At 39.7% G+C, this 115343-nt stretch carries 117 protein-coding genes and 1 riboswitch (2 of these 118 cut by a window edge); of the genes, 81 read left to right on the top strand and 36 right to left on the bottom strand.

What is annotated here, in order from left to right; translation table 11 throughout:
- From CRI88_RS15765 to CRI88_RS15745, 5 genes are all read left to right on the top strand, one after another.
- A protein-coding gene (locus CRI88_RS15765; RefSeq protein WP_101966833.1) for a hydantoinase B/oxoprolinase family protein crosses the window boundary here: on the top strand, positions 1-726 show its 3' end. Its footprint begins 951 nt before the window's first position; 726 of the gene's 1677 nt are visible here — the last part of the coding sequence; its start codon lies off the left edge, out of view; the stop codon is at positions 724-726.
- 11 nt (positions 727-737) lie between these two features.
- On the top strand, positions 738-1490 hold the full coding sequence (locus CRI88_RS15760) for an IclR family transcriptional regulator (RefSeq protein ID WP_036123024.1): 753 nt from the start codon (positions 738-740) through the stop codon (positions 1488-1490).
- Positions 1491-1512: 22 nt separating this feature from the next.
- Positions 1513-3087: an OPT/YSL family transporter gene (locus tag CRI88_RS15755; RefSeq protein ID WP_036123027.1), complete on the top strand. Its 1575-nt coding sequence runs from the start codon at positions 1513-1515 to the stop codon at positions 3085-3087.
- Positions 3088-3103: 16 nt separating this feature from the next.
- Positions 3104-4147: an S-methyl thiohydantoin desulfurase domain-containing protein gene (locus tag CRI88_RS15750; RefSeq protein ID WP_101966832.1), complete on the top strand. Its 1044-nt coding sequence runs from the start codon at positions 3104-3106 to the stop codon at positions 4145-4147.
- 705 nt (positions 4148-4852) lie between these two features.
- Complete coding sequence (locus CRI88_RS15745) at positions 4853-5467, top strand: HD domain-containing protein (RefSeq protein WP_036121558.1); 615 nt, start codon at positions 4853-4855, stop codon at positions 5465-5467.
- Positions 5468-5520: 53 nt separating this feature from the next.
- On the opposite strand, the gene CRI88_RS22360 is transcribed toward CRI88_RS15745, so the two are convergent.
- From CRI88_RS22360 to CRI88_RS15735, 5 genes are read right to left on the bottom strand one after another with little or no spacing between them, the layout of a single operon-like run.
- On the bottom strand, positions 5521-5733 hold the full coding sequence (locus CRI88_RS22360) for an IS3 family transposase (RefSeq protein WP_257982920.1): 213 nt from the start codon (positions 5731-5733) through the stop codon (positions 5521-5523).
- 28 nt (positions 5734-5761) lie between these two features.
- Positions 5762-6112, bottom strand: coding sequence for a hypothetical protein (locus tag CRI88_RS22355; RefSeq protein WP_145991328.1), 351 nt, complete (start codon positions 6110-6112; stop codon positions 5762-5764).
- On the bottom strand, positions 6100-6177 hold the full coding sequence (locus tag CRI88_RS23235; RefSeq protein WP_145991332.1) for a hypothetical protein: 78 nt from the start codon (positions 6175-6177) through the stop codon (positions 6100-6102). Before CRI88_RS23235 ends, CRI88_RS22355 begins: the two co-directional genes overlap by 13 nt.
- A gap of 36 nt (positions 6178-6213) precedes the next feature.
- A complete protein-coding gene (locus CRI88_RS22540) occupies positions 6214-6372 on the bottom strand; it encodes a hypothetical protein (protein ID WP_155273184.1) in 159 nt (52 codons plus the stop codon).
- An 8-nt stretch (positions 6373-6380) separates the two neighbouring features.
- Complete coding sequence (locus tag CRI88_RS15735) at positions 6381-6701, bottom strand: helix-turn-helix domain-containing protein (protein ID WP_145991326.1); 321 nt, start codon at positions 6699-6701, stop codon at positions 6381-6383.
- A 700-nt stretch (positions 6702-7401) separates the two neighbouring features.
- Between CRI88_RS15735 and CRI88_RS15725 the strand changes: the two genes are divergently transcribed.
- On the top strand, positions 7402-8118 hold the full coding sequence (locus CRI88_RS15725) for a hypothetical protein (protein ID WP_036121539.1): 717 nt from the start codon (positions 7402-7404) through the stop codon (positions 8116-8118).
- A gap of 370 nt (positions 8119-8488) precedes the next feature.
- Here the strand turns inward: CRI88_RS15725 and CRI88_RS22345 are convergent, their stop codons facing one another.
- Together CRI88_RS22345 and CRI88_RS15720 are read right to left on the bottom strand one after the other, a co-directional pair.
- On the bottom strand, positions 8489-8794 hold the full coding sequence (locus CRI88_RS22345) for a hypothetical protein (protein ID WP_145991324.1): 306 nt from the start codon (positions 8792-8794) through the stop codon (positions 8489-8491).
- Between the two features lie 18 nt (positions 8795-8812).
- Positions 8813-9025 carry a hypothetical protein gene (locus CRI88_RS15720; RefSeq protein WP_036121542.1) on the bottom strand — a complete coding sequence of 71 codons (213 nt, stop codon included), beginning with the start codon at positions 9023-9025 and terminating at the stop codon, positions 8813-8815.
- Between the two features lie 343 nt (positions 9026-9368).
- Between CRI88_RS15720 and CRI88_RS15715 the strand changes: the two genes are divergently transcribed.
- The 12 genes from CRI88_RS15715 (at position 9369) to CRI88_RS15660 (ending at position 23690) form a co-directional block, all read left to right on the top strand.
- Positions 9369-11255, top strand: a complete 1887-nt coding sequence (locus CRI88_RS15715; protein WP_101966831.1) for an ABC-F family ATP-binding cassette domain-containing protein — start codon at positions 9369-9371, stop codon at positions 11253-11255.
- A gap of 12 nt (positions 11256-11267) precedes the next feature.
- A complete protein-coding gene (locus CRI88_RS15710) occupies positions 11268-12395 on the top strand; it encodes a conserved virulence factor C family protein (protein ID WP_101966830.1) in 1128 nt (375 codons plus the stop codon).
- Positions 12396-12781: 386 nt separating this feature from the next.
- Positions 12782-14014, top strand: coding sequence for a M20 family metallopeptidase (locus tag CRI88_RS15705; protein WP_101966829.1), 1233 nt, complete (start codon positions 12782-12784; stop codon positions 14012-14014).
- A complete protein-coding gene (locus tag CRI88_RS15700; protein ID WP_101966828.1) occupies positions 14011-15099 on the top strand; it encodes a tartrate dehydrogenase in 1089 nt (362 codons plus the stop codon). Before CRI88_RS15705 ends, CRI88_RS15700 begins: the two co-directional genes overlap by 4 nt.
- Position 15100: 1 nt before the next feature.
- Positions 15101-15847 (top strand): SDR family NAD(P)-dependent oxidoreductase, encoded by a 747-nt coding sequence (locus CRI88_RS15695; protein WP_036127354.1) that lies wholly within the window; start codon positions 15101-15103, stop codon positions 15845-15847.
- 10 nt (positions 15848-15857) lie between these two features.
- Positions 15858-17312 carry an aldehyde dehydrogenase family protein gene (locus tag CRI88_RS15690; protein WP_089932518.1) on the top strand — a complete coding sequence of 485 codons (1455 nt, stop codon included), beginning with the start codon at positions 15858-15860 and terminating at the stop codon, positions 17310-17312.
- A gap of 15 nt (positions 17313-17327) precedes the next feature.
- Positions 17328-18362 carry an ABC transporter ATP-binding protein gene (locus CRI88_RS15685; protein WP_089932516.1) on the top strand — a complete coding sequence of 345 codons (1035 nt, stop codon included), beginning with the start codon at positions 17328-17330 and terminating at the stop codon, positions 18360-18362.
- Positions 18331-19308: an ABC transporter ATP-binding protein gene (locus CRI88_RS15680; protein ID WP_089932514.1), complete on the top strand. Its 978-nt coding sequence runs from the start codon at positions 18331-18333 to the stop codon at positions 19306-19308. The genes CRI88_RS15685 and CRI88_RS15680 overlap by 32 nt, the downstream gene beginning before the upstream one ends.
- 39 nt (positions 19309-19347) lie before the next feature.
- Positions 19348-20310 carry a P1 family peptidase gene (locus CRI88_RS15675; RefSeq protein WP_089932512.1) on the top strand — a complete coding sequence of 321 codons (963 nt, stop codon included), beginning with the start codon at positions 19348-19350 and terminating at the stop codon, positions 20308-20310.
- Positions 20311-20335: 25 nt separating this feature from the next.
- Complete coding sequence (locus CRI88_RS15670) at positions 20336-21892, top strand: ABC transporter substrate-binding protein (RefSeq protein WP_089932510.1); 1557 nt, start codon at positions 20336-20338, stop codon at positions 21890-21892.
- Positions 21893-21908: 16 nt separating this feature from the next.
- Positions 21909-22850, top strand: a complete 942-nt coding sequence (locus CRI88_RS15665) for an ABC transporter permease (protein WP_036123050.1) — start codon at positions 21909-21911, stop codon at positions 22848-22850.
- A gap of 12 nt (positions 22851-22862) precedes the next feature.
- On the top strand, positions 22863-23690 hold the full coding sequence (locus CRI88_RS15660) for an ABC transporter permease (RefSeq protein WP_089932508.1): 828 nt from the start codon (positions 22863-22865) through the stop codon (positions 23688-23690).
- On the opposite strand, the gene CRI88_RS15655 is transcribed toward CRI88_RS15660, so the two are convergent.
- Positions 23679-25316 carry a PucR family transcriptional regulator gene (locus tag CRI88_RS15655; RefSeq protein WP_089932506.1) on the bottom strand — a complete coding sequence of 546 codons (1638 nt, stop codon included), beginning with the start codon at positions 25314-25316 and terminating at the stop codon, positions 23679-23681. The genes CRI88_RS15660 and CRI88_RS15655 overlap by 12 nt on opposite strands.
- Positions 25317-25455: 139 nt before the next feature.
- On the opposite strand from CRI88_RS15655, the gene CRI88_RS15650 reads away from it, so the two are divergent.
- Positions 25456-26811 (top strand): aspartate aminotransferase family protein, encoded by a 1356-nt coding sequence (locus CRI88_RS15650; RefSeq protein WP_058844700.1) that lies wholly within the window; start codon positions 25456-25458, stop codon positions 26809-26811.
- A gap of 42 nt (positions 26812-26853) precedes the next feature.
- Here CRI88_RS15650 and CRI88_RS15645 read toward each other — a convergent pair whose 3' ends face one another.
- The gene (locus tag CRI88_RS15645; protein WP_058844701.1) at positions 26854-27306 is read right to left on the bottom strand and encodes a MarR family winged helix-turn-helix transcriptional regulator; all 453 of its coding nucleotides are present in this window, start codon (positions 27304-27306) and stop codon (positions 26854-26856) included.
- A 124-nt stretch (positions 27307-27430) separates the two neighbouring features.
- Between CRI88_RS15645 and CRI88_RS15640 the strand changes: the two genes are divergently transcribed.
- Positions 27431-27862, top strand: coding sequence for a GNAT family N-acetyltransferase (locus CRI88_RS15640; RefSeq protein WP_058844702.1), 432 nt, complete (start codon positions 27431-27433; stop codon positions 27860-27862).
- A 240-nt stretch (positions 27863-28102) separates the two neighbouring features.
- Here CRI88_RS15640 and CRI88_RS15635 read toward each other — a convergent pair whose 3' ends face one another.
- The 6 genes from CRI88_RS15635 to CRI88_RS15610 all read right to left on the bottom strand — a co-directional run bounded on the left by CRI88_RS15635 (position 28103) and on the right by CRI88_RS15610 (position 33674).
- A complete protein-coding gene (locus tag CRI88_RS15635; RefSeq protein ID WP_089932503.1) occupies positions 28103-28492 on the bottom strand; it encodes an RDD family protein in 390 nt (129 codons plus the stop codon).
- Between the two features lie 63 nt (positions 28493-28555).
- Positions 28556-29518 (bottom strand): carbohydrate kinase family protein, encoded by a 963-nt coding sequence (locus CRI88_RS15630; RefSeq protein ID WP_101966827.1) that lies wholly within the window; start codon positions 29516-29518, stop codon positions 28556-28558.
- Entirely contained in the window at positions 29515-30402 is an 888-nt protein-coding gene (locus CRI88_RS15625; protein ID WP_058844704.1) for a DMT family transporter, read from the bottom strand. Before CRI88_RS15625 ends, CRI88_RS15630 begins: the two co-directional genes overlap by 4 nt.
- Before the next feature lie 63 nt (positions 30403-30465).
- The gene (locus tag CRI88_RS15620; RefSeq protein ID WP_101966826.1) at positions 30466-31716 is read right to left on the bottom strand and encodes a glutamate-5-semialdehyde dehydrogenase; all 1251 of its coding nucleotides are present in this window, start codon (positions 31714-31716) and stop codon (positions 30466-30468) included.
- Complete coding sequence (gene proB, locus CRI88_RS15615) at positions 31706-32824, bottom strand: glutamate 5-kinase (RefSeq protein ID WP_101966825.1); 1119 nt, start codon at positions 32822-32824, stop codon at positions 31706-31708. Before proB ends, CRI88_RS15620 begins: the two co-directional genes overlap by 11 nt.
- 466 nt (positions 32825-33290) lie before the next feature.
- Positions 33291-33674, bottom strand: a complete 384-nt coding sequence (locus tag CRI88_RS15610; protein WP_036126554.1) for a hypothetical protein — start codon at positions 33672-33674, stop codon at positions 33291-33293.
- Between the two features lie 215 nt (positions 33675-33889).
- Between CRI88_RS15610 and CRI88_RS15605 the strand changes: the two genes are divergently transcribed.
- Complete coding sequence (locus CRI88_RS15605; protein WP_058844707.1) at positions 33890-34513, top strand: LysE family translocator; 624 nt, start codon at positions 33890-33892, stop codon at positions 34511-34513.
- A gap of 11 nt (positions 34514-34524) precedes the next feature.
- Entirely contained in the window at positions 34525-35316 is a 792-nt protein-coding gene (locus tag CRI88_RS15600; RefSeq protein WP_101966824.1) for a DUF1835 domain-containing protein, read from the top strand.
- A gap of 133 nt (positions 35317-35449) precedes the next feature.
- Here the strand turns inward: CRI88_RS15600 and CRI88_RS15595 are convergent, their stop codons facing one another.
- Positions 35450-35899 (bottom strand): DUF5412 domain-containing protein, encoded by a 450-nt coding sequence (locus CRI88_RS15595; RefSeq protein WP_257982915.1) that lies wholly within the window; start codon positions 35897-35899, stop codon positions 35450-35452.
- 302 nt (positions 35900-36201) lie between these two features.
- Positions 36202-37083, bottom strand: a complete 882-nt coding sequence (locus CRI88_RS15590) for a LysR family transcriptional regulator (RefSeq protein ID WP_089932495.1) — start codon at positions 37081-37083, stop codon at positions 36202-36204.
- 283 nt (positions 37084-37366) lie between these two features.
- Here CRI88_RS15590 and CRI88_RS15585 point away from each other — a divergent pair, with 283 nt between their 5' ends.
- A complete protein-coding gene (locus CRI88_RS15585) occupies positions 37367-38119 on the top strand; it encodes an alpha/beta hydrolase (protein WP_036129148.1) in 753 nt (250 codons plus the stop codon).
- Positions 38120-38304: 185 nt separating this feature from the next.
- The gene (gene brnQ / locus CRI88_RS15580; protein ID WP_036129150.1) at positions 38305-39645 is read left to right on the top strand and encodes a branched-chain amino acid transport system II carrier protein; all 1341 of its coding nucleotides are present in this window, start codon (positions 38305-38307) and stop codon (positions 39643-39645) included.
- Between the two features lie 51 nt (positions 39646-39696).
- On the opposite strand, the gene CRI88_RS15575 is transcribed toward brnQ, so the two are convergent.
- Entirely contained in the window at positions 39697-40455 is a 759-nt protein-coding gene (locus CRI88_RS15575) for an SDR family oxidoreductase (RefSeq protein ID WP_058844711.1), read from the bottom strand.
- Positions 40456-40608: 153 nt separating this feature from the next.
- Here CRI88_RS15575 and CRI88_RS15570 point away from each other — a divergent pair, with 153 nt between their 5' ends.
- The 11 genes from CRI88_RS15570 (at position 40609) to CRI88_RS15515 (ending at position 51325) form a co-directional block, all read left to right on the top strand.
- A complete protein-coding gene (locus tag CRI88_RS15570) occupies positions 40609-41190 on the top strand; it encodes a TetR/AcrR family transcriptional regulator (protein ID WP_036129161.1) in 582 nt (193 codons plus the stop codon).
- A 580-nt stretch (positions 41191-41770) separates the two neighbouring features.
- The gene (locus CRI88_RS15565; RefSeq protein WP_036129164.1) at positions 41771-42085 is read left to right on the top strand and encodes a PadR family transcriptional regulator; all 315 of its coding nucleotides are present in this window, start codon (positions 41771-41773) and stop codon (positions 42083-42085) included.
- A 1-nt stretch (position 42086) separates the two neighbouring features.
- A complete protein-coding gene (locus tag CRI88_RS15560) occupies positions 42087-42623 on the top strand; it encodes a DUF2812 domain-containing protein (protein WP_036129166.1) in 537 nt (178 codons plus the stop codon).
- Between the two features lie 76 nt (positions 42624-42699).
- Positions 42700-43230, top strand: coding sequence for a DUF2812 domain-containing protein (locus CRI88_RS15555; protein WP_036129170.1), 531 nt, complete (start codon positions 42700-42702; stop codon positions 43228-43230).
- Positions 43231-43243: 13 nt separating this feature from the next.
- Positions 43244-44149, top strand: coding sequence for an ABC transporter ATP-binding protein (locus CRI88_RS15550; RefSeq protein ID WP_101966822.1), 906 nt, complete (start codon positions 43244-43246; stop codon positions 44147-44149).
- A gap of 7 nt (positions 44150-44156) precedes the next feature.
- Complete coding sequence (locus tag CRI88_RS15545; RefSeq protein WP_257982914.1) at positions 44157-45377, top strand: ABC transporter permease; 1221 nt, start codon at positions 44157-44159, stop codon at positions 45375-45377.
- A gap of 144 nt (positions 45378-45521) precedes the next feature.
- Positions 45522-45779: a hypothetical protein gene (locus tag CRI88_RS15540; protein ID WP_058844714.1), complete on the top strand. Its 258-nt coding sequence runs from the start codon at positions 45522-45524 to the stop codon at positions 45777-45779.
- A gap of 68 nt (positions 45780-45847) precedes the next feature.
- Positions 45848-47017 carry a toxic anion resistance protein gene (locus tag CRI88_RS15535; protein ID WP_058844715.1) on the top strand — a complete coding sequence of 390 codons (1170 nt, stop codon included), beginning with the start codon at positions 45848-45850 and terminating at the stop codon, positions 47015-47017.
- Between the two features lie 232 nt (positions 47018-47249).
- Positions 47250-47786, top strand: coding sequence for a hypothetical protein (locus tag CRI88_RS15530; RefSeq protein WP_036129188.1), 537 nt, complete (start codon positions 47250-47252; stop codon positions 47784-47786).
- A 135-nt stretch (positions 47787-47921) separates the two neighbouring features.
- A complete protein-coding gene (gene rarD, locus CRI88_RS15525) occupies positions 47922-48830 on the top strand; it encodes an EamA family transporter RarD (protein ID WP_058844716.1) in 909 nt (302 codons plus the stop codon).
- A gap of 590 nt (positions 48831-49420) precedes the next feature.
- Positions 49421-51325: an endonuclease MutS2 gene (locus tag CRI88_RS15515; RefSeq protein ID WP_101966821.1), complete on the top strand. Its 1905-nt coding sequence runs from the start codon at positions 49421-49423 to the stop codon at positions 51323-51325.
- A 38-nt stretch (positions 51326-51363) separates the two neighbouring features.
- On the opposite strand, the gene CRI88_RS15510 is transcribed toward CRI88_RS15515, so the two are convergent.
- Positions 51364-52614 carry a helix-turn-helix domain-containing protein gene (locus CRI88_RS15510; protein ID WP_101966820.1) on the bottom strand — a complete coding sequence of 417 codons (1251 nt, stop codon included), beginning with the start codon at positions 52612-52614 and terminating at the stop codon, positions 51364-51366.
- 123 nt (positions 52615-52737) lie between these two features.
- Here CRI88_RS15510 and CRI88_RS15505 point away from each other — a divergent pair, with 123 nt between their 5' ends.
- The gene (locus CRI88_RS15505; protein WP_036129204.1) at positions 52738-54033 is read left to right on the top strand and encodes an MFS transporter; all 1296 of its coding nucleotides are present in this window, start codon (positions 52738-52740) and stop codon (positions 54031-54033) included.
- Between the two features lie 78 nt (positions 54034-54111).
- On the opposite strand, the gene CRI88_RS15500 is transcribed toward CRI88_RS15505, so the two are convergent.
- The 4 genes from CRI88_RS15500 to CRI88_RS15485 all read right to left on the bottom strand — a co-directional run bounded on the left by CRI88_RS15500 (position 54112) and on the right by CRI88_RS15485 (position 57860).
- Positions 54112-54828 carry a LutC/YkgG family protein gene (locus tag CRI88_RS15500; RefSeq protein WP_058844719.1) on the bottom strand — a complete coding sequence of 239 codons (717 nt, stop codon included), beginning with the start codon at positions 54826-54828 and terminating at the stop codon, positions 54112-54114.
- On the bottom strand, positions 54825-56255 hold the full coding sequence (locus tag CRI88_RS15495) for a LutB/LldF family L-lactate oxidation iron-sulfur protein (protein WP_036129209.1): 1431 nt from the start codon (positions 56253-56255) through the stop codon (positions 54825-54827). Before CRI88_RS15495 ends, CRI88_RS15500 begins: the two co-directional genes overlap by 4 nt.
- 15 nt (positions 56256-56270) lie before the next feature.
- A complete protein-coding gene (locus tag CRI88_RS15490) occupies positions 56271-56987 on the bottom strand; it encodes a (Fe-S)-binding protein (RefSeq protein ID WP_089932483.1) in 717 nt (238 codons plus the stop codon).
- Between the two features lie 144 nt (positions 56988-57131).
- Positions 57132-57860, bottom strand: a complete 729-nt coding sequence (locus tag CRI88_RS15485; protein ID WP_036129236.1) for a FadR/GntR family transcriptional regulator — start codon at positions 57858-57860, stop codon at positions 57132-57134.
- 499 nt (positions 57861-58359) lie between these two features.
- Between CRI88_RS15485 and CRI88_RS15480 the strand changes: the two genes are divergently transcribed.
- The 4 genes from CRI88_RS15480 to tnpA all read left to right on the top strand — a co-directional run bounded on the left by CRI88_RS15480 (position 58360) and on the right by tnpA (position 60636).
- Entirely contained in the window at positions 58360-59070 is a 711-nt protein-coding gene (locus tag CRI88_RS15480; protein WP_058844721.1) for a cytochrome c biogenesis CcdA family protein, read from the top strand.
- Between the two features lie 51 nt (positions 59071-59121).
- Complete coding sequence (locus CRI88_RS15475) at positions 59122-59490, top strand: response regulator (protein WP_036129242.1); 369 nt, start codon at positions 59122-59124, stop codon at positions 59488-59490.
- 23 nt (positions 59491-59513) lie between these two features.
- The gene (locus CRI88_RS15470) at positions 59514-60008 is read left to right on the top strand and encodes a CcdC family protein (protein WP_036129247.1); all 495 of its coding nucleotides are present in this window, start codon (positions 59514-59516) and stop codon (positions 60006-60008) included.
- Between the two features lie 154 nt (positions 60009-60162).
- Complete coding sequence (tnpA, locus tag CRI88_RS15465) at positions 60163-60636, top strand: IS200/IS605 family transposase (RefSeq protein ID WP_036129052.1); 474 nt, start codon at positions 60163-60165, stop codon at positions 60634-60636.
- A gap of 506 nt (positions 60637-61142) precedes the next feature.
- Here the strand turns inward: tnpA and CRI88_RS15460 are convergent.
- Positions 61143-61571 carry a DUF2621 domain-containing protein gene (locus CRI88_RS15460; RefSeq protein WP_141903346.1) on the bottom strand — a complete coding sequence of 143 codons (429 nt, stop codon included), beginning with the start codon at positions 61569-61571 and terminating at the stop codon, positions 61143-61145.
- Between the two features lie 122 nt (positions 61572-61693).
- Between CRI88_RS15460 and CRI88_RS15455 the strand changes: the two genes are divergently transcribed.
- The 7 genes from CRI88_RS15455 to CRI88_RS15425 all read left to right on the top strand — a co-directional run bounded on the left by CRI88_RS15455 (position 61694) and on the right by CRI88_RS15425 (position 65164).
- Positions 61694-61909, top strand: coding sequence for a DUF1659 domain-containing protein (locus tag CRI88_RS15455; RefSeq protein WP_058844042.1), 216 nt, complete (start codon positions 61694-61696; stop codon positions 61907-61909).
- Positions 61910-61922: 13 nt separating this feature from the next.
- Entirely contained in the window at positions 61923-62147 is a 225-nt protein-coding gene (locus CRI88_RS15450; protein ID WP_036129258.1) for a DUF2922 domain-containing protein, read from the top strand.
- Positions 62148-62213: 66 nt separating this feature from the next.
- Entirely contained in the window at positions 62214-62336 is a 123-nt protein-coding gene (locus tag CRI88_RS15445) for a YvrJ family protein (protein ID WP_080717186.1), read from the top strand.
- Between the two features lie 104 nt (positions 62337-62440).
- A complete protein-coding gene (locus CRI88_RS15440) occupies positions 62441-63049 on the top strand; it encodes an SCO family protein (protein WP_036129262.1) in 609 nt (202 codons plus the stop codon).
- Between the two features lie 114 nt (positions 63050-63163).
- Positions 63164-63679: an RNA polymerase sigma factor gene (locus CRI88_RS15435; RefSeq protein WP_101966819.1), complete on the top strand. Its 516-nt coding sequence runs from the start codon at positions 63164-63166 to the stop codon at positions 63677-63679.
- Complete coding sequence (locus CRI88_RS15430; RefSeq protein ID WP_101966818.1) at positions 63672-64559, top strand: hypothetical protein; 888 nt, start codon at positions 63672-63674, stop codon at positions 64557-64559. The genes CRI88_RS15435 and CRI88_RS15430 overlap by 8 nt, the downstream gene beginning before the upstream one ends.
- A gap of 68 nt (positions 64560-64627) precedes the next feature.
- Positions 64628-65164: a DUF1572 family protein gene (locus tag CRI88_RS15425; protein ID WP_036129271.1), complete on the top strand. Its 537-nt coding sequence runs from the start codon at positions 64628-64630 to the stop codon at positions 65162-65164.
- 40 nt (positions 65165-65204) lie between these two features.
- Here CRI88_RS15425 and CRI88_RS15420 read toward each other — a convergent pair whose 3' ends face one another.
- Positions 65205-65759, bottom strand: a complete 555-nt coding sequence (locus tag CRI88_RS15420; protein ID WP_058844044.1) for a hypothetical protein — start codon at positions 65757-65759, stop codon at positions 65205-65207.
- 103 nt (positions 65760-65862) lie between these two features.
- Here CRI88_RS15420 and CRI88_RS15415 point away from each other — a divergent pair, with 103 nt between their 5' ends.
- The 3 genes from CRI88_RS15415 to CRI88_RS15405 all read left to right on the top strand — a co-directional run bounded on the left by CRI88_RS15415 (position 65863) and on the right by CRI88_RS15405 (position 70695).
- Positions 65863-66696, top strand: a complete 834-nt coding sequence (locus CRI88_RS15415; RefSeq protein WP_058844045.1) for a hypothetical protein — start codon at positions 65863-65865, stop codon at positions 66694-66696.
- 155 nt (positions 66697-66851) lie between these two features.
- Entirely contained in the window at positions 66852-68531 is a 1680-nt protein-coding gene (locus CRI88_RS15410) for a methyl-accepting chemotaxis protein (protein WP_058844046.1), read from the top strand.
- A gap of 202 nt (positions 68532-68733) precedes the next feature.
- Positions 68734-70695 carry a methyl-accepting chemotaxis protein gene (locus tag CRI88_RS15405; protein ID WP_036129282.1) on the top strand — a complete coding sequence of 654 codons (1962 nt, stop codon included), beginning with the start codon at positions 68734-68736 and terminating at the stop codon, positions 70693-70695.
- A gap of 163 nt (positions 70696-70858) precedes the next feature.
- On the opposite strand, the gene CRI88_RS15400 is transcribed toward CRI88_RS15405, so the two are convergent.
- The 4 genes from CRI88_RS15400 to CRI88_RS15375 form a co-directional block, all read right to left on the bottom strand.
- A complete protein-coding gene (locus CRI88_RS15400; protein ID WP_101966817.1) occupies positions 70859-72208 on the bottom strand; it encodes an IS1182-like element ISBsp5 family transposase in 1350 nt (449 codons plus the stop codon).
- Between the two features lie 710 nt (positions 72209-72918).
- Positions 72919-73773: an IS3 family transposase gene (locus CRI88_RS15390; protein ID WP_145991322.1), complete on the bottom strand. Its 855-nt coding sequence runs from the start codon at positions 73771-73773 to the stop codon at positions 72919-72921.
- Positions 73758-74264, bottom strand: a complete 507-nt coding sequence (locus CRI88_RS15385) for a helix-turn-helix domain-containing protein (protein ID WP_180957783.1) — start codon at positions 74262-74264, stop codon at positions 73758-73760. Before CRI88_RS15385 ends, CRI88_RS15390 begins: the two co-directional genes overlap by 16 nt.
- 241 nt (positions 74265-74505) lie before the next feature.
- On the bottom strand, positions 74506-75900 hold the full coding sequence (locus CRI88_RS15375) for an alanine/glycine:cation symporter family protein (protein ID WP_058844956.1): 1395 nt from the start codon (positions 75898-75900) through the stop codon (positions 74506-74508).
- A gap of 240 nt (positions 75901-76140) precedes the next feature.
- On the opposite strand from CRI88_RS15375, the gene CRI88_RS15370 reads away from it, so the two are divergent.
- From CRI88_RS15370 to CRI88_RS15315, 12 genes are all read left to right on the top strand, one after another.
- Entirely contained in the window at positions 76141-76839 is a 699-nt protein-coding gene (locus tag CRI88_RS15370) for an aspartate/glutamate racemase family protein (protein ID WP_101966815.1), read from the top strand.
- 1 nt (position 76840) lies between these two features.
- Positions 76841-77899, top strand: coding sequence for a DmpA family aminopeptidase (locus CRI88_RS15365; protein ID WP_036127057.1), 1059 nt, complete (start codon positions 76841-76843; stop codon positions 77897-77899).
- Between the two features lie 382 nt (positions 77900-78281).
- Positions 78282-78896 (top strand): M15 family metallopeptidase, encoded by a 615-nt coding sequence (locus CRI88_RS15360; protein ID WP_101966814.1) that lies wholly within the window; start codon positions 78282-78284, stop codon positions 78894-78896.
- The gene (locus tag CRI88_RS15355; protein ID WP_058844953.1) at positions 78893-79687 is read left to right on the top strand and encodes a M55 family metallopeptidase; all 795 of its coding nucleotides are present in this window, start codon (positions 78893-78895) and stop codon (positions 79685-79687) included. The genes CRI88_RS15360 and CRI88_RS15355 overlap by 4 nt, the downstream gene beginning before the upstream one ends.
- Before the next feature lie 447 nt (positions 79688-80134).
- Positions 80135-81958, top strand: a complete 1824-nt coding sequence (locus CRI88_RS15350; RefSeq protein WP_101966813.1) for a peptide ABC transporter substrate-binding protein — start codon at positions 80135-80137, stop codon at positions 81956-81958.
- Positions 81959-82039: 81 nt separating this feature from the next.
- Positions 82040-82984 carry an ABC transporter permease gene (locus tag CRI88_RS15345; RefSeq protein WP_089932476.1) on the top strand — a complete coding sequence of 315 codons (945 nt, stop codon included), beginning with the start codon at positions 82040-82042 and terminating at the stop codon, positions 82982-82984.
- The gene (locus tag CRI88_RS15340; RefSeq protein WP_058844950.1) at positions 82984-83958 is read left to right on the top strand and encodes an ABC transporter permease; all 975 of its coding nucleotides are present in this window, start codon (positions 82984-82986) and stop codon (positions 83956-83958) included. Before CRI88_RS15345 ends, CRI88_RS15340 begins: the two co-directional genes overlap by 1 nt.
- A gap of 13 nt (positions 83959-83971) precedes the next feature.
- A complete protein-coding gene (locus CRI88_RS15335; protein ID WP_082673764.1) occupies positions 83972-85027 on the top strand; it encodes an ABC transporter ATP-binding protein in 1056 nt (351 codons plus the stop codon).
- Positions 85017-85964 (top strand): ATP-binding cassette domain-containing protein, encoded by a 948-nt coding sequence (locus tag CRI88_RS15330; RefSeq protein WP_082673763.1) that lies wholly within the window; start codon positions 85017-85019, stop codon positions 85962-85964. The genes CRI88_RS15335 and CRI88_RS15330 overlap by 11 nt, the downstream gene beginning before the upstream one ends.
- Positions 85961-86893, top strand: coding sequence for a S66 peptidase family protein (locus CRI88_RS15325; protein WP_058844948.1), 933 nt, complete (start codon positions 85961-85963; stop codon positions 86891-86893). Before CRI88_RS15330 ends, CRI88_RS15325 begins: the two co-directional genes overlap by 4 nt.
- A 7-nt stretch (positions 86894-86900) precedes the next feature.
- The gene (locus CRI88_RS15320; RefSeq protein WP_036116855.1) at positions 86901-87686 is read left to right on the top strand and encodes a serine hydrolase; all 786 of its coding nucleotides are present in this window, start codon (positions 86901-86903) and stop codon (positions 87684-87686) included.
- Complete coding sequence (locus tag CRI88_RS15315; protein WP_058844947.1) at positions 87683-88513, top strand: C40 family peptidase; 831 nt, start codon at positions 87683-87685, stop codon at positions 88511-88513. Before CRI88_RS15320 ends, CRI88_RS15315 begins: the two co-directional genes overlap by 4 nt.
- A gap of 50 nt (positions 88514-88563) precedes the next feature.
- Here the strand turns inward: CRI88_RS15315 and CRI88_RS15310 are convergent, their stop codons facing one another.
- The 3 genes from CRI88_RS15310 to CRI88_RS15300 form a co-directional block, all read right to left on the bottom strand.
- Positions 88564-89001, bottom strand: a complete 438-nt coding sequence (locus CRI88_RS15310) for a hypothetical protein (RefSeq protein WP_058844946.1) — start codon at positions 88999-89001, stop codon at positions 88564-88566.
- Between the two features lie 118 nt (positions 89002-89119).
- Positions 89120-89878: a glucosaminidase domain-containing protein gene (locus CRI88_RS15305; RefSeq protein WP_036116860.1), complete on the bottom strand. Its 759-nt coding sequence runs from the start codon at positions 89876-89878 to the stop codon at positions 89120-89122.
- Positions 89879-90044: 166 nt separating this feature from the next.
- On the bottom strand, positions 90045-91424 hold the full coding sequence (locus tag CRI88_RS15300; RefSeq protein ID WP_101966812.1) for a hypothetical protein: 1380 nt from the start codon (positions 91422-91424) through the stop codon (positions 90045-90047).
- Between the two features lie 146 nt (positions 91425-91570).
- On the opposite strand from CRI88_RS15300, the gene CRI88_RS15295 reads away from it, so the two are divergent.
- The 11 genes from CRI88_RS15295 to CRI88_RS15250 all read left to right on the top strand — a co-directional run bounded on the left by CRI88_RS15295 (position 91571) and on the right by CRI88_RS15250 (position 102131).
- A complete protein-coding gene (locus CRI88_RS15295) occupies positions 91571-92629 on the top strand; it encodes an AAA family ATPase (RefSeq protein ID WP_036116864.1) in 1059 nt (352 codons plus the stop codon).
- A gap of 3 nt (positions 92630-92632) precedes the next feature.
- The gene (locus CRI88_RS15290; RefSeq protein ID WP_058844944.1) at positions 92633-94429 is read left to right on the top strand and encodes a vWA domain-containing protein; all 1797 of its coding nucleotides are present in this window, start codon (positions 92633-92635) and stop codon (positions 94427-94429) included.
- Between the two features lie 97 nt (positions 94430-94526).
- Positions 94527-95483, top strand: a complete 957-nt coding sequence (locus CRI88_RS15285; RefSeq protein ID WP_036116868.1) for an ABC transporter ATP-binding protein — start codon at positions 94527-94529, stop codon at positions 95481-95483.
- Entirely contained in the window at positions 95476-96993 is a 1518-nt protein-coding gene (gene opuFB, locus CRI88_RS15280; RefSeq protein ID WP_058844943.1) for an osmoprotectant update ABC transporter permease/substrate-binding subunit OpuFB, read from the top strand. Before CRI88_RS15285 ends, opuFB begins: the two co-directional genes overlap by 8 nt.
- A 77-nt stretch (positions 96994-97070) precedes the next feature.
- The gene (locus CRI88_RS22965; RefSeq protein WP_256375522.1) at positions 97071-97205 is read left to right on the top strand and encodes a hypothetical protein; all 135 of its coding nucleotides are present in this window, start codon (positions 97071-97073) and stop codon (positions 97203-97205) included.
- Between the two features lie 415 nt (positions 97206-97620).
- A complete protein-coding gene (locus tag CRI88_RS15275) occupies positions 97621-97944 on the top strand; it encodes a DMT family transporter (protein ID WP_058844942.1) in 324 nt (107 codons plus the stop codon).
- Between the two features lie 13 nt (positions 97945-97957).
- Positions 97958-98308, top strand: coding sequence for a DMT family transporter (locus CRI88_RS15270; protein WP_036116874.1), 351 nt, complete (start codon positions 97958-97960; stop codon positions 98306-98308).
- A gap of 59 nt (positions 98309-98367) precedes the next feature.
- Positions 98368-98598, top strand: a complete 231-nt coding sequence (locus CRI88_RS15265) for a hypothetical protein (protein WP_101966811.1) — start codon at positions 98368-98370, stop codon at positions 98596-98598.
- Positions 98599-98617: 19 nt separating this feature from the next.
- The gene (locus tag CRI88_RS15260) at positions 98618-99277 is read left to right on the top strand and encodes an HAD family hydrolase (protein ID WP_089932467.1); all 660 of its coding nucleotides are present in this window, start codon (positions 98618-98620) and stop codon (positions 99275-99277) included.
- 150 nt (positions 99278-99427) lie between these two features.
- On the top strand, positions 99428-99859 hold the full coding sequence (locus CRI88_RS15255) for a hypothetical protein (RefSeq protein WP_036116879.1): 432 nt from the start codon (positions 99428-99430) through the stop codon (positions 99857-99859).
- Positions 99860-99956: 97 nt separating this feature from the next.
- Complete coding sequence (locus tag CRI88_RS15250; RefSeq protein ID WP_170829810.1) at positions 99957-102131, top strand: YheC/YheD family protein; 2175 nt, start codon at positions 99957-99959, stop codon at positions 102129-102131.
- A 188-nt stretch (positions 102132-102319) separates the two neighbouring features.
- Here CRI88_RS15250 and CRI88_RS15245 read toward each other — a convergent pair whose 3' ends face one another.
- On the bottom strand, positions 102320-103531 hold the full coding sequence (locus tag CRI88_RS15245) for an ATP-grasp domain-containing protein (RefSeq protein ID WP_036116881.1): 1212 nt from the start codon (positions 103529-103531) through the stop codon (positions 102320-102322).
- A gap of 140 nt (positions 103532-103671) precedes the next feature.
- Here CRI88_RS15245 and CRI88_RS15240 point away from each other — a divergent pair, with 140 nt between their 5' ends.
- On the top strand, positions 103672-105066 hold the full coding sequence (locus CRI88_RS15240) for a Mur ligase family protein (protein ID WP_036116883.1): 1395 nt from the start codon (positions 103672-103674) through the stop codon (positions 105064-105066).
- Between the two features lie 146 nt (positions 105067-105212).
- Complete coding sequence (locus CRI88_RS15235; RefSeq protein WP_036116886.1) at positions 105213-106601, top strand: Mur ligase family protein; 1389 nt, start codon at positions 105213-105215, stop codon at positions 106599-106601.
- A 42-nt stretch (positions 106602-106643) separates the two neighbouring features.
- On the opposite strand, the gene CRI88_RS15230 is transcribed toward CRI88_RS15235, so the two are convergent.
- The 3 genes from CRI88_RS15230 to CRI88_RS15220 form a co-directional block, all read right to left on the bottom strand.
- On the bottom strand, positions 106644-107999 hold the full coding sequence (locus CRI88_RS15230) for a C40 family peptidase (protein ID WP_058844939.1): 1356 nt from the start codon (positions 107997-107999) through the stop codon (positions 106644-106646).
- Between the two features lie 242 nt (positions 108000-108241).
- Positions 108242-108607, bottom strand: coding sequence for a VOC family protein (locus CRI88_RS15225; protein ID WP_089932465.1), 366 nt, complete (start codon positions 108605-108607; stop codon positions 108242-108244).
- A 1599-nt stretch (positions 108608-110206) separates the two neighbouring features.
- Positions 110207-110752, bottom strand: a complete 546-nt coding sequence (locus CRI88_RS15220) for a hypothetical protein (RefSeq protein ID WP_036117815.1) — start codon at positions 110750-110752, stop codon at positions 110207-110209.
- A 162-nt stretch (positions 110753-110914) separates the two neighbouring features.
- Positions 110915-111106, top strand: a riboswitch (cobalamin riboswitch).
- A gap of 30 nt (positions 111107-111136) precedes the next feature.
- Between CRI88_RS15220 and CRI88_RS22960 the strand changes: the two genes are divergently transcribed.
- The 6 genes from CRI88_RS22960 to CRI88_RS15200 form a co-directional block, all read left to right on the top strand.
- Complete coding sequence (locus CRI88_RS22960) at positions 111137-111259, top strand: hypothetical protein (RefSeq protein ID WP_255358843.1); 123 nt, start codon at positions 111137-111139, stop codon at positions 111257-111259.
- Between the two features lie 64 nt (positions 111260-111323).
- Complete coding sequence (locus tag CRI88_RS22535; RefSeq protein WP_170829809.1) at positions 111324-111500, top strand: hypothetical protein; 177 nt, start codon at positions 111324-111326, stop codon at positions 111498-111500.
- Positions 111501-111600: 100 nt separating this feature from the next.
- The gene (locus CRI88_RS15215; RefSeq protein WP_101966810.1) at positions 111601-112233 is read left to right on the top strand and encodes a TetR/AcrR family transcriptional regulator; all 633 of its coding nucleotides are present in this window, start codon (positions 111601-111603) and stop codon (positions 112231-112233) included.
- Positions 112234-112249: 16 nt separating this feature from the next.
- The gene (locus CRI88_RS15210) at positions 112250-113269 is read left to right on the top strand and encodes a 2,3-butanediol dehydrogenase (protein WP_101966809.1); all 1020 of its coding nucleotides are present in this window, start codon (positions 112250-112252) and stop codon (positions 113267-113269) included.
- A gap of 190 nt (positions 113270-113459) precedes the next feature.
- Positions 113460-114821, top strand: a complete 1362-nt coding sequence (locus CRI88_RS15205; protein WP_089932461.1) for a PepSY-associated TM helix domain-containing protein — start codon at positions 113460-113462, stop codon at positions 114819-114821.
- Between the two features lie 178 nt (positions 114822-114999).
- A protein-coding gene (locus CRI88_RS15200) for a sensor histidine kinase (protein WP_036117805.1) crosses the window boundary here: on the top strand, positions 115000-115343 show its start. It continues 1135 nt past the right edge of the window; 344 of the gene's 1479 nt are visible here — the first part of the coding sequence; the start codon lies at positions 115000-115002; its stop codon lies off the right edge, out of view.

Here is a 115343-nt window from a genome sequence, read left to right as displayed (position 1 = left end):
ACAGATGAAAATTCGATTGTTTCCGCTAAACGTCCACATCCTGTATCCATGAACTTTGAGGCGCGTATTGGGGCTGCGGATTTAATTTGGAAAGCTCTTGCACCGCATTTGCCAGAAAGATTATCGGCAGGGCATTTACAGTCCGTTTGTACATTTATCTTAACAGGTAAAAACCCTGAAAATGATGAGTCGTTCCTAATTGTTGAACCATCTGTTGGTGGTTGGGGAGCAGCAAATGATGAGGATGGTCAAAGTGGGCAATACTGCATGGGAGATGGTGAAACCTATAACCTTCCTGTGGAAATTGCAGAAACAAAATACGGTATTCAAATTGACGAATATAGTTTAAACTGCGATGGTGCTGGTGTCGGTCAATTTAGGGGTGGCTTAGGTGTACGTCGTGTCTATACAGTCAATCATGATGGTCAAAAGGTTTCTGTGAACCTAGGCAGACATCAATTTGCGCCATTCGGTTTAAATGGTGGTGGGGAAGGCTCTCACAACTATTTAATCGTTCATAAAAAGGATGGAACGAAGGTTGGACCAGTAGGTGTACTTGCCAATTATGAATTGCAAAAAGGAGACCGTATTGAGCTTGTTACAGCAACTGGCGGTGGTTACGGCAATCCATTAGAAAGAAGCACGGAAGCCATTGAACGTGATTTATTAAATGAATATATTTCTGAAGAAGTGGCGAGAAAGCAATACGCTTATCAAAACGCTTAAGGGAGAAATAAATGACTGTCAAGACATTAAAAAACTCATTGGATATACTAGAATGCTTTGCTACGACAGAAAACGCATTAGGTGTTCGTGAAATTTCACGCATGATGAAGTTGCCGACAAGTGTTGTGCAAAGAACCATTAATACATTTACAGAAGCGGGTTATTTAATACAGGATGAATACACTAAAAAATATAAATTAGGTTACAAAATGTACCTTTTTTATGATGTGCTATCGAATTCAAAAGACCCACACTCGACCATTTATGAATTAATGCAAAATCTTGCTAGTGAAATGAATGAATCAGTATTTCTTACTTATATGGACAATGAATATGGTGTCACAACAAAAATAGCCGAAAGCAATAAAAATGTAAAGTATGCGGTGTCTTTAGGAACGAAGACACCCCTTTACATCGGTGCCTCCTGTAAGGTGATGTTTGCCTATTTAGAGGAGAACAGACAGCTCGAATTAATAGCCTTCTTTCAAGAGGAACAATCGAAAGAAGAACATAAGTCCTACCTTGAATCATTAAAGGGAGAGCTGCAGCAAATCCGTCGCAACAACTGGTGTGGAACGGTTGGGGAGTATAATGAACATGCATTTGGCATTAGTGTACCATTATTTAACTATAAAAAAGAAATCATCGCATCTCTTACAATTTCTGGTTTGGTATATGATTTAAATGATCAAAGGGAGAAATATATGCTTGAACAGTTAGTGAAAGTAGCTCAGCAAATACAATCACACATTTCAAAACTATAACAACAATAGGGGAGCTGTCACTATGAATAATAAAGTATTACATCCTAGGGCTTTAGAGCCTGTAACGTTACTAATGATTGTCTTAACATCTGTCGTTGGGGCTATTATTGGGATTCAACTGATTACAACTTTAGGGATTTCTGCTAATACATCGATCGTTGGGGCAATATTTGCGATGATTCTCGGAAGAATACCAATAGGAAAGCTCATTGCATTCAAATCCGTGCACAGACAAAATATTATTCAAACGGCGATTTCATCTGCTACATTTAGTGCAGCAAGTAGCTTAATGCTGCCAATCGGTATTCCATACGTTTTAGGTTATGAAAATTTAGTTTTACCATTATTTATCGGTGTTATTTTAGCGATGTTTGTTGATGCTTTATTATTATATAAATTTTTTGATACAAAGATTTTCCCGGCAGCAGGTACTTGGCCACCAGGGATTGCAACTGCTGAAGCTATTAAAGCTGGCGATAAAGGCGGTAAAAATGCAAAGGTATTAGTTGGTGGTGTATTAATCGGTATCGTGGGAGCTGTTCTTAAAATTCCAATGTCAGCTTTTGGGGTGGCGTTCATCGGCAATATTTGGGCGCTGACGATGTTTGGAATTGGTCTTTTACTAAGAGGCTATTCTGTTCAATTATTTAATGTTGATTTAAATGCCTATTATATTCCACATGGTATTATGATTGGTGCCGGAATTGTGGCTCTTTTCCAAGTAGCATTTACATTAATGAATAAACGCTCTGCTAAAAAGTCAGAAGAATTAAGCTATTCAAAAGATGCTAAAGAAATTCGCCAAGGTTTTGGTGTAGGTTTTATTGCTTATTTAGTCATTGCATTATTAATCGCCCTTTTAGGCGGAATAATTACACATATGTCATTCGGTATGTTAATAGGCTTCATCATTTTCGCAACAATTGCAGCATTTGTCCATGAGCTAATCGTTGGTATTGCAGCGATGCATGCAGGTTGGTTCCCAGCATTTGCAGTGGCATTTATTACACTAATTGTTGGTATTTTAATAGGTTTCCCAGCACCAGCACTTGCTTTATTAGCAGGCTATAGTGCCGCTACGGGGGTAGCATTTGCCGATATGGGCTATGATTTGAAAACAGGTTTCATTTTACGTGGAAATGGTAGTGACCCAGCTTTAGAAAAAGAAGGACGCAAGCAGCAAATGATTGCGGGTATGTTAGCCTTCTCGATTTCAGCAGTAGTTGTTCTACTTTCCTATAAATCTTATTTTGCACAAGGTTTAGTAGCACCTGTGAATCATGTCTATGCAGCGACAATTCAATCAGGTGTTACAGGCGATGTAGCGAAACAATTAATGATTTGGGCGATTCCTGGTGCATTGATTCAATTAATAGGTGGTTCAAAACGACAAATGGGTATCCTGTTTGCTACTGGTTTATTACTGATTAACCCGATTGCTGGTTGGGCTGTATTAGTGGGTATCTTGCTTCGTGTTATTTTCACGTATATGACGAAAGGCAAGAGAGAATCTGAAATGACGGTCTTTGCAGCGGGTGTCATTGCTGGAGATGCGTTGTATAGCTTCTTCTCCTCTATTCTAAAAATAGGGAAATAGAAAGGAGTAAGGTTGAATGGTAAAAGTATTATCATATGAGGATGGGATTGCTGCAGTTTATGGAGGAGCAATCCTTGGTGGTGGCGGAGGTGGTCTCCTAGAGGAAGGGCTCAAGCTAGTGGAGGAAATCTTTGCTGCTGGGACACCTCAATTAATGGATATCTCTGAATTAAATCATGAGGACTTAGTGGCATGTGTAGCAATGGTCGGCGCACCATCATCAGCCGATCAATACATTTCTAGCGAGCAGCTTTGTTGGAGCTACCATAGTATGAATCACTATTGCGATCAACGTCTGAAGGGCATCATTACGAATGAAAATGGTGCCAATACGACGATTAATGGCTGGTTACAGTCGGTCCTATTAAATGTCCCAGTCGTTGACGCTCCTTGTAATGGACGAGCACATCCGACAGGTATTATGGGTTCTTTAAATCTACATGAACAATCAAATTATCAATCCGTACAATTTTACGCAGGAGGAAAAGCTCATTTTGCAGTTCAAGGTTTTGTGGAAGGAACTTTACACAATACGGCAAAAACAGCACGCCAAGCCTCTATTTTAGCAGGTGGGCTTGTAGGCGTAACAAGAAATCCAGTGACGATTGACTATCTACAGAAGCATGGTGCACCAAATGCCATCACAATGGCCATTGAGCTTGGCTATGGCTTTTTAAAGGGACAAACTTTTGAAGAAAAATTAGCTCATGTTTTACAGCAATTGAATGGGGTACACATCGTTTCAGGTGCAGTAAAGAAATATTCATTAACGAAGGAAAATGGCTTTGATGTTGGGAAATTAGCAGTTGGTGATTATCACCTAACTTTCTGGAATGAATATATGACGTTATCGAAGGAAGGACAGGTGCAATCGAAATTTCCAGATCTCATTATGACATTCGATATCGAAAAAATGATTCCTGTGCCAAGCGCAAGTATTCAAGAGGGGATGCATGTAGCAGTTATCCACGTAGACCAAGCTAATTTGAAATTAAGTTCAACGATGCAAAATGAAGCCCTTTTACAGGAAATTGATGCAATCATTCAAGACGTACTGTAAAGAAAAAAGACAAAACAGTAAAAGCTGCCATCATCTACTTGATTGTAAGATGGGCAGCTTTTATTTGTCCTTCAGCGGGAGGGTCATACTTTTTATCAAAATTGTTCCTACTTCCTTTATCGCTTCATACATTTATGGCTTACATGTTTTTCATTCTAATGAGCACAACTCATTGAACATGGTGTTCACAAGCTGTAAACAAGGATCGTGCACGATTTTCATTAATGGGAGGAGCTACGTTCATACATACTCAAATAATTGACTAGAAGAAGGTAACAACCATTAATAAAAAACAATTCACTTTTGCTACATCTAGTGAAATCCTTTTGGTCATGCATCAAACTAACTTGTTGTTCATATTTTTTTGCATGTACATATGGCTATGCGGGTTAAACAAAGAATTTCTAAGGGAAAGTGTTCACTTTTATTTGTTTAGATGATTGGTTTTCAATACGCACGTCATCTTTAAAACAGGTTATTCAATTGTAAGCCCGCTGAAGTTGATGTTCCATTTGTCAAACACATAGCTGTTGTACACGACTAAAAAAATATGAGATACAGAACAAATAGATTGTTCTGTACGTTTATCATATAATATTCAGAAAAATTTGTCAATTGAAATGGTGTTGTTTTTTTATTTTACTACATTACCTTTTACTCGAAAAAGTACAGTATAATCTTATAGGAAAGGAATGAGAGTACATGATGGATCATTTAATGAATAAAGTACGTGAAGTATATGCACAATTTGATGCTAGTCATGATTTTCAACATATTGAACGCGTTTATCAAAACGCATTAGCTATCTTACATACCGAGCCTACAGCAGATGTTGAGGTGGTCAAAATAGCGGTGCTTTTGCATGATGTTAGTGACAAAAAGTATACTGATAGCAAGGAACAGGAAGAACAGCTTATTGCAGAGTTACCTGTTAGCGAGGAAAAAAAGCGGCATATTCGAGACTGTATCGCACAAGTGTCGTTTAATGGTGGAAATGAGCTAGAAGCAACCTCATTGGAAGCAAAGATTGTTCGAGATGCTGATCGTTTAGATGCGATTGGGGCTATTGGCATCGCTAGAACATTTGCTTACGGTGGAGCAAAAGGTCGTAAGCTATATGATAAGGACGAAGACGCACGTACAAATATGTCTGAGTCAGAATATCGTCAAAAAAATACTGCATCTGTTACGCATTTTTATGAGAAATTATTACTACTAAAAGATTTAATGGTGACAGAAAAGGGCAAGCAAATGGCCTTAGAGCGTCATCAATTTATGGAAAGCTTTTTAAAGCAATTACAGCACGAAATCGGTCAATAGCACAAAGAACCGCCTTTGAATTTACCCCTGTCAAGTAGACTGTTTTAAAAAGACTAAGCAGCTATCTGATGTCGATATTCTATCGGTGTCAGATGGTTGAGTAGTTTTTGGAAGCGTTTATAGTTATACTGTTCAACAGCTCGAATCATTTCCTCTTCAGAATGATCTTGTAAAAGATACAAACATTCTCTTTTAAAGTGTGAGAAGAATGATTCAATGCAGGTGTTATCGTGGCAAATACCTTTGCGGGAATGGCTGCCAATCATGCCAAGCTGTTCAATTGTTTGATGATATTTAAGGGATGTGTATTGAAAGCCTTGATCTGAGTGGATGATGCTTCGATAACACATTTCTTTTTGTTGTTAACTCGCTTAATGTGTCCATCATCAGCTGTAAATCATTCCATTTGCCTATTTGCCAAGCCACAATTTCGTTGTTGTTTAAATCTTGAATGGCAGACAGATATAGAAAGCCTGTTTCTGTCGGTAAATACGTAATGTCTGTGACGAATACTTCATTCTTTGCACGGTCTTTAAATTGGCGTTCTAACACATTGTCAAATGTACGTGATACTTGATTTTTCCACACGCGACGTTTCTTACGGATGATGGATTGGATGCCTAATTCGCTCATTAATCGATACACTTTTTGTGATTCACCTTAAATCCTTTATCACGTAAAGCGATTTTTATGCGTGGATAACCATACATTTTATTTGTTTGATGAATGGTTAAAATGTGTTCTTTTCAAAGGATATCATCCTGTTTCCGCAACGATACCTTGCTATTTTTCAACCACTTATAATAGCCGGAACGTTGGATTTTCGCCATTTCTGCAAGCCACGTAATCGGATAACGGTCTTTCATTTCTTCAATTATTTGATAACGATCTGGATAAGTGGGCATTCCTCCATTTACAGATTTGGGTACTGCTTTTTTAAGTATTCTATCTGTGCCTTGTAGTAGTCACGTTCTTCTTCTATATCCTTGAAGTGAATCCGTTTGCCTTTGAACGGATTTTTTACGCCTTTTGCCCCTGACCCTGAAGATGGAAGACGGTTAAACGCTTCAATCGATTCTACTTCTTTAAATTTTCTCAACCATACCTTTACTTGTGAAACATTACGAATCTCGTATTTTTCCACAACCTTTTGCATACTTTCTTCTCCCGCCAAATAAGCCTGTGCTACTTCTAATTTCAACTCATTTGAATACGTATTATTTTTTCTCGACATAGAAAAACCCCCTTAAAGTAAACTGTTATCTACAGCGTACTGTAGTTTTTTTAACATTGTCTACCTAAAGGGGATAATATCACCTTAGAAATTATTGAAATTAGCCATTATGGTTTTCAACATAGTATCACTTTTATTTGCCATTCCTAAAATTTTTATCAGTTCATTATTCCTATTTTCTATTTAGTCATTTATAATCACTTTACTTACAGATATTGATAATAAAATTTATATTATCACATTTGAATCAGGAGGCAAAGCGCTACTGTTAGACCACACCCTATTGGTAGGAAATGGAGTTACCACAATTCTATAAATCCATCTTTTTTAAGTTCTTAGACTTCCTTTAGTATTAAATATATTATAAACAGTAATAAAGTTACTATGCCAATTTCATATACTATTCTCACAATATCAAGCTCATAAATTGGATAATAATCATCAACTTGGAGTTCCTTAGATTGTAATTGCCATAAAGGAACATACCTTTTATCATAAAATTCAAGTTGAGGCCCCCACTTTAATGATACTGGTACAAATAATATGCCAATGCAGGAAATTATTACGAAATATACAGAGAGTAAAAATTTTTTCAACAATACCAAATCCTTTCCAATAAATGCATTATTTACATATTTTACTTTAAAAGTATATATGTATGCATTATAATATGAGTGAATTACAAAAAGGAGGTAATAAAATGTTTGAAAAAGCTTTTGGTTCATTATTTTTAGCGTCAATTTTTTGTTTTTCAATAGTTCCAACATCTTTTGCGAGTACCTCTTCATCCGATTGTAAGGTAGATGGTATGAAGATTGAAAGCGAAGATACTATGACTTCAAAAATACCCATTAGCCTAGAGATGCAAACGCAATTACAGTCCTCTGAAGGTGTATCATCTGTAATTATTACAGATAAGTCAGTATTGGAAGAAATTGCAGTAGAACAAGGTTTAGAAGAAGTTCCTGTTAGAATTGAATATGAATATACACCTTCAGAAACAGACTTTAGTAAACCAGACCAAGAAGTTACTCCGTATGCGAAAGGCGAAATATGTTATGTAAAAGACTTAGGGTCTGGCTGGTATAACGAAAATTACCCATATAAAACCTTCTTTATAGATGGTCCAGATACCTTTAAAATATCAGAAAAGAAAAGTTTTAAATCAACTTTTGACGGAACTTTTGGTGCCTCTAAAGCTGGTCTCGAAGCTAAAATCGGATTTAAGTTGGAGCAGGATTTCACTGTTGAGTTCACAAGTAATACACCAATCAAAGCAGATGAAAGCATCTATTTCGAACTTTTCACAACTCACCACAAAGTTCAGTATGCTGTAGATACTGGTTCTACATGTAATTTCGGACATGCTTATAAACCAGATGGTACTTTCATTAAAAAAACCGTTTATAAAAAATAAGATTAATCACCACAAAACACAAAATCCCATGGGAAAGCAGACAGGTTTGCTTTTCCGTGGGATTCTTTTATCATTGTTTGACTAAACTTAACTTTTTTGAAACATAAATATGAGCACTAGCGTCGCATTAAAATAAATCAACGCTTTTTTAAAAAGTAAACTCGAATAAAAATTTTTTGGACTTACCCCTGTCAAGTAGACTGTTTTAAAAAGACTACGCAGTAATTTTACCCCTTAATGCATGACGATTATTGATGTTTTTTTCTAAAATGAACACAAAGTTAGCAATAGTTAAAACTAAATTTTTGACGACTGCTAACTCCATAAAAAATCCCCATTAAAAAATAGGATAGTTGTTGACATAACCCTGTTATTGTAATAAATTAGTTGAAATTTTTTTAATAAAATCGGCCGTACTTGCATATTGAGCAATTTCAGCACCCGTAAAATGTATCGAATTATCTGAACTCTCTTCTATAAAGCTGTATCGTTTTTCAAATAGCATAAATATCGTGTTGAACTCTTCTTCTAGGTGGCTATTTGCCTGTGTTAAGCTATGGTCCTTGAAATAGATTTGGACAAATATATTCGTGCATTTGCCCTTGTCATTTGTTGCTCTACATTTGAACCAATAATCATTGTATTTTGAATCAAACGTAAAACGGCGATTTTGCACTTTTTCTTTTTCTGCAACTCATTTTTTATTTTCATAAAAACTAGCAACTTCCCAATTTGATTTCTTGATTGAAACTAATAATTCTTCCTTTATGTCTATGCTCTCAGCAAGCATCATATCAAAGCCAATAGCAGTACTTTGGCTAACTTCTTTCCTATCTGTTACGTTTACATGGTCAATGTTTGCCCCACTCTGTTTGACTAACTTTAGTAATTCAAAAAAACGATCCAAGTCTTGTTCCTCAAAATACGCAATGTCTAACGCAGTAAGGGAATAAAGATTTGCCCAAATATTTTTATCAGAAATAAATAGTAATTCATCATCGGTAGAAACGGCAAACCATTGCTTGTATTACATTCGTATCTAAAACCACAGGACATAGAACAAGGAATCATCAAGCTTTGTCAGCTTATGCACACGAATTTACAGGACATTCACCCATCGTAAGTACGGGTTGTTGTTCTTTGTTTACCTGTCAAATGATGTTATGATGAATAATGGATATCAATAATCGTCTACATAAAAATCGTGTGGGCATGAACAATACCTAACATGAAAGAGATGGAATAGTGGAATGAGTCATTTAATCGTACAAAATCTAACCAAAACGGTGGGCGATAAAACGCTTTTTCAAAATATTGAATTTACCATTTATGAAGGAGAGCGAGCAGGCTTAATCGGTATTAATGGAACGGGCAAATCAACCCTGTTATCCATTTTAGCTGGAGATATAGAAGCAGATATGATGACAGTCGATCGCCCGAATAAATACCGTGTTGCCTATTTGCCACAGGAGCCGACATTTAATGCTGGAGAAACGGTTTTACAGGCTGTCTTTGCAGGCGATTCACCGATTTTACAACTCAATCGCCAATATGAAGATACAGTAGCTGCACTAGCTGTCAACCCAACATCCGAAAGCTTACAAAAGACATTGTTTAGTCTGCAACAGCGCATGGATGAAGAGCAGGCATGGGATGTTAATGCCCTTGCGAAAACGGCATTAACGAAGCTAGGCATCGAAACATTCGATAAAGAGGTGTTAACGCTATCAGGTGGTCAGCAAAAACGAGTTGCCTTAGCCAAAGTGTTAATTGAGCCTGCAGATCTTTATTTATTGGATGAGCCTACCAACCATTTAGATGTGGAGTCAACGGAGTGGCTTCAAGAAATGGTGCTACGTCTAAAGGGTGCAGTCATTTTCATCACCCATGATCGTTATTTCCTCGATGAATTATCGACACATATTTACGAGCTTGCAGATCAAACGTTGTATCGTCATACAGGAAATTATGGTGATTATTTAGAGTCACGTGCTATTCGTGAGGAAATGAAGGCTGCCTCTGCGCAAAAGGATCGCAACCGTTATCGTTCAGAGTTGAAATGGATTCGTCGTGGTGCGAAGGCACGTTCAACTAAGCAAAAAGCGCGTATTCAACGCTTTGAAAAGCTGGAGGATAACCTAGAGCGCAAATCAGAGGATGTTTCATTGGAATTGGGCCTTGCAACTACACGCCTTGGTCGAAAAGTACTGGAGGCTGAAAATATTTCGAAAGCCTTCGGACAGCAAAAAATTCTTGAACACTTTTCATTTTTACTACAGCAGGGGGACCGAATCGGTATTATTGGTGCGAATGGTGTAGGAAAATCAACTTTATTGAACATGCTGGCAGGGGAGCTAACACCCGATCAAGGTGAAATTCTTGTAGGGTCAACAGTGAAGCTGGCACATTTCAAGCAAACATTGCCGAAAATGAATGAAAATGAGCGTATGATTGAATATATACGTGAGGCTTCTAATGATATTACCGATGCAGAGGGCGTTCGCTATTCAGCGGCTCAAATGTTAGAGCGCTTTTTATTCCCGCTGCACGCACATGGTACACCAATTGGAAAATTATCTGGTGGTGAGCGCAAACGTCTTCATTTATTACGTTTATTAATGGAGCAACCAAATGTTTTATTACTTGATGAGCCAACCAATGACCTGGATATTGAAACATTGGGTGTGTTAGAGGATTTCATTGAGCATTTCCCTGGCGTTGTCATCACGATTTCCCATGACCGTTTCTTCCTAGACCGGATTGCGAAAAAGTTATGGATATTGGATGGACAAGGACAGGTAGAGGAAACGCTGGATCTATACAGTGAGTATTTAGAGAAGCGCGAGCAGGCAGCTACTGTCAAAGCAGAGGCGCCAAAAGTCGAAAAGGCGAGGACCGAAAAGCCAAAATCAGACAAGAAAAAGCTATCGTTTAAAGAGCAAAAGGAATGGGAAACGATTGCAGATGACATTGAAAAGACGGAAACAGCCATTATGGAGACCGAAGACGGAATCGCGAATGCGGGCTCAGATTTTACAAAATTACAGGAATTAACAGCCAAGTTGGATGAGCTAAATGCTCACTATGAGCATCTGATTGAAAGATGGTCTTATTTAGATGAAATTGTCAACGGATAAGGAGCGATAGACATGAAGATTATTACAATTGAACCGACGCCAAGTCCCAATTCGATGAAGATTGTCGTTGATACAGAGCTACCGTTCGGGAAAAGCTATAATTTTACAAAGGATAATAAAGACGAGGCAACTGGCGAGGCTGCAGCCATTTTAGCTATTGAAGGGGTAAAGGGCGTTTACCACGTAGCCGATTTCTTTGCTGTTGAGCGTAATGCCAAATATGCATGGGAAGGTATTCTCGCAAGCATTCGTCAAGTGTTAGGGGAAGATGTACAAACACAAGATGAAACCGTTGTAGCCAATGAATTTTATGGTGAGGTTTATGTGCATGTACAGTTTTACAAGCAAGTGCCACTACAAGTAAAAGTTTTTGATAATCAGCGCGAACATCGTGTTAGCTGTGGTGACCGCTTTGTTGATGCCTTTAATCAAATTATTGAATCAGCAGTAGATGAAAACTATATTTTCCAACGCAAATGGATTGATTATGGTGTACGCTATGGCGAGCTTGAGGAAATAGCAGAAACAGTCAAGCAGGAGATCGATGTCACGTATTCTGCGGAGCGTGTAGCAGAAATTGTCACAGCTATTAATAATGATGATGAAAAAGCAGCTATTAAAACAGCTAAAATAAAAGTGACAGTGGAGCAGTTCAATCAACCAGAATGGGAGAAACGCTTCCAGTTGCTCGATCAAATGGCTGATCCAGAGCTAGATGATTTACCATTACTTGATTTAGCCTTACAGGATGAACAGATGTCCATTCGTCGACTAGCGACTGTCTACTTAGGCATGATTGAAGATGTGGCTGTTGTGCCTTATTTAGAAAGAGCCTTACAGGATAAAAGTGCAGCGGTACGTCGAACAGCAGGCGACTGTATGAGTGATCTTGGCCTTGTAGAATTTGAAGAAGCCATGCAGCAAGCCTTGCAAGATAAAAACAAATTGGTTCGCTGGCGTGCAGCGATGTATTTATATGAGGTCGGCACGGAGCAATCTTTACCAGCACTAAAAGCGGCTGAGGATGATAAAGAATTCGAAGTGAAATTACAAGTGAAAATGGCTATTGCTCGTATCGAACAAGGTGAGGAAGCAAAAGGCTCGGTCTGGAAGCAAATGACCGAATCCCGTCAACAATAAACAGGAAAAAACCAGCAGCTGCTGGTTTTTTTCGTTTTAGGAGGGGATAGGGTGGTTGTTCGCTCTCAAATAAAAGAAAAGGTCGCTCATAAGTAGCGTGAGGCTCAGCTCTAAAAGGAGAACAAGTCTTTCAAAAGTAGGATGCACCGACTTACTCACTATAAAATCAAGCACCCCAAAATCGAACCATAAACTCTTCTTCATTCAAAAAATCTATCAAAAATTCACGTAAAACAGAATAATTTGTCATTTTCTAGCGTTTTATTGCTAAACAAAAAGTTAAGGTCATTCTAGGAATCATTAACATATTGTCTAGTTTCATAGAGAAAGGACAATGATAAAATAACATAAATTCAGAATATTCTCTAAAAATAGGGGGCCTTTGCATGACAGTAACTAGTTTGAAAGCAACGAAATCGTATGTGCGTGATCGGGAGGCGGTCATTGCATTAACACAGAAGCTTGTGCGAATTGAAAGCGTTTACCGTGAGAACGATCCGAAGGGTAATGAGCAAGAGGTGGCAACTTTTGTAGCCTCTTATTTACGAGATATTGGCATCGAAACGCATGTAGAGGAAGTTGTGCCAGGGCGACCGAATGTCATTGGCATTATTGATTCGGGCAAGCCTGGGAAAACATTACTTTTCGAAGGACATACAGATGTCGTGACAGAGGGCAATCGAGAGGCTTGGGCTTATGATCCATTTGGAGCAGAGATTGTGGATGGGCGTATGTATGGCAGGGGAACGAATGATACAAAGGGGAATTTGGCTTGTATGATTACGGCTTGCCAGTCATTGCTACTAGATCGAGAGGAGTTTACTGGCAAGATTATTTTATGTATTCCTTATGATGAAGAGGGGCTAATGCTTGGCATTAAGCATTTTATTAAAAATGGCTGGGCTGATGGAGTGGATGGTGCAATTATCTGTGAGCCACAGGAAAATAATGTATGTATTGCACAGCGTGGGGCCATACGTTTACAAGTAGATATTTTCGGTAAAATGGCGCATGGTGCTATTTCGTGGAGCGGTATAAATCCAAACTGGCGCATGGCGCGTTTTATCGTAGAACTTGAAAAATTGGAAAAAGAGGAGCAAGCACGATTAGGGCGTGATCCGATGCTGAATTGGCCATCTATCACACCAACGATTTTACGTGCGCCGGTTAAAGGTGATGCACAAATCAATGTCATTCCAGATCATTGTATGACGACGCTCGACATCCGCACAGTGCCTGCTCAGGATCATGATGAGCTAGTAGGCAAAATCGAGGCCATTATTAAACGATTACAAGCAGATGACCCTGATTTTAAAGTCGAACTAACGGTGCTTGATAATCGGCCGGCTACTGCAACGGCTAAGGAAGATCCTGTGGTACAGGCTATTTATGAGGCGGTGGCAGAGGTGACGGAGAAGGAACCGAAATATAATGGTGTTCCGGGTGCGACAGATGGTACGTTTCTTCATGTTCATGGCATCCCGATTGTGACGGTCGGTGCTGGAGATCGCGAAATTCCTCATCAAATCAATGAATATGTAGAGCTTGAAGAATTAGCAGAAACAACGGCTATTTACCGTTTAGCAGCATTAAAATTTTTGGTGGGTGATGAACAATGACGTCAATAAAAATGGCCGTCATACCAGGGGATGGCATAGGAAAAGAGGTAATGCAGGAAGCATTAAAGGTGCTGACATGTTTGCAGGAACAGGACAGTTCCTTACACATTGAAACGACCATTTTTCCTTGGAGCTCTGATTATTATGTGCAGCACGGCTGTATGATGCCCGAGGATGCATTGGAAACACTTCAAACATATGATGCGATTTTATTTGGTGCAATTGGCGATGCTCGTGTGCCAGATGATGTCACGGTTTGGCAATTAATTATGCCTATTCGGAAACATTTCCAGCAGTATGTGAATTTCCGTCCTATTAAATCGTTGCCAGGGATAGCATCTCCTTTAACGAATGGTAAAGACATTGACTTTGTCATCTTCCGTGAAAATGCGGAGGGCGAATATTCGGATAGTGGTGGTCGACTGTATCAGCAGCAGCCACAGGAAATGACCATTCAAAATACCATTATGACGCGGATTGGCATTGAAAAAATTGTCCGAGCTGCCTGTAATTATGCCAAGCAACATGGTAAAACCAATATCACCAGTGCGACAAAATCGAATGCCATTATTCATTCGATGAAATTTTGGGATGAACAGACAAAAAAAACGGTGGCACAAAGCTCATCAGACCTACAGTTGAAATCCATTTATATTGATGCTTTGGTAGCCTATTTTGTCGAACGTCCACAGGATTTCGAGGTGGTTGTGGCGTCCAATTTATTCGGCGATATTTTATCCGATTTAGGCTCAGCTATTGTCGGGGGACTTGGTCTGTCTCCATCGGCAAACCTGAATCCAGAAAAGGATTTTCCATCGATGTTTGAGCCTGTTCATGGGTCTGCACCAGATATTGCAGGTAAGGGCATTGCTAACCCCATTGCACAAATTTGGTCGCTTGCCTTACTTCTTGGACATCAAGGTAGAAGCGATTTAGAACAGCTCATTGTTAAGGCGATTACAACAGTGCTACAGGAAGGTATCGTAAAGACAGCAGATATTGGTGGACAAGCGACAACGGCACAAATGGGCGATGCAATTTGTCAGGAAATCATTAATAGGACTTTAACAGCAGGAGGTGTTTAGGATGGCAATCGAGCAAAAGGTGGTCGTAGTTACAGGTGCAGGAGGCGGTATGGGAAAAGCGATTATTCAAGAGCAGCTAAAGCAGGGTAATCAGGTTGTAGGGCTTGATTTATCAATAGATGCACTATCAGATATCGCCCATGATTCATTACAATGTGTTGAAGTCAATGTATTGCAGGAGGAACGTGTTCAAAGCATTTGCCAACAGGTTTTTGACAAGTATGGCAGAATAGATGGCCTTGTCAATGCACTAGGAATTGCCCAGTCAGCGACACCGATTGAGCAGGTCACGATGGATGAGTGGAACCGTTTAATGGATGTCAATGTAAAAAGCTTGTTTATCACGACAAAAGCAGTTGTTCCTTTTATGAAAAAACAGCAAGGGGGCTCCATTATTACAATAGCCTCTATTTCTGCCGTGCGTCCTAGACCAGGCTTACAGGCTTATATTGCCTCAAAGGGGGCGGCAGAAAGCTTTACAAGAGGGCTTGCAATTGAACTTGCATCAAGCCAAATTCGCGTTAATACGATTCATCCAGGCCCAGCTGACACACAAATGCTTGGTCAATTTGCTGCACAGGATGCTGATATAGAGCAAACGAAGCAAAATGTGTTTGTGCAGTCTGTCCCACTTGGGCGCTTAGTACAGCCAGCGGATATAGCAGGGGCAGTCAGCTATTTATTGTCTGATGCGGCAAGTATGGTCACTGGAACGACATTGCATGTAGATGGTGGTCGTGGATTATAGGAGGGGTACGATGAGAAAAATTCCTATGTTAATTAATGGGGAGTGGGTTCATGGTGAAGAAGAGACACACCTAGAAGTTAAAAATCCCTCGACAGGGGAAGTGATTGCACAAATTAGCAATGCAAGTAAAGCGCATGTGGAACAAGCAGTACATTCAGCCCGTCTAGCGTTTGAAGGACAAGACTGGCGTCAATGGAAGGCCTATGAACGGGGGCAGTTATTAATTGAATTTGCCCATTATATTCGACAGCATGCAGAGGAATGGAGTTTACTAGAATGTCGAGACGTAGGAAAGCCCTTATCACAGGCAAGAGCAGATATTGAAGCAGCGGCTCGCTATTTTGAATTTTATGGTGGTGCAGCGGATAAGGTGATGGGGGATACCATTCCGATTGAGGATGGACTATTAAATGCGGTAGTGCTAGAGCCAGTTGGCATTACGGTACATATTGTGCCATGGAATTATCCGATTCAAATTACGGCAAGAAGTGTCGCAGCGGCTATAGCAACTGGTAATGCTGTGATTGTGAAAAGTGCAGAGGATACACCCCTGACAACACATGCCATCGCTGAATGGTTTGCCAATAAAGTGCCGAAAGGGATTTTCCAGCATATTACAGGATTGGGGCGAGAGGTTGGGCTCTATTTAACGTCACATCCCGATATTAATCATATTACGTTTACGGGTTCTGTGCCGACAGGGATAGCGGTGATGAAGGCAGCAGCAGAAAATGTTGTGCCTGTGACATTAGAGCTTGGAGGAAAATCGCCTAATATTGTGTTTGCAGATGCCGATATGGAGCAAGCATTAGAGGGGGTTGTACGTGCCATTATTCAAAATGCCGGTCAAACTTGCTCTGCAGGGGCACGTTTACTCATTGAAGAAAGTATTAAAGATACATTCATTGCACAACTAGCGCAAAAATTCCAAGCGATACAAGTTGGACCTGGGGAAGCGGATATGGATATGGGACCGCTATTAAATGAACGCCAATATACGAAAATCACGGCATTATTACAACAAGCAAAGACAGATGGCTATGTGATTACGGGTGGCGAACCAGTGACGATAAAAGGCTATGAAAAGGGCTTTTATGTACAGCCAACTATACTGGATGGCGTTGATCCAAATGATCCATTAGCGCAGGAAGAAATTTTCGGCCCTGTCTTAACCGTCCTGCCATTTTCCAGCGCAGACGAGGCCATTGCATTAGCCAATAGCACTGACTATGGCTTAGTCGCTGGTGTTTGGTCACAGCATATTGATACAGCTCATTATGTGGCAAGTCGCGTGCAGGCTGGACAAGTATTTATTAATAATTATGGGGCTGCAGGTGGCATTCAAATGCCATTTGGCGGCTATAAAAAAAGCGGAATTGGTCGAGAGAAGGGCTTTGTTGCACTGCGAAACTATACGCAAATGAAAAACATCGCTATACGCTATGCACCACCTAATCAACAGTGAGATGGAGGGACGCATATGGAACAGCCAAAAGAAAAAGAAGTGCTTTTAGAGGTCAATCAATTATCCATCCAATTCCAGTTGAAAAATGGCAAAGAGGCGAAGGTTGTTGAAGATGTAAACTTTACTATTCATAAAGGAGAAACCGTTGCACTGGTAGGTGAATCAGGAAGCGGCAAAAGTATCACCTCCTTAGCGATTATGCGTTTACTGCCCATACCACCAGGTGAAATTACAGCAGGTTCCATTGCCTTAAACGGTAAAAATCTACTCGCCTATAAACAGAAAGAGATGAGCCGTATTCGTGGTAATGAAATTAGTATGATTTTTCAAGAACCTATGACCTCTTTAGATCCCGTCTTTACGATTGGCAATCAAATGATTGAGGGCATTCGCAGACATCAAAAGGTATCGAGAAAAGAGGCATGGAAGAAAGCATTACTACTTTTACAGGAGGTAGGGATTGCCAATGCAGAAAAGGTGATTGCTGAATATCCTCATCAACTATCAGGGGGAATGCGGCAACGTGTCATGATTGCTATTGCGATGTCTAATAATCCGCAGCTATTGATTGCAGATGAACCAACCACAGCACTGGATGTGACGGTACAGGCACAAATTTTAAAGCTGATGCTGAAAATGAAGAAAGAGCATCAGTCGGCCATTTTATTTATTACACATGATATGAGTGTTGTTGCAGAAACAGCCGATCGTGTCATGGTGATGTATGCAGGGCAAATTGTCGAGGAAGCTCCAGTGAGAGAGCTCTTTTTAAATCCGCAGCATCCTTATACAACTGCTCTCTTAAAAACGATGCCTAGCCTTGATTCAGATGTCAAAAGGCTGCCGTCGATCCCTGGCACCGTACCACCAGCGTATGCATTGCCTGGTGGCTGTCGCTTTGCCCCACGCTGTCCACATGCGATGGCACATTGCCATGTGGAGCAACCGGCTATCCATTACATTCAAGAGGCACATAAAGTACGCTGTCATTTATTCACAGAGAAAGGGGAGCTGGCTCATGATGGAGAAAGAAGTTTTGCTGGAAATTAATCATTTAAAAGCCTACTTTCCTGTGAAACGCAAATCGATGAAGGAAGAAAAAAAGGTCATCAAGGCGGTTGACGATATTTCAATAGAGATTTTTAGAGGAGAAACATTGGGCATTGTAGGAGAATCAGGCTCAGGCAAATCAACCTTTGGGCGAACGATTTTAAAGCTCGTTGAACCAACAGCAGGGGAAGTATTGTATAAAGGGCAGCCAATCCAGCATTTAAAGGGCAGTAAGCTACAAAGTTATCGCAATCAAATGCAAATGATTTTTCAAGATCCCTTTTCCTCCCTTAATCCTCGGATGCGGGTAGGCTCTATTATCGAGGAACCGATGAAACTGCAATTAACATTGACGAAGGAACAACGAAAAGAGCGTGTGAAGGAGCTCTTACAAAAGGTAGGGCTACCTGAGGATGCCATGCATAAGTTTCCGCATGAATTTTCTGGTGGGCAGCGACAACGAATTGGTATTGCCCGAGCATTAGCGATACACCCAGAATTCATTATTGCTGATGAGCCGGTATCTGCTCTGGATGTGTCGGTGCAATCGCAAGTTCTTAATCTCATGATGGATTTACAAGATGAATTTCAATTAACCTATTTATTTATTTCACATGACTTAAGTGTTGTGAAGCATATTAGTGACCGTGTGGCAGTGCTGTATTTAGGAAGAGTTGTGGAGATTGGGACAAAGAAGGAGCTCTATGCCAATCCATTACATCCCTACACACAAGCATTGCTATCTGCTATACCAGTCGTTAATTTTGATGAGCCGAAACAAGAAATACTTTTACAAGGTGAATTACCAAGTCCAATGAATCCACCTGTTGGCTGTGTCTTTCATACCCGTTGTCCATTTGTGATGGAAAGATGTCATCAGGAAAGACCGATGCTTCAACATGAAAATGACCATCAACGAGTGGCTTGCTTTTTATATGATAAATAATCAGAAAATTAAATTTATTCTAGAGTGGAGGTGTTGCAGATGTTTGGCAATATAACGGATGTGCCAGGTGTCAAAGTCGGACATCGTGAAAATAAGGAAGGGATTACGGGCTGCACGGTGCTATTAGTAGAAAGTGGGGCGGTGTGTGGAGTGGATGTTCGAGGCTCTGCACCAGGCACTCGTGAAACAGATGCATTAGACCCTATTAATGAAATTGATCGAGTCCACGCCATCTGTTTAGCTGGGGGCAGCGCCTTCGGATTAGATGCTGCCACAGGTGTCATGCAATTTTTAGCCGAGCAAGGAATTGGTGTCGATGCAGGTGTGGCAAAAATACCGATTGTGCCGAGTGCTGTTCTCTTTGACTTATTTATCGGTGATCCCCATGCTCGACCTACTGCGCAAATGGGCTATGAAGCGGCACAAGCAGCACAAGTTGGCCCATTTACCAATGGCAATATAGGTGCTGGCTATGGCGCAACTATTGGCAAACTAGCAGGACCTAATTTTGCGATGAAGGGTGGGCTTGGTAGTGCTTCCTATGCGGGGAAAGATGGTCTCGTAGCAGGAGCCATCGTGGCAGTGAATGCCGTGGGAGATGTCAAGGACCCTGCTACACGGCAAATTTTAGCAGGAGCCAGAGATGCGCATTCTGGTCAGTGGGTGGATTGCTGTGCCTATTTAGAGCAGCATGCACAATCAGAGGCATTAGCTGGCACTAATACAACGATCGGTGTGGTAGCAGTGAATGCCAAGTTAACGAAGGCAGAGGCTAAAAAAATTGCACAGCTTACGCAAAATGCTTTAGCACGAACGATTTATCCCGTTCATACCATGCTGGATGGCGATACGATTTTTGTGCTAGGGACAGGCGATCAACCTTATGCACTTGATTATCTAGGACATTTAGCAACAAAGGTAATGGAGGAAGCTATTCTCGCTGGCATTAAAGGCGCTGATAAATTGGCAGATGTTGAAAGCTATACAAGCATTCAAAGATAGGCATATGGGAAAAGGGGGAACGACTATGCAATGGAAAAAAAGAGGACTGATGCTCGTGACATTGTTATTAGCAATTATCATGACAGCATGTTCAGGTGATGGAAAGAAAAATACGACAGGTTCAAGTTCTACAGATGGTCAAACAGTAGCCGATGTTCCACAGGAAATCGTTGTACGTGTCAATGACGATCCAGATTTTTTAGATCCACATAAGGCTACAGCGTCTATTTCCTATCAAATGATACTTAATCTGTTTGAAGGGCTTATGGCACCTGAAACGGATGGTTCCTTGAAAGAGGGGCTTGCAGAGAGCTACGACATCTCGGAGGATGGTTTAACGTATACGTTTAAAATACGCCAAGGTGTGAAGTTTCATAATGGTGATGATTTAACGATGGAGGATATCCAATATTCCTTTGACCGTTTAATGGGGAAAAATGGTGGGGAGAAAATGTCTAATAACTTTGATAATGTAGCATCTACAGAGGCACCTGATGCGACTACATTTATTATCAAGTTAAAAGAGCCGAACTCTAATTTCTTGTATTCATTAACAGCAAGACAATCAGCTATTATTCCTAAAAGTAATGATGGTAAGCATAATGAAAACCCAATTGGGACAGGACCATTTGCCTTTGTAAAATACGCACCTGGCACCAATTTAGAGCTCAAGAAAAATGAGCAGTATTGGCAGGAAGGATTGCCTTATTTGAATAAAGTAACCTTTGCCTTCCAATCAGATGATCAGGCAGCCATTATGAGCTTGATGGCGAATGAGGTAGATTTAACGAGTGTTCCTTGGCATCGTGTTGGTGAGGTAGAGGGTAGCTATAATTTATCCCATCAAAATAATAACTCATCATTAATCGTTACTTTTAACGAAACAAAGGCACCTTTTGATAATGTGAAGGTTCGTCAAGCGATCAATTACGCCATTAGTAAATCCGATATTATTGATTCTGTATTTGCGGGCTATGCTGTTCCTCTTGGATCTAATATGAGTCCAGCAATGGGAGACTTCCAAAAGAAGGGCTTAGAAAGCATGTATGAGCGAGATGTGGAAAAAGCGAAAGCCTTATTAGCGGAAGCGGGTTATCCTGATGGCTTTAAAACAAAAATAACGGTGTCTTCACATAATGATATTTACTCAAATATTGCCCAAATTGTAGTGGCTAATTTGCAGGAAATTGGCATTGATGTAGAAATTGAAGTAGTTGAATGGGGTATCTGGCTAGATCGTGTGTACTTTGGTCGCGACTATGAGATGACAACGATTGATTTAACAGGTCGTGCATCTGCCTTTGAAATTTTGAATGACTATATCTCCACAAATGATAGTGAAAACTTCTTCCTGTTTAAAAACGAAGAATACGACAAAATTATGGCTGATGTCTTGAAGGAAACTGATCAAGCTAAACAAATCGACTACTACCATCGTGCACAGGAAATTTTAGCAGAGCAAGCTACTGCGGTTTACATTGCTGATTATCAAATCGTGTGGGGTACTGACAAACAAGTGACGGGGCTTAAGAGTTATCCATTCTGGTTCCATGATATGTCTGAGGTTAAGTTTTCAAACTAGAAAGGGATGAATGCTTATGATGTATATCCTACGTCGAATCATCCTGTTAATAATCACCATCCTTCTAGTATCCATCATTACATTTGGCGTTTTTCAAATATTACCTGGTGATCCGGTTCGCACGATGTTAGGGACGGAGGCGGATCCCACACAAATTGAAAATTTACGATCTGAGCTCGGCTTGGATCGTCCTCTTTATGAACAATATGTAGATTGGATGAAGGGCTTATTGACAGGGCAATTAGGGAATTCCATTCGATTTTCCATGCCAGTAAAAGAATTATTATTTGATCGACTTCCTGTCACCATGTCATTAGCAGGGCTTACCCTTATTATGGTCTTAATCATTTCCTTACCTTTAGGGATGTTTGCTGCAAGAAGACAAAATAAATTAAGTGATGTGTCATTATCCACTATGACGCAAATTGGGATGGCAGTACCATCCTTTTGGCTAGGGATGATGCTTATTCTTTACATTGGCTTACAGTTTAGCTTCTTTAAAATTAGTGGCTATATTCCTTGGACCCAAAGTATAGCAGGAGCACTTAGCACGCTTATTCTTCCAGCTTTAACGATTGCCATTCCACAAATTGCGGTGAATTTCCGTTATGTCCGTACAGCTATTCTAGAACAAGTCCAACTCGATTATGTCCGTACAATTCGCAGTAAAGGGATGTCTGAACAAAATGTAATGTATAAGCATGTATTAAAAAATTCGATGATCCCGATTTTAACGGTTTTTGGTTTGATCATGGCAGAGGTAGTAGCAGGAACGATTATTGTGGAGCAGGTGTTTTCCTTGCCAGGTATCGGTCAGCTACTAATTACGGCTATTAGTAATCGTGATTTTCCACTTGTGCAGGGGATTGTCATGTATATTACAGTAGCTGTCGTCATGATTAATTTTATCGTTGATGTTTTATATTCTGTGTTGGACCCTAGAATTCGATTACGTTAAGAGGTGGCTATCATGAAACAACTACAGCGCTATACTAAAAAAATCAATTTAGTCATTGGTCTCCTCGTTATTGTCGGCTTTTTGCTCGTCATGCTTGTTAGTTTCTTTTATACACCACATGATGTCAATGCGATGAATATACCTGAAAAATTGCGTGGACCTGGTGGTGCCTATATGTTTGGAACAGATGAATTCGGGCGTGATATTTTTAGCCGCATTATGAAGGGGACACAAACAGCCTTTGCTGTGGGTCTATTAACCGTGGCAATTGGAACGGTGTTTGGCATTCTTATCGGTGGTATTGCGGGCTATATTGGTGGCTGGATCGATGAAATCTTTATGCGGACGATGGACGCTTTAATGGCTTTTCCAGGCATTATTTTAGCCTTAATGCTTGTAGCAGTATTCGGTCCGGGGATTATGAATACAGCTATAGCGCTTGGCATTATCGCTATTCCAGCTATTGCAAGGATTGCACGTAGTGGCTTTGTGCAGCAACGTGACTCGGAATATGTATTGGCAGCGAAATTAATCGGGGTCAAGCCTTATAGCATTATGTTCCGCCATATTTTACCGAACATTTCGTCGCAAATTATTGTGGCTGCAACCGTGACATTTGCGACAGCGATGTTAGCCGAGGCAGCACTAAGCTATTTAGGGCTTGGAGTACAACCACCAAACCCTAGCTGGGGCAGAATGTTAAAAGATTCACAAGCCTATTTAATCGGTGCCCCTTGGTATACGTATGCACCAGGAGGAGCCATTACCATTCTTGTTCTTGGTTTATATATGCTCAGTAATGCTTTACGAGATTTTATGGACCCACGTTCAAAATCGTAATAGGTCAGGTGCTGTTTTTTGCAACAGTTCATATGCCTTAACAGCCATTTCAATATTGAGGCGATGGGGAGCTTGTAAAAAATCAGCACCTAATATACTTTCTAGCCGTTCAATTCGTTTATAGAGTGTTTGACGGACGATAAACAGCTGTTCTGCCGTATCATTTTTAGCCCCGTTACAGGCCAAATAAACAGCTAATGTTTGAAATAAATCAAGGCTACTTTTTTGATCTAATAACAATATCTCTTGTAAATAATCTTTCACAAATTGTAGGAGAGCTGTCTGATCCTGCTGTAATAATAATCGATAAACACCTAGATCCTTATAGTAGATGGAGCTAGCCAATTGTTGATGCTGCATTTGAATGGCCGATTTAGCCTCTTTATAGCCAAGATGAACACTTTCAATCGACTGATAGACATTGCTAATGCCACAGCTAAGGATAAGCTGCTCAAAAAACTGTGCTGCTTTTCTTGCTATAATCTGTGAAATGGCTTGATCGAAGGAATCACGATTGTCTTTCATATAATCTGCGGCAATAAAAAAGGCTAAAATAATAATCTCATGCTGTCGTACCGAAACAGTAGGGAAAAATCCGAGCTTTTTTAAAATTGAGCGAATATACATGGCATTTTGGAGCTGTATTTCCTGCCACTCTTCTTCAGACACTGTATTCGCTTTATCATGAAGATTGAATACGACGACCCGGTAAAATAAATTACGACTCTCGATTGGCAAATAGCTTTGATAGTATGGTATATCAACGGGCTGTCCTTGAATTAAGGCAAGGATAAATTCATCCTCACGGCTTTGCTGTCGCTCCTGCAGCATGCGATTACGCATTAAAATATGGGCTATCGACATCGTAGCCCGTTCTAGATTCAACAAGGTGTAATCACTCGGCTTTGGCAGTCCAGAATACATACATAAATAGCCCCAAACTTGTCCAAGCCCATTCACAGGAATGATGACAAAATGATCCTTATCAATGGATAAAAGGTGCAGAGGCTCTTGTATTTCTAACTGCTGACAATGCTCCTCCATAACACGCAAGTATTTTTTAGCCTCCACAGGATAATAAAAGCTTTTTGTATCTTCTGAGACAAATAAAAAAGGCGCATCCGTATCTTGGTGGAGAACTTGTAATATTTTTAAAATTCCATTTGGCATTAACGATAATTCCATAAATGTTTTGGAGAGGGTATCTAGCTGTGTTAGTGCCTGCTGGTGTTGATTAATTATGTACGTATGTAAATCTTGCGTAATATCGATAAATCGTACAATGTCTTCAAAAATAATAATTGGGAAATGATGGGCGTTCGCCATGGCAATCAATTCTACAGGGACATGATCGAAATAGTCTCCAATTTCTATACAAAGACCAGCAGCTTCATTGCGAATAAGGTTTTGTAAGTAGGCGATTTGTGTTTCACGTTCGAGCTGTAAACCAACACCAGTAGTTAAAATCAATTCACCACCATTAATTAATGTATCAAAATCTTTGATTTCTAATATATGTGTCCACAAAACTTGGCGATCAAGACCATGCTGCCCAGCGATAAGCTTCGCCGATTCAAAATGCTTGCGCTTGAGGACATCACGTACGAGTAGAGGATGTTTCGCCATCAATTAGCACCTGCCCTTCGAATGTACAATGTCTATTTCATTATGTTAGAGAAATCAGAAAATTTCAATATTAACTAGTTTAATAGGGAAAATGGTGATAGATAAAAAGACATCGATGATCACGATTGGAGGTCATGATATGGAGCAGAACGATCAATTCACACATGATTTACAGCAAAAAGACCATGAAAATGATTGGCATCATATGTCTATGTACAATGACAATGCGCCCCCTATTATTGAACAGGGAGAAGGAGCATGGATTACCGATAGTTTAGGCAACCGCTTTTTAGATGGCATGTCAGGCTTATGGGCAGTGAACGTAGGCTATGGCCGTGAGCGTCTTGCTAAAGTTGCGTATGAGCAACTGAAAAAGCTATGCTATGCCCCTTTAACCCAAAGTCATGAACCGGCCATCAGACTCGCTGAAAAAATGAACAGCTTACTAGAAGATGACTATATGATGTTTTATTCCAATAGCAGTTCGGACGCGAATGAAGTGGCCTTTAAGCTAATACGTCAATACCATCAACAAAATGGGGAAGGAACTCGTTATAAAATCATTGCTCGTTATCGAGGTTATCATGGCAGTTCACTGGGGGCATTGGCAGCCACAGGACAGGCCTTACGTAAATATAAATATGAACCCTTAACACCAGGCTTTTTGCATGTTGCCCCACCTGATCATTATCGTCGACCAAAAGGGCAGCCCGTGGAGGTGTATAGTTTAGCATGTGCTCGTGAAATCGAGGAAAAGATCATTTGGGAGCAAAAAGAAACAATAGCAGCCGTTATTATGGAGCCACTGATTACTGGTGATGGCGTTCTTATTCCACATCCTACTTATGTTAAGGAAGTCGAGCGCATTTGTAGACGACATGGGGTATTACTTATCATTGATGAAGTCATATGTGGCTTTGGACGAACAGGGATGCTATTTGGTCATCAGCATTTTGACATTCGACCAGATGTCATTACTATGGGAAAGGGGTTAACAAGTGCCTACCTACCGTTATCCATCACGGCTGTACGCAAAGACATTTATGAAAAATTTAAAGAGATGGACGGCTATAGTCATTTTCGGCATATTAATACGTTTGGTGGTAATCCAGCAGCCTGTGCAGTGGCTTTAGAAAATATAAAAATCATAGAAGAAGAAGGGCTCGTACAGCGCGCAAGAGATTTGGGTATACAATTGCTACATGATTTGCAAGACTTATTGGAGCTACCCTTTGTTGGAGATATACGAGGGCTTGGGTTGCTCATAGGCATCGAGCTTGTCGAAGATAAACCATCACAAGCACCCGCAAAGCCAGAGCGAATAGCGAAAATTATAGCTGATTGTCAAGCAAACGGGTTAATTGTTGGGAGAAATGGCGAAACAGTAGAGGGCTATCATCATATCATTATATTAAGTCCGCCACTTTGCTGTACTGATGAAGATCTTGATTTTATGGTAGCCGTGTTAAAAAGAGTATTGGCAGCCAATGTTTAGTACGTGGCGATTCCAAACATGTGGAAATACAAGGAATCGCCTTTAATAGTGTCGTTTATGCCCCTTTTTTACATCCTCCCAGTCAATCTCGATGTTATGCAAAACACGCGTTAGTAGATTGTGGATGCTGTCAATCTCTCCAGTGGAAAAACCTGCAAGTGCACGAGCATTGGAATATTCGCCCTCTCGTTTCAAGAAAGGATAAATCTCTAAGCTTTTTGTTGTTGGGAAGAGCAATTTATTTTTTTTATTTCCTTGTTCAATACGCTTTTCAATAAAGCCCTTGGTCTCTAATTTTTGAATAGCCCGTGAAGCAGTCGTACGATCCACCTTTAATAGCTCTGCGACTTTTTCTTGAATGATACCAGGATTTTCACAAATTCGGATGACATATAAATATTGTCCCTTTGTTAAATCCAACTCCTTAAATTCAATATTACTAATTGAGTCTAATGCCCGTGCAATAGCACCTATTTCACGTAAAATTTCTTTCATGGTCGATCCTCCTGAAATTTTTATTGTATTTGCAATAAAAAACGTTCTATACTAATAGTATCATCTTCGAAGTGAAATTGCACCTAGTGAAGATGGTCAATAGGAGAAACTAGGAGGAATATTCATGAGCATAAAAAAAGTGACAACTGAAGAAGAATTACAAACAGCGTTCGATTTTCGTCGACATGTTTTTATTGAAGAACAACAAGTACCTGAGGTAGAAGAGTACGATGAATTTGATTCGCTCGATGCACCATGTGATCATATTCTTGTGTATTACAAGGAGCAACCTGTTGGAACGGGCAGGCTTCGCATTGTGGAGGGCTATGGCAAACTAGAACGTATTTGTATATTGGAACAATACCGTAAATTTGGCCTGGGGAAAGAAATCATCATGGGCTTAGAGCAAATCGCACGAGACAAAGGTTTAACAAAAGTAAAGCTGAATGCCCAGTCCTATGCAGAAGGTTTTTATGAAAAATTAGGCTACCAGCGTGAAGGCGAAGAATTCATGGATTGTGGCATCCCACATATTTTAATGAAAAAATATTGGTAGTGGACGAAATCGTCTTTTCAATAACCTTCTCATTAGTGCTAGATTTTGTCACTTAGTATTCGTTTGCAGAGAGAAGGCGGAAGATCTGTTTTCGATAAAGTATACAATTCAATGGCACTACTTATGTTTAGCTGCCATTAGAAAAGGCTCCTCCTTAGCTAAGGGGAGCCATTTTTTTGCACGACGGATTCTAGTTTCAATTAAAAACTACCTTCATAAAGAAAGTTGGGCAGCTTTCAATTATTTTTCTTTGACAATCGTACCTGCGAAATTGTCATGAGGTAGACGTTGTCCATGCTGTTGCTCAAAGGTCTGGCGATTTTTTAGATAATCAAACGTACTGAGGGTGTCTCGATAAGCCATTCGTTTAATTATTTGACCGTCTGATAGTGGATGGCCATCTTCATTTTCGAGTGCCAGTTTCATTGCTTTGTAGCCAATGGTTTGTCCATTTTGACGGAGCTGTGCATATTCTAGTGCCCATAGCACGGCTGTTGGCGTAACGAGCGCATGAACGACTTCGTTTTTCACTTTTTTTCGTAGGAAATATTCAACACCCAACGTGACTGCGGTTGATATCGCTGTATCGATTAAAAATGCTGCTGTTCGTCTTTTTGTGATCGGCTCCATGTATGTCCTCCTTTATTACTCTGTCACTAGTACATACGAAACATAAGGACAAGAAGTTTCGCGTTAATCTTGATTTATTTCCAATGGCAATACGGGATAAGAGGGAATGGCCCCATGCTTCGTTGTCGAAATCCCTGCATAACGGTTTGCAAAAGTGAGCAGGGACATCGCATGCTGTTCGCAATAGGCTTCAACATCAGCTACTGCTAGTTGATGTTGAAGGAATTTACTTAAAACTGCCCCAATAAATGCATCTCCAGCCCCTGTCGTATCGACAGTTTGTACCTCCTTAGCAGGAGCCTTTACATGAAGCTTTTTCGTATATAAAGTAGCCCCAGCAGCGCCATGTGTAATGATGATGACGGCTACATGCCCCTGAAATAATGCTTGGACGGCCGCCTGTTCCTCCTCTACTGCTGTTAAAAACAATAGCTCCTCCTCTGAAAGCTTCACAATATGTGCTTTAGGTAGAAAGGCGAGGATGGTTGCCCGACACGCAGTCTCATCCTGCCATAAAGGTAAGCGCACATTCGGATCAAAGGAAACAAGACTACCTGCTTGATGTGCCTGTTCAATAAAAGCAAGATGTGCTTGCTTCATAGGGCTTTCCACAAGATTAACAGAGCAAAAATGAACGATATCTTGTGCAGTGAGTAATTGTAAGGGGAGATAGTCTTGCTTGTACAATAAGTCCGCAGCATGTCGGCGATAAAATTGAAAATCACGCTCACCGTGACCATTTAATGAGACAAAAGCAAGACTTGTTTCTCCATCAGCTGTTTGGCGAATGTACTGCGTGTCTACACCTGTTTGCTGTAACGTTTTTATTAGGAAATCGCCAAAGGCATCCTGACCGACCTGTGTTAGAAGAGCTGCCTGCTGACCCAGCTTTGCACAGACCGCTGCTACATTTGCAGGTGCACCACCCGCATGTTTAGTAAAGTGCTCGATATCGGCAAGGGAGCCATGCTGCTCTGTTGGCGTAAAATCAATTAGTAATTCCCCTATAGTAAAGAGCTTGCTCATGAGGATGCCTCCTGTGGCAGCCGCTTTTTCTTCGGAATGTAAACTGTATAGAAAATACCTCCGAAAATAAGCAGGATACCTAACGTTTGCATAATGCTTGGCATAAAATCAAGCAACAGCATATCCAGTAAAATCGCGACAACAGGGTCAACGAACACTAATACGGATACAAGAATGGTTGTAAGGTTGCGAATACTATCAAAAAATAAATAGTAAACAAATCCTGTATGAATAAAGCCTGTGCCCAAAATATAAAACCAATTGGAAGTGGTTAATCCCTCAAACAAGGAGAAGTCGATGAAAGGCAGTAGTATGACGATACCAACCGTTGTTTGAATATAGGTTAACGCATAGGAGCTAAGCTTCGTAATGGTTTTGCTTGTTAGCATGGTGAGGGCATAAAAGACCGCTGACAGTAATGCCCACACAAAACCAGATTGCATAAACTCTGAGAAAGACACAAAGTTATGGAGACCAATGATGAAAATACTACCAATAAAGCAAGTGATGGTTGCTACAAGTGCTTGAATGGTCATTTTTTCCTTTAAAAAGATAGCGCCTAAAATTAAGACAAAAATAGGGGCTAAATTATAGATGGAAATGGCAATCGAAATCGACATTTCTTCAAAGGCTTTAAATAAAAATACCCAGTTTAAAACGATAAAGACGCCACAAATAATTGTTTGGAGAATTTCCTTCTTATCCCAAACCTCTGATTTATGACCCCCTGTAATAAGCCACATTCCTCCTAGAAAGAGGGTGGCACAAATGCATCGAACAAAGACAAGCTCTGTAGCAGGAACACCAGTATGAACCGTAAAAAAGCCTATGGAACCAAACAGTGCCATGGAGACGGTTAGTTTAATCATTGCGGAGATGTTCATACGACACCTTCTTTCTATTTTTTGTAAAATTATTAAAGCAAATAAGTAACGCGCGGCTTTCTTTTATTCACGAATTTGGCCGTTGCCATATATGAAATATTTAGTTGAGGTTAACGCTGGCAAGCCCATTGGCCCACGAGCATGTAGTTTTTGCGTACTAATGCCAATTTCTGCACCATAGCCAAATTCAAAGCCATCCGTGAAGCGGGTAGAGGCATTATGATAAACAGCCGCTGCATCGACATTATTTAAAAATGTTTCTGCGACCAATTGATCTTCTGTAATGATCGCTTCAGAATGATGTGTGCCAAAGCGATGAATATGCTCAATTGCTTCATAGACATTTTCCACCAATTTAACACTTATTGTTAAATCAAGATATTCCATCGCATAGTCTTCCTCCGTAGCTGGAAGAGCAGCCTCAAATAGCTGACATACTTGTTCATCACCGATGATGGTCACACCTGCGTCATGTAGTGCTGTTAACAGTTGCATACCATGAGACTTAAACCAAATAGGATGAATGAGTAAGCTTTCTGCTGCATTGCAAACAGAAGGGCGCTGCGTTTTAGCATTCAGGCAAATTTTTTCTGCTTTTATGTAATCCGCCATTTGATCCACGTAAATGTGACAGTTGCCCGCACCTGTTTCAAGTACAGGGACAGTTGCTTCCTTCACAACTAAATCAATAAGCGCTTTGCCGCCACGAGGAATTAATACATCTAAGTACTCTTTTAAATGAAATAATTCTTTCACCGTTTCACGACTTGTATCCTCAATTAATTGCACAGCCTCTATAGGAATAGATGTTTTAGCAAGTGCACGGTGGATACTTGCCACTAGGGCGGTATTTGAAAATTTAGCTGAGGAGCTGCCACGTAAAATGACGGCATTGCCTGTTTTCAGAGAGAGAGTCGCTGCATCTACTGTGACATTTGGGCGTGCCTCATAAATCATACCAATGACCCCAAGTGGTACAATCCGCTTTTCGATGTGTAAGCCATTCTCTTTATCAATCTGCTCAATAACTGTGCCTACTGGATCTTGTAGGGAGACAAGTAAATGAATGGCATCGGCCATTGCCATTATACGTTCTTCATTGAGCATCATTCGATCTAGTGTAGAAGCAGGCAAGCTCTGTTTCTCACCCAGTGCTAAATCTTTGGCATTTTCAGCCATAATAGTATGCTGGTCAATGATTAACTGTTCTGCAATTTTTGTTAGCGCCTCATTCTTTTCACAGGTCGTTTTAATATTTAATATGTAGCTGGCAGCCTTTGCCCGTTGTCCTTTTCCTTGAATTTCACTTGTCATTCGTCATTCCTCCCTCATTCGTTTGAATTTTCAGCCATTTATCTCTGTGTATCACCTCAATAGGGCATTTCGACAATGTATCCGTCCGTTTTCCCATTGCTACAGTTAACTCTAGGGAAGAGTACAGTACTTCGCCACGTCCTAATAAACCTTGTTCACTATAAACTTCTACAACATCCCCATTGTCAAAATCACCTTCTACACGATATACGCCAGCGGGTAATAAGCTTTTGCCATTGTCCATTAACGCCTTTTCGGCACCACTATCTATAAAAATTTTACCAGAAACTTCCGTAAGTGCAATCCACTGTTTATGATTTGTTAAAATCGCAAGTTCATCATGCTCGACATAGGTGCCGTCCCCATGGCCTGCTAAAATAGCAAGTAGTTTATGTGCACCTTGACCTGTTCCGATAAATACTTTCACACCTGCACGTAGCGCTGTTCGGGCTGCCAATAGCTTAGATGCCATGCCACCCGTGCCAACCTTTGAACCTGTACCATCAGCAAAGCTTAACATGTCATCGGTAATAGCTGTTAACCGATCAATACGTTCCGCCTGCGGATTTTTAGCAGGATTGGCATTATATAAGCCATTGATGTCTGTTAAAATGATGAGCTGATCTGCATGGACAAGACCACTTACAAGTGCGGACAGCATATCATTATCCCCAAATGTCAATTCACTAATAGATACTGTATCGTTTTCATTAATAATTGGTAGCATGGAACGTTCTAATAATTCCTCGAAAGTAGCATAGGCATTTTTATAGCATTCTTTTTTAGAAAAATCTGTGCGTGTCAGTAAAATTTGAGCAGGCGTTATATCGTAAATGCTAAATAAGGCACTGTATGTTTGGATCAGTAAGCTCTGTCCAACAGCTGCCGCGGCCTGTTTTCCTTTTACCGTTACAGGACGAGCAGGGTAGCCAAGTTGTTTAAAACCAGCGGCTACTGCACCCGATGATACAAGCAAAACTTCATGACCCTGCTTCTTTAATTCGGCGATTGCCTGCACATGATCCATTAAACGAACTTTATCGATTTCGCCTTTTACATTTGTTAAAGAGCTACTGCCAATCTTCACAACAATCCTTTTTCTCTCCATCACACTACCTCCAGTTGTCTTATGTTCGTCATTGCTTTGTTAAATAGAGCAATGACGTTTCATCTTTGACACCAAAATTTTGCTGAATCAAGATAAAAAAAGCCTTTTCATCCTAAAAATTAGGACGAAAAGACTTGCCTTCCGTGGTACCACCTACATTGAACATCATGCGACATTCCACTTTTCTCATAACGCTAGAGACTGCGCCTAGTTTGGCCAGGACGTTTTACGAAGTAGGTTCATCAGTCTTCCTTGTACAATGCCTTACAGCCGATGGGCATTGCTCTCTTTTCAAGCAGTGGCTAACTACTAGTCTCCGTTCGTTTTCTCATCATGGAGTTGGTAACTATTGACTAAAGAATGCACTACTTCCTAAAGTCTGTCAAGCTGAATAGTGAAATTACTTGAAAGTTTTGATAAATTAAGAAGGAGAGATTCAAAAATGCTAAAGAGGCAACCTATTCGATTATTTAAACCACCAAATGGCAATGAACAGGGGAAGCATAGCTAAAACAATGACAAAAAAACTCCAAATAACTTGTTTACCTGTTGACATATTTCTTGGTTTAATACTCATTTGTTCATAAAGCTGGTTAATGGCACGTTGCTCTTTCGAATAAAGCATTGCTTGAAATTCTTCGTAATCTTGAATATAGCTGGAGGGGGGACGTGGACTAAAGCGTAAATTTCGAATGGAGTCCGTAATCTCTTGATCGCCCATCCAATAGGTGATCACTGGAGCGAGACCTGCGTTTTGTGCGGCCTTGACGTCAATGTCATGTGATTTCATTTTATAGTAAATCTGTCCATGCTCATCCTCATACTGCGTAACAATATCACTTACTGCCATTAACAATCACCTCTTATGGAAGTTATCTATTTTTTCATGAGTTTCTACTATTATAATGGATTAGGGGAGAAAAGTATCGCATGAACGAGCAGAATTTGTGAAATGAAAATTTGTGAAAAATTTTTGATAAAGTCATAAACTTACAGCTAATGAGTACAACGTCATGTAGTATAATGTAAATAGTTTTTTTAAAGAAGTTGAAAGAAGGGAAAGTTTTGGAAAGTTCAACGTTATTCGCGTTTTTAGGGGCTGCTATTATTTTAACCATTATGCCAGGGCCAGATAATTTATTTGTACTTGCCCAAAGCATTACACAAGATAAAAAGGCTGGTATTGCTACATCACTTGGTCTATGTACAGGGCTCCTTGTCCATATTAGTGCAGCAGTACTTGGTATATCTGCGATTATTTATCAATCCACAATCATTTTTTCAATTGTCAAATTTGCAGGAGCAGCCTATCTATTATATTTAGCTTGGCAATCATTTCGAGCCAAGGGAGATCCATTTACCTTACAGCAACAAAATACACAAGCTTATATTACATTATATAAAAAAGGAATTTTAATGAATATTTTAAATCCAAAAGTATCATTATTTTTCTTAGCGTTATTACCACAGTTTGTGAATCCCGCACAGGGACATGTTGCGTTTCAAATGCTTATTTTGGGTATAGTATTTTTAGTGCAAGCACTCGTATTATTTTCGTTATTTAGTATATTTGCAGGGAAAGTCAGAAAACTCATTATTGGTCAACCTGCAATTGCGAAGCGATTAAATATGATTCAAGGTATCCTCTTCACATTTATCGGGATACAAATTGCCATCAGCAAACAGTAGGAGGAATGGTCATGGCTATTTTACATATTACCTTTAGCTTAGCAACGCAGGGCTCCCTGAAGCTTGCAATTCGTCAGCATCATTTGCAGCGTAATGAAACGGTTTTAAGTGTCCATGATGATTTCTCAATTGGGCCACTTCAACACTTAGAAGAACGTAAAACTTGGTTAAACACTCATATTTTTAAGGATAATGAAGATCAGCAATTGTATGATGATATGTATGAGAACTGGATGAAAAAAATCGCAAGTTTACCTTGTGATTTGGATGTATGGATTTGGTATAGTCAAAACACACACGAACAAATTGGCCTGCGCTATGTGATGAGTGAGTTGATTCATAAATGTAGTATGGTTTATGGAATTGATACAACTGAGGGTCTGAAACGATTGCAGCCTAATATGAGTATTCGTCATACAGGGGAACTTTCCTCCAATATGCTCATGAAGCTTCGCCCTGAGGCCAAACGATTTTCTGTCCAAGCATGCCAACAACTCGCGAAGGAATGGGAAGATATCAAAAAACAGCCAAGTATGTTGCGATTGTGGAAAAATGAGCTAGTGCATGTAGAGGAAGATGCGCTGGATGCACTCATTATGGCTAGTGCAAAAGAGTTGCAGATCCAGTACAAGGAAGAATGGCTGATGCCTACACATATTTTGGCTCAAACATTTGGGGCAATTGATCATTATGTCGGGGATGAATTTGTAGAGTATCGCTTACGGACCCTCGTCGAGCAAGGATTGTTTGAGATTCAAGGTGATATAACGGACATCTTTTCATATCAGGTTAAAGTACGTTAGCGTATGGAAAATAACAACACAACTAAATGAACGAGCAATAAAAAAGATCAGGAGCGCAAAGCCTGATCTTTTTTATTGTTCCAAATTCATGAAGCAGTTGGTTCTATGCATAACAGGATATTTAAGTCTCTATCTAGTTATACGAAGTGCTTTCATGTTGATAGCATGTTACATATTCATCTTTCATTAACAAACTTTTACAAGCCAAACCATTTTCGTGATAAATCTCTTTATCCACATTTAATTCTATACTTCTATTTGAATTTGTATACTTAGACTCATGATTAACAATAGATAATTTAACCTCGTCTAGCCATTCCATTGAAAATTGACTTTTTGCAGCTGCATAATAGATGGTTTTGATTGTATGATTCTCGTTATTTGAAATTTCTACCCATACATTGACACCACTACTTGGACCTGCACCACCATAGGGTTCATAATAAGCGTTCGCTGTGTATTTTCCAGAAGGGGATGATACAGATTCGGGTCCTTTTTGCATCAGTTTTTTATCTATAGTTCTAAATGTAAAAAAGTATTGGATAGATATAAATAGGCCAAAAAACAGGACTAAACCCGCCACAAATGCTGTTAATGTTTTTTTAGGGAAATGATTCCGCTTAAAAAAGAAAATGATTAATTTGCTAACAAAAATGAAAAATAATAGCAATGTAAATTAAAATACAAAGAAGCCAATCGTGTTAAGGTATAAATTCAAATTATTACCTCCTTAGTATGATGAACAGGTTAATAGACTGTATAGTGGTAATTAGAAATTTAACATGTTTTTCTACAGTTATCGTTAAAAATCTTTATGTTCAAACCAAAAATCAAAATAAAGCGAGTAACATTGACACCGAGGTGATGTTGTTACTCGCTCTTTTTCTATTTTTTTTCATAAAAATCGAAGACAAACTGTTTAAATTGGCGTGCAGAGGGGGGAAGATAGCGATTGTCAATCCAAGCCATGCCGATAATTCGTTCACATACCATATCCTCAACATGGATTTTAACGATTTTCTTCGGATTTAAATCCTCATCATCTGGAAGTAAGGAAACGCCCAGCCCCGCACCTACAAAACCAGCAATGGTCGATACTTCGTCCCCTTCATAAGAAATTTTAGGCTTTATGCCAGCAGCATTTAACAATCGATCAGCAGAGCGGCGCAGTGCATAGCCCTTTTTCATGAGCACAAAGTTTTCATGCTCCAGCTCTTTCATTTTAATGCTTTTACGATGTGCAAGCGGATGATCAATCGGTACCATAATAAAAAGCTCATCTCGCCATAATTCCTTCCAACATACTGGCGGCTCTGTATCAATGGCTGCCAATAAGCAAAGATCTAATTCACCAGCCAATAATTGTTTTAATTGTGAGTGAGAGTAGTTTTGCGTGAAATGAAAACGAATATGGGGGTGTTTCTGACGAAAAGCACGAATCAAGTCAGGTACGATACTCGTTCCAAGCGTATGTAAAAAACCGAGTGATACATCGCCGAGCTCTGGATTATTAAGCTCTTGTAATTCTAAAACAGCCTTTTCATATTCTTTGCGCATTCGCAGTACACGATATAAAAACAGTTCACCATATCGGTTAAGCATAATTGAGCGCCCTTGTCTGTCGAAAAGCGGTACACCTAATTCTTCTTCCAGCTTTGAAATAGAACGACTAAGTGCTGGTTGTGAAATCGCTAATGCTTCAGCAGCTCGTGTCATATGCTCTAACTTTGCCACGGTTACAAAATATTCTAATTGTTGCCACTCCATTTTTTCACCTCTTTTCTCGTTATTTTTAAGTTATCTGCATTATAACGGGAAACAGAGTGGAAGTATAGGTTGCAAATTATTTTTAAAAGGACGTTGCATTTTATTAGCAGAATGGAAAAGTTAAGTAGCAAAAGTGTGATAGCACAGCGGTTAAGTTGACATCATTCATGCATGGTACACATTGATTTGATAAAAACTATAAATTATACATTATGAATAAAGGGTGGTAAGATAGACACATAAAATACACAATTATAAATTTCCGTGAAGGGGATATCATAAAATGAAGTTAACTAAGCCACAACCTCTAACTATTGAGGGAGGCAAAAAAGCCGTACTATTACTGCATGGATTCACAGGTAGCACAAAAGATGTGAAAAAACTAGGAGAATTTTTATCTCAACGAGGTTATACCGTTCATGCACCAATTTATAGTGGGCATGGTGTAGAACCAGAAGCATTATTAGAAACAAAACCAGAGGACTGGTGGAACGATGTAGTGGAAGGTTATAACTTCCTCCAAGAGAATGGCTATGAAGAAATCGCTGTTGTTGGGATTTCACTTGGTGGCGTCTTCTCATTAAAAGTAGCAGAGACGTTTCCAGTGAAAGCGTGTGTAGCGATGTGTGCACCAATTACACGTGATAATTCAAAAGGCTTATTTACACGTTTGTACCATTATGCTCGTTTATATAAACACTTTGAAAATAAATCAAAAGATCAAATCATTTCAGAATTACATGAATTACGCATTACACCAAAAGATTCTTTGGATGGCGTAACACGTTTAACAACTGAAACTCGTGAAGAATTATCAACGATCAAAGCACCTACACTTGTGTTACAAGGTTCACTAGATGATGACCTATACCAAGAAAGCGCACCTTTCATTTTAAATACAGTAGAAACAGACGACAAAGAAATCATTTGGTATGAAAATTCTGGTCACATTATTACATTAGATAAAGAACGTGATAAAGTGTATGAAGATGTTTATAAATTTTTAGATCATATTGAATGGTCAGTTGCAAACTAAGGAGGGGCTGTCAGCAGGCAGCTCTTTTTTTGTTCAATCAACTGAACTTTGTAGCATTCATCTAGATAAACGAAAAAACTATTGTAATTATAATAAATGCTTGATAACATGATGAAATTATAGTGAAAAATCATTCGATTAAAATAATTTGCTATGGTCTAAAACTTCTAAGGAGCACATCAATTATGCAACAAAAAATACCTTTTTCAACCTATGCAGTCATCGGAACAATGTTATTTGGACTGTATTTTGGAGCAGGGAACCTCATTTTTCCTATTCAAATGGGCCAATTTGCTGGAACTAATTTTTGGTTAGGGTTAATCGGATTTTTAGTTACTGCCATCGGGCTACCATTCCTCGGAATTTTAGCGATTGGTTTATCAGGTAGTAATGGTTTACGTGATTTAGCGAACCGTGTTCATCCTATATTTGGCATTGTTTTTTCATTGGCACTGTATTTAACAATCGGTCCGTTTTTTGCCATTCCACGTACAGCAACCGTACCATTTGTTGTAGGCTTTGAGCCATACATTCAACCACAACATGCAACGCTGCTACTAGCAGTATTTAGCTTTGTATTTTTTGCCGTTGTCTATTATTTCTCTTTAAATCCAGCAAAAATTATGGATTACATCGGTAAATATTTAACGCCTGCTTTTTTAGTCGTCTTATTTATTATAATTATCACAAGCATCATCAAACCAATGGGTGATTTCCAGCAGCCAGTCGGTGATTATTTGGATGCTGCTTTTATGACGGGCTTTAAAGAGGGCTATAATACGATGGATGCCCTAGCATCGCTGGCATTCGGGATTGTTGTCATTAATGCTATTAAAAGTGCAGGAATTACAGATCGCAAGGAAATAGCCAAGGCTACATGGACATCGGGTATTTTTGCGATGGCTTTAATGACACTTATTTACGGCTTAATTACGTATATGGGAGCTTCTAGTATTGATGCTGTTGGTACTTTTGACAATGGTGGTTTAATTTTTGCCGCAGTAGCAGATCACTATTTCGGCTCTTTTGGGGCCATTTTATTGGCACTTATTATTGTCCTCGCTTGTTTAAAGACAAGTATAGGGTTAATTACGTCCTGTAGTGAATTTTTCCACGAAGTGTTTCCAAAAATCAGCTATAAATGGTTTGTGTTCTTACTTTGTCTTGTGTCCTTTACGATTGCAAACTTTGGCTTAAACAATATCATCCAATTTGCGATCCCTGTTTTAATGTTCTTATATCCACTAGCCATTGTATTAATCTTGCTTGCTCTTTGCTCATCTTTCTTTAAGAATAAGCAAACAGTTTATGCCATTGCGATGATTTTTACATTTTTCATTAGTTTAATTGATGGCTATAAAGCCTTGGTGGAAAGTGTGCCAGGAGCGAAATTAGGCGTTTTGGACGCAGTGGAGAAGCTGTATTCAACGATCCTTCCTTTTTATGACATCGGATTAGGTTGGATACTACCAGCTCTTGTAGGAGCAGTGATTGGGAGCTTGTTCCCGTCTAGAAAAGTCATATAAATGAATAACCACGCACAGACATAATTCACTGTGCGTGGTTTTTTTTATGGCTTAATAAGCTGTCCAGCCACCATCCACCGCAATCACTTGTCCATTCACAAAGCTTGCTTCGTCTGAACCAAGAAAAATAGCTAATTGTGCGATTTCTTCTGGTTGACCAGCACGAGGATTAATCGATAGTCCAAGTGATTGGCGTGCAGCACCCGCTTCACTCATACTAGTCATAGAAGAGGCGATATTAGTCATAACTGCTCCTGGTGCAATCCCATTACAACGAATATTTTTATCAGCATACATAAACGCTGTGTTTTTTGTTAAACCGACAACGGCATGCTTCGAAGCTGTATAGGCTGCCCCTGCGCGTGCCCCGTATAAGCCACCAGCAGAAATATTATTCACAAAGACACCATGCCCTTGCGCAAGGAAAATTTCTGTAGCCATACGCATAGAGCGCATAACGGCTGTAGTATTCACGGCGAATACTCGATCCCAACGTTCATCAGAAATTTCACCAACTGGCTCCATCCCATCCATAATGCCCGCATTGTTCACTAAAATATCTAATTGACCGTAGTTCGTGTTCGTTTCGTCAAATAAACGTTGTAAGTCTTCTGTTGATGCGACATTTGTTTGAATGGCAAATGCTGTACCCCCAGCTGCTTGAATACCGTCCACAACTGCTTGGGCACCCTCTAAATTTAAGTCTGAAACGACAACCTTAGCGCCCTCTTTTGCATATCCTTCAGCAATGGCTTTCCCCATGCCTGAAGCTGCACCTGTCACAATGGCTACTTTACCTTCTAATCTCATCTCAAAGACCTCCTCATGTATGTCGATAGTTATTGAACATCTGTTCATTAAAATCATATAATAAATATGAAAGCGATTTCAATATGCAAATTATCATGATGTGTTGAGTATTCAACACTTTTGGAAAAACTGTTGAATAAGGAGCTGAAAAAATTGCGTACAACCGATTTACGGATTATTAAAACGAAACAAGCCCTGCACAACGCCTTATTGACCTTGCTCAGTCAAAAGCCATTGGAGCAAATATCGATTGCAGAAATTTGTAGAGAGGCGAAGATTAATCGAGGAACATTCTATTTACATTACGAGCAAAAAGAGGGGCTCTTTGAAGAATACTTTCAGGAAATTATGGAGGATTTATATCAATCCTATGAAGAACCCTACCGTGCCGTCCCAACCTTGGACACCCATCAACTCGATCCAACAACCATTCGGATTTTTCATCATATTGAACGCTTTAAAATGTTTTATCGTATCGTATTTTCTAAAAATGTCCCGTTGACCTACTATTACATGCTATTTGACGGGATTTATTCACTGTTAAAGCGAGACATTACTACACACCATGAGCATCAAATAGCGGACCATATTTCGATCGACTATTATAGTGCCTATCAAGCGAACGCCATCATCGGACTCATCATCCAATGGTATCGCGGCGATTTTAGCGACAGTGTAACAGTTCTAAACCAGCAACTAGCTTCGATTTTAAAAAATGTTCGGAGTGAAGGGTAGAGAGACAAGTGTAGGATAGAACAAGAAAAGCGAAGGATAGCCTGCTGAAAGTGTAGGATAGGAAAGGAAAAGCGGTCTTGAAGTGAGGGATAGAGAGAAGTGTAGGATAGAACGCTAAAAGCGAAGGATAGCCTGTTAAAAGTGGAGGATAGGAAAGGAAAAGCGGAGGATAGAATGCTAAAAATGAAGGATAGAGAGAGAAGTGTAGGATAAAACCGGAAAAGCAGAGGATACTCTGCTCAAAACGAAGGATAGCTTATCTCTTTCAAAGTGATAAAGCGATGGGCTACTAGCAACGTAGCCCATCGCTTATTTGAATTATGGAATTGGAGCAGGTTTCAGAGCGACAACGATTGTCACAAGGATGATGAGCTGTATAGACCTTTTCACTTATCAATTGTAGAGCAGCTTCGATAATTCGTTGTGCAGTTCCTTTCGTGCAAGTAATTACTTACATGCTAACGAAGTATATTTTTATTTGCAACATAATGGAAGAGCATTGACAACTATATCGACTGCTGATATATTTTAATTATATCGACTGACGATATATTGATGGGCGATATAAGGGGGGATTTAGATGACACAGGAACATCCGCCATTAACAGAGGGCGTTTATTATATTTTATTAGCATTATACGAGGCTAGGCATGGCTATGGCATTATGCAATTAGTGGAGGAAATGAGCAATGGGCGAGTGCGTTTAGGCGCAGGTACCATTTATGGTGCGATTAAAACATTGCTAGAACGAGGCTGGATAGAGGCGCTTGATGAAGATGGGCGAAAGAAAGAATATATCATTACCGCTACTGGAAAAACGGTCATTGAATATGAAATTTTAAGATTAAGGGAACTTTTTGACAATGGTATCCGTATAACGAAAGGAGTTGAATAATATGCATAAATATCGCTTGATGATTAATCCCTATGCAATAGAGAAGTGGGTTAATGACATGGCTTGTCAGGGCTGGCATTTAAAAAAATTCATATGGATTCGGTTTACGTTTGAACGAGGAGAACCAGGTCGCTATATTTATCGCCACGATGAATTGGAGCGATTTGGCAGTCACTATGAAGAGGACTACCTGGAATTTCTTCAATCCTCTGGCATTGAACAGGTTGATCGCTCTGGCAATTTTGTGTTTTTTAGAAAAGTAGCACAGGAAGGTCCATTTGAGCTCTATACAGATAAAAAAACCAAAATTGGCAACTTGTCAAAAAAGATGACACTGTTATTTTCCCTTATTCTACTAAATTTGTTCATTGGTATCATCGGTTTAATGGGCGATTTTTCGGAGCAAACGACTGACTGGGTTGGTTTCACATTGAATACGTTGAATCTAGTTGTTGTCGTATTATTCTCTCTCCCACTCTATAAGCTTATGCGTGTACGTAATCGATTAAAGAGAGAATTAAATGTATTTTCAGATTAACAAGCGAGCATTATTTTCCGGGAAATCAGAAAATAATGAAAATTTAAGCATGACTTCATAGTAGAGGTGAGATTAGATGAAAAAAAGGATGTATCGTTTTTTTATGGATTACGAAAAGGAAGAACGATGGGTCAATGATATGGCGGATCGGGGGTGGAATCTAAAAAAAACAGTGGCAGGTTACTTTGTATTTGAAAAAGGCACACCAGAACTATATATTTATCGAAATGAATTTGTGAATAGAAAATCAAAGGATTATTTTGAGTTTCTAGACGCGATGAATATTGAGTGTGTGTCCAAATTTGGTGGATGGGCCTATTATCGAAAACTAAAATCAGAGGGACCCTTTGAAATATTTACAGATACCACTTCCAAATTTAACTATATAAAATCAATGAATCGCTTTTTTATACTCGTGTTACTGTTAAATTTAATGACTGGTATTTATAATATAGCGCTAGGTTTATGGGAATCTGCTGCAGGACTAGTGAATACTAGTGTAGGATGCATGAGCTTGATCGTAGCCTTGCTGCTGGTCATTCCTATTGTGAAAAATGAAAACCGCAAAAAGGGCTTGAAACAAGACTTACATATATTTGAAGGATAAGGAGGATGACAACATGACATTACAGTTACAGCGTGTTACAAAGAAGTACAAGGATTTTACAGCTGTGGATGATTTGAATTTTACCATTGAAAAAGGTGAAATTTTTGGTCTGATTGGACAAAACGGTGCAGGGAAGACAACGACATTCCGAATGATTTTAGATTTACAGGAAACGACGGCGGGTACAATTACTTGGAGTGGTCAGCCAGTCAATGCCATTAACCGAGATATCCTTGGCTATTTACCCGAGGAGCGAGGTATTTTCCCAACGATGAAGGTAGAGGAGCAGTTGTACTTTTTTGGTGAGCTACGTGGTATGAAAAAAGCAGAGTTAAAAAAAGAAATAGATTTTTGGATTCAACGCTTTGAGCTGGAAGAAAAACGCAAAGATAAGGCAGAAACATTATCAAAGGGGAACCAGCAAAAGGTTCAGCTCATTGCAAGCTTTATTCATAAACCAGCGTTTTTAATTTTAGATGAACCATTTAGTGGACTAGATCCAGTTAATAAAGATTTACTGAAGGATGCGATTTTACTATTAAAAGAGCAGGGTACAACCATTTTATTCTCCAGTCACCAAATGGATAATGTCGAGGAGCTTTGTGATCATTTGTGCTTATTAAAACGAGGTGTCTCTTTATTTTCTGGAAGCTTACTAGATTTAAAGAAACAATATGGTAAAACAAAGCTTGCAGTTCGTACGGATTGGTCAACGACACAGCTATTGGCACTAGAAGGCGTCAAGGATGTGCGTGTAGAGAAGGAGCAAACGGTTCTTACATTAGCAGACGAAAGCTTTGCCCAAAGTATTTTTGAGCAGCTGTCCAATGGGAAATATATTGAAAAATTCAGCTTGGATTATTTATCGTTAGATGAAATCTTTAAAGACAAGGTAGGTGGCCATGTTGTCGAAGTTTAGTTTACTAATGAAGCAATTATATAAATCTAAAATCAAGTCCAAATCGTTTATCTTAATGACCTGTTTATATGTCCTTGTCATGTCTGTAGCTGTATTCTGGTCAGAAATTAAAGAGCTATTTACGGGTGATGATGAAGCACAGCAAATCGCCATTATTAATGAAACTTCTGCAGATTTAAGTGGAATCTTTGTCTCCAATGGGGATATGGCCTTTATTCAGGATGAACAGGATGTTTCAAAACTTGAAAAAAAAGTAAAGGATGGCAAGCTTGATGCGATTGTGACGATTAACGATCAAGATGGTCAGCTACAAGCAGAAATAGCGACGTTCACACCATTGAAATTGAACGATCAATCCACATTGTCATCCTTATTGCAGTATGCTGGTCAGCATTATGCCGTACAGCAATTATCGTTATCACCTGAGCAAGCAGCACAAATTATGGCAGCTCAAACAACGATTTCAACGAAAAACTTAAATGAGGAATCAGCAGGTGGGAAAAGTGAGGAAGAAAAGCAATCAGGGTTAGTTGTTTCCTATGCTGTCGGCATTTTAATCTATTTCTTCATTTCTACATTCCTATCGATGATTACGACTGAAATTGCCTCTGAAAAAGGCTCACGAGCAATGGAAATGCTCCTAGTAAGTGTCAAACCAGCGACACATTTTAAAGCGAAAATTGCTGGTGTATTATTGCTGGCTTTAACACAGATGGGTATTATTGCAGCAGTTTTCCTCATCTATGCGAAATTTATTAAAGGTGGCATGGTATGGGATGCGGCTGCTAGCATTATCAAGGAGTTATCTATTGGCTATGTAATCTATGCTATCGTATTCCTGTTGTTAACGGTCATTCTGTATTTAATCATTGGTGCATTATTTGGTTCATTGGTATCAAAGGTAGAAGAAGCGGGTCAAGTTTTAATGCCAGCGATGATTATTACGATCATTGGCTTCTATGTCATGCTTACAGGCATGGGGAATCCGGATACATTAATCATTAAAATTTTCTCTTATATCCCGTTAACTTCTGGTATGATCATGCCAATGCGAATTGGTGCTACAGATATCGGAGGTATTGTTCCACTATTATCCTTAGGTATTTTAATCGCAACGATTGTTGTCGTGTACCTATTTAGTTTATCGTTCTATAAACGCAGTGTATTGACATATAGCTCTGGTGGTGTCATTCAAAAAATTAAAACGGTATTAAAGGTAACAACATAACACAAGACCAAAAGCAGCTACATGGATGATGTAGCTGTTTTTTTGGTCATTAGATGCCATTGCTAGCAAACAATGCAAAGGAATTTACGGAATCAGTCGAATTTTGTATAGAAAGAAGCTATAATTTAAAAAAGGGGTGAGACTATGTTAACTAAATCAGAGGTGGACGCGCTTCTTGCCCTAAAGCCAAAGTGTCGTTTAACAACACCTGAGGAAAAAGCTCAGTTCTTTCAAAAACTTCAACAGCGATGTCCCATCAATAAAGAAATGGAAGACATTCTCCTTCATCGTGCCCAGATAGAGGTTTTTATTCATAATGCTCACCCTAACCAATATAGCTTACAATATGGGCTTCACCAGAATGACTATAATGTAACAAACTCGTATTTTTTCATACTGTAGGAAATGAAACTTTTTTACATGGTAATCGTAAGTAATTTAGTAGAGATAAATTGCAGGGGGTAAAACGTATGTCTGAATTCAACAATGATCTTTTAAAATCCAAGGACCCATTCGCTTCAGAAAATCCTTTATTACAGCCAAATCCACTAGTTCAACAGGCATCTGAGCAAAAGCCGGTACTTGTGTCAGAGCAGGAGTTATCGCAAATTGCACAAAATCAGCTGGTGTTAAAGCAAGATCCTGAGGTTCATGCACTGGCACAAAAAATTGATGTGAAAGATCAAATTGCTATGCTTGAGCTTGGTAAAGAAACAGCAAGTGGCATTTCTACCTTTTCAGATAAAATGCTCGCAACGATGAAAGCCAGTAAGCTGGAAGAGTCGAGTGTGCTATTAAATAATCTTAATAAAATTATGGATAAGTTCGATCCACAAGATTTTGCGGAAGAGAAAAAGGGCGGTTTCATCTCCAAGCTCTTTAATAAAGGGAAAGAGCAATTGGAAAGGTTCTTATCTAAATATGACAGCATGAACAAAGAAGTAGATGTTATTTATCGTGAAATTCAAAAGTATGAAGGTGAAATGAAGCGTAATACCATCGACCTTGAAAATCTGTATGACCAAAATTTAAACTACTTCCAGTCATTAAGTAAATTTGTTGCAGCGATTGAAGTAAAAACAGAAGAGGTTCGCGCATCATTACCTGCACTTGAGCAAAAGGCACAAACAGGTGATCAACTGGCAGCAATGGAATATGAAACAATGCTACGCGCTGTAGAATTATTAGAGCAACGTCGCTATGATTTAGAAATGGCACAGCAAGTATCATTCCAATCAGCACCTCAAATTCGCTTAATGCAGCAGGGGAATAACCATTTAATTGGTAAGATTAACTCTGCCTTTGTAACGACGATTCCCATTTTTAAACAAGGGTTAATTCATGCAGTCACATTGAAACGCCAAAAGCTAATTTCCGATTCGATGGTTGAACTGGACCGTCGTACAAACGAAATGCTTGTTCGCAATGCTGAAAATATTAGTAAAAACAGTGTGAATATTGCACGTCAAGCTGGTAGCCCGAGCATTAAAATCGAAACGATTGAAACAACATGGCAAACGATTATGGCTGGTATTCAAGAAACGAAGCAAATACAAGCAGAAACAGCTAGAAACCGTGAAGAAGGTCGTAAACGAATTGAACGTTTGCAATTGGAATATGAAAAACTGAAAAAAATGTAAGTCTAAAGCTTCCTGCAATCATTTTGCAGGAAGCTTTTTCTATGCCATGTATGACGTGACTCTGTCTCAAATGGAAGTATTACGCCAAGTGAAAATTGTTTTTTGACAAAAAGCAAAATACTGATTATGATAAAATTAAATGAGAATGATTATCAAATGAAAAAGGAAGCGGATAAATGTTACTTCAAGCAATAGGATTACATGAATTGATTCGTGGAGGAGTGAAAAACGAATGCCAAATAAACTAAAGCCCTCTACATTGTCGTATGAGCCTTTTAAAGATGGCACGATTGCTCTCTATACGACAGATAGCTTAATGATCGTTCCGCAAAGCCGCTATTTAGAATTGTTGCATATGGAAGAACTGTACAATACTATGCATACAGATTTAGATAACAAGCAAACAAGTTTAGAACGAGAACGAAAAATGCTAAAAAAACAAAATGCTCAGCTTACAGAGGATTTGCAAAAGGTCAAGCAGCAAAATATGGTGCTACAGAAAAAGGTAACCGAATACAATTGTGTGATAGAGGAGATGAAGGTGCTCCGCCAACAAAATACGGAGCTACTGATTGAATTAAGTAAATATACAGCTATGTCTAGAGAGTCACTGACGGGTCCTTTGAAGTCGATGATTCGAGATATGCGTGAACAAGGGGTTGGAATTAAAGAAATCCATATTCGCATCAAACGCCAGATCAATCCAGATATTAGCTATAGCACCGTGCGAAGATACATTTCCGAGCTAGAATCTGAGCCAAAAGGCTAACAGCTATTGTCAGGCACTTGAAATTTGGCATTTACAGTTGCCGCACAAAGTCCTATAATGGGTCTATTCTTTAACTAGTTTAAGAGTATGTGAAGTCGTTCATCGATTTCAATAAGAGTAGGAGCGTTATTGGCCATGTCAAATGAGAAAAAAGGGGTTTTGGCTGCTATTTTAGCCTATGCCTTTTGGGGAGCATTCCCTTTATATTGGAAACTACTTGAACATGTACCAAGTATGGAAATTTTATTATCCCGTGTCATTTGGTCTTTTGTCTTTACAGTACTGGCTGTCATCGTCTTTCGAATGCGGAAGGATCTTGTTGCAGATTTAAAATATTTATGGTCTCATCAAAAGCATTTTTGGCAGCTTGCGGGTGCATCCTTTGTTATTTCAATGAACTGGTATTTGTATATTTGGGCAGTCACACATAACCATTTAATTGAAACGAGCTTAGGCTATTATATTAATCCGCTCTTGTCTGTTATTTTTGGGGTGATTTTCTTTAAAGAATCGCTAAGTCGTGCACAATGGGTAGCGACGGGAATTGCTTTTATTGCGGTAATTATTTTAACGATTAATTATGGCTCTGTGCCATGGGTAGCATTGTTGATCGCGCTATCTTTCGCTATTTACGGTGTACTGAAAAAGAAAATTACACTGGACCCTACAAGGGGATTAGCGATTGAAACATTATTGATTTTACCGTTTGCATTAGGCTATTACATTTATCTGTTTACAACCCATCAAGCCTCATTTTTACATGTCGATGTCAAAACAGACATTTTGATGATCTTCAGTGGGTTAGTCACAGCTGTGCCGCTTATTTTATTTGCGAAGGGCGCACAAAATATTCCTTTATATTTACTAGGCTTTATTCAATATGTGGCGCCAACCATTGTCTTGATTTTAGGCATCGTGCTATACAAAGAGCCGTTTAGTCAAGTAGAGTTCCTCGCATTCAGCATTATTTGGGCGGCTTTACTACTATTCTCAGGGTCTAAAATCATAGAAACAAGGAAGGCCCATCATAAATCCGTTTCGTAAAAGACTTGTAGAGTTTCTACAGGTCTTTTTTGTGATGGAATTATGACGTCCACGATAACAATAATGGAGAAGTAGAAAAAGAGGTGTTTTAAATTGGAGGAACTTTTCCTTTTCAACCTTTACTTCCATGCTAGCATATAGTAAAATGTCAATAATTAGATAACAATGATAATTTAATGCGAGGTGCATGTTTGTGAGTGCGGTAGGTTCTAACTAGGTAAAAATTGAATGAAATAAAGGCTATGACGACAGGGGATATATGTCATGAACACACCCCTTAATTTGTCATGGATTTATTTCAAAAACCTATGTAGATACCTACAATACTTTATGAAGCGTGGCACACATGCTTGGAACTTCAATTAGATGAGGTTTTATTTGTGATGCTAAAAAACTCGCCTTTTAAAGATGAAGCTGTGGGGAATCCTCACAGCTTTTTTATGTTGCTGTACCCATATGCTTTTGTGCCGAAAGTGAAGCGTCCATTACTTAGAGACGCAATTGCTATGTTTAAAAAACCATCATTGCTATCTAATATTGGGTAGGTATCTTCATGTATGATAAAACATTACAATGAGGAGCATAAACAAATGAATAGTACGACTCTTGATAAATTACAATATGATGAATTAAAAGATATCGTTAAATCCTACTGTGTTAGCGGATTAGGAAAACAACTTTTAGATAAATTAATGCCCAGCTCAAGCTTAAAGGTAGTCAAAACGCGCTTGAATGAAACAACAGAGGCTCGTGCGATTTTAGATGCAGAGGGTCATGTACCCTTTTTAGGGGTATCGAATATAGAGCATTTGATGACGAAGCTTGAAAAGGGCATGATTTTAGATCCAAGTGAGCTAGTCAGTATGTCAGACTTTTTACGAGGCTGTCGTAACATCAAAAAATTCATGCTGGATAAGGAATTTTTTGCACCAGTTCTTTCATCTTATGCCCATTCCATGGCTGAATTTAAAAGCGTTGAAGAAGAAATTAATTTTGCAATCAAAGCCAATCGTGTGGATTCGGCTGCTAGTCGCGAATTAAAGCGTATTCGCCATCATATGGAGACGACAGAGGAAAAAATGAAAGAACGCTTAACGAAATTTTTGAATAACAGTGCCAATAAAACATACATTCAGGAGTTTTTTATTAGTCAAAAAGATGATCGTTATACGATTCCGATAAAGGCTTCTTATAAAAACCATGTACAGGGGACAGTAGTGGAAATTTCCTCAAAAGGGGCAACCGTTTTTATGGAGCCGAGTGTAGTGGCTAAATTAAATGTGGAATTGGCGACCTTAAAAGCCGAGGAAGCGGTAGAGGAGTATCAAATTTTAGCAACTTTATCTGGACTTTTAATGGAACATCTACAAGCCATCCATATTAACATGGAGTTAATTAGCCAGTATGATATGGTCTTTGCCAAGGCAAAGTTCAGTAGACAAATTGGTGGTATGGAGCCACATATTAATGATTATGGCTTTATCCAATTAATCAATGGCAAGCATCCTTTACTACCAGGAAATGCAGTACCTCTACAGTTTTCTATCGCGAGGGACTACCGTAGCTTAATTATCACAGGACCAAATGCTGGAGGGAAAACGGTCGTGTTGAAAACAATTGGTCTCTTAACATTAGCTACGATGTCAGGCTTTCATATCGTGGCGGATAAAGGAACTGAAATGGCGATATTTGATCATATCTTTGTTGATATTGGCGACAATCAAAGTATAGAAAATGCCTTAAGTACGTTTTCGTCCCATATGAAAAATCTGTCCGACATTATGAGCGCAGCAAATAATCATACACTTTTACTGTTCGATGAAATAGGCAGTGGAACAGAACCAAATGAAGGAGCTGCACTGGCAATTGCAATGCTAGAGGAATTTTACCAGATGGGCTGTATCACCGTAGCGACAACACATTATGGCGAAATTAAACGATTTTCAGAGATGCATCCTGATTTTATGAATGCGGCAATGCGCTTTAATAGTGAAACACTAGAGCCTTTGTATCAATTACTAATTGGCACGTCTGGAGAGAGTAATGCCCTATGGATTTCTAAAAAAATGAATGTCCGTGAAACGGTTTTACAAAGGGCAAAGGATTATTTGAATAATAAGGATTATCAGCTAATGCTTGTTCAAGACAGCAAAATTCGTAAGCCACAAGCAGAGAAAACGAGCATGGGGGCGACATATGCCTTTGCCAAAGGCGACCGTGTAAAATTATTGGATTATGATGATGTAGGCATTGTATACGAAGAAATGAATCCATACAATAATGTCAGCGTATTCTATAAGAGGCAAATGCTAGAGGTGCATGTCAAACGACTTACCTTGGAATTACCAGCAGAGGAGCTATATCCTGAGGGGTATGATCTCGAGACATTATTTGTAGACTATCATGAACGTAAGCTTCAGCATGATATCCAAAGAGGCTCCAAAAAGGCGTTGCGTAAAATCCATAAACAAATGAAGAACGATCGTCAGCAGTAAAAATAAGGGATTGCACGAGGCTGTGCAATCCCTTTATTTTAGGATATGGAATCAATTTGTGCCTTAATCGTCCGATAGACTTCCTCAATTTTGTGTTTATAGGGTAAATCAACTAATTCCAGTGAATCCGTGTAGGCCATTTTCGCAATGTCATAGGCTGTTGTCAGCTCCCCAAAATGGGCATAGCAAAGGGCTTTATAGGAAAAGCACTCATTTAAAGCTAGGATGTCATACGGATGGCTAATAAAGATCGGTTTTTTTGTAAAGTGTTCAAATGCGGCCTTCGCTTCCTCATAATGACCAAGTAAATAGAAGGACTTTCCTTTTTCAGCATAATAATAGTTTGCATCCAAAATTTCAAAATCTTCATGTATGAGCTCATTAAAACGCTCTATTTCTATCAGAGCCTGCTCATAATTAAGTTTGTAATTATTATAATAATGTGCTCGTAAAATAAAAATTAAAGCATCTACTTGAACACGTTCGGCAAATGCCCGATACTGTTCCAACTTCATAAACATATGCTCCGCTTGTTCAAAGTCATGGTCAATCATGGCACAATACGCACCAATACGATACATATCATCAATTTTATAGAACAGTTGGTTTTTATGTGCGTTGGCAATTGTCTCGTTTATTAACTTTTTCCCTTCCTCATGCTCCCCAATGGCAAGCTGTAAAACGCTTGAATAATAAGTCATTAACAGGGCATCCCGTGAATCAAGCTGATAGTCCTCTTGTTCAATGATTTCTTTTGCCTGTAAAATACAGCTATAAGCCAATTTATATTGACGTTTTTCAGCGAAAATGGTCATTTGTAGAACGAAGGTTTTAAACCAATGGCTCAGTAAATTAATTTCTTTAAAGATGATACGTGCTTGTTGAAGTGGGGATTCCCATGTCGTTAATCCCGCTTCATACTGTGCATCAGCGTAAATATACAATAAACGGCCTGCTTCATAACTAAGCGGAAGCCCCTCTATAGACGGCCTAATCAAATCTACAATTTTTTGATGATGGTCTGCATCACCACGTTTTACTTCTGCAAATAAAATTTCAACCTGCTCTAAAAGCTGGCGAATGGAGGATGAGGTTACTTCTTCCAGTAACTCACTAGCCTTTACACCTAAACGCTCAGCAATATAGTCAAGGCTTTCCATTGAAGGCTTGGCCTTATCATTTTCTATTTGACTTAGCATTCCTTTTGTTAGACGATCACCAGCAAGTGCTTCTAATGTTAATTTTTGTTCTTTCCTTAATTTGCGAATGCGTGTGCCTAAAGAGTCCATTACCTCGCCTCCTTTTGTTTAATTATATTAAACTTTTTATTGCGTGAAAAGGGGGAGTTGTGGTATATTTTGTTTAATATAATTAAACTTTTTAATTTAGTTAAAAAACGGAGGGATTTATGGATGAATGAAGCGGATAAATTAAAGAAGGCGACCTACCATTTATGGACATTCACGGCAAGCAAAATGATTGCCATGCTAGGAGCGAATGTCATGGCGTTTGGCTTCAGCTTGTATATTTTAGCGATGACAGGATCGGCGATGAGCTTTGCAACGAATATGATTTGTTCTGTATTACCACGTGCACTTGTAGCCCCTTTAGCAGGCTATGTTGCGGATAACTTTTCGAAAAAACGAACGATTTTAATCGCACAGGCAGGGACTATTTTGACCGTAGGGGGGTTGCTGCTCTATACAGAAACAGTAGGAATGTCTGTTTATGCCATTTACATAGCTACTGTTTTTAATACGATTTGCTCAGCATTTTCTGGTGTAACGTTCTCATCTGCCATTGCAACGCTAGTCAATCCAGAGCGTTTACAGCGTGCGATGTCCTTTAATCAATTGTCGATGTCTGTGGCTGCGATTGGGGGACCAGTCATCGGTGGTATGATGTATGGATTTTTTAACATGGATGTATTTTTAATGGTCAATATGGTGGCCTATACGATTGCCTTTTGTTTAGAGGCTACGATGGATTTTAATCTTTATAGTACAAGAGGGGCAGATGTGATAAAAGAAAAGATGTGGGATGGACTGAAAAATGGGTTTCATTACATCAAGCAACGTACAGTTATTAAAACCATTATGTGGGTGGCATTATGGATTAATTTGTTCTTTTCTGCTATCGCTGTAGGGGGAACATACATTATTATTGAATTGCTAAAAGTAAAATCCATGCATTTTGGTTTTATTGAGGCTTCAGGAGCAGCGGGTATGCTTGTGGCATCCCTTTATTTCGCAACAAGACCAGAAGTGAAGGTGCCGTTACGCTTTTCGAAAATGAGCTTATTGCTATTGGCTGGAAGTGTTGCCTTAGCAATTATCCCATTACTCACAAGCTTTTCCTATATAGCCATCATCATCTTTTATTTAATCATCTACTTTATTTTCGCAATTTTCGAAATGGGCATTAATATGCCGATTGGGGTGTATATGCAAAAAATTATTGCAGAGGAGTATCGTGGGCGTGTCTTTGGCTTAATGGAGACAATGGCGATGTCCATGATGCCAATTGGTATGGTGGTCTATGGAATGTTATATGATACATTACCAGCAACTATTATTTTACCAGTAACAAGCATCATTATTATTATCCTTTCGCTAGCACTGCTACGTCCATCTATCTTGAAGGAAGCACATCCAGAGTATTATGAAAAAGAAAACTCAAGTGAAAACGTTCCAAATACAACAACATAGCTCGAGGAATTGAAAACCCAAACGATCAAAAACACTTCAGCGTTTTGTAGATCGTTTGGGTTTTTTGATGAAGCCATTTCAACGATCTTCAATAACCAAATAAGTAGCTTGAATAGGGCCATGTACACCAACGATGAGAATCATTTCAATATCTGCTGAGTTGCTGGGACCTGTTATAAAGTTAATGCAGGAAGGAATGTTGTCACCACGACGGATTTTTTCGCTAATCCAACGTGCTGCTTGTGTCATACGAGGGACAATCGTACTTTTTGGGATTAAAATAATCGATTTTTCTGGTAAAAAGCTAACGCTTCTCCCTCGATTCTTACTACTAAAAAGCACAGCAGTTCCTGATTCCGCCAAAGTCATTTCACTTATCGTAATGCCAATATTTGCTTTTTCTGCTTGCCTAATATTTTCCTCAGGTTGCTGTGCATTCCATTCATAGAGTTCGATATTGGCTTGTGGCCATTGTTCGGTCATTAGTGGAGATAGTCCATAATCTTTCCATCTTTCGTCCTTCCATGTAATGACGGACTGACCACCATAATGGTCAACAATAGCTTGTAAATCCTGGGGAAGTGTGGACGTACTAGATATTTTAATATCCGTATGAATGTTAGCACATTGCTTGATTAAAACCTCTACTAATTCATCCTGTGTCCCCTCCTTGAGCACACGATCTTGTGGCTGATACTGCCAAGTTGGGCGTGGAAGTTCTGTTTTAGGAGAACGGCCAAGCTGTTTAGCAATGTTAGCTAAAAAGCTCTCTCGGTGTTGAATCATACTTGTCATTCATGCTTGCCTCCTTTTGTACGCTGCTTCATCCAATCTCGGAAACTATCTTTATTTGGTGCTGGGAAATCCCTTGCTTCAGTCCAAGCCTTTAATGGGCCTGGCCCCTTTGAAATGGTATGGTCCTTCGTAAAAGGGGACATAGCTGGAGCAGCTATTTTTGTTGCCATTTTATAGAGAGTAGGGGAGGAAGCCCCTAAACCGAAAGCCTTCATTAAAAGCTTTTCAGACACAGGTGCTTTGCCTTCATTCTCTACAATAACTTGACGATGTCGATGAATCAGCTGATGTAAAGGAATTTTAACAGGGCATGCATCCGTGCAAGCACCACACAATGTAGAAGCGTATGGCAGTTCTTTAAAATCATCATAGCCTCCTAATAACGGAGACAGGACAACCCCAACAGGACCAGAATAGATAGAGCCATACGTATGCCCGCCAACATGTCGATAGACTGGACAAGCATTGACACAGGCAGCACAGCGAATGCATTGTAAAATAGGTTGAAATTCGCCACCTAAAATCGCAGAGCGCCCATTATCAACTATGACTAAATGGAATTCCTCAGGTCCATCCGTTTCGCCCTCGCCTTTAATCCCTGTTAGTGTGGTAATATAGCTTGTTAGCTTTTGACCAACCGCACTTCTAGTTAGTAAGCTAACAAGGACCTCCATATCTTCAAATGTAGGAACAATTCTTTCCATCCCCATGACTGTGATTTGCGTTTTCGGCAGCGCTGTTACTAAATCCGCGTTGCCCTCATTTGTGACGAGTGTAATCGAACCACTTTCTGCGATAGCAAAGTTGCAGCCTGTAATACCGATATCTGCGGTTAAATATTCCTGTCTTAATTTTTCCCGCACATAGAGAGCAAGCTCCTCAGGCTTCTCGGTTTGACGATAGCCTTGTTTTTCTTTAAAAACATCGCGAATTTGTTCCTTATTTTTATGCAAGGCTGGCGCCACAATATGGGATGGCGGCTCGTGATCTGCGACCTGCAAAATATATTCGCCTAAGTCTGTCTCAATCACTTCACAACCAAGCGCCTCTAAAGCCGTGTTTAAGTTAATTTCTTCTGTCACCATGGATTTTGACTTCACAATTTTTGTCGCATTCTTTTGTTTCGCAATACTTTGAATGTACGCTGTTGCTTCTTGTGCGGTTTGGGCAAAGAAAACATGTCCACCTCTTTTAGCAACATTTTCACTTAATTGATAGAGGTAATAATCTAAATTAGCTAAAACATGCTTGCGAATTTCCTCACCATGCGAGCGCCATTCTTCCCAATGTCCCAATTCTCTTGTTTGTTGAAGGCGGCGTGTTTGGAAACGTTCTTGGGCACTCGAAACAGCATGACGCATAAATTGATTTTCCAGCTCTTTCGTTACACGTTGATGAAAGCGATCATCACTTGTTTTCATAGCCATTCTAATTTCCCCCTCTTAACGGCAGTTTAAGACTTCTGCAATATGCATCACTTTAATCGGCTTGCCTTGACGGTGAATGCGGCCACCAATATTCATTAAACAGCCAGCATCTGCCCCAATTAAAATATTTGCCCCTGTTTCTTCCACATTGTGTACTTTTTCATTGACCATTTCTCCAGAAATATTGCCCATTTTGACTGAGAATGTACCACCAAACCCACAGCATCGATCTTTGCCAGGGAGGTCCACATAGTGTAAGCCCTTGACATTTTTTAATAATTGAAAAGGTGCATCTGTTACACCAAGCAATCGTGTCATATGACAGGATGTGTGATAAGTAGCTTTGCCTTCTAAATGAGCTCCGACATCGTTTATCTTTAAAACGTTGACAATAAACTCTGTAAATTCATAGGTTTTATCTGCTAATGCTTGTGCCTTTGTTGCCCAGATCAGGTCTTCTTTAAAAACCTCAGGATATTCTTTTAACATATAAGCACAAGAACCTGAGGGGGAGACGACGTATTCAGCATGCTCAAAGGCTGTAATCATTTTTTTCATCGCATTTTTCGATTCCTTCACATAGCCGCTATTGTAGGCAGGCTGACCACAGCAAATTTGATCCTCTGGAAAATCAATCTCACAGCCAAGTCTCTCTAACACCTCAACAACGGCTTTCCCTACATCCCCTTGAAACAAATCCACTAGGCAAGTGGCAAATAGTGTGACTTTCATCTTTATCGCTCCTTTTAAAAAACAACTGGTCATCCGATGACTTATCGGTGATTTTATCATACAACAAATTTTACAGAGAATAAAACTATTTTTCATGAATTTTCGGAAAATAAAAAAACTACCTAGTGAGTGCTAGGCAGTTTACTATGATTGAGACTCAGTTGTTTCAAAATATTGTAAGAGCACTTTTTCAACATTGCTTAAATGAGACGCCATGGCATGTTTGGCTAGCTCCTCATTTTGTTGTTTAATTGCGAGGAAGATTTGCATATGTTCGTCATATAATTGTTCGCTCGTTGTTTTCTGGGAGTACAACCATATTCGTCGCGTTTCTTTCATCGTGTCTATCATTAGGCCAGAAATTTGATCTAAGATTGTAGCGAGTAGAGGGTTTTGTGAGGCAGTGGAAATAGCTGCATGGAATTGATAATCTACTTTTTCACCGAGTTCACCATCCCCATGTGCTTGCTTCATGTTCTCTAAAATTTGTAACATCGCTTGTACATCCTGTTCTGAACGATGGATTGCTGCACTTGCTGCTGCTCCTACTTCAATTATTTTACGCACCTCTAATAAATGTGCAATATCCTGTTTATTTGTTAACATGGCAGTGGATAAAGGAAAATCAAGTTGCTTGGCTGGTACACTTTTGACAAAAGTTCCAGAGCCTTGCTTGATTTCAATTAACCCCATAGCTTTTAATGCAGAGAGCGCTTCTCGAACGGCGGATCGACTCACTTGTAATTGTTCGGCAAGCTGTTCTACAGAGTCCAGTCGATCGCCTGGTTTTAGGACACCAGCCCTGATTTTTTCATGCAGGATTTCGGATACTTCTTCATAAATCTTTTTTGGTTTAATTTTTCTTAATTTCAAGGGCTACACCTCTTTTTTTCGATCCATTGCACATCGGTTATCAATATTATACATGAAAAGTAGTCATATACTCATGGTTAACATGAACACTTTGTGGAGTAGGGGATTCTTGTCGAAATGTAAGATAATAATATTGTTAATGTTACCTTATAATATGGTCATCTGATGAATTGGTGTTATGATGAATCTGTTCGTCTGAATAGTTTCTTACAATAATTAAGAGGGTTTCACTACTAAAGCCTCTTTCAACAATAACGGCAAGCAATCGACAATGTCAAGGCTAGAGGAAAGGAGTGAGCGATAACTTCTATAATAGGGTAGAAGAATGACGGATTATGTTGACAGAAAATCAAGAGGAGGGCATAATGCAGAAGGAGCTTGATGGAACTTCTTAAAAACCTCATTATTTTGCCATGAAACGTTCACAAACAGAAAGGACGCTTTTTAGCCTTTTTTTTGGTACGATGAATGCAGTAACTGTAAGGAGCGATTAAAAAATATGGGATCTGATATTAACGTATTTTTAGCTTTTGGTGCAGGGTTTTTAAGTTTTATTTCACCATGTACTCTTCCACTATATCCAGCATTTTTATCGTACATAACGGGTATGACACTAGATGAGCTAAAATCAGAAAAAGGCATGCTTCAAAAACGTGCCATTTTCCACACATTATTCTTTTTACTAGGATTTTCAATTATCTTTATCATTATTGGACTAAGCGCTTCATTTGCGGCGGAGTTTTTCCTAAATTATCAAACTTTATTACGACAGGTTGGCGCTATTTTAATTGTAGTATTCGGTTTAATGATTGTCGGATTATTGCAAGTAGACTTCTTAATGAAGGATCGAAAGTTCCAATTTAAAAATAGACCGTCTGGCTATTTTGGATCTGTCTTAATTGGTATTGCCTTTGCGGCAGGTTGGACACCATGTACGGGACCAATCCTTGCGTCTATTATTATGTTAGCTAGTACAAATCCTGGTGCGGGCTTTAGCTATATGCTTGCGTATTATTTAGGATTTGCGATTCCATTCTTCGTGCTATCTTTCTTTATTTCACGTATGACATGGATTCGTACACACAGCCAAAAAATTGTGAAAATCGGTGGTTATGTCATGATTGCCGTGGGGATTTTATTATTCTTTGACGGCTTAACGTATATTACCCGCGTTTTACAGCCTATTTTCGGTGGATTTACAGGCTTTTAATTTGTTAAACTAAAAGGCATACCGAACTTTAACGCGGAGGGAGATGAACATGTGCCTACAGTTTTAGTAGTGGATGATACGCTATTCATGCGTGTTGCAATCAGTAATATGTTTTCAGAATGGGGTTATGAGGTAGTCGGTAAAGCAGCAAATGGCAAAGAAGCTGTGGCGATGTATCGTGATTTACAACCAGATTTAGTCACAATGGATGTAACGATGCCCGTTATGACCGGTATTGCGGCAGTAAAAAAAATCGTCCCAGAATTTCCAAATGCAAAAATTATTATGGTGACAGCATTAGGTCAGCAAAAATTAATCGTAGAAGCGATTGAAAGCGGCGCCAAGGATTTTATCACAAAACCTTTCGAGCCAGAAAGATTAAAGGCTGTCGCCGATCAATTACTTGGTCAAAATTGCTAATTAGACATTAGAGGAGGATTTTTATGTTGAGCAGTATCCCTTCTCACTATTATGTTATAGGGTCAACTATCATGGCCATTCTTATGGGCGGCTTTGTGATGATCATACGAATGAGAGCTTCCAAAAAGCCGACAAATGAGAAGAAAATTATTATCCCACCAATTGCCATGTCTTCTGGTGCACTCATGTTTTTATTTGAGCAATTCCGCGTGCCAGCCATGCAAATTTTAGAAGCAGCCGCGGTGGGCATGTTGTTCTCGACAATCTTAATTGCTACTTCGAAATTTGAAGTAAAGGGACGAGACATCTATTTAAAACGTTCCAAAGCCTTCGTTTTTATTTTATTCGGTCTGTTAATATTCCGAGTCGTAGCGAAAATGATTTTAAGTAGTTCCATCGATGTCGGTGAATTAGCAGGTATGTTCTGGATACTAGCCTTCGCCATGCTATTACCTTGGCGAATCGCTATGCTGATCCAGTTTAAAAGAGTCAAAAAAACAATCCCAAAACTACACTAGTGCAGAAGCTAGTGTAGTTTTTTTGTGTGCTTTGAAAACCCCCTGCTATGCAGGGGGTTCCGGAAAGCTTTTAGCTATGGACAATAAAAAAACTCCAAACGTACAATAAAGTCAGGTCTAGTCAACCGACTTCGTACGAAAGGAGCCACCATAAATGGATAATAAAAGTTTAGCACATACAACGTGGAATTGTAAGTATCATATCGTCTTTGCGCCAAAGTATAGAAGGCAGATTATTTATGGTCAAATTAAAGCAGATGTTGGAAGAATATTGCGCCAATTATGTGAAAGAAAAGATGTAGAAATCATAGAGGCAACAGCCTGTCCTGACCATATTCATATGTTGGTAAGTATTCCTCCGAAATTGAGTGTATCTGCGTTCATGGGTTATTTAAAAGGGAAGAGTAGTCTAATGATTTTCGACCGACATGCAAATTTAAAGTATAAATACGGTAATCGTCAATTCTGGTGTCGAGGATACTATGTGGACACAGTCGGCCGAAATAAGAAAAAGATACAAGAGTATATAAAAAATCAATTACAAGAAGATATCCTGCAAGATCAAATGACGATGAAAGAATTCATTGACCCATTCACAGGAGAAGAAATCAAGAGAAAGAAAAAATAAGTAAGCCGCTTTAGCGGTTTGTGTGAAAACGGAGTGCGGTTGGCAGACCATTCAGAATGTCTTTAGACATGGGCCAGTACCCCAGCGTTTCACGCGCAGAGCAAACCACCAGTTATACTGGTGGTTCTGATTGTGCTTGAACAGCAAAAGTGTGGATAGAAGCTTAAAAGAAGAGGATAGAATTTTGAAGCGTGGATAGAAGCTCAGAAGTGGTGGATAAAACAGCAAAAGTAGCGGATAGAATGAGGAAAGCGAAGGATAGCTTTGCGAAAGAAGAGGATAGAACCTAGAGCGTGGATAGAAGCTCAGAAGTGGTGGATAAAACAGCAAAAGTAGCGGATAGAATGAGGAAAACGAAGGATAGCTTTGCGAAAGAAGAGGATAGAACCTAGAGCGTGGATAGAAGCTCAAAAGCGAAGGATAGCCTTTCAAAAGCAGCGGATAGCCACGAACACCCACATTATAAATAAGAAAAAACGCTGCACATAGCTTCGTGCAGCGTTTTTTTAATCAAATAAATGTTCGTAGGGGGCGATGTCAATGTGCATTTGTTCTAATTTTTTGCGTAAAAATTTGTGATCGCGTTTTGGTGTGGCCTGGATATATCCACGAATAATAAGGTCATTATTGATGGCAGCAGCTTTTTCTTCTAATGCGAGCTCGCCAATTTTTCCTGCAATTTTTTCCTTTGCTACTTGTCTAAAGAGCTCAGGTACAGGGCTTACTAGCTCATAGAGTAAGTCTTTTTCAGCTTGTCCCCATAAGTGAATCGTTCTATCTAAATAATATTCTTGCCAATCTAAATCTGATTTTCCATCTTGTTTAGGGAGTGCCTTTAAAAATTTTCGGAACATGAAGAATCCGCCAATAGCCATCAATGAAATGAGGACGACAACCCAAAATAAAATAAACCATAAAAACCAACCTTGTAACAAATCGTTCACCTCTTTGCCTTCTCTCATTCTATTATAAGAGCTTCCGAAAAAAAATTCATCCTATAATGTCCCTTTTTTAGCAATTCGCCATTATATAGTGTGCAGAAGGGAGGTGAGACTCGATGGTAGACGTTCACTTTTTAAATGCAACACTGCGTCTTAAGTATGTGACGGGCTATGATGAACAAAATGAACCAATATTCATCACAAAATCATATCGAAATATTAGCCCCTCGCATAATGAGGGCGACTTAGTAGCGGTTGCACACGTCATTGCTAGTCTTTCATCACAGACATTGGCTAGTATTGTCAAGCAAGAAACAAACGAGTTATCTTAAGGAGGAATCAAACATGACACAAGTTTTAGAGTTACTCTTTGCAACGACTGATGGGAAAACGACAACACTTACAATTGATGCACCAAAGCCGCATATCACAGCGGCTGAAATTCAGCAGGCTATGACAACGATCCTTGCTAAAAATGTCTTTGCTGGTCAGACTGGTGCTTTATCTTCCATCAAGGGTGCACGCATGGTAGATCGCCAAGTAACAGAATTTGATGTAGCAACAGAATAATTCAAAACAGGTCTTTGCAATGAAACCGCAAAGACCTGTTTTACTGTAGGAGAGAGGGGGAGACAAATGGAACCGTGGCTGAACATGATATCCGATATCGGTTTTCCGATTTTAGTGTCATTTTATTTATTGCACCGTGTCGAAGTAAAGCTTGATGCGATTCATGCGGCGCTCGTTTCGTTAAAATGAAATTTATTTCACAAAGATGTACGAAAGCTGTCACGTAGAAGTTCTTGTCAACGTTTACAACCTACGGTAGGATGAGGGTAGTGTAGGTTAGGGAGAGTGTTGACATGAAACGTAAGTTAATAGGGCTAGTTCTACTTTTAGCCTGTGCATCTGTGCTTGGCGCATGTGGAAATTCAAAATTTAAAGCAGACTACAGCCTCGAAATACCCGATTTTGAACATATTAATCAACGTGGTGAAACCGTTTCGCTCGAAAGTTTAAAAGGTAAGCCTTGGATCGGCATGTATATTTTCACGAACTGTATATCGATTTGCCCGCCGATGTCATTGAACATGGCACAAGTGCAGGAAAAGCTCCAGAAAAAAGGAGTAGAGGATTATCACATCGTTGCCTTTTCAGTAGATCCAGACGTTGATAAACCAGAAGTGTTAGCTAATTATATCAGTAAATACAATGTGCCAGATGAATCTAAGTGGAATCTTCTGACAGGCTATTCACAAAAATATATTGAACAGTTTGCAGTGAAAAATACAAAGATATTAGTGAAAAACGACCCTAACAGTGACCAAGTCATTCATGGCAATCAATTTTTCTTAGTGGACAAAGATGGTGTAATGGTCAAAATGTATAATGGCTTTGCTGAAAATATTGAAGATGTACCAATTGATACGATAGCTTCCGATATCGAAACATATATTGATGAAAATTTATAAAGAAGCAATAAACCGTCTCGAATTTTAGAGGCGGTTTTTTTATGTCATTTTAAGCTGGAAAAATAATCTTTTTCTGGTTGGGAATCGTTTATAGTGTGGAAGGAGGGAAATCACATGTCAGATAACGAAAAATTAGAGCAGCTAATGGCTATACATACGGAGCAAATGTTTCGAATTGCTTATTACTATACGAAGGATTTACAAATAGCCGAAGATATTGTGCAGGACGTATTTATTAAATTTTATCATCAAAAGGATTATGAAGAGAGAGGGGAGATGAAAGCATATCTTGCCCGCATGACAATCAATAAATGTAAGGATTACTTAAAAAGCTGGGCATACAGAAAAATTACATTGCAGCATAGATTTTTTACAAAGCAAAAAATGGTCTTACAGGACACACTGATTCGTCAAGATGAGCAAGCCTTACTAGATGAAGCGATTTTACGCTTACCAATCAAGCAACGCGAAGCAATCGTTTATTTTTATTTAGAGGAGATGACGATTAAAGAGATTGCGGAATTACTTACAATTCCTGAAGGTACTGTGAAATCTCGTTTAAAGAAGGGGAAGGAGCTATTAAAAATAGATTTGCAACATATTGAATGGGAGGTACTTTTCCATGGATAAGCATACAATGCAGGCGTTACAAGATGTTTCAGCACATAAAGAAGCAATCATACATAAGGTTCGCCAACAAATTCAGCAAGAGCCTTATCCGTCCAAACCAAAGTGGACGTATCGTGCAGTTACCATCATGATGACATGCTCTATTTTATTTTTCATTGCCTGGCAAGCAGCCAAACCGTCTAATCAACTGACGACACAGGTAATGAATGAAGAAGAAAAACCTCCTTTTACGGATTTGTTTCAAACAGAAGTGGAAGGAACAGATACAACATACAGTCAGTTTTTCCCGCTAGCCAATTTTTTAAGTCAGGCAAAAAATATCAAATATTATGCACCACTTCAGGGTTTCGTGGCTATGCAATCAGTAGCAACCTCACTGGGCAATGTCGTTCATCTTACTACACCGGAAGAGTTGCCATTTCAACCAAATATTCAGGAGGTCTATGCGGTATCATCCAAAATGGATGATGGCAGTCAACAAACGCAATTTCAATTTAGCTATAAAGAAAAATCCTCCACTGGCAGGGATCTACAATACATTAATTTCTCAGTGACAAATGTAAATCGTAATCCCTTATCAACATATATTAAATCGAAAGATATTGAGGAAACTTTAGGGATTAAAGTTTCAAATGTAGGTTTAAATTTTATGAATCCTTTATATTATCGGGAGATGACACCAGATCGAGGTTTTGTTTACATTTACTATAATTACGATGAAACAGATAAGCGCATCTTTCAAATGACTACAAATGCCAATGAATTTTATACGTACTATAACGGCTATGTCTATCATATTGGTTATCAATTAGATGGCGACCCACAAGAAGTCCAAGAAAAAATGGCGACCATCGTAAGAGCGTTTATTCTTGGCGATTAGTAAAGCACAGATGAGACAATCCCTTTGAACTATTATAGAATGATAGAAAAGAGGGGATGGGTACAATCATGACAATCGCACACACTTATTTACAAGTTGTTCAAAAAAGATTTAACAATGTGAAAGAGCAAGGGGATAAGGCGCTTGCCCAATTAGAAGAGGCACAGTTACATTGGGCGTATAATGAGGAATCCAATAGTATCGCAGTTATTGTGAAGCATGTTAGTGGCAATATGATTTCACGCTGGACAGATTTTTTAACGACGGATGGTGAGAAGTCTACGCGTAATCGAGATGATGAGTTTATGGATAGTCTTCACACGAAAGAGGCCATGCTCGTAGCTTGGGAAAAGGGTTGGCAAGTGTTTTTAGACGCCTTAGCGAGTTTAACAGAATCTGATTTGCAGCGATATGTCACAATTAGAGGAGAGCAGCTAGCAGTCATTGATGCCATTGAAAGACAGATGGCGCATTATGCACAGCATGTCGGTCAAATTATTTATATTGCGAAACAAGTTAAGGGCTCTGCTTGGCAAACGCTTAGTATTCCAAAAGGACAGTCACAGGCTTTTACAGAATCCATGCTAGATAAACAGCAACGTTAATAAAGAAAGATCGTAGCCAATAACATGTGCTACGATCTTTTTATGTTAAATATAGCTTGTACATGGCCGTTTCTGCATCAATAGCTTGGGCGAGTTCGAATGCTTCCTGCTGATTTCTTTGATTCGTGATGATCTCATAGAAAAAGCGAATAAGAAACATGAGATTCGCGTTACCTTCTATATAATCATCGGGTGCTAAATAGGAGTGACAGCCACTTTCTAAAAAGGCTGTCGCTAGCTGTTGCCAGCCTAATGTACAGCCAGCTGCTATCACCTTGACATCCTGTAGCTGACAATAGGATAGGACATCCTGTCGTTCAAAGTAGATACTTTTAGGTTCATTGTCTTCATATACATCTTCGCCTAACTCGGGTAAACAAAAGCGTCCCTCATTACCGTGGAAGTTTAAAATAAGATAGTCCATTTTGCTTGGCAGATCCTCTCCAGACAAGACATCAATCAAGTCATTTGGTCTTCCGATTAAATGAATTGTCACCCGTGCATCAAAGGATTCTAGTGCCGCTCTGATGGCCATGGATTCGAAATCACAATCAGGTCCAATGACTAAATGTACGTATAATGCTGGTTTACTCATATTTGCTTCACCTCTATTATTAGTATAGATGAAACTTATTGGGAGTGTAAACCGTATATTACAATAATTACTATATATAAAAGTCTGTAAAGGAGGCGTAGGGATGCACAAGGGAGGCCATATTTATACACTGTTACTAGGCATTATTCTTAGTATAAGTACACTTCTACTTTTCAGTTACAATGAAAGGCAGCGAGAGGAGCTAGTATCCCTGCATCATAGTGAATTTCAAACAATTCAAGAGGCTTGGTATTTGTCTGGAAGTGATAGCAAGGAGCAATATTTGTATCCATTAAAGCAAGTGTTCTACATCAACCGTTATGAGGTGAAAGACAAGGAACATCTCCAACAAGCATTACAGTCCCCAAAAAATCCGGTTAGTCGACCAGCTAATGCTACTACGGTAAGCGACTTATATATACGTCTTTATAATGGCAAGGAAATGGCCGTGAAGGTGATTAGCAAGGATGAACGATTATTCCTAATGGATCAGAAAACGATGCAGTATTATGAACTAAAGGCACAAGATATGGTGGATTATTTTCATTTGTTGAATGAAGAAAGTAGAATGCCGTTTCTATTATTTATTGTGTATACAATTATATTTTTCAGTCTAGCCTTTATGCTAGCAAAGAAACTTACAGGGGCTAAATCGATAGAAAAAGAAACGGCTCCTCCCATATATTTAAACAAAGCGAAGAGCAAGAGACCGTTAGCAGATTTTATTTTTCCAGCCGCCTTGCCATTCGTTATTACATTTTCTTTGCAGATCTATGGGGCTCAGCATAGCTTATTGTTACTAAGTGCTATTATGCTTACTTCAGGCATTCGAGAATATGTTGAAAAAAGAGGGCTTTTTCTTAAAATGGTTCTGTTGCTCCCTCTCTTTTGGGTTTACCTCTACGGTTTCCAAATGCTTTCTACCTATTTAAACTAGCGATATAGTGGATATTATTGTCAATAGATTGAGCGTGGAGTTCTTATTTTTGTTAAATTTTAGCGATAATTTATGAGGATAGATACATATTATATAGGTTAATAGGTTTAGGTAGGCTATACTCAATATGATTATAGTAGAATTGAGGGAATCATATGAGACTAACTGTGGAACGAAAACTACAAATTGCTTTTGGCATTGTACTCGTCTTCCTACTGCTTATTTCAGGTATTGCATTATACTACTTGAATCATAATAATCAGACTCTAGCAGAAATTGAAGACAAGACAGAATTTATTCATTTATATCAAGATATCTCGTTCCAAACAGTTCGAGCAAATGCAGCTATTCGTGGGTATATATTATATGGCAAGGAAGAAATGCTTAACAACCACCATGAAATCCGCGAGACCTTACATACGTCGATTAATCGTCTCCAAGAAAAAGGCGATAGCAATGAAGAGTTTGAGCAGTTTTTACAGCAACTAGCCGATTGGGAAAAGGCGATAGATGGGCAGATAGTGCCACTTTATCAACGAGGAGATCATCAACAAGCCCAACAGCAAGCATTGCCAATTTTAGGTGAAGGTTCTCTGAAGTTAGTTGTCTTTGGCAAGACGATGGCAACGGCTCAACAGGAAGAGATGCAAGCTCATATTGAAGCAACCAAGCAAGAAGGGGAAAGAAGCGGGGTAGAAATTACAATACTAGCCGTTATTTCTTTGATTGTTAGTATCATCATTGCCACAGTATTTGGGAGACGAATCGCTAAAAACATTCAGCAAACAGTAATAGAAATGGATAAATTCTCTGAAGGGAATTTGCACACGCATTTACAATTTAAAACCAAGGATGAATTCGCCCATTTAGCCGAATCCTTTAATAGTATGTCACAAAAGCTTCGACAGATGATGAAACAAGTAGGCAACTCCTCCGAACAAGTTGCAGCCACATCAGAACAACTGACGGCTAGTAGCATGGAGGTTACACAGGCGACAGAAGTGGTGACGGCATCTATTCACGATATTGCACAAGGAATTGACCAGCAGGACACTTTAACAAGCGATGTACGGAATTTATCAGCTCATATTTTAAAGAAAATGAATGAAATTTCTACAAGTATCCATAACGTGAATCATGCAACCGTCGAAACGAAAAATATGGCGAGTATAGGGCGTTCTTCTGTGCATGATGTGACGGAACAAATGAATGAAATTTCTGCCAATACAAGCGAGTTAAATACCCGTGTGCAAGATTTAGATGACAATACAGCGGCGATTGTAAAAGCCGTGAATGTCATTAAAAGTATTGCGACACAAACCAATTTACTGGCAATCAATGCCTCAATTGAAGCGGCAAGAAGCGGCGAACATGGCAAAGGCTTTGCGGTTGTTGCAGAGGAAGTACGTAAGCTAGCAGATGAGTCCAATCTTGCAGCAGGGGACATTGAAAAAGTAGTGGCACAAATTACCGATAGCACGAGAGTCATTGAAGAGGATATGGTCAATAGCAATGATTCGGTCCATGTAGGACGTGAAAAGGTCAATGTGGCAAGAGATAATTTTATACAGATTGATGATGCCATTAATGATGTACAAGCACAAACTGAGATAGTGACAACAGCCATTCGGACTATTCATCAGGATGTAGAAAAGTTAGTCAAAGAAATTGATTATATTAGTGAAGTCTCAATGAAATCGAGTCGCCATGTACAAAGTGTTGCAGCCTCTTCAGAAGAACAAAATGCAGCAATGGAGGAGGTAGCAGCTTCCTCTACACATCTAGCGAAAATGGCGATAGATTTGCAAGAGTCTATACAGTCATTTAAATACTAACGAAACACTACCTCTGTATATTTACAGGGGTTTTCTAGTTGTCTGCAAAGCCTGAATAATAAGAAATTCAAAAATATGTTTGAAAAATAATATTTCATCCGATAAAAGCTTTGGGAGAAATGTGAAGCAGATAAAGAGAGGGAAATACTGTGGAAAATAGCTTGCTATTTTTTCACGACAAGAATCAAAAGGAGATTGATATATGAAGAAACTATTTAGCAGTTTTAAGGGCAAGCTTTATACTTTATTTGCGCTAGTATTACTAATTCCTGTCATTTCTGTTGGGAGTTTATCTTATTTATCTGCAAAAGACTCAATAGAAGAAGAAATATTATTTAGTGCCAATGAAAGTGTGGGCATTTTAAATAAGCTTATTGATAAAACCATTAGCGAAAAAATGGATGATATCAATGTATTTAGCAGTGAATTAGATGCAGGAAAATATCAGCAATCCCAAGCCTCTATTGAGACGAATTTGCATCAGTATGTAGAGCTAAATCCAGATGTGCTAAGTATTTATATTGGCATGAACGATGGCTCCTTTACACAAGAGCCAAAATTAAATGATGCAGACTATAATCCACTAGATCGAGATTGGTATAAAGAGGCAACAGCCCTCAAAGGAGAAACGTTAATCACAAATCCTTATAAAGATGCAGGAACTGGCGATATGGTTGTGACAGTTGCCAAACAGATTAAGGATCATGCTGGGGTTGTGGCTATTGATATTAAACTGACAGACCTTCAAAAAATTGCAGATTCCATTCGAATCGGGAAAAATGGTTATCCTTCTATTTTTGGTGAAGAAAATATGGTTATCTCACATCCTACGCTTGAAGCTGGAGGAAAACTAAAAGAAAGCTTCCTCGATCAAATGTACGAAAATCCTTCTGGTACCTATAAATATGTCTTTGACGGTGATAACCGAATCCTGTTCTATACAACAAATGAACTGACTGATTGGAAAATCACAGGGACCATTTTTGCCAAAGAAATTGATGAATCGGCATCTAAAATTTTATACCATACGATTTTAGTGCTGATTGCGGCTATTGTTATTAGTACGATTGTCTTTTATTTTGTTATGAGGGCTGTGTTAAAGCCAATTAAAGCTTTAAAGGATAGTGCTGTGACGATCAGTAAAGGCGATTTGACAGAAACGGTGACGGTTACGTCGAAGGATGAGATTGGTCAATTAGGACAAGCCTTTAATGATATGCAAGAAAGCTTACGGACACTTATTCAAAAAATTGAGCAAAATGCAGAGGAAGTGGCTTCGTCAGCAGAGGAGCTAACAGCCAACGCGAATCAAACAAGCATTGCAACGGAAAAAGTGGCGATTTCTATTCAGGATGTTGCCTCAAGTGCTGATTCGCAAACGATCAGTGCCAATAAAAATGCAGAATCACTGCATGAGCTTTCAACAGCTATTTTGCATATTGCCGAAATATCCTCTGCTGTGACAGACCTTTCGCAGCATGCAACATCACAAGCAGATGAGGGTGGACAAGCTGTGCAGAATACGAAGGATCAAATGCAATCCATTCATTTATCTGTAGCAGATTCCAATGCGAAAATCCAAACCTTGCATGAACGATCTCAGCAAATTACGTCCATCTTAGATGTCATTACGAGCATTGCCGATCAAACGAACTTACTTGCATTAAATGCAGCTATTGAGGCGGCAAGAGCAGGTGAGCATGGGAAAGGGTTTGCCGTTGTGGCAGATGAGGTTCGCAAGTTAGCAGAACAATCACAAGAATCGGCCAAACAAATATTTGAGCTTATTCGAGGTATTCAGCAAGAGACGGAGCAATCTGTCAGTATTATGGCGAAGGTAACGGAGGATGTGCAAAGTGGTTTGCATATTTCGGATGAAGCCATTGCAAAATTCCAAGTCATTATGGCAAGCATGAATGAAATTACACCTAAAATGGAGGAAGTCTCTTCAGCCTCTGAGCAAATGTCAGCAGGTGTTCAAGAGGTGGCAGCCGTAACAGAAGATTTGGCATTCTCTGCAAAAGGCAATGCTTCTGCATCCGAGGATGTAGCGGCATCAACAGAGGAACAATTAGCCTCAATGGAAGAAATCAATGCCTCGGCACAAGCACTCGCACATATGGCGGATGAATTAAAGCAACTGATTAGTCAATTTAAATATTAAAGCACAAACGCCACTCCTATCAAAAGGAGTGGCTGAGACTGTAGACAAAAGCCCATCGAGAAGTTCACTCTCGATGGTTTTTGTCATTTTTCTTCCTATTTTATTTTTAACATTTGGTAATATACTACCAAATTCAACATACTCTTCGAGCTTAGTTGCTCTCTTAAGCTACTTGCCACGTCCAAGTAGCCAGTTTCTTCAAATTCATGGCAGCAAAAGTAAGCATCGCCTGCATGGACAATTTTTTTAGACCTCTTAAGGTTGTCCATCGCATACCATGCTTTTCTTTTGCATCGGCAAAGACACGCTCAATCGTTTCTTTACGCTTTGCATAAATTTGTTTGATGTCATAGGAATGGCGTAAATGTTCAGCTTCCTCCACATACGACTCCCAAATATGGCGTTGAATGAGTTTTTGATGATGCTTACTTTCTGTACATTGGGAAAGGCTTGGACACTTCGCACAAATCAAAGGATTCGATTTATATTGGCGATATCCTTCCTTCGTCGTTGTCGCATACTTCAATATCTGCCCTTGTGGGCAAAGATAACAATTATAGTGCTCGTCATATGTATACTCGTGCTTTCGGAAGAATCCATCTTTCGTTTTAGGACGTGTATACGGAAGAACAGGCAACATTTGATTCTCTAACAAAAAGTTCGTAATCGCTGGTGTTTTATAGGCTGCATCTGCCGCAACAGCGATTGGTTTTTGAACATTTTGAATGACCCTTTCCACAAGTGGCTGTAATACATGGCTATCGTGCACATTTCCCGGAGTCACAATGGCACCTAAGACAAAGCCTTTTTCGTCTGTGGCTGCATGGAAAGAATACGCAAACTGTTTCGTACGTTCATCCTTCACGTAATAGCCACTTTCAGGATCTGTCGTGCTTTCCTTTATTTCTTTCCATTCTTCCTTTTCAAATTTCTCCGGGGGAAAGGGCTTTTTTCCGTGTTCTTCACGATCCATATTTAACTCTAATTGAAGCTTCTCTTCATAAGCCCGTGTTTCTTTTCGCACGACCTTTTTATCATACTTCCGTTTATTCGCACTCGCTTTCACATGCGTAGAATCGATAAATAAATGGTCTGCATGGAGGAGTCCTTGATGCATAATCTCTTTTAAAATACGATAGAATATCTGTTCAAATATATCGGTGTCTTGAAAGCGACGGACATAATTTTTACCGAAGGTAGAGAAATGCGGGACTTCTGTATGGAAGCCAAATCCTAAAAACCAACGATACGCCATATTCGTTTCAATTTCTTTGATCGTTTGACGCATGGAGCGAATGCCAAAAACATATTGAATAAACGTCATTTTGAAGAGAACGACAGGATCAATACTTGGACGCCCATTAGGTGAATAAAGATTTTCTACTAAAGGATAGATAAATGAAAAATCAATAGCAGCCTCTAGTTTTCGCACTAAATGATCGTTGGGAACTAATTGATCAATCGTTAACATTTCTAATTGTTCACGTTCATTGGTTTGATTCTTCGTCATCATGGTTGATCACCTCAAAAGTTTACTTTTCAACACCCTATGTAGATAGAGTATTTTATATAGAAGTTGATTGGAACGAAGGGCGGCGACTCCTGCGGGAAAAGCGGGAAAGTCGAGATCCTGGACTGAGCGAAGCGAGGGAAGCAGCTCGACCCCGCCCGCGGAAAGCGTCCGCCCGTAGTGGAAATCAACGGCTTTACTTTATTTTATTGTAAAAGAAAAAAGACTGTAGGCAAACTCAAAATTCAGCGAGTTTGTCTACAGTCTGCGCCACTCCTATCAAAAGGAGTGGCTTTTCATAGTGTTGAAAAACAAAACCATCCATAGAATTTATGTGAAAGGTGAAAAAGGATTTCCGTTGCAGGCTACTTGCTTTCCTGTGGCCGAGCGCCGAGCCGCTTCCTCCGCTACCGCTCCGTGCAGGGGCTCGCCTGTCTCGCTATTCCCACGGGAGTCAAGTAGCCTTCCACTCCAATCCATAAAATAAAAATGTTCACTTTTTAGCAAAAAAGTGAACATACTCACTACTCTTTTATGGAGGGGTGTTGTCACACATCACTTCTCCACATTGAAAGTAAGAAGCTATCCTCTCTTATACTATAAATAATGGGCTATTTTGTTCAGGAAAAGACACTTTGGCAGAATGGTTGATTGGAGTGGAGCCAGTGTCACTCCTAGGGGATTTAGTGAACTGACCCCAAAAATTTGAACTTTTAAGAAACTCTTCGAAACTCAACTGGACTTTTTCCGTTGAGTTTTATTTTTATCCGCTCATGATTGTAGTAGTGGATAAAGTCTACTAACGCTTTTTTGAATGCTTCGTAGTTCTTAAACGTTGTTGCGTATAGAAATTCTGATTTCATAATGCCAAAAAAGCTTTCTATCACGGCATTATCTAAACAATTTCCTTTCCGTGACATACTTTGCTTGATTTCATGTGTTGCCAATAACGCTTTAAAACGTGGTATTTGATATAACCATCCTTGATCAGAATGGACGATTAAGCCACTCTTTTTCGATAACTTTGTATACGTAAACGCCTTCTTAAAAGACTGTTGAACTAACTCAAAATTAGGTGATTTTGATACCTCATACCCAACGATTTCTCGATTGAATAAATCTAATACAGCGGATATATAGATTTTTTGACCGTTTATTTTAAACTCCGTTACATCGGTTACCCATTTCTGATTGGGTGCAGTGGCTTCAAAATCACGTTGGATGACATTCTCTGCGACATAGCCGACTGTCCCTTTATACGAACGGTATTTTTTAGGGCGTACCGTCCCTTTTAAGCCCAATTCTTGCATCAATCGTTGGACCGTTTTATGGTTGATGAAAAACCCTTCATTTCGGAGGGCTAAACAAATACGACGATAGCCATAACGCCCCTTATGGTAATGAAAAAGCGTCTGAATTCGTTCTTTGATCGCCTGATATTTATCTGGTTTTACCCATTTTTGGAGATGATAATAATACGTACTTTTCTTAAGTTTCGCGACTTTTAATAGAGCTTGAAGAGGAAAATCCAACCTTAGCTCATAGACAGCTCTTACTTTTTCTTGGATTTGAAGGCATCCTTTTCTTGAACTAAGGCTTTCAACTTTTTTAAATAGGCATTTTCCATCCGTAAATACTCAATTTCGGCTTTTAACTCATCCGTTGTTTTTCCATTTAAATCGGACGAAGGTGGTTGTTTTTTTGGCATTGATTGGCGCTCCTTTTCTACTTGATAGAGCACCTCACCAGCCGTTGACATCCATTGTTTTTTCCATCTCCGAACGGTTTCACGGGAAGGAATATTAAACTTCGCAGCAGTCTGAAGGAGCGAATCGCCCGTCTCTATCAGGTGTTGAATTACTTTTATTTTAAAAGAATCTTCGTAATTCGTGAACCCTTGAGGACGAATAATTCCTTCGATGCCATGATAGCGATATAATTCAATCCATAATCGAATGTACTGTCGATCCCTCTGTAATCGATTGGCAATCTGATACGTACTTTCTTTTTCTTCAAAGTAAGCTAGAACTGCGGCTAATTTTTGTTCATCAGAAATCACTACCTGCACCCCCTATAGTAGATTTTTAAGTCCAATATTTTGGGTGCAGCTCATAGCGTCACAGAGGAGACCCTGGAGCGAACGCAGTGAGTGAAGCGGCTCATCGGACGCCCCCTGGAAAGGACGCTGGCGGAACGGAAATCAACCCCTCGCCTTACAAAATTGCTTATTATGCCGTTGACATTACCTTTTTTCAACAACATGAAACGCCACTCCTATCAAAAGGAGTGGCGTTAGCTGTTTATCGATCTTCTTCCCAACAGTCTGTATTTTTTAAGGTTGGAATTGATTTTGCATAAAAGACAGGATTTTTACCAGCTTTACGTTGCTGTGTAAAGTCGTCTAATACAAGGAAGGCAATTTTACCGAGAATAATAATAATGGCTATATTGATGAGCGCCATTAGACCCATAAATAGGTCAGCTAAATTCCATACAAGCTGTACCTGAGCTACAGAGCCAAACATGACCATAGCTAACACTAATATACGATAGCTAAACATCCAACCTTTATGCGCATCCATAAACTCAATATTGGATTCACCATAATAATAGTTTCCAATGATCGAACTGAAGGCAAAGAAGATGATGGCGATAGCAATAAAGTAAGGAGCCCAGTCCCCAACTTGGACAGCTAAAGAATTTTGCGTCAAGATAATGCCGTCACTTTCGCCTTTATCATATAAGCCAGCTAAAATAATGATAAAGGCAGTCGCTGTACAAATCATGATCGTATCAAAAAAGACACCTAAGCTTTGTACTAGCCCTTGTTTGGCAGGGTGTGAGGTATTGGCAGTTGCCGCCGCATTAGGTACACTCCCCATACCAGCCTCGTTGGAAAATAAACCACGACGGACACCTTGCATAATAGCCGCCCCAATTGCACCACCAGCAGCTTCCTGTAGGCCAAATGCATGTGTGAAAATTAAGTTAAAAACATGCGGGATTTCCGAGAAATTTGTCACTACAACAAAAAGGGCTACAAGTAAATAGAAAATCGCCATGACAGGTACAAGAATTTGCGTCACCTTCACAATTCTATGAACACCGCCAAAAATAATTAAGGCTGTTAAGGCGACAAGTATTATCCCAATGATCGCTGGTTTGATATCAAATGCTTCTCCAACTGACGTGGCAATTGTATTGGACTGTACAGCATTAAAAATAAACCCAAAGCTAAATGTTAATAAAATACTAAAAATAATTCCTAGCTTTCGTTGACCTAACGCTTTTTCCATGTAGTAGGCAGGTCCACCCCGGAAGGTATTACCATCCTTCACTTTATAAACCTGTGCTAAGGTACTTTCAATGAAGGCAGTAGCCATCCCTAAAATAGCGATGATCCACATCCAAAAAACAGCACCTGGTCCTCCTACACCAATGGCTAAGGCAACACCTGTAATATTTCCTGTGCCGACACGTGAAGCAGCACTAATAGTAAAAGCCTGGAACGGTGATACACCTGATTCGCCCTCTCTTTTTTCTACAATTAAACGAAACATTTCAGGAAACAGACGAATTTGTACAAACTTCGTACCAAATGAAAAATATAGTCCTGCTACGATTAATAAGATAATTAGGATATATGTCCATAAAACATTATTTCCACTATTTACAATACTTGAAATCCATTCCATAAGTTGTCCTCCTTTTACAATACGCTTTAGTCTACACTGTTTTTTTATAAAAAATCAACATTTCTAAAATAATGAAAATAATCATAATATTTTGTGATTTTAAAATATTTAAATGGATAGAGTTGCTTTAAATACTATTTTTCTGTCATATTCGATAGGGAGATAAAGCATTAAATTTGGAAAATTCTCTTATTTCATTGCGAGTTATGCGTATAATAATAGAAAAGGAGTGTGATGTTGATGAAAACAATCGGCTTAATTGGTGGGATGAGCTGGGAATCCTCCGCTGCCTATTACAGGCTCATGAATGAGCAGGTCAAACAGCGACTAGGAGGCTTACATTCTGCCAAATGTATTTTATATAGTGTGGATTTCCAACAAATTGAGCATTTTCAAGCGAAAGGAGAGTGGGACAAAGCGGGGAATGTTCTGGCACAAGCAGCGCAATCACTTGAGCGTGCAGGTGCAGATTTCGTTATTATTTGTACGAATACGATGCATAAGGTCATTGATATTATAGAGGCAGCGATTACCATCCCGATTTTACATATTGCGGATGCAACAGCTAGACAAATTAAAGAAGCAGATCTACAGAAAATAGCCCTTCTTGGCACGAAGTATACGATGGAGCAGGCGTTTTATAAAGCAAGAGTGGAGGGTTTCGGTATTGAGGTTATTGTGCCAGACAGCCACGAACGAATGGAAGTAAATCGCATTATTTATGAAGAACTGTGTTTAGGTATCATTAAGCAAGACGCCAAATCGTACTATATCCAAGTTGTTGAGGAGCTTGTGCAAGCGGGGGCACAAGGAGTGATTTTAGGCTGTACGGAGATTGGTTTATTGATTCAGCAGGAGGATATTAGTGTGCCAGTGTTTGATACAGCAGCCATTCATGCACAAACTGCGGTGTCCATGGCGATTCAGGAGGAGTTGTAATATGCCAGGCAAGGTACGACAAATGGGCATCAAGATTGGCAAGTTACCAGTTGGACCAAAAAACTGTATGACCGATGTAGCGGGAGTTCAGGTGGGACATGTCACATTGGATGAGCCATTAGATCAGGACGGTGCTTATGCGTGTACAGGAGTCACAGCCATTTTACCGCATGGTGGTAATTTATTTCAGCAAAAGGTAACGGCGGCAAGCTATGTGTTAAATGGTTTCGGAAAAACAACGGGACTTGTGCAAGTCAATGAGCTTGGTGTGATCGAATCACCTATTATGTTAACGAATACCTTTGGCGTGCCAGCCGTTACACAAGGAACATTAAGCTATATGTTGGACTTGAATGAAGATATTGGGCTCATAACAGGAACGATTAATCTTGTGGTAGGCGAATGTAATGATAGTTATTTAAATTCGATTCGAGCGTGTCCCGTGACACCAGAACATGCAATAGCAGCCATTCGTCAAGCCTCTACGGATATAGTACAGGAAGGAGCCGTTGGAGCAGGGAAAGGTATGATGTGTTTTGGCTATAAAGGGGGGATTGGTTCGTCTTCTCGCCTTGTTAAAGTTGAACAACAGGAAATTAGCTATACAGTAGGTTGTCTAGTTCTCAGTAATTTTGGTCAAAGCACTGAGTTTTTAGCCGAGCGTTACAACGCTTCCAATAGGCAAAGCCAATCAACATTATCTCCTACAGATGGTTCAATACTTATTATTCTTGCAACGGATGCCCCGTTGAGTAGCCGCCAATTGCTGCGTGTCATTAAACGCTGTGGTATCGGTCTCGGTCGGACAGGTAGTCACTTTTCACATGGTAGTGGGGATGTAGTCATTGGTTTTACAACGGCACACAGTATTCCTCATACGACAGATCAGCTGATGGAAACAAGAACACAGCTACGTGAGGATCACCCCATCATGAATCAGTTGTTTGCCGCCGCAGCTGAAGCGACAGAGGAAGCGATACTCAATTCATTATCTCAGGCCCAGACTACAACGGGGCGCAATGGCCATACAGTGGAAGCTTACGCTTTTCATAAGGCATAACGATTAAAGCTATTGAGACATCATCCATGTTTCGATAGCTTTTTTTGTACTTCGTTAGCATGAGCGAGCAATGCGATGAATAAAATCCTTAACTAGAGGACAAAAGTGATTTTTCGACAGTGTTTTGCTGGAATATGAATCATTATAGGAGAAAAACTATTATATTGTAATTATTCCTTTTTTATCTAGTCAATGCTAGGGAGATATGATAACATTCATTTTAAAAAACTGAATTATCTAAAAATTAAGGAGGTGTGCCAATATCATCAACCTATTTCAACCAATAGCGGCAGCTATAAATAGGAATCCACCTCTATCTCCGTTTGTTCGTGAAAACGGTGAGCCGCTTATCCAGGTCACAGCTACACATCCGAGACTATTCATGGAGCCTATCTACTATCAGCAACAGATTCCTGATAGTTTGCAAGTTATTTATGTGCGAGAAGGGGTCTATAAGCGTTTGCAGCAGGCGTTAACGTTATTACCACAAGAATATAGTCTCTTACTTTATGATGGGTATCGTCCGTTTCAAGTACAGCAATATTTGTTTACCCATTTTTCAAAGCAATTAGCACAACAAATGCCACAGGCAACACCACAGGAGCTTGTGCAGGCTACGAAAAAATATGTAGCTTTGCCAAGTGAAGAATTCGCCCATTTAGCCCCACATTTAACAGGTGGTGCAATTGATGTCACACTGGCTGATGTCCATGGTAAAGCGTTGGATCTTGGTACAGCTTTTGACGAAATGCATGAAAAATCTGCGACACGTTATTTTGAACAGCACTTGAAGGAAAATCCGCTGGCCTGTCAGCATCGGCGTCTGCTGTACAACTGCTTGTCACTTGCTGGATTCACGAATTATGCAGAAGAATGGTGGCATTACGATTATCACAATGTGGCATGGGCAAGACGTGTGCAAGCGCAGGTAGCCCATTATGGAGCAGTACACGCAACAATACAAAATCATAATGTAAAGGAGTTGCGATTTCTATGAAGGTTTATATTAGCGCAGATATTGAAGGGATTACAGGTACAACATCATGGAGTGAGACCGAGTTAAACGCACCGGACTATCTGTTTTTCCAAAGACAAATGACACGAGAAGTAGAAGCAGCCATTGAAGGAGCGATAGCAGGAGGCGCCACAGAAATTTTATTAAAGGATGCCCACGATTCTGCTCGCAATCTCGACATTTCCAATTTACCCATCAATTGTAAAGTCATCCGTGGCTGGACATATGATCCAATGTGTATGGTGGCAGGTCTCGATCAAAGCTTTGACCGTGCCATTTTTATTGGCTACCACAGTAAAGGAGGAAGTGAGCGCAATCCACTTGCCCATACACTTTGCACATATGCCGACGTCAAAATTAATGGTCATTATGCAAGCGAATTTTTAATCAATACGTATGCGGCGGCTTTACATGATGTTCCTGTATCCTTCGTTAGTGGGGATGTGGGGCTAACAGAGGAAATACAGGCCTTGAATGAACACATGATTACATTTGCCACAAAGGAAGGCATCGGAAATGCAACGATTAGTGTCAGCCCACAGCTAACCATTATGGAAACCAAACGTCTGGTAGAGTCTGCAATGAAAGTGCCACGTGCTGATTTGCAGGTAGCGTTACCAGAACGCTTTGTGGTGGAGATTATTTATCGAGACCATACACGAGCTTATCGCAATTCTTTCTATCCAAATGCCACATTCAAACCACATAATACCGTAGAGTTTATCACCGATGATTTTTATGAGGTGCTTCGTATTTTACAATTTTTAACATGATGCTACTGAGCTTGCTTTATCAATGAATGATCAATAGTGATAGCTTCGTTCCAAAATAGGAATAGAGTGCTCATCCAGGAAAATACTTACAAAGTGCTCATCGAAGCGATGAGCTCGCTCAGAAAGAGGAGAGGCGCTCACCCGAGTGAAGAATTTGCTCAGTAAAGCGCTTGCCCCGATCACAACAAGGCAAAATCGCTCATTCCAGCGAAGCCACCACTCAAAGATGTAGTCAAAAAGCAGTGGGACACGCTGTCCAATATGTTTGATTTGATAGAACCTACAAATTTATCTCATTACCGTGACAACGAGCATGGAATCGTTGTGCATTTCATCGATAGTGGGTCGATTTAGAAGGACCTAGCTTATGTTTGAAAGATCCTATTGAAGGTGCATCCGTCCTTGCAATAGGATTTTCATTATAAAAAGATGATTAGGGGGATGCTTGTGAGAAAGTCTTGGTTGCTGTTCATATGTCTGGTCGTATTGTTTTGTGTAGCCTGCAATGATGAATCATCGAGTGAAAAGGCATCGGAATATCGTGTTGTGTATTCGGGAGAAATTAAAACGTTAAATTATTTAAAGACGTCTGAAACAAATGAATTTGCGGTGGCCGCAAATATGGTGGATGGACTCATAGAATACGATCAATATGGAGTCGTTCAGCCAGGATTGGCGAAGGAATGGTCTGCTAATGAGGATGCTACTGTTTGGACGTTCAAGCTACGTGATGATGCTAAATGGGTCACACATGAGGGGAAGGACTATGCAGATGTTGTGGCACAAGACTTTGTGGATGGCTTACATTATGTGCTTGATGCTAAAAATGAATCATCGACGTCTTGGATTGCGACGGTCGTAAAAAATGGGGAGGCCTTCTATAACGGCGAGTTGGCTGATTTCAAGGAGGTTGGCATAAAGGCGCTAGATGAACATACAGTAGAATATACTTTAGAAGCCCCGACACCCTATTTCCTTTCTATGTTGAACTATGTTTGTTTCTTCCCGGTGAATGGCAAGTTCATTGCCGAGAAAGGGAAGGATTTTGGTACGACGCGTGAAAATTTCCTTTATAATGGCGCTTATCTTTTAGATAAATTTGAACCGCAAAATGAGCGTGTTCTTGTGAAAAATGAGTCGTATTGGGATAAAGACAAGGTGCTGATTGATCGCATTCGCTATAAATACAATAAAGAAGCGGCAACAGTGGCACCAGAGCTGTTTTTACGTGGAGAAATTGATTCTGCTAGTATTCCAACCTCTATTATTGATGAATGGTTTAAAGACGAGAAGAAAAAATCCCAGGTTCGTCAAACACAAAATAACTTCTATACCTACTTCTATGCACTTAACTTTAATCCACAATTTGACGCCCAATATGAGCCAGATAACTGGAAGGTTGCAGTCAATAATAAAGATTTCCGTAAATCCTTATTCCATGCACTGGATCGGGTGTCCGCAATGCTGACGGTTGAGCCTTATAATCCAGCAGATTTGCTGAGCAATACTATTACACCGAAAAACTTTGTCGATGTGGAAGGGGTGGATTATACCCAATTAGCGCCACTTACGACCATTTCCAATGAAGATTCCTTCAATAAAGAGCTCGCTCTAGAGTACAAAGAAAAAGCGAAAACAGCATTAGCAGGTAAAGCCACGTTCCCTGTAAAAGTATTAATGCCCTATAATGCAGGCAGTCCAGATTGGGCCAATCGTTCTCAAGTAGTGGAACAGCAGATTGAAAAATTACTAGGGACAGATTATGTCGACATTATTGTAGAGGCTGGCCCATCGACAGGCTTCTTATCAGAGGTGCGTCGTCCTGGCAAGTTTGCGCTTTTAGAAGCGAACTGGGGTCCTGACTTTGCAGATCCCTCTACGTATACAGATCCATTCACAGTGGACGGTACTTACAATAAACCAGAATTAGCAGAAGGCTATAAAGAGGCAAATGGCAAAACGACGTACCAAAACCTTGTGGATCAAGCGAAAGAAACGATTGATGCCGCAAAACGCTATGAGCTATTTGCAAAGGCAGAGGCCTTTTTAATTGATGAAGCCTTTGTGATCCCTTATTCAGTAGGGGGGAGTGGCTATGTGGCGTCTAAATTAAATCCATTTGAGGCGCAATATTCGCCATTCGGTGTAACGGCAGAGAAATTTAAAGGACAGCAAGTGCTGGAGAAGCCAATGAGTAATGAAGAATTTAAAAAGGCGCTCGCGCAGTGGGAGCAAGAACGTGCGGAAGCGTTAGCGAATGCTGAAAAGTAGTATGGCTTCGTAGAGGAAAAGGAGATACCGAAAGAATAGTCGGCATCTCCTTTAGTCTTTTGGATAAAGGAGGATAGCGCCATGTTGCAGTATATAGGAAAACGTCTCTTACAATCCGTGTTCACCCTTTTTATTATCATCACGATCGTCTTTTCATTATTACGATTAATGCCGGAGGAAGGATATTTAGGAGCGGCAGCCGATAAAATGTCACCGGCTCAGCAAGAAGTTTATTTAACAAATCTTGGCTTGCGTGATCCATTGCTTGTTCAGTTAGGAAATTTTTATAAAAATTTGTTGCAAGGGGATTTAGGCAAATCGGTCACTTATCGTACGGATGTACCGGTTGTGACGATTATTGCGGATAAAATTATGTATTCTCTGCTCTTTGGTTTGGGGGCAGTAGCTTTATCGCTACTCATTGGTGTGCCGTTAGGGATTTTGATGGCCTATCGTAAGGGGCGTTGGCTAGATCGGCTAGGGACAGGCTATATCGTCTTTGTCGTTGCTGTCCCTGCAGCAGTCTACTACTTAGTCATTCAAATGTATATTACGGAACTCTTTCAATTACCGATGCTGTTTGATGCGTACAGGCCGATTACTTGGATTTTGCCACTTACCTCCATGGCGTTGGCGCCGACAGCCTCCTATGCGATGTGGATGCGACGATATATGGTAGATGAACTGAACAAGGACTATATTAAGCTAGCAAGGGCGAAGGGTGTGAAGGAGCGGACATTGATGTTCCAGCATGTACTGCGAAATGCCTTTATTCCAATGGCACAATACTTACCTGCCACCATTCTATTTACGATTACAGGCTCTATTTATATCGAATCGCTCTATTCCATTCCAGGGATGGGGGGCTTGCTCGTGGATGCCATTCAGCGTCAGGATAATACGATTGTGCAAGGTTTAGTGCTAGTGTTCTCTTCTCTTGGCATCATCGGACTTATTTTAGGGGACATTGCCATGGCACTTGTCGATCCACGCATTAAATTAGGCAAGGGAGGGGGTGTGCGCTAATGGGTATGTATACAGATGAAATCAATAATATTTCGAATAAGTCCCGTCAAACATTGTTTGAATTTGCTGAAGTTGACGCAAGACAGGCAGAGGAAACTGGCTATTCCAATTACTCTTATTGGCGGTCTACATGGCAATCCTTTTTAAAAAATAGACTAGCTGTTTTTTTATTAGTGGGAGTGATTATTATTGTCAGCTTCACCATTCTCCAGCCTTATTTACCAGCGCAAAAATCACCAACTGAAATTTACTTGGATGAACAAACAGGGATGCAGGCACGCAATATTACCCCCAATGCAGAGTTTTGGTTTGGCACGAATTCCATTGGTCAGGATTTATGGTCTCGTATTTGGGCGGGCACAAGAACATCTCTCTTTATTGGCTGTGTCGTAGCCTTGGTAGAGGCAGTAGTCGGTATTACAATCGGTACACTGTGGGGCTTTTCACGAAAATTAGAAGCATCGATAACGCAGCTATATAATGTTGTCGATAATATCCCCACAACCATTGTGCTCATTTTAATGTCTTATATTTTACGCCCAAGTATTTCGACGATCATTATAGCTATGTGTATAACGGGATGGGTGGAAATGGCGAGATTTATTCGCAATCAAATTGTTATTTTACGTGACCGTGAATACAACCTAGCCTCAAAATGTTTAGGCACTCCTGATTACCGTATTATCTTAAAAAATTTATTACCTTATTTAATTTCAGTGATTATGTTGCGTATGAGCCTCGCTATTCCCTTTGCGATAGGAGCCGAAGTATTTCTAACATATATCGGTTTAGGGCTACCAATCAGCGAGCCGTCCTTAGGAAATTTAATTAATGAAGGACGCGTACTCATGATGTCACCAGATTTACGTTATCAGCTGATTTTTCCAAGTATTGTGTTAAGTGTCATCACGATAGCATTCTATATTATTGGTAATTCTTTTGCAGATGCAGCAGATCCGAAAAACCATGTGTAAGGAGAGGAAATAAGTGACATTGAAAAAATCGCGCATATTAGTCATACAAAATTTAATCATTCAGTTTACGCTACGGGGTCGTGTCTTAACAGCTATCCGCGATATTTCACTCGACCTTTACAAGGGAGAAAGCTTAGCCATTGTTGGTGAATCAGGTTCGGGAAAATCGGTGCTGATGAAATCCATTATGGGCTTGCTAGATAAAAATGGCAGCATTCAGCAAGGACGAATCATTTACAATGCACAGGATGTAACTCAGTTTACGACAGAGCAAGAATGGTTGCGTATTCGAGGTAAGGAAATTGCGATGGTAACGCAGGACCCAATGACATCGTTGAATCCGCTCAAAACCATTGGGAAGCAAATTGAGGAATGTGTCGTCATGCATCAAGGCTTAAGAGGCAAGGAAGCCTATGAAGAAACATTAAAGTTGCTAACAGATGTAGGTATTACAGATGTGAAAAAACGCTATAAGCAATACCCACATGAATTTTCGGGAGGCATGCGCCAACGTATTGTCATCGCTATTGCGATTGCCTGTAAACCGAATATTTTAATTTGTGATGAACCAACAACCGCTTTAGATGTGACCATTCAAGCTCAGATATTACAACTATTAAAGAATCTTCAGCAGAAATATGGCTTATCCATTGTCTATATTACGCATGATTTAGGCGTTGTCGCAAAGGTGGCTGATCGTATTGCCGTGATGTATGCGGGTGATGTCATTGAGGTCGGGGAAACGCATGAAATTTTCTTTAATAGTAAGCATCCTTATACGTGGGCACTCATTTCCTCCTTACCTCAGCTTGGCTCAAAGGGGGAACAATTATATTCAATTAAGGGCACGCCACCGAATCTTTTTCAGGAAATAAAGGGTGATGCCTTTGCACCACGCAATCCATATGCATTAAAAATTGACTTTGTAGAGCGTCCACCTTTTTTTCAGGTCAGTGACACCCACTATGCGCGCACATGGTTATTAGATCCACTTGCACCAAAAGTAGAGCCGCCAGCCGCTTTACAAGCATTTTTTGTAGAAGGGAGGCAGTATGCTAATGACCGATAAAGAAGTGCTAGTAGAAGTGCAAAATGTATCCGTCGTATTTGGTAAAGGGAAACATAAATTTACAGCGATTGATGATGTCAGCTTTCATATTTTTAAAGGTGAAACATTTGGCATTGTAGGTGAATCAGGATCTGGGAAAACAACGATTGGTCGGGCTATTATGCGCATTAATGAGGTGACAGAAGGACAAATTTTGTATCATGGCAAAAGTATACAGGGCAAAATTTCGAAAGAGTGGGATAGAGAAATTACGCAGAAAATCCAAATGATTTTTCAGGACCCGATGGCCTCCCTCAATGAGCGAGCAAAAGTAGATTATATTATTTCCGAAGGATTATACTCTTCAAAGAAATATAAGGATGAGGCTGACCGTCAGCAAAAGGTTCGCAATGCTTTATTAAATGTAGGCTTGCTGCCAGAGTTCTCTAGCCGCTTTCCTCATGAGTTTTCAGGAGGACAACGGCAGCGTATTGGCATTGCTCGTGCTTTAGTGATGGACCCCGAGTTTATTATTGCAGATGAGCCTATCTCTGCCCTAGATGTGTCCATCCGAGCACAAGTATTGAATTTATTAGCTAGTCTGCAACAGCGTAATCATTTAACGTATTTGTTTATTGCCCATGATTTATCAATTGTCCGTTTTATTACCGATCGGACAGCGGTCATTTATAAAGGGAAAATGGTTGAGCTGGCAGACACAGAAAAGCTATTTACTCATCCGCTGCATCCTTATACAAAGGCACTGTTATCTGCAGTACCAGAGCCGAATCCCTATAAGGAACGAGGGAAAATCGTTGAAGTGTATGATCCGTCACAGCATCGTTATGAGGAAAATCCTCCTTCATTTGTTGAAGTAGAGAAAGGTCATTTTATTTTGGCCAATGAAGAGGAACTAACGCATTATCGTACTTCACTGAAAATGGAGGGAAAAACATGATTCGTCCAAAGGCATTGAAAAAAGGTGACACTATTGGTCTTATTAGTGCTTCTGGGGCAACACCACCAGAAAAGCTGCAGCCTGCTATTGCGAGTATTGAGAAGCTAGGGCTCAAGGTGGTCGTTGGGGAGACCTGTCACGCAAGGCATGGTTATTTAGCAGGTGCTGATGATGTGCGGGCGGCAGATGTCCATCGCATGTTTGGTGATCCGACCATTGACGGCATTTTTTGTATACGTGGAGGCTATGGGGCGACGAAGATTTTAGCACAATTAGATTTTGAGCTGATTCGAGCAAATCCTAAAGTATTTGCAGGCTATAGTGATGTGACTGCCTTACATATAGCCTTTCAACAGCTATGTGGCTTTGTTACGTATCATACCCCGATGCCATCCACAGAATTTATTAGACAGGAAATGGACGACTACACATGGCAATCCTTCAGGCAGCAGATTATGGACAATGACAAAACGTCGTTCTACTTAGAAAATCCCTCTAACCAGCCCATGTCAACACTTGTCAGCGGGAATGCTACAGGTCAGCTAATTGGTGGTAATTTAACATTGATTACAGCGTCACTTGGCACACCCTATGAAATTGATACAAGAGGTAAAATTCTGTTTTTAGAAGATGTCGATGAAACGCAACAACGGGTCGATCGTATGTTTACACAATTAAAACTGGCGGGGAAGTTGGATGACGCGGCAGGTATTTTGTTAGGAGCATGGACTAATTGTGGGCCTGAAAATCTGCAAAGGCCAGAGCATAGCTTATCACTACACATGATTTTCCAAGAAATACTAGTGCCTCTAGGTAAGCCAATTATAGCCGAAATGGCATGTGGTCATTGCTTACCAACGATGTCGCTGCCTTTAGGAAGAACGATCTCAATGGATGCGGACAACCAGCGAATCCATGTGATTGAGTAGGTATTATATGGAGCAGATTATTGAAAAAATGGTTCAGGAATCCCCTTACAACGTACATCTATTTGTTCATAATCTCACAACCAATCAATTGCTTACGAGTCATCAGCTAGAGACTGCATTTTCTAGTGCCAGTGTCATAAAAGTTCCAATTCTAATAGCCTTGCTCTCATATATAGAGCATAACAAATTATCACTTGATACTACGCTGCCGATTTCACCAGACGATTGGGTGGGTTTTAGCGTGATAAGTGAGCAACGGCTTACCCAAAGCACTTTATATGACCTTCTTGTATGGATGATTATTACGAGTGATAATACAGCTACGAATGTCTTAATTGATGAAGTAGGGATGAGCTTTTTGAATGACTATTTTCGGCATATTGGGTTACAGGACACGGTGTTACAGCGAAAAATGATGGATGTAGAACGGCTAGCTCAGGGCATAGACAATCGCACGTCAGCACGGGATATGGCGCATCTTTTTACGCGTATCTATCGGCAAGAGCTACTAACAGCCCCTTACAGTCAACTGGTCATTGATATCTTAAGCCGTCAGCGTGTGCACGACTCCTTAAAGCGTTATCTTGTGGAGGATGTGAAGCTGGCACATAAAACAGGCGGGCTTGATACGGTCGATCATGATGTCGGGATTGTTTATAGTAGCACAATCGATTATAGTATCGGTGTTTTTATGACAAACGTGATGGATAATGAGCAGGCTCGCCAACTAATCGGTCGTCTATCAAAGGTTGTTTATGCGCAGTTGGTGGAGGGAAAGGAGGGACACAGTTGAAGGCTATCGTGACAGCAATGGTTGCCAATTTACAGGCCAAGCCAGATGCAGCTTCTGAATTAGTCGATGAGGTACTTTATGGGATGACAGTAGATATTGTCAAAGAGGTGAATGAAGCTTGGGTATATGTCCAAACAGCCTATCGCTATGAAGGCTATTGTCAGAAGACAGATTTACTGTTAGATGCAGCAATCGCCTCCACGTGGCAACGGGAAGCACAGCATGTCATTCGTCAAAGCTTTGCAGATGTTTTGCAGCAACCACGTATCCAAAGTACCAAACGACTCACGCTTGTAAAGGGCTCGTTCGTCAAAGTCATGTCTTTAAAGGATGTACCAGAAGAATGGTCGGCCATTCAACTCGTATCGGGACAAACAGGATATGTTCGGACAAAATGGCTGCAGCCGAAAATTTCAGTTCAGGCATTATCGGAGGCACAGTTTCGAGAAAACGTTGTGGAAACGGCACTTAGCTATTTAACAGCACCCTATCGATGGGGTGGTAAATCGCCTTTAGGGATTGATTGCTCTGGCTTATGTTCAATGGCCTATCTGTTCAATGGCGTTTATATTTTTCGAGATGCCAAAATAGTAGAGGGCTTTCCGATTGTCAAAATAGACCAAGACCAGATGCAAAAGGGTGATTTAATCTATTTCCCTGGTCATATTGCTTTATATATGGGCGATCAGCTTTATATCCACTCATCACTAGGAGGCAATGAAGTGACCATTAATAGTCTAGATGAAAAACATCCGCTCTTTCGACAGGATTTAGCTACGACGATAGTAGCAGTAGGTACTTTTTTTCAGGAGAAGCCAAATATTTAGGCTTCTCTTTGAGTTTTTATAAGAGAAAAATCGATGGCATGTCTGTCCAATCAACAATGAGATTTAAGTCGATCCAGTTTTTTTAAGGACATCCCAATTTTGGTGATAACTAATGTACTAACATTCACAAGCAGTAACGCTATTAGCTGCCACACACCGATAAAAAAAGTAATCATACATAAATCAAAGGCTGCTTCACCTGGGGGCATGTCTGGATAGGGCTCTAATTGCCAATAATGCAACACAAAATAACAGGCTAAAGCTGTTCCTTGACCGACATAGATAAAGATCCAATGGATAGAGGATGCTATTTTGAGTCGACAACACCAAAGCGCTAAATTTAGCAAAAGGATAAGTAGCGGAAACAGCAACAGTTGAAACATACTTTCAGCTATGGTCGTAATGAAAAATAGGTTATAGCTTAGCTGAATGACTGGCAAAAGGATTAAGTTGACGGTGATAACACTGAGCAGTTGTATGCGCGTCATGATATGTCTACCCTTTCCGTATTTTTACATAAAGACGTTTTGACAAAAGAAAGGGTTTCGTCCACTATAAGAAACCCTCCATACGCTTGTTTGTTGGCTGAGTACGGAGGGTTTTGGATTAATAATGATAGATATTAAGTTGTTGGCCTGCTTCAAGGCGATCTGATCGCAGCTGATTCCATTGTTTAATTGATGTCACCTTTACATTATAGACCTCTGCAATCTTCATAAGTGAATCCCCATCAGCCACCGTAATCGTTTTCTTATCTTTCACAGGGGTGTCATATTGTTGTAGATCATATTTTGCAATTAGTGCATTTAATTTTTCACTGTATGATGAATCAGTAGCATAGGAGCCTGTTAAAAACGCCGTCGCATCTGTATAGACCTTTGTGTTGCTTTTGAAAACGCCCGCGTAAAAATCCTTGTTCCATGAAACGCCATTACGCATTAACTTTACATAATCTTGCATGGATGCCTCATAGGAAGGGTATTTGCGGAAGGCAGCCATGATTGTGGAAAGATTACCAGAACCATCATCCTCTGATGTTTCGAGTGTTACGGAATCATTTTGGTAGCTGCCTTTCATGCCAAATAAATTATAATTGGGTGCAGAACCTAGTCCACTTTGACCATGCTCACTTTCTAGAATCGCTTGGGCAATCATGACGGATGCGTATAGGTCATTATCAGCACCAAGGTCCCGAGCAGTTTCGGCGATTTCACCAATAAACTCCTCCACACTTGGGCCATTATCAATGACGACAGGCTCTTCTCTGTCAGTCGTATTCAATAACTGTGTTACCATATAAAACGAAATACAAATAACAACAATGGTAATCATAAGTCCTTTAAAAAAGTTTAGCACGTATTTCATTGTAGCTGGATGTTGGTCGTGACCACATCTCCCTCCCTTCTATTAAAAGTTTAGCTATCTCTCATTATTACAGAGAGTTTAAAAGAAATAAAGAGCAGTCTAAATAAATAGATTTCATCATTAATAGAACGCTACCAGTGCTAATTAGTTCCTCGTTATTGCTCACTTATACTTTAAAATTTTGGGACATAAATTGTTTGAATCTCTCAAAATATTGCTCGGAGGCTTCCCATTGTCTAGTGTTCAAATAAGATAGCTCTTGAAGACCATAATAATGAGGAGGCTGATAATAACGGGAAACATAGGATTGATTTTCAAGTGTATAAAAATAATACGCTTCGTCAGGCGTCTGAATTTCAATGCGAGCATGTATCCTATCACCATCCTCATCCAGATAGGCTTGACGGAAACTATAGCATTTGGAACCATCCCAGAAACCATCATGGTCTTCTTCTAATTCTTGGATTGCTGACTGCTGGAAAATTTGTCGTACATATTGTATCTCGATAGTATGCAAGTAAAGCTCTGCTACATTGATGCACGTTAAAAGCATGAGCCAGTGATCGTGAATATCCACTAAATGCGCCTGCGATGATTCTGTAATATCCCACCATTCAGCTTCTTCCTCTAGTGTTTTTCTCAAGAGGGAGACGGATTGATCCTCATTAAGCCAAATAAAATAGTGATACTGAGAAGTCTTCATATAAACACTATCATTGCGTTTGTCTCCATCAGCATTGGTATGTGCGCGCTGGATCATGAAATAAACATCCTGTTCCGTCAAATCAAAAGAAGGCTTGTCTGGTGTCATCAAAATACATGTAGTCAGTTTCAGTATGTTTTCCGCATTAATCGAATGGTGCGTGAAATAAACAGAAGATGCTATCGTCCTTTGAGGAACGCTTGTAAAATGAGTGAGTGCGGAACGTCCTTCTTTAAAAATTTGCACCAGTGAAGCGAATGAAAAGCCGACCTCATCCTCATCTTCATCCTCGTCTAAAAATACTTCATCGATTAATATGTCCTGAATACGAATGGGGAGTTCTTGAAAAATACCGTCTCCGTGCCAAATATTTACGATACACTGAAGCGACCTCTGGCCATTTACATTGATGCGATACTCGTCATCCTGAACTAATGTTGCTGCTTGAAGATTGCCGTTAACAATAGCTTCTCCATGATTGTATGAGCCACATAAAATATTCTCGACCGTCAGATTTCCATTTACATAGATTTCCTGACCACCGACCGCTATATTTTTAGCCATTAAATTGCCCATCACCATCAGCCCAATTGCACCATCTGTTTCTAAATTGTATAGGTTGTCAACGGTTAAATGGCCATTGATGAAAATAAGAATGGTCTTATCTTGCTGTGGAAAAGGCATACCCCAATCCAAATCAAGAGAGGGAAGTGTCAAATCGCCCTCATAGTACGCTACTAGATCATCCTCACTAAAATCCTTGTAAAACTTTGCCCACCAAGAGTCTGCTGGAAATCTTTCAGCTAGTTGGGAAATCGCCATGAATTGATAGACATTGTGCATACGTCACGACCTCTCTATTGCTATTTTTTTTATCTTCTCACAGCGAGTAATTGGCAGTCAATTTCATAGATTGGTAGAGACAAGCACAATTTAATAGAAAATGGTATTATGAACCTTTAAAATGATTAGTTGAAAGGAAGTTTTGATTGAATACGATTTTTAGTGTTACACAAAAACAACTATACGATTTTCTACTGAATGTAGCGACGATACGACCTGTCTTTATTTGGGGAGCGCCTGGCATAGGGAAATCAGCGATTGTTGAAAATTTTGCTAGCGAATTAGGCTTGCCCTGTGTTTCGTTATTGGGCAGTCAGCTAGCACCCGAGGATATCATTGGCGTTCCGCAAATTAAGGATGGCTACAGTGTTTTTTGTCCACCCAAAATGATTGCGCGAAATGAGCCTTATTGCCTTTTTTTAGATGAATTAAATGCTTGCTCACAGGAAGTACAAAAAGCTTTTTATAGTCTCATTCATGAACGCAGAATTGGAGAGTTTACGTTGCCAGAGGGCACGATTGTCATTGGCGCAGGCAATCGTGCTCAGGATAATGCGATTGTTAAACCGATGTCCTCAGCATTAATCAATCGTATGGTCCATGTTCAGCTAAGGGCATCGCACAAAGATTGGCTTGAATGGGCCTATGCACATGAAATACATCCCTATGTGATTGAGTATATTCAAATGCGTCCCGACCATTTATGGAGCGAACCGCCGAAAACAGAGGAACCATTCTCTACACCACGTTCATGGCATATGCTAAGTGATTGCTTGTATGCATACGGCAATAGCTTGCCAGAACAAACAATCGATCTATTAGCAAGCAGCTGCCTATCTGCACATATTGCCAGTCAATTTAAAGCCTTTATCAAACAAGTGCAAAGTAAATATGATCTAGCCAAAATTATCAATGGTGAATTGCGTTGGCCAGATCGACCGGAAGAAAGAGATTTGCTTTATTTCATGGCGCAATCCTTCCGTGCGCAGTTACTGAAGGAGCTTCCAAACGAGCATACGACATTGAAGGGGAATCAACGACAATTAGCCTTTCGTGCCAAAGATTTGATCAAGGACTTAGCGTCCATTAGCTTAGAAATTGCACAGATGGTTGTGTCAGAGCAAAAGGGTGAAGCTTTACCCGCTTGGTTTATGCTGGAGGTTATTCGGGATTTACCACGTTTAGTAGCCAAAAAGGACGGTTAACATATGGCCAAAAAAAAGAAAGCATCACAGCAGGAGCAGAAAAATGAGAAAGCGATCGCGCGTGGGCATGAGATTGTTTGTACACATCCCTTGTTCGAGGCGTTATGTCATGCTGTGTACATGCAATATGAAAGTATGCCACAAAAGGATTGGGCTTACGTCACAAGCGCGGGTGTCATCTGTGTTAATCAAGATAAAAAAGGACAGCCCAACGAATGGGCCTATGTCATAGCGCATTGTTTGCTACACCTTGGCTTACATCATCATCAACCAAAAGAGCAGCAGGAACTGTGGAATATCGCCTGTGACTGCTATATTACAAAGTTTTTAGCAGAGCTAAAATTTGGTCAAGCACCTAAAGACATGAGTAATCCGCTTTTTGAAGCTTTTAGCTCAGAGGAAAAATTGTATGACAGATTTTTACGCGAAGGTGTGCCAGACGATTTGAAAGGCTATAGTACAATGCCAGGACAAGTGGATTTTATTATTTCACAAAATAAAACGAATGTTCTTTATAGAGGCGCTAGCAATTACGCTGCGTTATTTGCAGAAGGTTTATCGAAAGCAGTGCAAAGCGCCATTCTTGTAGCAGGTGGGGTAGAGACCACATTTGGAGGAACAACGAGGGTAACACAAGCACAACGCGCAAAGGCTTGGTTTATGAGCTCATATCCCTTATTTGGTGCTTTAGCTGCGGATTTTACCATAATTGAAGACCCACTTGTTTGTACAAGAATGGATATCTCTGTTGCCGCCATCGCAGTGGAAACGAAGGAGATTTATTTGAATACGGCTGTAGGGATGACCGATGAGGAAATGCGCTTTTTAATGGCACACGAACTGCTGCATGCGGGATTAAGCCATGCTACGCGCAGACAAGGACGTGATCCCTATCTATGGAATGTTGCTTGTGATTATGTCATCAATGGCTGGCTCATCGATATGAAAATTGGCGAGATGCCAGCATTTGGTGGGCTATATGATCCAGCCTTAAAAGGGCTCTCGGCAGAATCTATTTATGATCGCATTGTTACGGATATCAGGATGTATCGCAAATTAAGAACCTTTCGAGGGCAAGGCACAGTAGATATGATTGAAACGAATCCACCAGACTTTTGGGAAGGTAAGGCAGGTGTGGATTTGGATGCTTTTTATAGAAGAGCATTGAGTCAAGGATTAAGCTATCATATGGCACAGGAGAGAGGATACTTACCACAAGGACTCATTGAGGAAATTCGTAGTCTAGCACAGCCACCTATTGCTTGGGATGTGGCCTTAGCCAAATGGTTTGATCGCATGTTTCAGCCAATAGAAAAGGTCAGAACGTATGCACGACCAAGTAGAAGGCAAGCATCGACACCTGATATAGCTAGACCAAGATGGGTTCATCAAAGCGGAGAGGAAGATGGGCGTACTTTCGCAGTCCTTATTGATACCTCAGGCTCTATGGATCGTCTCTTACTAGGAAAAGCACTCGGCACAATCGCGAGCTATAGTATTGCCAGAGATGTTCCCCTTGTACGAGTGATATTTTGTGATGCCGTTGCCTATGATGCAGGCTATCTAGCACCTGAAGAGCTATTGTCTAAAGTGAAAGTAAGAGGCAGAGGAGGCACGGTGCTACAGCCTGGTGTCCGTTTACTAGAAGAAGCGCAGGATTTTCCAAAGGATGGTCCTATCCTTATTATTACGGATGGTCAATGTGATCGTTTAACCATAAAAAGAGAGCACGCCTTCGTATTGCCACAAGGGGCCAAGCTACCGTTTGTGCCAAAAGGCGAAGTATTTAGAATGAAATAGCCAAACCTACCTGCACATGTTTGAAAGAACTGTTGTTGGTGAAATATAGAAGTGAACTTATTCTCATTTCATTCGCAAATTTAAAAGGAGATGACAGATGATTACATTTGACAATGTCTCAAAAAAATATGATAACGACCATACAGCTGTCAAAGCTCTAAATGTCGAAATTAAAAAGGGTGAATTTTTTGTCATTATCGGCCCTAGTGGATGTGGCAAAACTACTTTATTGAAGATGATTAATCGATTAATTCCATTAACAGAAGGAACGATTTGGATCAATGGTAAAAGAATCAGTGACTATAATATCCATGAGTTACGTTGGAGTATCGGTTATGTATTACAGCAGATCGCCCTGTTTCCACATATGACGATTGAAGAAAATATTGCGATTGTGCCAGAATTGAAACATTGGCATAAAACAAAAATTCAAAAGCGTGTGGAGGAACTGCTGGAGATGGTTGGGCTTGAACCAGAAAAATATCGCCAGCGTAAGCCACAGGAGTTATCAGGTGGCGAACAACAAAGAGTGGGCGTTATTCGTGCCTTAGCGGCTGACCCATCGATTATCTTAATGGATGAGCCGTTCAGTGCCTTAGACCCCATCAGTCGTACAAAACTCCAGGATGATTTACTGGAGATGCAACGTACGATAAGGAAAACCATTGTATTTGTCTCACATGATATGCAGGAGGCACTGAAGTTAGGGGATCGCCTCTGTATTATGAAAGATGGCGAAATTGTCCAAATAGGTACGCCACAAGAATTGATACAAAACCCTGCCAATGACTTTGTACAACAGTTTATTGGTAGCAAGCATCAGGTAGAGCATGCGTTTACTATCCATGCCATCATGCAACCAATCATGACAACAAGCGAGTTCCAGGATACGATACTTGTGGATGCTTCACTTGCGACAATTTTTGACAAGCTAGCCCAGCATGACTTATTAGGTGTCGAGGAGGATGGCAAGCTCATCGGTATGGTGACAAGAGCCTCTATGCTGCACTATTTAGCAAAGGATTCAAAGGAAAGAGGTCTTGCGCATGACTAATGTGATGGAGATGTTTCAAGAACGGAAGGCACAACTGCTAGCGGCATTGCTAGAACATATCCAACTATCCTTCATCGCTTTATTTTTTGCTGTTCTCATTGCCATTCCTCTAGGTATCTATTTAACCAATAAAAAGAAAATAGCTGAAAGTATCATCGGCATCAGTGCCGTTTTGCAAACGATTCCTTCTTTAGCTTTACTGGGCTTATTAATACCTCTATTTGGTATTGGGAAAGTTCCCGCCATTATTGCGTTAGTCGTCTATGCGCTATTGCCTATTTTGCGAAACACCTATACGGGCATTAATGAAGTCGATCCATCATTAAAGGAAGCGGCATTAGCCATGGGGATGAATAGACCGAAGCGTTTATTGAAAGTAGAATTACCACTGGCCATGCCTGTCATGATGGCAGGTATTCGAACAGCGATGGTGTTAATTGTGGGGACCGCCACATTAGCTGCTTTAATTGGAGCTGGGGGATTAGGAGACATCATTTTACTTGGAATTGACCGTAATAATACAGCCCTCATTTTAATAGGAGCTATACCGGCAGCCATGTTAGCATTGATTTTTGATGTGTTGCTCAAAAAATTAGAATCCCTGTCCTTTAAAAAAACATTGACTACATTGAGTCTCGTTAGTTTGACGGCATTCATCATTATTTTCTTCCCGCTATTTAGTAATAAACCACAAGATGAAATCGTGATAGCAGGAAAGCTAGGCTCTGAACCTGAGATACTCATCAATATGTATAAATTATTGATTGAACAGGAAACGGACTTAACTGTGCAGCTAAAGCCAGGGCTTGGTAAAACCTCGTTTGTATTCAATGCGTTAAAATCGGGGAGTATTGATATTTACCCTGAATTTACGGGCACAGCTATTACGGAATTTTTAAAAGAGGAAGCGATCAATCATAACCAAGCCGATGTCTACCATCAGGCAAAAGATGGCATGCTGGCGCAATTTGATATGGTCATGCTAAGCCCCATGAACTATAACAATACGTATGCATTGGCCGTATCACAGGATTTGGCGGAGACGTATCAATTGCAAAAAATTTCTGATCTGCAAGCGATAGAGCAGAAGGTGAAGGCAGGCTTTACATTAGAATTTAATGACCGTGAAGATGGCTATGTTGGCATTCAAAAACGTTATGGGATTGTGTTTCCAACACTTGCAACGATGGAGCCAAAGCTTCGCTATCAGGCGATACAATCGGGCGATATCAATTTACTGGATGCCTATTCAACGGATAGTGAAATTCGTCAATACAAGCTACATGTATTGGAGGACGATCAAGCATTGTTTCCACCCTATCAAGGAGCACCATTGCTAAGAAAAGAAACGCTAACAAACTATCCAGAGATTGAAAAGGCATTAAATCAACTAGCAAACCATATTACAGACGATGAAATGCGAGAAATGAATTATCAAGTAAATGTGGAAGGAAAGCTCGCAGCAGACGTAGCAAAAGCATTTTTAGTAGAGACAGGATTATTAAAATAAAAGCCAGGCCCTCTAGCATTAGAGGGTTTTATTTTTATCGATAATTATTGATAGGGATAAAAAAGGAAGGAAAGGGGATGCTGATTTTTGGCTTGACGATGCTTGTGATTCTTTTGGTAGGAACAATGAAGGTATCAGAACAATTAGTAGCCAAGGGGAGTATGGCGGCTTCTATTCATTTTAAAGGGTTGGAAATGCTGTTGTCCGATTAGGTAGGCAAGGATATGCATTATGCAAAAAAGATGTCATGACCCTTTTATTTACTGCTACAATATACATAGCTATTGTCTTATTGATTGTTGTCTAATTTACAAAAGGTATCCTATTTTCGTTAGCTAATAGTGAAAATGGAAATAATTTCATGCTGTGTGATCGTGTTGAGCTTGATAGCTAATGCATTCCATACCTATTTCCCCTATCTGATGATGCAACAGCTTAGGAAGTGAGAACATGACCATAATGATTCGCTTAGATTGTATGCAAGCGGATCGTAAAATGCAGCTAGGTGATGGTCAATCTCTCTAATTTAAAAACGGGTAAGGTAATACGATTGGTAAAGCGCAATCTATTGGAGTATGTTGAGGAAGAAGATGACAGATAGAAGTGAACTAGAAAGGATTTTCAAGAATGATGGTTTTTAGTTTTTTATTGATCGCCATTGTAGCAGAGGTTTTTGCAAGCTCCATGCTAAAGCGCACAGAAGGTTTCACGCGCATTTGGCCATCTGTTGGTGTGGTGGTTGGCTACGCAGCGGCATTTTATTGTTTAGCCTTGACATTACAGGTTATCCCTATCGGCACAGCCTATGCCATATGGGCAGGTTTAGGGACAGCGTTAACGGCTATTGTCGGGGTTGTCCTTTATAAGGAACAATTTAATCGCAAGAAGGTCATAGGGATACTATGTATTATTTTGGGTGTCGTAGTACTCAATCTTGCAGGTGGACATTAGGAGGCTGAACAGCATGAAGGGCTATTTATTTTTAACATTATCGATTATAAGTGAGGTTTTTGCGACAACTATGCTCAAGCTTTCTGAAGGCTTCACCGTGCTGGGTCCCTCTTTAGCGGTGGCACTTGGCTATGGCATTTCATTTTATAGCTTATCCTTATGCCTAAAAACATTGCCATTAAGCCTAGCCTACGCTATTTGGTCAGGTGTTGGGACAGCTTTAACCGTTCTCGTAGGTATGATTATTTGGCACGACATGTTTAATCTCTACTCGGCACTTGGCATAGCCCTCATCATTGGCGGCGTGATTTTGTTAAATCAAGGGGATAAACGTGACAAGGTGATGGATAGTTTGCAGGAGTAGGTGGATAGAGTTGTAAAAGTACTGGATAGCAGGAAAAGAAGGATAGAGTTGCAAAAAAGGTGGATAGAACAGTGAAAGCGGTGGATAGAAATGCAAAAGTAATGGATAGAACAACAAAAGTGATGGATAGAAACGCAAAAGCAACGGATAGAACAACAAAAGCGGTGGATAGAAATGCAAAAGCAACGGATAGAACAACAAAAGCAACGGATAGAACAACAAAAGCAACGGATAGAACAGTAAAAGCAGAGGATAACATGCTGTATAGAAGTACGATAGCGTTGGATTAGTTCAAAGGGGGAAAGTAGGATGTTGAAAGCGATTGTTTTTGATTTTGATGGTACGATTATTGATACAGAAACGGCGTGGTATACCGTTTTCAAGGAGGCCTATGCTCATTATGGTGTTGCGTTATCCTTAGAAATGTATGCAAAATGCCTTGGTACAAATCTTCAAGCCTTTAATCCTTATACATATCTTGTTACACATCATCACATCAAATTAGATGTGGAGGCATTTCGAGCATCTATTCAACAAAGTCATGCACAATTAATGGAAAAGGAAACGCTCAGACCGGGTATATTAACACTGCTGCAGCAAGCAAAGGAAGCGAGTTTACAAATTGGTCTTGCTAGTAGCTCGAGTCGTCAATGGATTGATCAGTATGTTGATAAGCTTGGCATTCAAGATTTTTTTGATTGCTATTGTACCGCGGACACCGTGACAAATGTTAAGCCTGATCCAGAGCTATACTTGCAGGCGCTTAAACAATTAGGTGTAAAGGGCAAGGAAGCGATAGCGATTGAGGATTCACCGAATGGCGCACAAGCAGCTGTGGCGGCGGGCCTTTATACAGTGGTTATCCCAAATGCTATTACGAAGCAATTACCATTCGGCACAGGGCATCATACAATGGATACATTAGAACCGAATAATGTACAAGAACTGCTGACATGTTTCTCTCAATGATCTCATGAAGAAAGCCTCTCCATTCTATGGTAGAGGTTTTTTTAGTTTCTGTGTGAAAAAGTCGTCATATTTTTTGTCGCTACATATTATAACGAGAGGGCAACTTACATGGACCAACAGACATATTCAAACTAGAGAGGGGGCTACAATTTGAACAGTGAGAAGAAAAGAAATCACTTTTTATGCGAAGCTTTAAGTGATTTGAAGGATCTTCAGGATATTATGATGAATTTTCATTCTAAATATTTCGGTCAGCTACTTGTCAAAATAGTCGGTAGTGATACGATTCCATTTTTTTTAATTACACATAGTGGCGCTCATTTAAGGTTAATGGATACAGTGAAACAATTTGAAACGGAGTATTTCCGTATCGAGGCGATTGATAAAGAGCGTTGCCGTGGCACAGTGTCGTTGTTGCGCGCTTTTGATTATGAAGGAAATGATACTAATTCGATTGCTGACGTGGTGAGGTTAGAAAAAACAAGTACGCACAAATCGATTGAACTTAGTGGGATATCGGCGATTCAGCTCTTAAAGCCAGACATGTTGAAGGGGAAATTTATCATTGAGCCTAAATGGTAGCGCCATATTAAACTACTAAAGCTAGAGCATCTGTCTATATGTGAGGGATACAAAGTGAATGTAATAGAGAGAGAATCTAATGAAAGGAAGTTTAACTATGACGATTATTGGTATGCTGCATCATCGACTTGATCCAACTACAGTTCTCAAGTCATATGCCTATGCAGCAGTTGCGAAAGCAGAAGGGGCACAGTTTTTTTACTTCACCCCTAAAAGTGTTGACTTTGCCAAACGCTCCATTCAAGCAAAGATCTATGAGAATGGCGAGTGGCAGGAAAAAACGATGCCCTTTCCTGATGTGATCTATAATGCGGGGAGCCCAGAGAAATTATCTGTTTCTAAAGATATTATCGATCGTTTAAAAGAAGAGATTCCATTTACGACCCATTCGATAGGGAATAAATGGAATGTCATGAAGCGATTGAAGGAAGCAAAGGAATTTGAACAGTATTTGATTCCATCGGAAATTGTAAAGGATGTCGATTTATTTCACAAGTTCATTAATTATTATAAACGGGTTGTCTTCAAGCCGATTGATGGACGTAAGGGGAAGGGCATTTATTTTATTACGAAGGCGGGAACTAAGCATTTCGAGGTTCGAAAGGATAGCACCAATACGGTTTATTCAAAGCCTCAATTAGATGCATTGATAAAGGAGCAGCTTGCGTCTGGTACGTTTATTATGCAGCCCTATATTCAATCGGTCACAAAGTCGGGTCAGGTTTATGATTTCCGTTTGCATGTTCAGAAAAATGGAGAAGGCAAATGGGTAGTGACGACAGTGTACCCACGAATTGCACCAAATGGTTCCATCATACCGAATATTAATAATGGGGGCTATACGAATTATTTAGATCCATTTTTAGAACAGGAATTTAAGGAAGAGGCTTATAATATTCGGCGAATGCTGGAGCATTTCTCCTTAGCGCTAGCTCATCACCTGGATGAAATTCAAATGGTGAAGTTTGGGGAAGTGATTGATGAAATTGGGATTGATGTTGGCCTAGATCAGCAGCAAAAAATTTGGATGTATGAGGTCAATTGGCGACCAGGCTGTCCTCCTGCCTTTTACTTGGAGCTAGATGTGGTCATTCATTCCATCCGCTATGCGATGTATCTTGCGAAAAATCAAAAACCTCTAAAAAAGAAAATTGTCCAACAAAAAAGTAAGCAACAGGCTGACAAGAAAAACTTGCCGATTATTGCCATTACGGGAAGTGCAGGCAAAACAACAACAAAGGCATTTGTCGGCTCGATTTTATCGAAAAAGTGGAATGTTTTTGAGTCGAAGGATTATTGGAATACGACTGAGCATACGAAAAAGCATAAGGAAGAAATCAATGATACACATCAGGCTGTCGTATTAGAGTATGGTATGGCCTACCCAGGTATTATTACCAACCACTGTAGTATAATTCAGCCGAATATTAGTATTGTAACGAATATTGGCTTAGCGCATGTGGGGAACTTTGATGGGGATGTAAGAGGCGTTGCCAAGGCGAAATCCGAATTGATTCATGGTATGGATCAGCAGGGCTTACTCATTGTCAATCAAGATGATGACAATTCCAGATACTTAGAGACAGAGCAATTTAAAGGGAAAATCTTGACGGTGGGTATTAAAAAAGAAGCCGATTATCGTGCCTATGATTTGCAGTATAAGGATATTGGCATGTCCTTTAAAATGAAGCTACATGGGGAAGAAATCGAAATGTATATTCCAATTTTAGGGGAACATCATGTTTACAATGCGCTCAATGCAGTGGCAGTGGCAGATCTTTTAGGGTTCACGCCCTTTGAAATTCAGGCGGGGCTCAACTTTAAAAAACCACCAAGACGTTTAACGATCTATAACTTGCGTGATGATATTACGGTCATTGATGATACGGTTCACTCTCATCCACAAGGGGTTCGAGCTGCGATTGATGTACTAACGAATATCGCGAAGGAACGGAAAGTAGCGATTATTGGACAAATGCGAGAGCTCGGCGTCTTGAGGGAGGAAGAATATAAAAAGGTTGGGGAGTACATTTACGAGGTAGGCATTGATGAATTCATTACCTATGGCTTTAGGACGGAAGAAATGAGCAATGCCGCCATTGCGAAGGGCATGGACCCATCCAAGGTACATCATTTTATCAATAAAGACGAATTGCATGTCCTACTAGAAACATTGGTAGAGCCTCATGATACCATTCTTGTAAAAGGTGCTAGTAAAACGAATATGTTTGAAACTGTGAAATTTTTAGACGAAACGTTTAAGGAAGAATGAAGTATGCTCTGATGTAATTGCGGCTGACGCTTCGCTTCCGTGCAGATACAATAATGCGTCCAACTTCATATTGAATAATGAACAGACCTGCATCGTGCAGGTCTCTCTTTCATGATATCTGTCAAATCAAGATAAAAAAGCCCGAGTAACTGTCCACTGGCAAGCGGCAATTATTCGGGATATTTTTTTCAAACTCTCAAAATAAATTTAATTTCTTTTGCTGCATTTGTTGCATGATTTCTAGCTTCCCTCAATGTTGACCCTTCTGCAATTACATAAGCATAACGATGTCCCATCGATAAAGGTGGCATTAGCAGTGTCCCTTTTCTCGGTTTGACATACACTTCTACGACACCTGTTGATCTTGTCGCTCTTGCCTTGCCAATCACCTTCTCTAAAATGCCTTTACTTTCCACAATAACATATTTTGTATAAACAAATTTTTTATGTCTTGGCTCGAGATTAGGCTGTTCACCAAGTAATAGTTTCAATGTTTCTTCCACTAAACTAAATCCTAGTGCTGCCTGTAGCATATTGTTCATGGCACCACCAGAAATCCGTGGATTGATTTCGATAAGCTTCCATCCATTTTGCGTTAATCGAAGCTCTAAATGGAGTGCTCCATTTTCGATATCAAAGGCCTTCACAATGGAATGGAGTACCTCTTCGATTCCTGATTGGATGTCTTGCGGAGCTTTCACTAAAACACCGTAGCCTGTAATAATAAATCGTTTTCCTTGCGTAATTTCCTGTTCAATAATGCCAATGACATGTGGTTGTTGTTGGTACACAACCGCTTCTACTAAATATTGTGGACCATCCAAATATTCTTCAATCATGATGGATTCGTAGGGATTTTTACTGCGTAATGCTTTGAGGTGATGATTAAGTTGCTCTGCATCTGTTGCTAATAATACATCTTTTGAACCTGTTGATTTTGGTGATTTTACGATTAATGGGAAGGTCAAATTTTTAGCAATAGGTTCCTGGGGCTTCAGAAGCGAAAACTTTGGTGAGTATGGTTGGTCTTTTAAAAAATTTCTTGTTTTCTCTTTATCCTCCATCATTTCAATAGCAGTGGAGGATGCATAGTTATGACAAAATTCATCACATAGCATAGAAGCAACATGGACAAATGGATCAACAAAACTAACGATACTTTTAATCTCTAATCCGGTTTTCCCTAGTTTATCAATTTCCTCTTTCATTCTCTCTATATTCAAAGTATCAATGAGTATCATTTTGTGGATGTCGGGGTAGGCACGTCGCTGCTGAAGTTGTTTTTCATTATTTGTGAAAAGTACTGTGAAGTAGCCTAGTTTTTCTGCTGCTCTTGTTGCTTCACGACTAGACCCGGATTTGTTTGTACCGATAAATACAATGGCTTTCAGGTATATCACTCCTTCTATTGGTACTTAGATACTTAATCACCTTTATATATATGCAGTGAAATAGTTTTCTTCTAGTTATGTATCTTGTCTACATCCAAGCAACTTTTAAGAGGTTACATATACTAGAAAAGAAAGGAGGGAGAAAAGATATGAAGCCTCTTTCGGTGAAAAATTTAGCAATGATTACGGCAGGCTATCTAGTGCAAGGGTCAGAGGATGTACTGATTCAGCATGGGGCTTATCGATTAAAACAAGTGAAAAAGTCCAATACGGCACTATTTACAAGTAAACGTATTGTGAATTGGAAAAGTCTTGAGCCGCTTTCTCCTCTAGTGCTAGTGACCGATAGAGCTTATCGGCCAAATGACATTCCAAACCAAGTCATTATGATACAGGTAGCGAATGCAGAAGAGGCCTATTGGAAATTTGTTCATTTTTATCGCAATCAGTTTCATATTCCGATTGTAGCGATTACAGGTACTTCAGGTAAAACAACGACAAAAGAGATGATTAAACATCTTCTTTCTGCTGATCGGAAAGTGACAGCAACGACATTAAGCAGTAATTCTAGAACCGCTTCATTGCAATATTTATTGGGCATTGAGGAAGAAACAGAGGCAGCCGTCTTTGAAACAGCAGTTGGCTCGCCAGGAGATGTCACGAATGCGGGAAAATATTTTAAACCGACCATAGGGATTATTACTAATATCGGAGCTCACCACTTAAACTATTGCAAAACATTAGAAGGCTATATACAAGCAAAGGGAGAAATGCTAGATATCATTCACCCCAAAGGTACATTAATTATTAATGCGGAAGATAGCAATACGCAGAAGCTAGATATTTCTAGATTCCGTGGTCGTTTGCTTAAAGTAGGGAAGCATGAGTCCTGTGATTTTCGAGCAAGTCATATCCACTACTATCAAAAAGGGATGAAATTCGTTCTTCAGCACAATAAAAAAAACTATGACATTCTTGTGCCAGGATTTGGAGAACACCAGGTCTATAATGCGCTTGCTGCCATCGCAGCCGTCTATGACATGGGAATGCCCATTCCAGTCGCAGCCAAACTACTCCAATCATTCCGTCAATTGAAAAAACAATTACAACTTTTTGAGGGCATCAATCATTCCATGCTATTGGATGATACCTGGAGTATTACAACCACTTCCTTGGAGGCAGCCTTAAAAGTGTTGAATGAGCTAGGAGATGGCAAGAAAAAGATTGCTGTCATTGGTACGATTACCGACTTAGGTTCATGGGGTTATATTATTCACGAGCAAGCGGGGGAATTAATAAAACGCATTGGCGTGGATGTCTTGATTACCATAGGGGAGCATGCAAGGATTATGGCTGATCATGCAGTCAAGTTAGGATTTAGCGAGTCTGTCTATACATTTAAAAATAGTACACTCGTCTATCCGTTATTGCAGAAGATTGTCGATGACAATACGATTGTGCTCATAAAGGGAGATATGTATAGCAAACAGATTTCTAAACTAGCAGCGGAGCTAAAGCTGAAACCTACCCCACCTGCTGATTAGTCAGCTTCTTTCTATATAGGATATTGACTGTGCCACATAGAAGAACATTCTAATAAGGTATAGTAATTGATCAGAATATAACACGCTGAATCAAGAGAAGGAGTAAGTCATATACAAGATTGATAAAGAGAGGAGGCGCAGTACACTTGCAACCCATTAGTGTGCAAAAACTTAGAACCGTTCTACAAGGAAAGCTCATTCATGGATCAGAACAATGGTCTGTGCAGCAGGCCATTTACTATAATCGGCATGACCTAACAAAAAGTCATTCCCTCATGTTTGTTAGTCGAAACGATAAAATCAACTGGCAAGAGGTTGATCGGAAGGGACCGTCTTTAATCATCTCCGATAAACCGTCTACAGAATTGAAAAGCGCTTTAGCTAATACAACCGTTTTACAAGTGAAAAGTGTTGCACAGGCCTACTGGACATTTATCGAGTATTATCGTGGTCTTTTTCAAATTCCTGTTGTGGCTTTAACAGGAACTTGTGGTAAAACAACGACAAAAGAGATGCTAAAACATATCGCTAGTAAGCATTGGCAAGTGCAGGCATCCGTTAGCAGTAAAAACGAGCCAAGGCAATCATTGCCTTATTTAACGGGGATTGAAGAAAAAACACAAGCCGCTATCTTTGAATTAGGTTTAGGCAACACAGGGAATATTAAACATCAGTGTATGATCTATCAACCGACTATTGGTATTATTACAAATATTGGTGTGCATCATTTAGATGGCTGTCTCAACCTAGAAGGCTATATAAAGGCCAAGGCAGAAATTGTGGAAGGCATTAAGGAAGATGGTACGTTAATTATTAATGCCGATGATACCAACATCAAAAAAATTTCGCTGAAAAAGTTTAAGGGGAAAATTATTAAGTTTGGTTTACATGAGACGGCAGATTTTAAAGCGTCGAATGTAGAGTTTGCCAATACGGGCATGAAGTTTACTTTAGAAGTAGATGCTATCACGTACAATGTATTTGTCCCTGGCTATGGTGAGCATCAAGTCTATAATGCATTAGCCGCGATTGCAGCTTGTCGTGAAATGGGGCTGACAATTCGTCAGGCTATAGCTGGGTTACGAACGTTTAAACAGATGGCAAGACATTTAGAATTTACGACAGGGCTTGGTGACAGTACGATTATTGATGATACGTGGACAAATAACCCGACATCTGTAGAGGCAGCTCTAAAAGTGCTAGATACGGTAGGAAAAGAGAAGAAAGTCATTCTCGTTCTAGGGGATATTAAACGATTAGGTAATTTTGAAGAAAAATACCATCGCGAAATTGGCTCCATGGTAGCAGAAAGAAAGATTGATACATTAATTACCATCGGCAAAAGGGCGGAAAAGATTGCCGATCAAGCTCAAAAAGATGGAACCAGCGCAGAGGTTCATACGTTTAAAGAGGTAACAGGCGTTTTAGAATTATTGAAACCAAAGCTCGATGCAGACACAATTGTCCTAATAAAAGGACCGATGTCGAGTAGATCAATGATTGAATTTGCCAATACGCTTAAAAACTCATCCTAGCAAAAAAGGGTGTCTCAACATCATTGAGACACCCAACCATTCTTATTTTAAAACACGTCGAGCTGTTACAAAATTCTTTTGTGCCCAAGTGGAAGAAATGTTTTGTTTCACAATACCATTAGTAGTCATACTAATATATTGATTATTTCCTAAATAAATACCAGTTTGCGTGATATCTTGTCCACCATTATTCGTTGAGAAGAACAGTAAATCACCTTTTTGAAGCTGTGATTTTTGGATACGTGTCCCTACTAAAGCTTGCTTACTTGCTAGCTTATCCTTTAAATCAATACCATGCTTTTTAAAGACATAGTACGTAAAACCAGCACTTGTAAAAGTCAGTGCACTTTCGTTGTACGTATAGCCGAATTTTGCTTTGCTTGTTAACCCGGTAGCTGTTGCAATAATTTGATTGGCTGAAGTACTAGCTGAAGGTGCACTTACACTGGGAGATGAGTTGGAATCAGAGAAAACGCGCTTCGCTGTAATATAATGTTCAGTATAATAATCTACAAATAACACTCTTGTCATCACACCGTCTGAATTAGGAATGATGATTCGATGATCGCCCGCATAAATCCCTACAAGCGAAGGTGTCTTAGAGCCTTTAACACTATTAAAGAAGACTAAATCGCCCTTTCTCAAATTAGCACGAGCCACTGTTGATCCTTGGTTCATTAAATTGCTTAACGTAGTAGCGCCGAGTGTCACGCCACTTTTACGATAGATGAAATCAACAAATGCTGGAGCTGTGAAGCGTAGGCTTGACTCGCTTGTTGAAGTGCCAATCGTTACTTTGTTTTTATACGTCAGGGCATTCTCTACAATTTTATCGCCTTTTGTTGCAGGATTGGCTGATAGTAGGGTAGGCAATACTCTACGTGCAGATACATAGTTTTCTGTATAATACGGCTTACTGTTTAAATCAGAAATGACAATATTTTGTTTGGAATCAGCCATGTGGATGATTTTATTGTCACCGATATACATGCCGACATGATCGGGGTCAGTCCCTGTTTTTTTACTTTTAAAGAACACTAAATCGCCTTTTTGTAATTGGTTCCTTGCTACATATGTCCCTTGCTGAATCATATAATTTTCATTATATGTCCCAAGGTCTACACCATTTTTCTCAAAGATGTACATTAAAAATGAAGCACAAGAAAATTTATATGGATATGTAGACTTGTAAACCGAATTGCTATATGTCGCTTGACCCATCAAGCTTTTCCCTGTCTGAATGAGTTGATCTGCTTTCGCTGCAACAGCCTGTGCGTTGTTTTGAGCATTTGTTGTAGCAGCCTCGACCTGTATCGGCTGGATGGCTGTGTGCACCATTCCGAATGAACTGAAGCCAATTGTTAAGGCAAGTGTTGTAGATAAAAATCGTTTATTCATGTTGTTATAACCTCCTGAAGCATCTAGTAGAATTTCTCCTTTATAGCTTTGCCATGGAAATAATCGTAGCATGAAAATAGAGGGCTTCCGGGAGGTAAATGTTACCAGGGTAACTAGAGGGAGGGCTTCAACACTTGCTATAAAAGGCTTTATCAAGGGAATTTACAGTTTTATTACAAATGTTTCAGCAAGATGTAATATGGAACAGTTCCATGAAAAAACTGCCCTAATAGCAGGGCAGTTTATCTTAATTTTTGAATCATTTCGACGCGATTACCAAACGGATCTCGAAATTCAAATCGCTCATAATGAGGGATTGGCACAGAATCCAGTATGTCTATTTGATGTTCTGCTAGTTTCCTCTTCCAGTACTCAATATCTTCTACTTGATACGCAATATGCGCCTTTGTTGTCAAGCGATCAAAGCCATCTTCCGTGCCCACATGAACCTCCTGCTGACCAAGCTGTAACCAGAATCCGCCTCGTCCCTTCAGCGACCCAGGCTTCTCCAATTCCTGCAAACCTAAAACCTGACAATAAAAAGCTTTCCCCTGCTCCTCTGATCCTTGTGGAATGGTAATTTGCACATGATGTAAACCGATAATCATCTCATAATGCCCCCTTTTTCTTTAAGTATAGTTTAATTTTTGAATATTTAAAATGTTGGCGGATAGCAATGGGAAAGTGATGGATAACTTTTCAAAAGAGGAGGATAGAATCTTCGAAGAGAAGGATAACCTTCAAACAGAAGGAAAGCCCATTAAAAGTGAAGGATAAAATCTCAAAAGAGGTGGATAGAACCTTCTAAGTGCAGGATAACCCATCAAAAGAGGTGGATAAAACCTGCAAAGAGAGGGATAGCCCATCAAAAGAGGAGGATAGAACCTTCTAAGTGCAGGATAATCCATCAAAAGAAGTGGATAAAACCTGCAAAGAGAAGGATAACCTTCAAACTGGTGGATAGAATCTTCTAAGTGCAGGATAACCTATCAAAAGAGGTGGATAAAACCTGGAAAGAGAGGGATAACCCATCAAAAGAGGAGGATAGAACCCCTGAAGAAAAGGATAACCCTCAAAGAGGTGGATAGCACCTTCGAAGAGAAGGAGAACCTATCAAAAGAAGTGGATAAAACCTGCAAAGAGAAGGATAACCCTCAAACAGGGGGATAGCACCTTCTAAGTGCAGGATAATCCATCAAAAGAAGTGGATAAAACCTGCAAAGAGAGGGATAGCCCATCAAAAGAGGAGGATAGAACCTTCTAAGTGCAGGATAATCCATCAAAAGAAGTGGATAAAACCTGCAAAGAGAAGGATAACCCTCAAACAGGGGGATAGAACCTTCTAAGTGCAGGATAATCCATCAAAAGAAGTGGATAAAACCTGCAAAGAGAAGGATAACCCTCAAACAGGGGGATAGAACCTTCTAAGTGCAGGATAATCTATCAAAAGAAGTGGATAAAACCTGGAAAGAGAGGGATAACCCATCAAAAGAGGAGGATAGAACCCCTGAAGAAAAGGATAACCCTCAAAGAGGTGGATAGCACCTTCGAAGAGAAGGAGAACCTATCAAAAGAAGTGGATAAAATCTGCAAAGAGAAGGATAACCCTCAAACAGGGGGATAGAACCTTCTAAGTGCAGGATAATCTATCAAAAGAAGTGGATAAAATCTGCAAAGAGAAGGATAACCTTCAAACTGGTGGATAGAATCTTCTAAGTGCAGGATAACCTATCAAAAGAGGTGGATAGAACCCCTGAAGAAAAGGATAACCCTCAAACAGGAGGATAGAACCTTCTAAGTGCAGGATAACCCATCAAAAGAGGTGGATAAAACCTGCAAAGAGAGGGATAGCCCATCAAAAGAGGAGGATAGAACCTTCTAAGTGCAGGATAATCCATCAAAAGAAGTGGATAAAACCTGCAAAGAGAAGGATAACCCTCAAACAGGAGGATAGAACCTTCGAAGAGAAGGATAATCCATCAAAAGAAGTGGATAAAATCTGCAAAGAGAAGGATAACCTTCAAACAGAAGGAAAGCCCATCAAAAGAGGAGGATAGAATCTTCTAAGTGCAGGATAACCCATCAAAAGTAGTGGATAAAATCTGCAAAGAGAAGGATAACCCTCAAAGTATGGATAGAACTAAAAAAAGGGGGATAGAGCCCCCAAAAGCAAAGGATAGTCACTCATACAACACCTACATATTCGCTTATTCTTCAGCTCCAAAAAGATTCAAATTATACTTTTCTGAAAGGGATATGATAGTATTCCATGATTTATTTAGTTCCTGTAAAGATTGCTCATACTCTTCTTTAGCATTTACTCTATCAATTTGGTATGTTGCATCGACTAATCTAATAGTTGGAAAATCATGAGAGCTTTTTTTTTCTTTAAAATCAATTATCGCATTATAGAGTTCTTTTTCTTCTGGGGAGCTTGTTTTAGGTTTGAAATCTATTTTATTATGTGAATAGTCTATTGCATCTTCATAATATGCTTGCTGTTGTGAGAGTGCTTTTTTTATTCCATCGCTGGAATGGGCCATTGAATATGTTTGTGATTCATATAAATTATTCAAGTTATTTATATTATTTTCTTCTATGTTTTTATATTTCGCTTCTACTTGAATATAGTCTTTTAAATCAGCGATAAATTGATCATCGAAGCCTGTCTCATTTTCTTTACTACAGCCAGATAAAAGTAAGATAAAGAGTAAACTTTTCAACAGTAGTATTGCGGTCTTATTGCGTTTCATATGTATTCCTCCTGAAATCTATGTTTCTTTATATGGTAACATAGTAATAAAATAGAAGAAAGTTAAGTGTAAATGGAAGTGCCGATCAAGTCATTACATCTATCACAGTATTTTATGAAGATCGGGTCTGTGCACACAAATCTTTATGGTATAATAATAAAAACGGAATAATAGGATAGAGGTACAAATCAGATTTTAGGATTTGTTTAAAAGGGAAGATCGGTGTAATTCCGACGCTGTCCCGCAACTGTAAATGGGAGCACTTTTCAAAAGGCCACTGTTACGTGTCGTAATGGGAAGGTGAAAGGTGTGATGAACATAAGCCAGGAGACCTGCCTTTATCTAGTACAGCCAAAAAACCTACGCGGATAGGGGGTGTTGAGTGTGACTAGAGAAATTCTCCTGCATGCTCATAGTACGATGACTGCTAAAAAGGTAGCTTCTATGTTGAATAGAAAGCTTATTTCCAGCTGGCAATCACCGTATTATGTCATGTATTTGTCATAGTAGACATCTTTCTAATAAGAGAAAGATGTCTTTTTTTATGTAAAACATTAAAGGAGCGGTCCACATGAATCCACAAGTTGTTGAGTATTATGAGAGCCTATTAAAAATTGAAATTATGCAAGAGCCTTATGCTGCAAAGCCTCTAAAGGAGCTTGTTGAACAATATGTTGGGCATGATGCTGCACATGAGCAATCCATTTTAGCAGCGTATACCAATGTTTTAAAAGAATTACTTGGATAGAATGGTTTTGGCTACTTCGTTTTTCGAAGTAGCCATTTTTAATAAGCGCATGCTTTGACAATTAATAAGAGAAGGCGTAAAATTTCGTTGAACAATTGTTTTGAACGTTTGTTCAAAAAAAGAGGTGAGTACAGTCGATCAGAAAGAGAACGTATCAAAAGAAAAAAATAAAGAGGTAAAGGATCAAATTTTACAGGCCGCGAAGTCGTTGTTTTCGTCCAGAGGCTATGATGGGACGACGGTGAGACAAATTTGTGATGAGGCAAATGTGTCACTTGCGCTTGTTTCCTATCATTTTGGTGGCAAAGAAAATGTATTTAATGCATTGTTTGAACCGCTACGCCACACCTTTATGAATGCCCATTATGATATCCATGATTCACTTGGTGCACTTCGTAGTTTTTGCCGAAACTTTGTGCTTTATCGCATTCAAGAGCATGAATTAATTGATATTTTACAGCAAGAGATTGTTATGAATAGTCCTAGGTTAGAGATGCTTAAAGATGTTTTTTTACCTTCCTGGGAGCAACTTCGGAAGATTTTATTAGCTTGTCAGGAGCAGCAGACCATTCGCTTTGAGTCGCTTGACGTTGCGCTGAACTTTATTATGGGGACGTTAATGTACTCCTTGAACAATCCATTTTTAAATCGTTCTTCCTTACAATCAACACCTGAACAAATTGCAGAACATGCAGTCAACTTTGTGTTATACGGTCTTCAAACTAAATCATAAAAAGAAGGTAATTCTAATGAAAGCAGCAAAATTTTACGGTATTCAAGATATTCGAGTAGAGGAAGCACAATTGCCAGCACTAGAACCAGGCATGGTAAAAGTAAAAGTCGCATTTGCAGGAATTTGTGGTAGTGATTTACATGAATATGTAGGGGGTGCCTATGCATTTCGTACACAACCTGTATTAGGTCATGAATTTGCAGGTGTTGTTGTAGAGGTCGCAGCAGGCGTTACTCAAATAAAAATAGGGGATCGTGTAGCAGTGGAGCCACCGATTCCTTGTGGTAAATGTAATAATTGTCGACATGGGTATACTAACTTATGTAAACGTGGACAATCCTATGGTTATACGATTTCAGGTGGATTTGCTGAATATGCTATTGTGCAGGAAGAAAATATTCACCACCTTCCGGATGATATGAGCCTAGAGCTAGGCGCACTTGTTGAACCTACAGCAGTAGCCGTTCATGCAGTGCGTCAAAGTCAATTAAAGCTGGGCGATACAGCAGCTATTTTTGGCGCAGGTCCTATTGGTTTATTAGTCTTACAGGCTGTGAAGGCAGCGGGGGCAAGTGAAATTTTTGTCGTGGAGGTTTCTGATGAACGACGCCAAAAAGCACTTGAATTAGGCGCAACCTATGTCATCAATCCAATTGACACAGATGCTGTCACGTTTATTCGTGAAAAAACAAAGGGTGGGGTGGATGTTGCGTATGATGCAGCAGGTGTGCAGGCAACGTTTACAAGTGGTGTCAATGCGGTACATCCAGGCGGCGAATTTAAAATCGTTAGCGTCTGGGAAAGACCAGTAGAATTTAATCCAAATGCGGTCGTTTCTCCGGAAGTGAAAATTAGTGGCTCCTTTGCTTATGTTAATATTTTCCCCGAAGTAATTCGTCTACTCGCTCGTGGGGTCATTGATGGTCAAGCTGTTATTACAAGCCAAATCGCTTTAGAGGATATTGTGGAAAAAGGTTTTGAAGCATTAACGAAAGACCGTAGTCAATGTAAAATTCTTGTCAATATGAATCTATAAATCTTACTGAAAATCGTAGCCAAACTTGCGTTAAAACAGGTTTGGCTACCATTATTTTTGGTCTATTAAATAGCATAATACCAATTGGATTACATTTATTTGTCATAAAACTGTCTTTAGGACTTCATTCATATTTCACTTTTACTTTATATAATAAATTTGCTATTTATAAATAGAATGGAGATCAAATATGAAAAATCTGCTTTATTCAAGGTTTTGGCGATTGCATTTTTTCGCAGCACTTTTTATTACACCATTACTGCTGTCTCTCACATTAAGCGGGATTGGCTATTTATTTTTCACAGATGTAGAAAATCGATTATATGATGATTACTTCTTTGGCGAAAGCCATAAAGAAGAGGTTTTAACGATTGATGAAGCCGTGGAAAAAGCGGAAGCGGCATTTGCAGGCTACTCCACTACGAAAGTTATTATGCTGGAAGAGCCTTATAATACGCGTTTAACTTTATCAAATGGCAAAGAACAGAAGTACGTATTTTTAGATGATCACAATCAAATGGTTGGTAGTCAGGATGCGAATTATACATTTTCTAATATTATGAGAAATACACACAGCTCCCTATTTATTGGCGGTACCTTTGTCAATTATTTAGTGGAACTAGCGGCATGCTGGACGATCTTTTTATTATTGTCAGGACTTTATATGACATTTAAAGGAAATCTTTTGAAGAAGCCAAAGGCAGAGAATAAACGACAAAAAAGTAAGAGATTGCATGCACTCGTTGGGACAATCATTACAATTCCAATGGTGCTGTTTATTTCTACAGGGCTATTATGGTCTGCTTTTCAAGGGTCGATTCTTGTGAATATAGCTTCAGAAAGTCCAACTTTTGGTTACCCATTATTACAGCAAAAGCCACCAACATCGGATGTCTCTGAAATTCCTTGGGCCACTCGACAATTAGAGGCGCCTATATCAGAAGGTGAACATGCGCAGCATCATGGAGGCGGAGCTGTCCGTTATACAAATGACAGCCAAATTTCGATTGCTGATCTTGAAAAAGAAATCAATGTCATGAATATCGCAAAACCTTATTCGATTATTTACCCGTCAAATGAGGAGGGCGTATATACAGTGGCGAAGGCGAGTAATTCAGGTGTAACAGGTCTGGATGTGAAGCCTTCAGCAGAAGCAACGATGTATTTCGATCAATATAGTGGGAAGTTTATCGATCAAGTAAATTATGCTGATTATGGCATGTTGGCTAAATTCTTTACATGGGGCATTCCTTTACATGAAGGTCACTTATTTGGCTGGCCTAATAAGATTCTAAACTTAGTGGTTTGTCTAGCCTTTTTAGCCGTCATTATGTGGGGCATTCGCACATGGATTTTACGTAGAAAAAAAGGGGAGCTTTCTGCACCACCGCAAATTTCTCATAAAATGTCCATGCCGTTTATCATTTTCCTTGTTATTTTAGGCATTATAATGCCGTTATTTGGCGCCTCCTTGATCGCTGTCGTATTGATGGAGCTCATCATTATAGGCTGGCAAACAAAGAAGAAGTTAAGAGCAGAAGAAACTAAATAATGCGAATGGATACGGTACAACAGGATTGTGCCGTATCTTTTTTGTTTATTTCGTTTATATGAACGCAATACTATACTGAAGCTGCAAAAATGTTTATAGATTTTTCAGCCCAATTTTATAAAGTTTTAAGATTTGTATGGTACATTGCTAGTAGTTTCAGCTTATTGGGGGAGTGTAGATGTCAATTAAAACGAGGTTTTTGCTATCTTATGTGGGTGTTATTATCATTGCTATCACGCTTTTACTTGCAGCCGTTTTTCTTTTTTCCTTTGCGATTACGGGTGATATCAAAGCAATAGAGCATTTTTATAAAAAATCCTATGTACAAAAGCCTTTGACGACGGTAGAAGAAAACGCTTTTCTAGATTTAAAATTACTAGCTAAAAATAATCCCCAGCAGCTTTTAGATCTCGAACAGCTAGAAAAAATCAATGCACCTTCGATTGAGATTGTGGTACGAAAAGATCATCAAATTGTTTATTCAACGCAGAAAGAGCATGAACAATTATTACTTCAAAGCTT

Source organism: Lysinibacillus fusiformis, from assembly GCF_002845985.1.
GTDB lineage: Bacteria > Bacillota > Bacilli > Bacillales_A > Planococcaceae > Lysinibacillus > Lysinibacillus fusiformis_D.
The sequence above is the reverse complement of the archived record's forward strand: the minus strand, read 5'-3'. Positions and strand labels throughout refer to the sequence as shown.

What these genes read in the sequence shown, in the direction of transcription:
- CRI88_RS15760 (WP_036123024.1), top strand. Translation starts at nt 738, where the DNA reads ATGACTGTCAAGACATTAAAAAACTCATTGGATATACTAGAATGCTTT.
- CRI88_RS15755 (WP_036123027.1), top strand. Translation starts at nt 1,513, where the DNA reads ATGAATAATAAAGTATTACATCCTAGGGCTTTAGAGCCTGTAACGTTA.
- CRI88_RS15750 (WP_101966832.1), top strand. Translation starts at nt 3,104, where the DNA reads ATGGTAAAAGTATTATCATATGAGGATGGGATTGCTGCAGTTTATGGA.
- CRI88_RS15745 (WP_036121558.1), top strand. Translation starts at nt 4,853, where the DNA reads ATGGATCATTTAATGAATAAAGTACGTGAAGTATATGCACAATTTGAT.
- CRI88_RS22360 (WP_257982920.1), bottom strand. Translation starts at nt 5,733, where the DNA reads ATGATTGGCAGCCATTCCCGCAAAGGTATTTGCCACGATAACACCTGC.
- CRI88_RS23235 (WP_145991332.1), bottom strand. Translation starts at nt 6,177, where the DNA reads ATGTATGGTTATCCACGCATAAAAATCGCTTTACGTGATAAAGGATTT.
- CRI88_RS22540 (WP_155273184.1), bottom strand. Translation starts at nt 6,372, where the DNA reads ATGCCCACTTATCCAGATCGTTATCAAATAATTGAAGAAATGAAAGAC.
- CRI88_RS15735 (WP_145991326.1), bottom strand. Translation starts at nt 6,701, where the DNA reads ATGTCGAGAAAAAATAATACGTATTCAAATGAGTTGAAATTAGAAGTA.
- CRI88_RS15725 (WP_036121539.1), top strand. Translation starts at nt 7,402, where the DNA reads ATGTTTGAAAAAGCTTTTGGTTCATTATTTTTAGCGTCAATTTTTTGT.
- CRI88_RS15715 (WP_101966831.1), top strand. Translation starts at nt 9,369, where the DNA reads ATGAGTCATTTAATCGTACAAAATCTAACCAAAACGGTGGGCGATAAA.
- CRI88_RS15710 (WP_101966830.1), top strand. Translation starts at nt 11,268, where the DNA reads ATGAAGATTATTACAATTGAACCGACGCCAAGTCCCAATTCGATGAAG.
- CRI88_RS15705 (WP_101966829.1), top strand. Translation starts at nt 12,782, where the DNA reads ATGACAGTAACTAGTTTGAAAGCAACGAAATCGTATGTGCGTGATCGG.
- CRI88_RS15700 (WP_101966828.1), top strand. Translation starts at nt 14,011, where the DNA reads ATGACGTCAATAAAAATGGCCGTCATACCAGGGGATGGCATAGGAAAA.
- CRI88_RS15695 (WP_036127354.1), top strand. Translation starts at nt 15,101, where the DNA reads ATGGCAATCGAGCAAAAGGTGGTCGTAGTTACAGGTGCAGGAGGCGGT.
- CRI88_RS15690 (WP_089932518.1), top strand. Translation starts at nt 15,858, where the DNA reads ATGAGAAAAATTCCTATGTTAATTAATGGGGAGTGGGTTCATGGTGAA.
- CRI88_RS15685 (WP_089932516.1), top strand. Translation starts at nt 17,328, where the DNA reads ATGGAACAGCCAAAAGAAAAAGAAGTGCTTTTAGAGGTCAATCAATTA.
- CRI88_RS15680 (WP_089932514.1), top strand. Translation starts at nt 18,331, where the DNA reads ATGATGGAGAAAGAAGTTTTGCTGGAAATTAATCATTTAAAAGCCTAC.
- CRI88_RS15675 (WP_089932512.1), top strand. Translation starts at nt 19,348, where the DNA reads ATGTTTGGCAATATAACGGATGTGCCAGGTGTCAAAGTCGGACATCGT.
- CRI88_RS15670 (WP_089932510.1), top strand. Translation starts at nt 20,336, where the DNA reads ATGCAATGGAAAAAAAGAGGACTGATGCTCGTGACATTGTTATTAGCA.
- CRI88_RS15665 (WP_036123050.1), top strand. Translation starts at nt 21,909, where the DNA reads ATGATGTATATCCTACGTCGAATCATCCTGTTAATAATCACCATCCTT.
- CRI88_RS15660 (WP_089932508.1), top strand. Translation starts at nt 22,863, where the DNA reads ATGAAACAACTACAGCGCTATACTAAAAAAATCAATTTAGTCATTGGT.
- CRI88_RS15655 (WP_089932506.1), bottom strand. Translation starts at nt 25,316, where the DNA reads ATGGCGAAACATCCTCTACTCGTACGTGATGTCCTCAAGCGCAAGCAT.
- CRI88_RS15650 (WP_058844700.1), top strand. Translation starts at nt 25,456, where the DNA reads ATGGAGCAGAACGATCAATTCACACATGATTTACAGCAAAAAGACCAT.
- CRI88_RS15645 (WP_058844701.1), bottom strand. Translation starts at nt 27,306, where the DNA reads ATGAAAGAAATTTTACGTGAAATAGGTGCTATTGCACGGGCATTAGAC.
- CRI88_RS15640 (WP_058844702.1), top strand. Translation starts at nt 27,431, where the DNA reads ATGAGCATAAAAAAAGTGACAACTGAAGAAGAATTACAAACAGCGTTC.
- CRI88_RS15635 (WP_089932503.1), bottom strand. Translation starts at nt 28,492, where the DNA reads ATGGAGCCGATCACAAAAAGACGAACAGCAGCATTTTTAATCGATACA.
- CRI88_RS15630 (WP_101966827.1), bottom strand. Translation starts at nt 29,518, where the DNA reads ATGAGCAAGCTCTTTACTATAGGGGAATTACTAATTGATTTTACGCCA.
- CRI88_RS15625 (WP_058844704.1), bottom strand. Translation starts at nt 30,402, where the DNA reads ATGAACATCTCCGCAATGATTAAACTAACCGTCTCCATGGCACTGTTT.
- CRI88_RS15620 (WP_101966826.1), bottom strand. Translation starts at nt 31,716, where the DNA reads ATGACAAGTGAAATTCAAGGAAAAGGACAACGGGCAAAGGCTGCCAGC.
- proB (WP_101966825.1), bottom strand. Translation starts at nt 32,824, where the DNA reads ATGGAGAGAAAAAGGATTGTTGTGAAGATTGGCAGTAGCTCTTTAACA.
- CRI88_RS15610 (WP_036126554.1), bottom strand. Translation starts at nt 33,674, where the DNA reads ATGGCAGTAAGTGATATTGTTACGCAGTATGAGGATGAGCATGGACAG.
- CRI88_RS15600 (WP_101966824.1), top strand. Translation starts at nt 34,525, where the DNA reads ATGGCTATTTTACATATTACCTTTAGCTTAGCAACGCAGGGCTCCCTG.
- CRI88_RS15590 (WP_089932495.1), bottom strand. Translation starts at nt 37,083, where the DNA reads ATGGAGTGGCAACAATTAGAATATTTTGTAACCGTGGCAAAGTTAGAG.
- CRI88_RS15585 (WP_036129148.1), top strand. Translation starts at nt 37,367, where the DNA reads ATGAAGTTAACTAAGCCACAACCTCTAACTATTGAGGGAGGCAAAAAA.
- brnQ (WP_036129150.1), top strand. Translation starts at nt 38,305, where the DNA reads ATGCAACAAAAAATACCTTTTTCAACCTATGCAGTCATCGGAACAATG.
- CRI88_RS15575 (WP_058844711.1), bottom strand. Translation starts at nt 40,455, where the DNA reads ATGAGATTAGAAGGTAAAGTAGCCATTGTGACAGGTGCAGCTTCAGGC.
- CRI88_RS15565 (WP_036129164.1), top strand. Translation starts at nt 41,771, where the DNA reads ATGACACAGGAACATCCGCCATTAACAGAGGGCGTTTATTATATTTTA.
- CRI88_RS15560 (WP_036129166.1), top strand. Translation starts at nt 42,087, where the DNA reads ATGCATAAATATCGCTTGATGATTAATCCCTATGCAATAGAGAAGTGG.
- CRI88_RS15555 (WP_036129170.1), top strand. Translation starts at nt 42,700, where the DNA reads ATGAAAAAAAGGATGTATCGTTTTTTTATGGATTACGAAAAGGAAGAA.
- CRI88_RS15550 (WP_101966822.1), top strand. Translation starts at nt 43,244, where the DNA reads ATGACATTACAGTTACAGCGTGTTACAAAGAAGTACAAGGATTTTACA.
- CRI88_RS15545 (WP_257982914.1), top strand. Translation starts at nt 44,157, where the DNA reads ATGAAGCAATTATATAAATCTAAAATCAAGTCCAAATCGTTTATCTTA.
- CRI88_RS15540 (WP_058844714.1), top strand. Translation starts at nt 45,522, where the DNA reads ATGTTAACTAAATCAGAGGTGGACGCGCTTCTTGCCCTAAAGCCAAAG.
- CRI88_RS15535 (WP_058844715.1), top strand. Translation starts at nt 45,848, where the DNA reads ATGTCTGAATTCAACAATGATCTTTTAAAATCCAAGGACCCATTCGCT.
- CRI88_RS15530 (WP_036129188.1), top strand. Translation starts at nt 47,250, where the DNA reads ATGCCAAATAAACTAAAGCCCTCTACATTGTCGTATGAGCCTTTTAAA.
- rarD (WP_058844716.1), top strand. Translation starts at nt 47,922, where the DNA reads ATGTCAAATGAGAAAAAAGGGGTTTTGGCTGCTATTTTAGCCTATGCC.
- CRI88_RS15515 (WP_101966821.1), top strand. Translation starts at nt 49,421, where the DNA reads ATGAATAGTACGACTCTTGATAAATTACAATATGATGAATTAAAAGAT.
- CRI88_RS15510 (WP_101966820.1), bottom strand. Translation starts at nt 52,614, where the DNA reads ATGGACTCTTTAGGCACACGCATTCGCAAATTAAGGAAAGAACAAAAA.
- CRI88_RS15505 (WP_036129204.1), top strand. Translation starts at nt 52,738, where the DNA reads ATGAATGAAGCGGATAAATTAAAGAAGGCGACCTACCATTTATGGACA.
- CRI88_RS15500 (WP_058844719.1), bottom strand. Translation starts at nt 54,828, where the DNA reads ATGACAAGTATGATTCAACACCGAGAGAGCTTTTTAGCTAACATTGCT.
- CRI88_RS15495 (WP_036129209.1), bottom strand. Translation starts at nt 56,255, where the DNA reads ATGGCTATGAAAACAAGTGATGATCGCTTTCATCAACGTGTAACGAAA.
- CRI88_RS15490 (WP_089932483.1), bottom strand. Translation starts at nt 56,987, where the DNA reads ATGAAAGTCACACTATTTGCCACTTGCCTAGTGGATTTGTTTCAAGGG.
- CRI88_RS15480 (WP_058844721.1), top strand. Translation starts at nt 58,360, where the DNA reads ATGGGATCTGATATTAACGTATTTTTAGCTTTTGGTGCAGGGTTTTTA.
- CRI88_RS15470 (WP_036129247.1), top strand. Translation starts at nt 59,514, where the DNA reads ATGTTGAGCAGTATCCCTTCTCACTATTATGTTATAGGGTCAACTATC.
- tnpA (WP_036129052.1), top strand. Translation starts at nt 60,163, where the DNA reads ATGGATAATAAAAGTTTAGCACATACAACGTGGAATTGTAAGTATCAT.
- CRI88_RS15455 (WP_058844042.1), top strand. Translation starts at nt 61,694, where the DNA reads ATGGTAGACGTTCACTTTTTAAATGCAACACTGCGTCTTAAGTATGTG.
- CRI88_RS15450 (WP_036129258.1), top strand. Translation starts at nt 61,923, where the DNA reads ATGACACAAGTTTTAGAGTTACTCTTTGCAACGACTGATGGGAAAACG.
- CRI88_RS15445 (WP_080717186.1), top strand. Translation starts at nt 62,214, where the DNA reads ATGGAACCGTGGCTGAACATGATATCCGATATCGGTTTTCCGATTTTA.
- CRI88_RS15440 (WP_036129262.1), top strand. Translation starts at nt 62,441, where the DNA reads ATGAAACGTAAGTTAATAGGGCTAGTTCTACTTTTAGCCTGTGCATCT.
- CRI88_RS15435 (WP_101966819.1), top strand. Translation starts at nt 63,164, where the DNA reads ATGTCAGATAACGAAAAATTAGAGCAGCTAATGGCTATACATACGGAG.
- CRI88_RS15430 (WP_101966818.1), top strand. Translation starts at nt 63,672, where the DNA reads ATGGATAAGCATACAATGCAGGCGTTACAAGATGTTTCAGCACATAAA.
- CRI88_RS15425 (WP_036129271.1), top strand. Translation starts at nt 64,628, where the DNA reads ATGACAATCGCACACACTTATTTACAAGTTGTTCAAAAAAGATTTAAC.
- CRI88_RS15420 (WP_058844044.1), bottom strand. Translation starts at nt 65,759, where the DNA reads ATGAGTAAACCAGCATTATACGTACATTTAGTCATTGGACCTGATTGT.
- CRI88_RS15415 (WP_058844045.1), top strand. Translation starts at nt 65,863, where the DNA reads ATGCACAAGGGAGGCCATATTTATACACTGTTACTAGGCATTATTCTT.
- CRI88_RS15410 (WP_058844046.1), top strand. Translation starts at nt 66,852, where the DNA reads ATGAGACTAACTGTGGAACGAAAACTACAAATTGCTTTTGGCATTGTA.
- CRI88_RS15405 (WP_036129282.1), top strand. Translation starts at nt 68,734, where the DNA reads ATGAAGAAACTATTTAGCAGTTTTAAGGGCAAGCTTTATACTTTATTT.
- CRI88_RS15400 (WP_101966817.1), bottom strand. Translation starts at nt 72,208, where the DNA reads ATGATGACGAAGAATCAAACCAATGAACGTGAACAATTAGAAATGTTA.
- CRI88_RS15375 (WP_058844956.1), bottom strand. Translation starts at nt 75,900, where the DNA reads ATGGAATGGATTTCAAGTATTGTAAATAGTGGAAATAATGTTTTATGG.
- CRI88_RS15370 (WP_101966815.1), top strand. Translation starts at nt 76,141, where the DNA reads ATGAAAACAATCGGCTTAATTGGTGGGATGAGCTGGGAATCCTCCGCT.
- CRI88_RS15365 (WP_036127057.1), top strand. Translation starts at nt 76,841, where the DNA reads ATGCCAGGCAAGGTACGACAAATGGGCATCAAGATTGGCAAGTTACCA.
- CRI88_RS15360 (WP_101966814.1), top strand. Translation starts at nt 78,282, where the DNA reads ATGGAGCCTATCTACTATCAGCAACAGATTCCTGATAGTTTGCAAGTT.
- CRI88_RS15355 (WP_058844953.1), top strand. Translation starts at nt 78,893, where the DNA reads ATGAAGGTTTATATTAGCGCAGATATTGAAGGGATTACAGGTACAACA.
- CRI88_RS15345 (WP_089932476.1), top strand. Translation starts at nt 82,040, where the DNA reads ATGTTGCAGTATATAGGAAAACGTCTCTTACAATCCGTGTTCACCCTT.
- CRI88_RS15340 (WP_058844950.1), top strand. Translation starts at nt 82,984, where the DNA reads ATGGGTATGTATACAGATGAAATCAATAATATTTCGAATAAGTCCCGT.
- CRI88_RS15330 (WP_082673763.1), top strand. Translation starts at nt 85,017, where the DNA reads ATGACCGATAAAGAAGTGCTAGTAGAAGTGCAAAATGTATCCGTCGTA.
- CRI88_RS15325 (WP_058844948.1), top strand. Translation starts at nt 85,961, where the DNA reads ATGATTCGTCCAAAGGCATTGAAAAAAGGTGACACTATTGGTCTTATT.
- CRI88_RS15320 (WP_036116855.1), top strand. Translation starts at nt 86,901, where the DNA reads ATGGAGCAGATTATTGAAAAAATGGTTCAGGAATCCCCTTACAACGTA.
- CRI88_RS15310 (WP_058844946.1), bottom strand. Translation starts at nt 89,001, where the DNA reads ATGACGCGCATACAACTGCTCAGTGTTATCACCGTCAACTTAATCCTT.
- CRI88_RS15305 (WP_036116860.1), bottom strand. Translation starts at nt 89,878, where the DNA reads ATGAAATACGTGCTAAACTTTTTTAAAGGACTTATGATTACCATTGTT.
- CRI88_RS15300 (WP_101966812.1), bottom strand. Translation starts at nt 91,424, where the DNA reads ATGCACAATGTCTATCAATTCATGGCGATTTCCCAACTAGCTGAAAGA.
- CRI88_RS15290 (WP_058844944.1), top strand. Translation starts at nt 92,633, where the DNA reads ATGGCCAAAAAAAAGAAAGCATCACAGCAGGAGCAGAAAAATGAGAAA.
- CRI88_RS15285 (WP_036116868.1), top strand. Translation starts at nt 94,527, where the DNA reads ATGATTACATTTGACAATGTCTCAAAAAAATATGATAACGACCATACA.
- opuFB (WP_058844943.1), top strand. Translation starts at nt 95,476, where the DNA reads ATGACTAATGTGATGGAGATGTTTCAAGAACGGAAGGCACAACTGCTA.
- CRI88_RS22965 (WP_256375522.1), top strand. Translation starts at nt 97,071, where the DNA reads ATGCTGATTTTTGGCTTGACGATGCTTGTGATTCTTTTGGTAGGAACA.
- CRI88_RS15275 (WP_058844942.1), top strand. Translation starts at nt 97,621, where the DNA reads ATGATGGTTTTTAGTTTTTTATTGATCGCCATTGTAGCAGAGGTTTTT.
- CRI88_RS15270 (WP_036116874.1), top strand. Translation starts at nt 97,958, where the DNA reads ATGAAGGGCTATTTATTTTTAACATTATCGATTATAAGTGAGGTTTTT.
- CRI88_RS15260 (WP_089932467.1), top strand. Translation starts at nt 98,618, where the DNA reads ATGTTGAAAGCGATTGTTTTTGATTTTGATGGTACGATTATTGATACA.
- CRI88_RS15250 (WP_170829810.1), top strand. Translation starts at nt 99,957, where the DNA reads ATGACGATTATTGGTATGCTGCATCATCGACTTGATCCAACTACAGTT.
- CRI88_RS15240 (WP_036116883.1), top strand. Translation starts at nt 103,672, where the DNA reads ATGAAGCCTCTTTCGGTGAAAAATTTAGCAATGATTACGGCAGGCTAT.
- CRI88_RS15230 (WP_058844939.1), bottom strand. Translation starts at nt 107,999, where the DNA reads ATGAATAAACGATTTTTATCTACAACACTTGCCTTAACAATTGGCTTC.
- CRI88_RS15225 (WP_089932465.1), bottom strand. Translation starts at nt 108,607, where the DNA reads ATGATTATCGGTTTACATCATGTGCAAATTACCATTCCACAAGGATCA.
- CRI88_RS15220 (WP_036117815.1), bottom strand. Translation starts at nt 110,752, where the DNA reads ATGAAACGCAATAAGACCGCAATACTACTGTTGAAAAGTTTACTCTTT.
- CRI88_RS22535 (WP_170829809.1), top strand. Translation starts at nt 111,324, where the DNA reads ATGAATCCACAAGTTGTTGAGTATTATGAGAGCCTATTAAAAATTGAA.
- CRI88_RS15210 (WP_101966809.1), top strand. Translation starts at nt 112,250, where the DNA reads ATGAAAGCAGCAAAATTTTACGGTATTCAAGATATTCGAGTAGAGGAA.
- CRI88_RS15205 (WP_089932461.1), top strand. Translation starts at nt 113,460, where the DNA reads ATGAAAAATCTGCTTTATTCAAGGTTTTGGCGATTGCATTTTTTCGCA.